Source organism: Streptomyces sp. NPDC020898 (assembly GCF_044333925.1).
Classification (GTDB): domain Bacteria; phylum Actinomycetota; class Actinomycetes; order Streptomycetales; family Streptomycetaceae; genus Streptomyces.
In genome coordinates, this window is sequence record NZ_JBIRRV010000013.1 from 1 (window position 1) to 112,838 (window position 112,838).

Annotated in this window: 101 protein-coding genes and 1 pseudogene (1 of these 102 running past the window's edge); 57 read left to right on the forward strand and 45 right to left on the reverse strand. The window is 70.4% G+C overall.

All coding sequences use genetic code 11. The annotated features are described in order from the left end of the window. Window positions 1-99: 99 nt before the first annotated feature. The 3 genes from ACH4TV_RS33010 to ACH4TV_RS33020 form a co-directional block, all read right to left on the reverse strand. Window positions 100-2,274 carry a 3-hydroxyacyl-CoA dehydrogenase NAD-binding domain-containing protein gene (locus tag ACH4TV_RS33010; protein ID WP_398404621.1) on the reverse strand — a complete coding sequence of 725 codons (2,175 nt, stop codon included), beginning with the start codon at window positions 2,272-2,274 and terminating at the stop codon, window positions 100-102. An 88-nt stretch (window positions 2,275-2,362) separates the two neighbouring features. After that, window positions 2,363-3,580 (reverse strand): acetyl-CoA C-acetyltransferase, encoded by a 1,218-nt coding sequence (locus tag ACH4TV_RS33015; RefSeq protein WP_398404623.1) that lies wholly within the window; start codon window positions 3,578-3,580, stop codon window positions 2,363-2,365. 47 nt (window positions 3,581-3,627) lie between these two features. Beyond that, window positions 3,628-4,764: a CaiB/BaiF CoA transferase family protein gene (locus ACH4TV_RS33020; protein ID WP_398404625.1), complete on the reverse strand. Its 1,137-nt coding sequence runs from the start codon at window positions 4,762-4,764 to the stop codon at window positions 3,628-3,630. A gap of 207 nt (window positions 4,765-4,971) precedes the next feature. Between ACH4TV_RS33020 and ACH4TV_RS33025 the strand changes: the two genes are divergently transcribed. Further along, complete coding sequence (locus ACH4TV_RS33025; RefSeq protein WP_398404627.1) at window positions 4,972-6,159, forward strand: saccharopine dehydrogenase family protein; 1,188 nt, start codon at window positions 4,972-4,974, stop codon at window positions 6,157-6,159. A gap of 258 nt (window positions 6,160-6,417) precedes the next feature. Here the strand turns inward: ACH4TV_RS33025 and mmpA are convergent, their stop codons facing one another. The 4 genes from mmpA to ACH4TV_RS33045 form a co-directional block, all read right to left on the reverse strand. Then, a complete protein-coding gene (mmpA, locus tag ACH4TV_RS33030) occupies window positions 6,418-6,564 on the reverse strand; it encodes a morphogenic membrane protein MmpA (RefSeq protein ID WP_235473531.1) in 147 nt (48 codons plus the stop codon). Window positions 6,565-6,625: 61 nt separating this feature from the next. Beyond that, entirely contained in the window at window positions 6,626-7,354 is a 729-nt protein-coding gene (locus ACH4TV_RS33035; protein ID WP_398404630.1) for an endonuclease V, read from the reverse strand. Between the two features lie 34 nt (window positions 7,355-7,388). Continuing rightward, on the reverse strand, window positions 7,389-7,715 hold the full coding sequence (locus ACH4TV_RS33040; RefSeq protein ID WP_398404632.1) for a plasmid stabilization protein: 327 nt from the start codon (window positions 7,713-7,715) through the stop codon (window positions 7,389-7,391). A 64-nt stretch (window positions 7,716-7,779) separates the two neighbouring features. Continuing rightward, the gene (locus ACH4TV_RS33045; protein ID WP_398404634.1) at window positions 7,780-8,904 is read right to left on the reverse strand and encodes a WD40/YVTN/BNR-like repeat-containing protein; all 1,125 of its coding nucleotides are present in this window, start codon (window positions 8,902-8,904) and stop codon (window positions 7,780-7,782) included. Window positions 8,905-9,073: 169 nt separating this feature from the next. Here ACH4TV_RS33045 and ACH4TV_RS33050 point away from each other — a divergent pair, with 169 nt between their 5' ends. The 5 genes from ACH4TV_RS33050 (at window position 9,074) to ACH4TV_RS33070 (ending at window position 16,374) form a co-directional block, all read left to right on the forward strand. After that, window positions 9,074-9,490, forward strand: a complete 417-nt coding sequence (locus ACH4TV_RS33050; RefSeq protein ID WP_398404635.1) for an SsgA family sporulation/cell division regulator — start codon at window positions 9,074-9,076, stop codon at window positions 9,488-9,490. 288 nt (window positions 9,491-9,778) lie between these two features. Then, the gene (locus ACH4TV_RS33055) at window positions 9,779-11,395 is read left to right on the forward strand and encodes an ABC-F family ATP-binding cassette domain-containing protein (protein WP_398404637.1); all 1,617 of its coding nucleotides are present in this window, start codon (window positions 9,779-9,781) and stop codon (window positions 11,393-11,395) included. Between the two features lie 138 nt (window positions 11,396-11,533). Then, on the forward strand, window positions 11,534-12,310 hold the full coding sequence (ddaH, locus tag ACH4TV_RS33060) for a dimethylargininase (RefSeq protein ID WP_398404639.1): 777 nt from the start codon (window positions 11,534-11,536) through the stop codon (window positions 12,308-12,310). 218 nt (window positions 12,311-12,528) lie between these two features. After that, window positions 12,529-13,506, forward strand: coding sequence for an acyl-ACP desaturase (locus tag ACH4TV_RS33065; protein ID WP_398404641.1), 978 nt, complete (start codon window positions 12,529-12,531; stop codon window positions 13,504-13,506). Between the two features lie 396 nt (window positions 13,507-13,902). Further along, window positions 13,903-16,374, forward strand: a complete 2,472-nt coding sequence (locus tag ACH4TV_RS33070; protein WP_398404643.1) for a hypothetical protein — start codon at window positions 13,903-13,905, stop codon at window positions 16,372-16,374. A 4-nt stretch (window positions 16,375-16,378) separates the two neighbouring features. On the opposite strand, the gene ACH4TV_RS33075 is transcribed toward ACH4TV_RS33070, so the two are convergent. Further along, the gene (locus tag ACH4TV_RS33075; protein ID WP_398404645.1) at window positions 16,379-16,633 is read right to left on the reverse strand and encodes a WhiB family transcriptional regulator; all 255 of its coding nucleotides are present in this window, start codon (window positions 16,631-16,633) and stop codon (window positions 16,379-16,381) included. Between the two features lie 240 nt (window positions 16,634-16,873). On the opposite strand from ACH4TV_RS33075, the gene ACH4TV_RS33080 reads away from it, so the two are divergent. Further along, a complete protein-coding gene (locus ACH4TV_RS33080; RefSeq protein WP_398405133.1) occupies window positions 16,874-17,668 on the forward strand; it encodes a VOC family protein in 795 nt (264 codons plus the stop codon). A 178-nt stretch (window positions 17,669-17,846) separates the two neighbouring features. Here ACH4TV_RS33080 and ACH4TV_RS33085 read toward each other — a convergent pair whose 3' ends face one another. Beyond that, the gene (locus ACH4TV_RS33085) at window positions 17,847-18,881 is read right to left on the reverse strand and encodes a LacI family DNA-binding transcriptional regulator (protein WP_398404647.1); all 1,035 of its coding nucleotides are present in this window, start codon (window positions 18,879-18,881) and stop codon (window positions 17,847-17,849) included. A 77-nt stretch (window positions 18,882-18,958) separates the two neighbouring features. Further along, window positions 18,959-19,972 (reverse strand): multicopper oxidase domain-containing protein, encoded by a 1,014-nt coding sequence (locus ACH4TV_RS33090; protein WP_398404649.1) that lies wholly within the window; start codon window positions 19,970-19,972, stop codon window positions 18,959-18,961. Between the two features lie 241 nt (window positions 19,973-20,213). Between ACH4TV_RS33090 and ACH4TV_RS33095 the strand changes: the two genes are divergently transcribed. Both ACH4TV_RS33095 and ACH4TV_RS33100 read left to right on the forward strand, forming a co-directional pair. Next, window positions 20,214-22,691, forward strand: coding sequence for a ThuA domain-containing protein (locus tag ACH4TV_RS33095; RefSeq protein WP_398404651.1), 2,478 nt, complete (start codon window positions 20,214-20,216; stop codon window positions 22,689-22,691). Between the two features lie 56 nt (window positions 22,692-22,747). After that, a complete protein-coding gene (locus ACH4TV_RS33100; RefSeq protein WP_398405135.1) occupies window positions 22,748-24,907 on the forward strand; it encodes an OmpL47-type beta-barrel domain-containing protein in 2,160 nt (719 codons plus the stop codon). A 40-nt stretch (window positions 24,908-24,947) separates the two neighbouring features. Here the strand turns inward: ACH4TV_RS33100 and ACH4TV_RS33105 are convergent, their stop codons facing one another. Both ACH4TV_RS33105 and ligD read right to left on the reverse strand, forming a co-directional pair. Beyond that, window positions 24,948-26,324, reverse strand: a complete 1,377-nt coding sequence (locus ACH4TV_RS33105) for a cytochrome P450 (RefSeq protein ID WP_398404653.1) — start codon at window positions 26,322-26,324, stop codon at window positions 24,948-24,950. A 178-nt stretch (window positions 26,325-26,502) separates the two neighbouring features. Then, window positions 26,503-27,513, reverse strand: a complete 1,011-nt coding sequence (gene ligD, locus ACH4TV_RS33110; protein ID WP_398404655.1) for a non-homologous end-joining DNA ligase — start codon at window positions 27,511-27,513, stop codon at window positions 26,503-26,505. A 74-nt stretch (window positions 27,514-27,587) separates the two neighbouring features. On the opposite strand from ligD, the gene ACH4TV_RS33115 reads away from it, so the two are divergent. Together ACH4TV_RS33115 and ACH4TV_RS33120 are read left to right on the forward strand one after the other, a co-directional pair. Then, on the forward strand, window positions 27,588-28,658 hold the full coding sequence (locus tag ACH4TV_RS33115) for an ATP-dependent DNA ligase (protein WP_398404657.1): 1,071 nt from the start codon (window positions 27,588-27,590) through the stop codon (window positions 28,656-28,658). A gap of 133 nt (window positions 28,659-28,791) precedes the next feature. Then, window positions 28,792-29,790 (forward strand): DUF3048 domain-containing protein, encoded by a 999-nt coding sequence (locus ACH4TV_RS33120; protein ID WP_398404659.1) that lies wholly within the window; start codon window positions 28,792-28,794, stop codon window positions 29,788-29,790. 61 nt (window positions 29,791-29,851) lie between these two features. On the opposite strand, the gene ACH4TV_RS33125 is transcribed toward ACH4TV_RS33120, so the two are convergent. Continuing rightward, a complete protein-coding gene (locus tag ACH4TV_RS33125; protein WP_398404661.1) occupies window positions 29,852-30,610 on the reverse strand; it encodes an IclR family transcriptional regulator in 759 nt (252 codons plus the stop codon). A 94-nt stretch (window positions 30,611-30,704) separates the two neighbouring features. Further along, window positions 30,705-31,169 (reverse strand): MarR family winged helix-turn-helix transcriptional regulator, encoded by a 465-nt coding sequence (locus tag ACH4TV_RS33130; protein ID WP_398404663.1) that lies wholly within the window; start codon window positions 31,167-31,169, stop codon window positions 30,705-30,707. Between the two features lie 221 nt (window positions 31,170-31,390). Between ACH4TV_RS33130 and ACH4TV_RS33135 the strand changes: the two genes are divergently transcribed. The 8 genes from ACH4TV_RS33135 (at window position 31,391) to ACH4TV_RS33170 (ending at window position 38,714) form a co-directional block, all read left to right on the forward strand. Next, entirely contained in the window at window positions 31,391-32,146 is a 756-nt protein-coding gene (locus ACH4TV_RS33135; RefSeq protein ID WP_398404665.1) for a CoA transferase subunit A, read from the forward strand. Next, entirely contained in the window at window positions 32,146-32,793 is a 648-nt protein-coding gene (locus tag ACH4TV_RS33140) for a CoA transferase subunit B (protein ID WP_398404667.1), read from the forward strand. Before ACH4TV_RS33135 ends, ACH4TV_RS33140 begins: the two co-directional genes overlap by 1 nt. Next, window positions 32,790-34,001: a thiolase family protein gene (locus ACH4TV_RS33145; RefSeq protein ID WP_398404669.1), complete on the forward strand. Its 1,212-nt coding sequence runs from the start codon at window positions 32,790-32,792 to the stop codon at window positions 33,999-34,001. Before ACH4TV_RS33140 ends, ACH4TV_RS33145 begins: the two co-directional genes overlap by 4 nt. A gap of 9 nt (window positions 34,002-34,010) precedes the next feature. Further along, window positions 34,011-34,784, forward strand: a complete 774-nt coding sequence (pcaH, locus tag ACH4TV_RS33150) for a protocatechuate 3,4-dioxygenase subunit beta (protein WP_398404671.1) — start codon at window positions 34,011-34,013, stop codon at window positions 34,782-34,784. After that, a complete protein-coding gene (gene pcaG / locus ACH4TV_RS33155; protein ID WP_398404672.1) occupies window positions 34,784-35,365 on the forward strand; it encodes a protocatechuate 3,4-dioxygenase subunit alpha in 582 nt (193 codons plus the stop codon). The genes pcaH and pcaG overlap by 1 nt, the downstream gene beginning before the upstream one ends. Next, window positions 35,362-36,735: a 3-carboxy-cis,cis-muconate cycloisomerase gene (pcaB, locus tag ACH4TV_RS33160; RefSeq protein ID WP_398404674.1), complete on the forward strand. Its 1,374-nt coding sequence runs from the start codon at window positions 35,362-35,364 to the stop codon at window positions 36,733-36,735. The genes pcaG and pcaB overlap by 4 nt, the downstream gene beginning before the upstream one ends. Then, window positions 36,732-37,859, forward strand: coding sequence for a 3-oxoadipate enol-lactonase (pcaD, locus tag ACH4TV_RS33165; RefSeq protein WP_398404676.1), 1,128 nt, complete (start codon window positions 36,732-36,734; stop codon window positions 37,857-37,859). The genes pcaB and pcaD overlap by 4 nt, the downstream gene beginning before the upstream one ends. Before the next feature lie 63 nt (window positions 37,860-37,922). Then, window positions 37,923-38,714: an SDR family NAD(P)-dependent oxidoreductase gene (locus ACH4TV_RS33170; RefSeq protein ID WP_398404678.1), complete on the forward strand. Its 792-nt coding sequence runs from the start codon at window positions 37,923-37,925 to the stop codon at window positions 38,712-38,714. A gap of 24 nt (window positions 38,715-38,738) precedes the next feature. On the opposite strand, the gene ACH4TV_RS33175 is transcribed toward ACH4TV_RS33170, so the two are convergent. Continuing rightward, window positions 38,739-41,420 carry an ATP-binding protein gene (locus tag ACH4TV_RS33175; protein ID WP_398404680.1) on the reverse strand — a complete coding sequence of 894 codons (2,682 nt, stop codon included), beginning with the start codon at window positions 41,418-41,420 and terminating at the stop codon, window positions 38,739-38,741. Between the two features lie 377 nt (window positions 41,421-41,797). Between ACH4TV_RS33175 and ACH4TV_RS33180 the strand changes: the two genes are divergently transcribed. Beyond that, window positions 41,798-42,793, forward strand: coding sequence for a DUF2510 domain-containing protein (locus tag ACH4TV_RS33180; RefSeq protein ID WP_398404682.1), 996 nt, complete (start codon window positions 41,798-41,800; stop codon window positions 42,791-42,793). A gap of 165 nt (window positions 42,794-42,958) precedes the next feature. Here ACH4TV_RS33180 and ACH4TV_RS33185 read toward each other — a convergent pair whose 3' ends face one another. Continuing rightward, window positions 42,959-43,573 (reverse strand): TetR/AcrR family transcriptional regulator C-terminal ligand-binding domain-containing protein, encoded by a 615-nt coding sequence (locus tag ACH4TV_RS33185; RefSeq protein WP_398404684.1) that lies wholly within the window; start codon window positions 43,571-43,573, stop codon window positions 42,959-42,961. 181 nt (window positions 43,574-43,754) lie between these two features. On the opposite strand from ACH4TV_RS33185, the gene ACH4TV_RS33190 reads away from it, so the two are divergent. Then, window positions 43,755-44,552, forward strand: a complete 798-nt coding sequence (locus ACH4TV_RS33190; protein WP_398404686.1) for a phosphatase PAP2 family protein — start codon at window positions 43,755-43,757, stop codon at window positions 44,550-44,552. Next, window positions 44,549-45,619 carry a hypothetical protein gene (locus ACH4TV_RS33195; RefSeq protein WP_398404688.1) on the forward strand — a complete coding sequence of 357 codons (1,071 nt, stop codon included), beginning with the start codon at window positions 44,549-44,551 and terminating at the stop codon, window positions 45,617-45,619. Before ACH4TV_RS33190 ends, ACH4TV_RS33195 begins: the two co-directional genes overlap by 4 nt. A gap of 66 nt (window positions 45,620-45,685) precedes the next feature. Here ACH4TV_RS33195 and ACH4TV_RS33200 read toward each other — a convergent pair whose 3' ends face one another. Together ACH4TV_RS33200 and ACH4TV_RS33205 are read right to left on the reverse strand one after the other, a co-directional pair. Next, entirely contained in the window at window positions 45,686-46,597 is a 912-nt protein-coding gene (locus ACH4TV_RS33200) for a phospholipid scramblase-related protein (RefSeq protein ID WP_398404689.1), read from the reverse strand. Between the two features lie 122 nt (window positions 46,598-46,719). Further along, window positions 46,720-48,774 (reverse strand): phosphocholine-specific phospholipase C, encoded by a 2,055-nt coding sequence (locus tag ACH4TV_RS33205; RefSeq protein WP_398404691.1) that lies wholly within the window; start codon window positions 48,772-48,774, stop codon window positions 46,720-46,722. A 322-nt stretch (window positions 48,775-49,096) separates the two neighbouring features. On the opposite strand from ACH4TV_RS33205, the gene modA reads away from it, so the two are divergent. From modA to ACH4TV_RS33220, 3 genes are read left to right on the forward strand one after another with little or no spacing between them, the layout of a single operon-like run. After that, window positions 49,097-49,906 (forward strand): molybdate ABC transporter substrate-binding protein, encoded by an 810-nt coding sequence (modA, locus tag ACH4TV_RS33210; protein WP_398404693.1) that lies wholly within the window; start codon window positions 49,097-49,099, stop codon window positions 49,904-49,906. Then, on the forward strand, window positions 49,903-50,760 hold the full coding sequence (locus tag ACH4TV_RS33215) for an ABC transporter permease (protein ID WP_398404695.1): 858 nt from the start codon (window positions 49,903-49,905) through the stop codon (window positions 50,758-50,760). Before modA ends, ACH4TV_RS33215 begins: the two co-directional genes overlap by 4 nt. Beyond that, entirely contained in the window at window positions 50,757-51,854 is a 1,098-nt protein-coding gene (locus tag ACH4TV_RS33220; RefSeq protein WP_398404697.1) for an ABC transporter ATP-binding protein, read from the forward strand. The genes ACH4TV_RS33215 and ACH4TV_RS33220 overlap by 4 nt, the downstream gene beginning before the upstream one ends. Before the next feature lie 28 nt (window positions 51,855-51,882). On the opposite strand, the pseudogene ACH4TV_RS33225 reads toward ACH4TV_RS33220, so the two are convergent. Together ACH4TV_RS33225 and ACH4TV_RS33230 are read right to left on the reverse strand one after the other, a co-directional pair. After that, window positions 51,883-52,224, reverse strand: a pseudogene (locus ACH4TV_RS33225) (tetratricopeptide repeat protein). A 95-nt stretch (window positions 52,225-52,319) separates the two neighbouring features. Then, window positions 52,320-53,432 (reverse strand): LLM class flavin-dependent oxidoreductase, encoded by a 1,113-nt coding sequence (locus ACH4TV_RS33230; protein WP_398404699.1) that lies wholly within the window; start codon window positions 53,430-53,432, stop codon window positions 52,320-52,322. A gap of 227 nt (window positions 53,433-53,659) precedes the next feature. On the opposite strand from ACH4TV_RS33230, the gene ACH4TV_RS33235 reads away from it, so the two are divergent. Then, window positions 53,660-54,031 carry a DoxX family protein gene (locus ACH4TV_RS33235; protein WP_398404701.1) on the forward strand — a complete coding sequence of 124 codons (372 nt, stop codon included), beginning with the start codon at window positions 53,660-53,662 and terminating at the stop codon, window positions 54,029-54,031. Window positions 54,032-54,124: 93 nt separating this feature from the next. On the opposite strand, the gene ACH4TV_RS33240 is transcribed toward ACH4TV_RS33235, so the two are convergent. From ACH4TV_RS33240 to ACH4TV_RS33260, 5 genes are read right to left on the reverse strand one after another with little or no spacing between them, the layout of a single operon-like run. After that, window positions 54,125-55,117, reverse strand: a complete 993-nt coding sequence (locus ACH4TV_RS33240; protein ID WP_398404703.1) for a zinc-binding dehydrogenase — start codon at window positions 55,115-55,117, stop codon at window positions 54,125-54,127. A 46-nt stretch (window positions 55,118-55,163) separates the two neighbouring features. Further along, window positions 55,164-56,501, reverse strand: coding sequence for a replication-associated recombination protein A (locus ACH4TV_RS33245; RefSeq protein ID WP_398404705.1), 1,338 nt, complete (start codon window positions 56,499-56,501; stop codon window positions 55,164-55,166). Between the two features lie 58 nt (window positions 56,502-56,559). Beyond that, window positions 56,560-56,985: a PPOX class F420-dependent oxidoreductase gene (locus ACH4TV_RS33250; protein ID WP_398404707.1), complete on the reverse strand. Its 426-nt coding sequence runs from the start codon at window positions 56,983-56,985 to the stop codon at window positions 56,560-56,562. Between the two features lie 60 nt (window positions 56,986-57,045). Further along, on the reverse strand, window positions 57,046-57,408 hold the full coding sequence (locus ACH4TV_RS33255; protein WP_398404709.1) for an MmcQ/YjbR family DNA-binding protein: 363 nt from the start codon (window positions 57,406-57,408) through the stop codon (window positions 57,046-57,048). Between the two features lie 8 nt (window positions 57,409-57,416). Further along, window positions 57,417-57,800, reverse strand: a complete 384-nt coding sequence (locus tag ACH4TV_RS33260) for an MmcQ/YjbR family DNA-binding protein (RefSeq protein ID WP_398404711.1) — start codon at window positions 57,798-57,800, stop codon at window positions 57,417-57,419. A gap of 329 nt (window positions 57,801-58,129) precedes the next feature. Here ACH4TV_RS33260 and ACH4TV_RS33265 point away from each other — a divergent pair, with 329 nt between their 5' ends. Further along, a complete protein-coding gene (locus tag ACH4TV_RS33265) occupies window positions 58,130-58,945 on the forward strand; it encodes a helix-turn-helix domain-containing protein (protein ID WP_398405137.1) in 816 nt (271 codons plus the stop codon). Between the two features lie 103 nt (window positions 58,946-59,048). On the opposite strand, the gene ACH4TV_RS33270 is transcribed toward ACH4TV_RS33265, so the two are convergent. Further along, window positions 59,049-61,397: an alpha-L-fucosidase gene (locus ACH4TV_RS33270; protein WP_398404713.1), complete on the reverse strand. Its 2,349-nt coding sequence runs from the start codon at window positions 61,395-61,397 to the stop codon at window positions 59,049-59,051. A 540-nt stretch (window positions 61,398-61,937) separates the two neighbouring features. Continuing rightward, on the reverse strand, window positions 61,938-62,462 hold the full coding sequence (locus ACH4TV_RS33275; protein WP_398404715.1) for a hypothetical protein: 525 nt from the start codon (window positions 62,460-62,462) through the stop codon (window positions 61,938-61,940). A gap of 194 nt (window positions 62,463-62,656) precedes the next feature. On the opposite strand from ACH4TV_RS33275, the gene ACH4TV_RS33280 reads away from it, so the two are divergent. The 4 genes from ACH4TV_RS33280 to ACH4TV_RS33295 all read left to right on the forward strand — a co-directional run bounded on the left by ACH4TV_RS33280 (window position 62,657) and on the right by ACH4TV_RS33295 (window position 65,543). Further along, window positions 62,657-63,562, forward strand: coding sequence for an NADP-dependent oxidoreductase (locus ACH4TV_RS33280; protein WP_398404717.1), 906 nt, complete (start codon window positions 62,657-62,659; stop codon window positions 63,560-63,562). Between the two features lie 46 nt (window positions 63,563-63,608). Beyond that, on the forward strand, window positions 63,609-63,785 hold the full coding sequence (locus tag ACH4TV_RS33285; RefSeq protein WP_398404719.1) for a hypothetical protein: 177 nt from the start codon (window positions 63,609-63,611) through the stop codon (window positions 63,783-63,785). An 11-nt stretch (window positions 63,786-63,796) separates the two neighbouring features. Beyond that, on the forward strand, window positions 63,797-64,276 hold the full coding sequence (locus ACH4TV_RS33290; RefSeq protein ID WP_398404721.1) for a MarR family winged helix-turn-helix transcriptional regulator: 480 nt from the start codon (window positions 63,797-63,799) through the stop codon (window positions 64,274-64,276). A gap of 358 nt (window positions 64,277-64,634) precedes the next feature. Beyond that, window positions 64,635-65,543 (forward strand): SDR family oxidoreductase, encoded by a 909-nt coding sequence (locus ACH4TV_RS33295; protein WP_398404723.1) that lies wholly within the window; start codon window positions 64,635-64,637, stop codon window positions 65,541-65,543. A 156-nt stretch (window positions 65,544-65,699) separates the two neighbouring features. On the opposite strand, the gene ACH4TV_RS33300 is transcribed toward ACH4TV_RS33295, so the two are convergent. After that, window positions 65,700-66,167, reverse strand: a complete 468-nt coding sequence (locus ACH4TV_RS33300; RefSeq protein ID WP_398404725.1) for a MarR family winged helix-turn-helix transcriptional regulator — start codon at window positions 66,165-66,167, stop codon at window positions 65,700-65,702. Between the two features lie 218 nt (window positions 66,168-66,385). Between ACH4TV_RS33300 and ACH4TV_RS33305 the strand changes: the two genes are divergently transcribed. The 3 genes from ACH4TV_RS33305 to ACH4TV_RS33315 all read left to right on the forward strand — a co-directional run bounded on the left by ACH4TV_RS33305 (window position 66,386) and on the right by ACH4TV_RS33315 (window position 69,237). Further along, window positions 66,386-67,417 (forward strand): LLM class flavin-dependent oxidoreductase, encoded by a 1,032-nt coding sequence (locus ACH4TV_RS33305; RefSeq protein WP_398404727.1) that lies wholly within the window; start codon window positions 66,386-66,388, stop codon window positions 67,415-67,417. Window positions 67,418-67,461: 44 nt separating this feature from the next. Beyond that, on the forward strand, window positions 67,462-68,178 hold the full coding sequence (locus ACH4TV_RS33310; protein ID WP_398404729.1) for an NADPH-dependent F420 reductase: 717 nt from the start codon (window positions 67,462-67,464) through the stop codon (window positions 68,176-68,178). A gap of 168 nt (window positions 68,179-68,346) precedes the next feature. Next, a complete protein-coding gene (locus tag ACH4TV_RS33315; protein WP_398404731.1) occupies window positions 68,347-69,237 on the forward strand; it encodes an LLM class flavin-dependent oxidoreductase in 891 nt (296 codons plus the stop codon). Between the two features lie 463 nt (window positions 69,238-69,700). Here the strand turns inward: ACH4TV_RS33315 and ACH4TV_RS33320 are convergent, their stop codons facing one another. The 3 genes from ACH4TV_RS33320 to ACH4TV_RS33330 form a co-directional block, all read right to left on the reverse strand. Further along, window positions 69,701-70,597 carry an LLM class flavin-dependent oxidoreductase gene (locus ACH4TV_RS33320; protein WP_398404733.1) on the reverse strand — a complete coding sequence of 299 codons (897 nt, stop codon included), beginning with the start codon at window positions 70,595-70,597 and terminating at the stop codon, window positions 69,701-69,703. Between the two features lie 137 nt (window positions 70,598-70,734). Further along, window positions 70,735-71,073: a GNAT family N-acetyltransferase gene (locus tag ACH4TV_RS33325; protein ID WP_398404735.1), complete on the reverse strand. Its 339-nt coding sequence runs from the start codon at window positions 71,071-71,073 to the stop codon at window positions 70,735-70,737. 25 nt (window positions 71,074-71,098) lie between these two features. Further along, entirely contained in the window at window positions 71,099-72,088 is a 990-nt protein-coding gene (locus ACH4TV_RS33330) for a pirin family protein (RefSeq protein ID WP_398404737.1), read from the reverse strand. 94 nt (window positions 72,089-72,182) lie between these two features. Between ACH4TV_RS33330 and ACH4TV_RS33335 the strand changes: the two genes are divergently transcribed. Then, the gene (locus ACH4TV_RS33335; RefSeq protein ID WP_398404739.1) at window positions 72,183-72,680 is read left to right on the forward strand and encodes a carboxymuconolactone decarboxylase family protein; all 498 of its coding nucleotides are present in this window, start codon (window positions 72,183-72,185) and stop codon (window positions 72,678-72,680) included. A gap of 244 nt (window positions 72,681-72,924) precedes the next feature. On the opposite strand, the gene ACH4TV_RS33340 is transcribed toward ACH4TV_RS33335, so the two are convergent. Both ACH4TV_RS33340 and ACH4TV_RS33345 read right to left on the reverse strand, forming a co-directional pair. Then, a complete protein-coding gene (locus ACH4TV_RS33340; protein WP_398404740.1) occupies window positions 72,925-73,941 on the reverse strand; it encodes a helix-turn-helix domain-containing protein in 1,017 nt (338 codons plus the stop codon). Window positions 73,942-74,101: 160 nt separating this feature from the next. Further along, window positions 74,102-75,052 carry an NmrA/HSCARG family protein gene (locus tag ACH4TV_RS33345; protein WP_398404742.1) on the reverse strand — a complete coding sequence of 317 codons (951 nt, stop codon included), beginning with the start codon at window positions 75,050-75,052 and terminating at the stop codon, window positions 74,102-74,104. Window positions 75,053-75,148: 96 nt separating this feature from the next. On the opposite strand from ACH4TV_RS33345, the gene ACH4TV_RS33350 reads away from it, so the two are divergent. After that, entirely contained in the window at window positions 75,149-75,331 is a 183-nt protein-coding gene (locus ACH4TV_RS33350) for a hypothetical protein (protein ID WP_398404744.1), read from the forward strand. Window positions 75,332-75,790: 459 nt separating this feature from the next. On the opposite strand, the gene ACH4TV_RS33355 is transcribed toward ACH4TV_RS33350, so the two are convergent. Next, on the reverse strand, window positions 75,791-77,065 hold the full coding sequence (locus ACH4TV_RS33355; RefSeq protein WP_398404746.1) for an amidohydrolase family protein: 1,275 nt from the start codon (window positions 77,063-77,065) through the stop codon (window positions 75,791-75,793). 81 nt (window positions 77,066-77,146) lie between these two features. Next, window positions 77,147-77,614 (reverse strand): MarR family winged helix-turn-helix transcriptional regulator, encoded by a 468-nt coding sequence (locus tag ACH4TV_RS33360; protein ID WP_398404747.1) that lies wholly within the window; start codon window positions 77,612-77,614, stop codon window positions 77,147-77,149. 397 nt (window positions 77,615-78,011) lie between these two features. Here ACH4TV_RS33360 and ACH4TV_RS33365 point away from each other — a divergent pair, with 397 nt between their 5' ends. Both ACH4TV_RS33365 and ACH4TV_RS33370 read left to right on the forward strand, forming a co-directional pair. Next, window positions 78,012-78,923, forward strand: a complete 912-nt coding sequence (locus tag ACH4TV_RS33365) for an HAD family hydrolase (RefSeq protein WP_398404749.1) — start codon at window positions 78,012-78,014, stop codon at window positions 78,921-78,923. A gap of 34 nt (window positions 78,924-78,957) precedes the next feature. Beyond that, on the forward strand, window positions 78,958-80,472 hold the full coding sequence (locus ACH4TV_RS33370; RefSeq protein WP_398404751.1) for an amidohydrolase family protein: 1,515 nt from the start codon (window positions 78,958-78,960) through the stop codon (window positions 80,470-80,472). A 177-nt stretch (window positions 80,473-80,649) separates the two neighbouring features. Here the strand turns inward: ACH4TV_RS33370 and ACH4TV_RS33375 are convergent, their stop codons facing one another. From ACH4TV_RS33375 to ACH4TV_RS33385, 3 genes are all read right to left on the reverse strand, one after another. Further along, entirely contained in the window at window positions 80,650-80,829 is a 180-nt protein-coding gene (locus tag ACH4TV_RS33375) for a hypothetical protein (protein ID WP_398404753.1), read from the reverse strand. Between the two features lie 288 nt (window positions 80,830-81,117). Next, a complete protein-coding gene (locus tag ACH4TV_RS33380) occupies window positions 81,118-82,104 on the reverse strand; it encodes an NADP-dependent oxidoreductase (protein WP_398404755.1) in 987 nt (328 codons plus the stop codon). 199 nt (window positions 82,105-82,303) lie between these two features. Beyond that, window positions 82,304-85,096 (reverse strand): AAA family ATPase, encoded by a 2,793-nt coding sequence (locus ACH4TV_RS33385; RefSeq protein ID WP_398404757.1) that lies wholly within the window; start codon window positions 85,094-85,096, stop codon window positions 82,304-82,306. Window positions 85,097-85,418: 322 nt separating this feature from the next. Here ACH4TV_RS33385 and ACH4TV_RS33390 point away from each other — a divergent pair, with 322 nt between their 5' ends. From ACH4TV_RS33390 to ACH4TV_RS33420, 7 genes are all read left to right on the forward strand, one after another. Beyond that, complete coding sequence (locus ACH4TV_RS33390; RefSeq protein ID WP_398404759.1) at window positions 85,419-86,483, forward strand: Rieske 2Fe-2S domain-containing protein; 1,065 nt, start codon at window positions 85,419-85,421, stop codon at window positions 86,481-86,483. Next, complete coding sequence (locus ACH4TV_RS33395; protein WP_398404761.1) at window positions 86,480-86,665, forward strand: hypothetical protein; 186 nt, start codon at window positions 86,480-86,482, stop codon at window positions 86,663-86,665. The genes ACH4TV_RS33390 and ACH4TV_RS33395 overlap by 4 nt, the downstream gene beginning before the upstream one ends. Beyond that, entirely contained in the window at window positions 86,662-87,597 is a 936-nt protein-coding gene (locus ACH4TV_RS33400) for a PDR/VanB family oxidoreductase (protein WP_398404763.1), read from the forward strand. The genes ACH4TV_RS33395 and ACH4TV_RS33400 overlap by 4 nt, the downstream gene beginning before the upstream one ends. Window positions 87,598-87,819: 222 nt before the next feature. Continuing rightward, window positions 87,820-88,791, forward strand: a complete 972-nt coding sequence (locus tag ACH4TV_RS33405) for an ABC transporter substrate-binding protein (protein ID WP_398404765.1) — start codon at window positions 87,820-87,822, stop codon at window positions 88,789-88,791. Further along, entirely contained in the window at window positions 88,788-89,561 is a 774-nt protein-coding gene (locus ACH4TV_RS33410) for an ABC transporter permease (protein ID WP_398404767.1), read from the forward strand. Before ACH4TV_RS33405 ends, ACH4TV_RS33410 begins: the two co-directional genes overlap by 4 nt. After that, entirely contained in the window at window positions 89,558-90,337 is a 780-nt protein-coding gene (locus ACH4TV_RS33415) for an ABC transporter permease (protein WP_398404769.1), read from the forward strand. Before ACH4TV_RS33410 ends, ACH4TV_RS33415 begins: the two co-directional genes overlap by 4 nt. A gap of 26 nt (window positions 90,338-90,363) precedes the next feature. Beyond that, window positions 90,364-91,185 (forward strand): ABC transporter ATP-binding protein, encoded by an 822-nt coding sequence (locus ACH4TV_RS33420; protein WP_398404771.1) that lies wholly within the window; start codon window positions 90,364-90,366, stop codon window positions 91,183-91,185. 72 nt (window positions 91,186-91,257) lie between these two features. Here ACH4TV_RS33420 and ACH4TV_RS33425 read toward each other — a convergent pair whose 3' ends face one another. Further along, the gene (locus ACH4TV_RS33425) at window positions 91,258-91,929 is read right to left on the reverse strand and encodes a hypothetical protein (protein WP_398404773.1); all 672 of its coding nucleotides are present in this window, start codon (window positions 91,927-91,929) and stop codon (window positions 91,258-91,260) included. Window positions 91,930-92,159: 230 nt separating this feature from the next. Here ACH4TV_RS33425 and ACH4TV_RS33430 point away from each other — a divergent pair, with 230 nt between their 5' ends. The 3 genes from ACH4TV_RS33430 to ACH4TV_RS33440 are packed head-to-tail and all read left to right on the forward strand — an operon-like array spanning window position 92,160 to window position 94,565. Next, entirely contained in the window at window positions 92,160-92,816 is a 657-nt protein-coding gene (locus tag ACH4TV_RS33430; RefSeq protein ID WP_398405139.1) for a helix-turn-helix domain-containing protein, read from the forward strand. 32 nt (window positions 92,817-92,848) lie between these two features. Further along, the gene (locus tag ACH4TV_RS33435) at window positions 92,849-93,379 is read left to right on the forward strand and encodes a toxin-antitoxin system, toxin component (RefSeq protein ID WP_398405141.1); all 531 of its coding nucleotides are present in this window, start codon (window positions 92,849-92,851) and stop codon (window positions 93,377-93,379) included. Window positions 93,380-93,392: 13 nt separating this feature from the next. Then, window positions 93,393-94,565 (forward strand): MAB_1171c family putative transporter, encoded by a 1,173-nt coding sequence (locus tag ACH4TV_RS33440; protein WP_398404775.1) that lies wholly within the window; start codon window positions 93,393-93,395, stop codon window positions 94,563-94,565. Window positions 94,566-94,656: 91 nt separating this feature from the next. Here ACH4TV_RS33440 and ACH4TV_RS33445 read toward each other — a convergent pair whose 3' ends face one another. After that, complete coding sequence (locus tag ACH4TV_RS33445; RefSeq protein WP_398404777.1) at window positions 94,657-95,700, reverse strand: alpha/beta fold hydrolase; 1,044 nt, start codon at window positions 95,698-95,700, stop codon at window positions 94,657-94,659. A gap of 214 nt (window positions 95,701-95,914) precedes the next feature. Between ACH4TV_RS33445 and ACH4TV_RS33450 the strand changes: the two genes are divergently transcribed. Continuing rightward, window positions 95,915-96,142, forward strand: coding sequence for a hypothetical protein (locus tag ACH4TV_RS33450; protein WP_398404779.1), 228 nt, complete (start codon window positions 95,915-95,917; stop codon window positions 96,140-96,142). On the opposite strand, the gene ACH4TV_RS33455 is transcribed toward ACH4TV_RS33450, so the two are convergent. Next, complete coding sequence (locus ACH4TV_RS33455; protein WP_398404781.1) at window positions 96,117-96,845, reverse strand: 4'-phosphopantetheinyl transferase; 729 nt, start codon at window positions 96,843-96,845, stop codon at window positions 96,117-96,119. The two genes, ACH4TV_RS33450 and ACH4TV_RS33455, sit on opposite strands and share 26 nt — an antisense overlap. Further along, complete coding sequence (locus ACH4TV_RS33460) at window positions 96,793-97,701, reverse strand: metallophosphoesterase family protein (protein ID WP_398404783.1); 909 nt, start codon at window positions 97,699-97,701, stop codon at window positions 96,793-96,795. Before ACH4TV_RS33460 ends, ACH4TV_RS33455 begins: the two co-directional genes overlap by 53 nt. A 376-nt stretch (window positions 97,702-98,077) precedes the next feature. Between ACH4TV_RS33460 and ACH4TV_RS33465 the strand changes: the two genes are divergently transcribed. Then, complete coding sequence (locus ACH4TV_RS33465) at window positions 98,078-99,241, forward strand: ATP-grasp domain-containing protein (protein WP_398404785.1); 1,164 nt, start codon at window positions 98,078-98,080, stop codon at window positions 99,239-99,241. A gap of 153 nt (window positions 99,242-99,394) precedes the next feature. Then, window positions 99,395-99,907 carry a hypothetical protein gene (locus tag ACH4TV_RS33470; protein WP_398404787.1) on the forward strand — a complete coding sequence of 171 codons (513 nt, stop codon included), beginning with the start codon at window positions 99,395-99,397 and terminating at the stop codon, window positions 99,905-99,907. A gap of 76 nt (window positions 99,908-99,983) precedes the next feature. Here the strand turns inward: ACH4TV_RS33470 and ACH4TV_RS33475 are convergent, their stop codons facing one another. From ACH4TV_RS33475 to ACH4TV_RS33485, 3 genes are read right to left on the reverse strand one after another with little or no spacing between them, the layout of a single operon-like run. Then, entirely contained in the window at window positions 99,984-103,028 is a 3,045-nt protein-coding gene (locus ACH4TV_RS33475) for an alpha-mannosidase (protein WP_398404789.1), read from the reverse strand. Window positions 103,029-103,060: 32 nt separating this feature from the next. Beyond that, on the reverse strand, window positions 103,061-104,398 hold the full coding sequence (locus ACH4TV_RS33480) for a 6-phospho-beta-glucosidase (RefSeq protein ID WP_398404791.1): 1,338 nt from the start codon (window positions 104,396-104,398) through the stop codon (window positions 103,061-103,063). After that, complete coding sequence (locus ACH4TV_RS33485; protein ID WP_398404793.1) at window positions 104,395-105,159, reverse strand: DeoR/GlpR family DNA-binding transcription regulator; 765 nt, start codon at window positions 105,157-105,159, stop codon at window positions 104,395-104,397. The genes ACH4TV_RS33480 and ACH4TV_RS33485 overlap by 4 nt, the downstream gene beginning before the upstream one ends. A 127-nt stretch (window positions 105,160-105,286) precedes the next feature. On the opposite strand from ACH4TV_RS33485, the gene ACH4TV_RS33490 reads away from it, so the two are divergent. The 6 genes from ACH4TV_RS33490 to ACH4TV_RS33515 form a co-directional block, all read left to right on the forward strand. Next, window positions 105,287-106,291, forward strand: coding sequence for a carbohydrate kinase family protein (locus ACH4TV_RS33490; RefSeq protein ID WP_398404795.1), 1,005 nt, complete (start codon window positions 105,287-105,289; stop codon window positions 106,289-106,291). A gap of 77 nt (window positions 106,292-106,368) precedes the next feature. Beyond that, window positions 106,369-107,655 (forward strand): ABC transporter substrate-binding protein, encoded by a 1,287-nt coding sequence (locus ACH4TV_RS33495; protein ID WP_398404796.1) that lies wholly within the window; start codon window positions 106,369-106,371, stop codon window positions 107,653-107,655. After that, a complete protein-coding gene (locus tag ACH4TV_RS33500; RefSeq protein WP_398404798.1) occupies window positions 107,655-108,605 on the forward strand; it encodes a carbohydrate ABC transporter permease in 951 nt (316 codons plus the stop codon). The genes ACH4TV_RS33495 and ACH4TV_RS33500 overlap by 1 nt, the downstream gene beginning before the upstream one ends. Before the next feature lie 15 nt (window positions 108,606-108,620). Continuing rightward, window positions 108,621-109,457 carry a carbohydrate ABC transporter permease gene (locus ACH4TV_RS33505; RefSeq protein ID WP_398404800.1) on the forward strand — a complete coding sequence of 279 codons (837 nt, stop codon included), beginning with the start codon at window positions 108,621-108,623 and terminating at the stop codon, window positions 109,455-109,457. Continuing rightward, complete coding sequence (locus ACH4TV_RS33510) at window positions 109,457-112,378, forward strand: glycoside hydrolase family 2 TIM barrel-domain containing protein (RefSeq protein ID WP_398404802.1); 2,922 nt, start codon at window positions 109,457-109,459, stop codon at window positions 112,376-112,378. The genes ACH4TV_RS33505 and ACH4TV_RS33510 overlap by 1 nt, the downstream gene beginning before the upstream one ends. A gap of 49 nt (window positions 112,379-112,427) precedes the next feature. Beyond that, a protein-coding gene (locus tag ACH4TV_RS33515; protein WP_398404804.1) for a LamG-like jellyroll fold domain-containing protein crosses the window boundary here: on the forward strand, window positions 112,428-112,838 show its start. The gene runs 1,449 nt beyond the window's last position; only the first 411 of its 1,860 coding nucleotides appear in the window; it begins with the start codon at window positions 112,428-112,430; the stop codon falls past the right edge of the window.

Sequence of the window (112,838 nt, forward strand, 5' to 3'; positions counted from 1 at the left end):
GTCCGGCGTTTGAGGACAAGGCCCGTTCAGGGCCGTAGCGGGGGTCTGGGGGCGCAGCCCCCAGGGATGGGAACGGGTAAGGGCGGCGGGGGCGAAACCCTAGCCGTCCCCGAACCTCTCCCCCTTCGCTGCCTTCTCCACCAGCAGGGCCGGCGGAGCGAACCGCTCCCCGTAGCGCTCCGCCAGTTCGCGTGCCCGCACGACGAAGCCGGGTAGGCCGCCCTCGTAGCCGTTGATGTACTGGAGGACCCCACCTGTCCACCCGGGGAAGCCGATCCCGAAGATCGAGCCGATGTTCGCGTCGGCGACCGACGTCAGGACGCCCTCCTCCAGGAGCCTCACCGTGTCCAGCGCCTCCGAGAACAGCATGCGTTCCTGCATGTCCACGAAGGGGATCTCCGCACCCGCGCGCGTGAAGTGCTCCCGCAGCCCCGGCCACAGCCCGGCCCGCTTGCCGCCCTCCGCGTACTCGTAGAAGCCCCCGCCCCCGCTCCGCCCCGTACGGCCGAACTCGTCCACCATGCGGTCGATCACTGCTTCGGCGGGATGCGTGGTCCACGTACCGCCCGCCTCCTCCACCGCCCGCTTGGACTCGGCCCTGATCTTGCGCGGCAGGGTCAGCGTCAGCTCGTCCATCAGGGACAGCACCTTCGCCGGGTAACCGGCCTGGGCCGCCGCCTGTTCGACCGACGCGGGCTCGATGCCCTCGCCGACCATCGCGACACCCTCGTTGATGAAGTGCCCGATGACCCGTGAGGTGAAGAAGCCTCGCGAGTCGTTGACGACGATCGGGGTCTTCCGGATCTGGCGGACCAGGTCGAAGGCCCGCGCCAGCGCCTCCTCCCCCGTCCGCTCGCCCTTGATGATCTCGACGAGCGGCATCTTGTCGACAGGGGAGAAGAAGTGCAGTCCGACGAAGTCGGCCTGTCGTTCGACGCCTTCGGCGAGGGCGGTGATGGGGAGCGTGGAGGTGTTGGAGCACAGCAGCGCGTCCGGTTCGACGATGTGCTGGATCTCCTGGAACACCTTGTGCTTGAGGGCGGTGTCCTCGAAGACCGCCTCGATGACCGCGTCGCAGCCGGCCAGGTCCTGCGGGTCCGCCGTCGCCGTGATGCGGGCGAGCAGCGCGTCCGCCTTCTCCTGGGGCATACGGCCCCGGGAGACGGCCTTCGCGCACAGCTTCTCGGAGTAGTTCCTGCCCTTGGCCGCCGCTTCGGCCGACACGTCCTTGAGGACCACGTCGATGCCCGCGCGGGCGCACGAGTACGCGATCCCCGCGCCCATCATCCCGGCGCCGAGGACCGCCACCCTGCGGACCGGGCGGGGCTCGACGCCCTTGGGGCGGTTGGCGCCCGAGTTGACGGCCTGGAGGTCGAAGAAGAACGCCTGGATCATGTTCTTCGAGGTCTGTCCGGCGGCCAGCTCGACGAAGTAGCGGGCCTCGATGACCTGCGCGGTCTCGAAGTCGACCTGGGCGCCCTCGACGGCCGCCGCGAGGATGCTGCGCGGGGCCGGGTAGGGCGCGCCGTTCGTCTGCTTGCGCAGGTTGGCGGGGAAGGCGGGCAGGTTCGCCGCGAACTTGGGGTTGGCCGGGGTGCCGCCCGGGATGCGGTAGCCGGGCTTGTCCCAGGGCTGCCGCGACTCCGGGTTGGCGTCGATGAAGGCACGCGCCTTGGCCAGCAACTCGTCCTGCGTGGACGCCACTTCGTCGATCAGACCGTTCTGCAGAGCCCGCTGGGGGCTGTATTGCGTCCCCTGGAGCAGCACCTTCAGCAGCGCGTCGGCGATGCCCAGCATGCGTACCGTACGGGCGACCCCGCCGCCGCCGGGGAGGAGGCCGAGGGTGACCTCGGGGCAGCCGATCTTCGTGCCCGGCGCGTCGAGCGCGACCCGGTGGTGGCAGGCCAGCGCGATCTCGTAGCCGCCGCCCAGGGCCGCGCCGTTCATCGCCGCGACCACCGGCTTGCCCAGGGTCTCGATGCGGCGCAGGTCGCGCTTGATGGCGAGGCCGCCCTCGAACAGCTCCTGGGCCGTCTCCGGCGTGACGCGGATCAGGTCGCGCAGGTCTCCGCCCGCGAAGAACGTCTTCTTGGCGGAGGTGACGATGATTCCGCGGATCGTGTCCTTCTCGGCCTCCAGGCGGTCGGTGACCACCGCGAGGGAGTCGCGGAACGCCTGGTTCATGGTGTTCGCGGACTGCTGGGGGTCGTCGAGGACGAGGGTGACGAGACCGGTGCGGTCCTGTTCCCAGCGGATCGTGGTGCTCTGTGTCATGACAGGGATCTCCGTAGAGGAAGCTCAGAAGTCTCTTGCATCACTTGCGTCACTTGCGTCTCTTGATGCCACTGAATCCGCCGGGGTCTCAGCTGATCCGCTCGACGATCGTCGCGATGCCCATGCCGCCGCCCACGCACAGCGTGGCGAGGCCGTACCGCTTGTCCTGGCGCTCCAGTTCGTCGACGAGGGTGCCGAGGATCATCGCGCCGGTGGCGCCCAGCGGGTGTCCCAGGGCGATGGCACCGCCGTTGACGTTGATCTTGTCGAGGGACAGGCCCATGTCCCGCGCGAAGCGGAGTACGACGGCCGCGAAGGCCTCGTTGATCTCCACGAGGTCGATGTCGTCGATGGTCAGCCCGGCCTTGGCGAGCGCCTTGCGGGTGGCGGGCGCCGGACCGGTGAGCATGATCGTGGGCTCGGAGCCGGACACGGCGGCGGAAACGATCCGCGCGCGCGGACGCAGCCCGTAGCGCTCGCCGACCTCCTTGGAGCCGATGGCGACCAGCGAGGCGCCGTCCACGATGCCGGACGAATTGCCCGCGTGGTGGACGTGGTCGATCTTCTCGACCCAGTGGTACGTCTGGAGCGCCACGGCGTCGAAGCCGCCCAGGTCGCCGATGTCCGCGAACGACGGCTTCAGCCGGGCGAGGGAGTCGGCGGTGGTGCCGGGGCGCGGGTGCTCGTCGTGGTCGAGGACGACGAGGCCGCTGCGGTCCTTCACCGGGACGACCGACCGCTCGAAGCGGCCGTCCTTCTGCGCTGCCGCCGCCCGTTCCTGGGAGAGGGCCGCGTACTCGTCGACGTCCCGGCGGGAGAAGCCCTCGATGGTGGCGATGAGGTCGGCGCCGATGCCCTGCGGCACGAAGTTGACGGCGAGGTTGGTCATCGGGTCGTTGAACCACGCACCGCCGTCCGAGCCCATCGGCACCCGAGACATGGACTCGACGCCACCCGCGAGGATCAGGTCCTCCCAGCCCGAACGCACCTTGGCGGCGGCCATGTTGACGGCCTCGAGGCCCGACGCACAGAAGCGGTTCTCCTGGACGCCGGCCACCGTGTCCGGCAGTCCGGCCGCGATCGCGGCGGTCCGCGCGATGTCGGAACCCTGGTCGCCGACCGGCCCGACGACACCCAGCACGACGTCGTCGATCGCGGCCGGGTCGAGGTCCGGGAACCGGTTCCTGACCTCGTGGATGAGGCCGACGACGAGGTCGATGGGCTTGGTGCCGTGCAGGGCTCCGTCCGCCTTGCCGCGACCGCGCGGGGTGCGGATCGCGTCGTACACAAACGCTTCGGTGCTCACTGGTAAGCCTTTCGGGGAGGGTGGGGCGAGCGGGCGCCGGCCGGTGGTCAGCCGCCGTCCTTCAGGAGTCGGGGCACGTCCCAGTCGCGGGCCACGTCCGCCGTGTCGGCGCCCGGCTGGGCGGGGCCGCTGTGGATCGACGTGTGGGTCACGGAGAAGCGGGGCGCGGGGGCCGGCTGGGTGATGCCGCCGTGGTCGGTGAAGGTGCCGCGGGCGGCCAGGTGCGGGTGGTGCGGGGCCTCGCGGAGCGAGAGGACGGGGGCCACGCACGCGTCGGAGCCCTCGAAGACCGCCGTCCACTCGTCCCTCGTACGGGTTCTGAAGCGGGCGGTGACCGCCTCGCGCAGGGCGTCCCAGCGGGTGATGTCCTTGCGGGCGGCGGAGTGTTCCGGGAGGCCGAGCAATGCCAGGAACTCCTCGTAGAACTGGGGTTCCAGCGCGCCGACCGCCATGTACCGGTCGTCGGCGGTCTCGTACGTCCCGTAGTACGGGCAGCCGCCGTCCAGGAGGTTGGCGCCGCGCCGGTCCTGCCAGCCGCCGGCCGCCAGCATGCCGTGGATCATCGTGGCGAGGTGGGCCGCGCCGTCGACGATCGCGGCGTCCACGACCTGGCCGGTGCCCGTCGCGCGCGCGTGGTGGAGGGCGGCGAGGACGCCGACGACGAGGTACAGGGAGCCGCCCGCGTAGTCGCCGAGGAGGTTGGCGGGGGCAGGCGGCGGGGTACCCGGATCGCCGGTCAGGCCGAGGGTGCCGGTCGGGGCGAGGTAGACGATGTCGTGCCCGGCACGGCGGGCGAGCGGGCCTTCCTGGCCCCAGCCGGTCATCCGGCCGTAGACGAGCCCCGGGTTGCGGGCGTGGCAGGTCTCGGGGCCGATACCGAGGCGCTCGGCGACACCGGGGCGGTAGCCCTCCACGAGGATGTCGGCGCGGGCGGCCAGGTCGAGGACCTGTGAGGGCCCTTCGGGTGCCTTGAGGTCGACGATCACCGACCGCTTGTTGCGGTTCGTGACGTCGTACTCGGGGTCGACGGCGAGTCCGGTGCCGCCGGGCCGGTCCACGCGGACGACGTCGGCGCCCAGGTCGGCGAGGAGCATGGCGGCGAACGGGCCGGGCCCGATGCCCGCCAGCTCGACCACCCGCACCCCCGTGAGCGGGCCGGTTCCTGCCGTCCCTGCCACTGACATCGAGCCCCCACTCCCATGACACAACCGATGTGCCACCAGCGATGCTAAGAACGCGTTCCACTCCGCACAAGGCTTCGCGAGGCACAGATTAAGCAAGCGCTTGGCCAAGCTGTTTTCTTCCAGCCATGGACCGGCCGCACGACTCCACTCCCCCTCACGCTAGCCTCGACCACCGACAACGGCGCGGGACGTACGACAAGGGGTGTCATGAACAGGCCGAACGGGACGGAACGCCCGTACGACATCGTGCTGTTCGGAGCCACGGGCTTCGTCGGCACACTCACCGCCGAATACCTCGCCGCGCACGCGCCCGACGGGCTGCGCTGGGCGATCGCGGGCCGCAGCCTGGACAGGCTGGAGCTGCTGCGGGAGCGCCTGGCGGGCGTCGGCAGGGCGGCCCATGTCGGGGTCGTGCAGGCGGACGTGTCCGATCCGGACGCGCTGCGCGCCCTCGCCGGGCACGCGCGCGTGCTGGCCACGACGGTGGGCCCCTATCTGACGTACGGCGAGGAACTCGTCGCCGCCTGCGCGGACGCCGGCACCGACTACCTAGACCTCAGCGGTGAGGCCGAATTCGTCGACCTGATGTACGTCCGGCACGACGCACGCGCGCGGGAGACCGGCGCCCGGCTGGTGCACGCCTGTGGTTTCGACTCCGTCCCGCACGACCTGGGCGCGTACTTCACCGTCGCGCAGCTTCCCGAAGGGGTGCCGCTGACCGTGGACGGGTTCGTGCGCGCCGACGCGATGTTCTCGGGCGGCACGTTCGCCTCCGCTCTCAACCAGTTCTCCCGGGGAACCCGGTTGCTGGCCGCCGCGCGGGACCGCCGACGGCACGAGCCGCGGCTGCTGGGACGGCGGGCGACGGCACCGATGGGCACACCGCGGTACGCGAAGGAGGTCGACGCGTGGGCGCTGCCGCTGCCCACGATCGACCCGCAGGTCGTGGTCCGTTCGGCACGCGCGCTGGAACGGTACGGGCCCGATTTCCGTTACCGCCATTACGCGGCGGTACGGTGGCTGCCCGTCGCGGTGGGCGGGGTGGCCGCGGCCGGTGCGGTGTTCGCGGCGGCGCAACTGGCGCCCGCGCGGCGCTGGTTGTCCGGGCGGCTGGAGCCGGGGGACGGGCCGAGCGCGGAGAGGCGGGCGAAGAGCTGGTTCTCCGTGCGGTTCGTGGGCGAGGGCGGCGGCCGGCAGGTGTTCACGGAGGTCGCGGGCGGCGACCCCGGCTACGACGAGACGGCGAAGATGTTCGCCGAGTCGGCGCTCTGCCTGGCCTTCGACGACCTCCCGGCGACGGCCGGTCAGGTCACCACCGCGGTGGCGATGGGCGACGCGCTGATCGAACGCCTGCGCAAGGCGGGAATCACGTTCCGGGTCGCGTCCAGTCGGTGACGGGCCGCCGGCGGCTAGGGCGCTTCTGATGGATCTCCGTGGAGGAAGGAGCGGCGTCTGGTGCGTGCGATCGCAAGGCGCCGGAGCGCCCTCGATGGGGGTCCCCCCGCTCGAGCGAAGCCGAGAGTGAGGGAGGAGCCACGTGGGCGTTTCGGCAACGCGGCATGGGGGTCCCCCCGCTCGAGCGGAGCCGAGAGTGGGGGAGTGCGTGCCGGGCGCCGCGACGCCGCGGAGATCCATCAGAAGCGCCCTAGGTGCTTACTGGGCCCAGCCCGTGACCGTGTAGATCATGCCGACGATCCAGGCGAGTCCCGCCAGGACGGCGACGATCAGTGCGGCCGTGACGGCGCGCTCGACGGGCTGGGCGGGGCTGGCGGCGGGCTTCGGGGCTCGGTGCGTGGTCATGGACACAGCCTGTCGACAGCTCCGGCCCGCCGGCATCCGTACAGGTACTCAGAACACGTACTCAGATGATCGTTTGATCCTCTCGGGCGGGTGCTTCCGTCAGGTCCTTCAGTGCCCGTCTGCACAGGGAGTCCGCCCGGCGGGTCGTCTCCGGAAGGCGGTATGCCGGGGTGAGCGCGAGGGTGTGGGCGCAGGCCGTTTCGAGGGTCGTGCGGTGGCCGACCGAGACGAACACCGGCTTGACCGCGTCCCGGGTGCGCAGGGCGCGGCCGACCTCCTCCGCGCCCGCCAGGAGCGGGGACGCCGATCCACGCCGGGTTCCCGGTTCCTCGTACGTGAACGTGAACGGGTTCTTCGCGACGCCGATCGTGGGGAGGCCGGTGAGGACGCCCAGGTGGCTGGCGAGGCCGAAACGGCGCGGGTGGGCCAGGCCGTAGCCGTCACAGACGACGAGGCCGGGCGGGGCGGGCAGCGCTTCGAGGGCGGCCAGGACGGCCGGGATCTCGCGGAACGCGAGCAGTCCGGGCACGTACGGGAAGGAGACCCGTCCGACGGCCGTGGCCTCGGCGACGACGTCGAGGGTCACCGCGTCCAGGACGACCGCGGCGGCCACGACGAGGTCCCGCTCGTCGTCGTAGGCGACATCCACGCCCGTCACGTGTCCCGTCCCGGCCGGCGGTCCGGGCTCGTCCAGGACCACCTGCCGTCGCAAGTCGTCCTGGACGGCGCGGGCCTGCTCCTCGGTCGTGGGCCAGCCTGCCGGAAGGGGTACGGTCGTCGTCATCGCCATGGTGATGACGAGCCTACGGGCCGCCGGTCGCCGGTCACTTACCGCCCAGGGCCCGCTTCAGCTGCTCCTTGTTCATGTCCGAACGGCCGTGGACGTTCCGCCGCTTGGCCTCCTCGTAGAGCTGGTCGTACGTCGGCCCCCGGGAGCCCTGGTGCGAGCGCTGACCGCCACGCCTGCCGGACGACATGTCCTCGGTGGACGTACGGCTGGCGGTCTTGGACTCGCCGGCGCGGGCGCGTTCCTTGTTGACGGTCCGCGCGGCGATCTCCTCGGCGCGCTTCTTGCTCTCTCCCCGGTCCTGCGCGCTCTCCTTGATGTGCTCGTACTGACGTTCCCGCTTGGGGCTCGAACCACGTGGCATGACCGTTCACTTCCTTCCTGTCCTGCCGTTGTTGCTGGCCGGTCGGTGAACGGGTACCCGTGCCTCAGGTTTCGAGCCGTGCCACCCGCCCCTTCTCCCCGGCGGCCCAGCAGCCCAGGTCGGGAGTGCAGTCCACGGTGTCGTACGAGCCCGTGTCGACGGTCTTCCAGGTGCGCCCGGCGTCCGTGGTGAGGTCGGTGCCGGTCGGGCCGACCGCGAGCGCGGCGGTGCGGCTGTACGGGAGCCAGGCGACGCCGGAGCGGTAGGCGGGCGGGGATGCGGTGGCCGTCTTCCAGGTGCGGCCGCCGTCCGCGGTGACCGCCCCCGCCTGCGGTGAGGCCTGGTCGGCGCGGTAGTCGCCGCCGACCGCGAGTCCGTGGGTGCGGTCGCGGAAGGCGAGTGCGAAGACGCCGCGGGCCGGGTCGCCCGCGGGTATCGGTGTGTCGGAGGCCGTCCAGGTGAGCCCGCGGTCGGCGGAGTGCAGCACACGCGCGCGTGCACCCCCGCCCGTGGCCAGCCACACATCACGCGGCCCCGAGCTGACCAGGCACTGCCCGCTCGCCGCGAAGCCCGCCTCGCCGTCCAGGGCGGCCGGCATGCCGTCGCTCGGCAGCACCTTCCAGGAGCGTCCGCCGTCGCTGGTGGAGAGGATGCGGAACCTGCCGTCCACCGGGTCGCTCATCGCGAGTCCGTGACGGCGGTCGAAGAAGGTGAGGCAGTCGTAGAAGGCCCTGGCGTCGGTGTTGCGGAACGACTCGGTCCAGGTCTCGCCGCCGTCGTCGGTGCGGTAGACCCGGGAGGCCTCGCCCTCGCCGATGGCCAGGACCACGGCGCGCCGCGCGTCGAACGCCTCGATGTCCCGGAACTGGAGCTCGGCCGCGCCCGGCGGAGAGACGTTTCGCCAGTTCGCTCCGCCGTCGGTGGTACGCAGCACCGTGCCCTGGCTGCCGGCGACCCAGGCGGTGTTCCGGCTGACGGCGGACAGTCCACGGAAGCGGACGTCGGCGGCGCCGCTGTCCTTCGGCGCCCAGTGCGGCGCACGGTGCCCGGGGCCGCTCGCGGCGCCCGCCCCCTCGTACGCCTGCGCGGGGACGGCCAGTCCGGCGGCGACGGCGGCCAGCGCCACCGCGTACGTCCCTGCCACCACCGCTCGCCCCGTCCGCCCCGTACGTCTCGTCTGCCGCTTCATCGACGTGATCCCCAAGAGCCTCATGGCGGGCGAAGGTAGCAGTGATTGAACGCGGTGACAGAGGTCACTCGAATTTCAGGTGCACTGATTGGCTCATTCCAGCGTCTCCTTCAGTGTGCGGACCGTTCCGTCCCGGGAGTCCGGCCAACCGTCACAAGGGAGCATCGCGTTGTCCATCGTCATCGAGCAGCTCGTAGAGGCCCGTCTCGTCGCCGCCGCACCGCGGATGCCGAGCATTCCCGCAACACTCACCTACGACCGGAGCGACCCGTTCGCGGTCCGGATGACCTTCCCCGCCCCGGCCACGCTGGAGGGCGTGGAGGTCTGCTGGACGTTCGCCCGCGAACTCCTCGTGGACGGCATGCAGGACGCGCAGGGCCACGGCGACGTACGAGTGCGGCCGTACGGCTACGGACGTACGGTCCTGGAGTTCCACGCCCCGGAGGGCACCGCGGTTGTGCACGTCCGCTCCGTCGAGCTGCGGAGCTTCCTGGCCGCCACGACGGAGCTGGTGCCCGTAGGCCTGGAGCATCTCCAGACCGACCTGGACCGCGAGCTGGCGGAGCTGATGCGCGACGTGCTGTGAGCGGGCCCGGGACAGCTTTTAATTCGTTGACAGTCTGAAACGCCCTTTCCTACGCTGTACGCGGTCCTGTTGCCGTCGATTGGAGAAGGACGTTGCTCTACTGAGGTCCTGAGACGCCGTGCCCCACACCCTCCAGTGGTGTGTGTGCTCGTGTGCGACCTCGGTGTTCGAGCCGTCCGTTCCCTCCTTCCGGAGCAGGGCCTTTCTCGTGTCACCAGGACTCTCCCGCCGCCCGCCGGTGTCTCGATACGCGTTTGCCCCGACCGCATCAAGCAACCGCGAGGCCGCATGTCAGCCACCACCTCCATCGCAGTCACCTCCCTGTCCTTCGCCTGGCCCGACGGCACCGCCGTCTTCGACGGCCTCGACATCGCCTTCGGCCCCGGCCGCACCGGGCTCGTCGGCGTCAACGGATCAGGAAAGTCAACCCTGTTGAAGCTGATCGCCGGGCAGCTACAGCCCGCCGACGGCACCCTCCGCGTCGCGGGCGACATCGGCTACCTCCCGCAGACCGTCACCCTCGACACCACGCTGCGCGTCGACGAAGCACTCGGCATCGCGGCCAAGCGGGCCGCGCTGCACGCCATCGAGGCGGGTGACGTGGCCGAGGAGCACTTCGAGACGATCGGCGACGACTGGGACGTGGAGGAACGCGCCCTCGTCACGCTCGGCGAACTCGGGCTCGGCCACATTGACCTGGACCGCACGACCGGCGAGGTCTCGGGCGGCGAGTCGGTCCTCCTGCGGCTGGCCGCGCTGCTGCTGAACCGCCCGGACGTCCTCCTCCTCGACGAGCCGACCAACAACCTGGACCTGTACGCGCGCCGCCGGCTGTACACGGCCGTCTCCTCCTGGCCCGGGGTGATGGTCGTGGTCAGCCACGACCGCGAACTCCTCGACCTGGTCAACCAGATCGCCGACCTGCGCGCCGGGGAGGTCACCTGGTACGGCGGCAACTTCTCCGCGTACGAGGAGGCCCTCGCCACCGAACAGGAGGCGGCCGAGCGCATGGTGCGGGTCGCCGAGGCCGACCTGAAGAAGCAGAAGCGCGAACTGGTCGACGCACAGGTCAAGTTGGCCCGCCGCAAGAAGTACGGGCAGAAGATGTTCGAGCAGAAACGCGAGCCGAAAATCGTCATGGGGGCGCGCAAGCGGTCCGCCCAGGAGTCGGCGGGCAAGCATCGGATCATGCACGAGGAGCGGCTCGCCGACGCGAAGGACCGGCTCGACGAGGCGGTGGACGCCGTACGCGACGACGACGAGATCCGCGTCGACCTGCCGTACACGGCCGTACCGCCCGGCCGTACCGTACTCACCCTGCTGGACTTGGAGTTGGCGTACGGAGCGAGCGTGGGCTCCTTCGACCTGCGCGGGCCCGAGCGGGTCGCGCTGATCGGGCGCAACGGCGCCGGCAAGACGACGCTGCTGCGCACGATCGCCGGTGAGCTGCCGCCGGTGTCCGGCGAGACGAAGGCACACGTGCCGTTGCGTTTTCTGCCGCAGCGGCTCGACGTGCTCGACGACGAGCTGACCGTCGCGGAGAACGTGGCCCGGTTCGCCCCGGCCGCCACCAACAACCGGGTCCGCGCCCGGCTGGCCCGCTTCCTGTTCCGGGGCGCCCGCGCCGACCAGCGGGCGGCGACCCTGTCGGGCGGCGAGCGCTTCCGTGCCGCCCTGGCCGCGCTGATGCTGGCGGAACCTGCACCCCAGCTCCTGATGCTGGACGAGCCGACCAACAACCTGGACATGGCGAGTGCACGCCAACTGACGACGGCCCTGGATTCGTACGAGGGCGCACTGATCGTCGCCAGCCACGACCTGCCGTTCCTGGAGTCGATCGGGATCACCCGGTGGCTGCTCCTGGACGGGGAGTTGAGGGAGATCACGCCGGAGGAGGTGGGGTGATGGCCACGTGAGGACGGGGTGATCGTGAGGTGATCGGCAAGGAGGTGCGGGCCCCGGTCCGGCCTCCGGGGCTTTTGTCCGCGCCGACCGGGCTGCATGATGTGCGCGGACACCCCCTTCCGATACGGAGTTCTGCTCGTGCCCAGCAAGAAGGCCCTGATCCGTCGCCCCAGCCCGCGCCTGGCCGAGGGCCTCGTCACGCACATCGAGCGGGCGGCGGTCGACACCGACCTCGCCGTGCGGCAGTGGGAGGCGTACGCGGAGGCGCTGCGTACGCACGGCTGGGAGACCGTCGAGGTGGAGCCGGCGGACGACTGCCCGGACTCGGTGTTCGTCGAGGACGCGGTGGTCGTCTACCGGAACGTCGCGCTGATCGCGCGCCCCGGCGCCGAGTCCCGGCGCGGCGAGACCGGCGGTGTCGAGGAGGCGGTGGCCCGCCTCGGCTGCTCGGTGAACTGGGTCTGGGAGCCGGGCACCCTGGAGGGCGGTGACATCCTCAAGGTCGGCGACACGATCTACGTCGGGCGGGGCGGGCGGACCAACGCCGCCGGTGTGCAGCAGCTCAGGGCCGTGTTCGAGCCGCTCGGCGCCCGGGTCGTGGCCGTACCGGTGAGCAAGGTGCTGCATCTGAAGTCGGCGGTCACGGCGCTCCCGGACGGGACCGTCGTCGGACACGCGCCGCTGGTGGACACGCCGTCCCTCTTCCCGCGCTTCCTGCCGGTGCCCGAGGAGTCCGGGGCGCACGTGGTGCTGCTGGGCGGTGGGAAACTGCTGATGGCGGCGAGCGCGCCGAAGACGGCCGAACTGCTCGCCGATCTCGGCCACGAACCCGTGCTCGTCGACATCAGCGAGTTCGAGAAGCTGGAAGGCTGTGTGACATGCCTCTCGGTCAGGCTGCGGGACCTGTATGCCTGAGGATGACCGGGGTACCCGTTCGGCCTTACGACCTGCGAATCCGGGCGCAGCACCACTCCCGGCATGAAACCCGCTGATCAGGGATCTTTACAGCACTCTTAACTTACGGTGGCGTAACCTACGGGAACGTAGCCTACGATGCCGTAGGTTGAGTTAAGAGCAGTAGCAGTCCCCAGCTGTCTTCACACCTCCGCTCGCACGCCTTTACTGGAGCATTCATGACGATCACTTCTCCGCACCTCGGTAGCCCGTCCGGCGCCTGGACCGACGCCCGGCTGCTGTACGCCCTGGAAGAAGTGGTCGAGACGGAACTCAACCGTCACCTGAAGGTCGCCAAGGACTGGATGCCGCACGAGTACGTGCCGTGGAGCGACGCCCGTAACTTCCCCGGCCTCTTCGAGGACGGCGAGGCCTGGGGCAAGGAGCAGTCCAAGGTCACCGAGCTCGGCCGGATCGCCCTGGTCGTCAACCTCCTCACCGAGGACAACCTTCCCAGCTACCACCACGAGATCGCCAGCCTGTTCGGCCGCGACGGCGCCTGGGGCACCTGGGTGCACCGCTGGACCGCGGAGGAGGGCCGGCACGGCATCGTGATGCGCGACTACCTGCTCGCCTCCCGCGCCGTCGACCCGGACAAGCTCGAAGAGTTCCGTATGCAGCACATGGCCGAGGGCTTCGAGTCGGACAACCGGCACTCGATGCTGCACTCGGTGGCGTACGTCGCCTTCCAGGAGCTGGCCACCCGCGTCTCGCACCGCAACACGGGCCACCAGTCGGGCGACCCGGTCTGCGACCGCATGCTGGCCCGCATCGCGACCGACGAGAACCTTCACATGGTCTTCTACCGGAACCTGCTGAAGGCCGCCTTCGAACTCGCGCCCGACCTGACCATGCAGGCGGTCCGGGACGTGATCGTCAACTTCCGGATGCCCGGTCACGGCATGCCCGGCTTCGAGCGGGCCGCCGCGCAGATGGCGATCGGCGAGGTCTACAACATGCGCATCCACCACGACGACGTGCTCCAGCCCGTCCTGCGCCACCTCAAGGTCATGGACATGGGTGACCTCAGCGGCGAGGGTCTCCAGGCCCAGGAGGAACTCGGCATGTACATGGGCGGCCTGGACGCGGAGGCCTCCAAGTTCGACGCGAAGCTCGCGGCCCGCAAGGCCCGCATGGCGGCCCGCGCCGCCGGCTGACCGACCCGGAGCACCGCACCCTTCACTCCTGCGCCGTCACCTCGTCAGCGCCGCGTCCCGCACGCCGGCCACGGGGTGGCGGCGCAGTGCTTTCAGCCCCTCGCGCCGCCCGTCCGTACGACCCGCGTTCCTCCTACACCGCCAGGACCATCCTCACCGGTGTGAACTCCCGTGTGCGTGCGACAAGTTCGCGTATGCGTCGCGGAAACGGAGGCGGGTCGAGAGCGTTGCGGAGACCGTCGATCCGCTGGTGCCGGGTACGTGGCATGAGCTGGACCGTGCCCGCCCGGAACCGGTCGGCGTACCGGATCGCCCCTCAGCCGGGAGACGGATCGCGCCGGACCGATTTACGTGGCCCGCCCATGGTGCAACGGTGCCCGCAGGGGGTGACGCATCATGGCGCAGACCCATGAATGGATGTTCTACGAGGTCATGTGGCGCGGCTGGGCAGGGCGGGACCGACTCCCGTACCCCGTGCCCTGGTGGGCGCAGCAGGCCTTCCGGCGCTGGAGCGACGACTACGACGCCGGTACGTACGACTCGAAGGAGGCGGCCTTCGCCTCCAACGCCCTGTACCGCTACTGGCACATGGTCGGTGTCAAGGACCACCGGCAGGAGTCCCTGATCGGGCAGGCCGGCGAGATCGAGCCGGTCTATGACAAGTACTGCCTCGCGTTCTTCCTGCACGAGCCGGCGACGGGCACGCTGCGGCTGCCCCAACTCCCGGACGGCGGAAGGGTCGAGCAGTGGATGGCGGAGCCACATCTGCCGGTCGTGGTGACGCGGTTCCACACGCCGGAGGAGGCCGAGTTCGAGCAGCGCACCTTCGCGACGACGGTCGGCGCCCGCCAACGGGACCTGGTCGTCTCACGGTTGGCGGTGCGCAGCCCTGACGGACAGTCCAGGGAAGGGCTGTTGTGTGCGGCGGTCCTGCCGGCCGGGCCGAGCGGCTTCCAGCGGCACGACCGCAACGGCCGCCAGGTCACCGACCGGCGGCTGACGTTCCTGCGGTATCTGCCGAACGAGCAGCGGGTGGAGACCAACTCCGGCTGGGGGCCGGTCTTCGACACCGCGCCCGAGCAGTACGGCGTCTACGGCAACCCGGACTTCTCCCACGACCCGGACACGTATCTCACGCACAGCCCGTTCCACGACCTGGTGACCGGCGGCAAGCTGAACGGCGCGCTGGAGGCGCAGGACCAGGTGGCGGGCATGTGCAGCGCGGTGTTCGCGTGGCCGTTCAGGGTGAGCGGCGACGAGATCTTCAGGGTCGATGTACGCCTGCCCGTCGACCTGTTCACCGGATCCGCCGACCTGACGGAGCTGCGGTCGGCCCCGGCGGCCGAACTGGAGGAGGCGAACCGGGACTTCTGGGCGCCGAAACTGCTGGAACAGGGCGTGCAGCCCGAACTGCCGAGCCGGGTCCGCCACTTGACGGATCTCTTCCGCCAGGCGCGCTCGCAGCTGCTGATGCTCTCCGACCACGGGGAGATCCATCCGGGCCCGACGGTCTACGACTCGTTCTGGATCCGCGACTCGTCCGTGGAGGCGACGGCCTGCTCGCTGGTCGGTGACACCGCCCTGGCCGAGCACCAGTTGGGCACGCACTACCCACTCCGCTTCAACCTCGGTACGGGCCGGATCGGGCCGTGCGCCGAGTACGGCTTCTACGGCGGTCCGCACGAGAAGGACGACCGCGAGTGGGACAGCAACGGCCAGGCGCTGTGGGCGATCGGCCGCTTCGACCGCACCGGCGGGCGCGCGGCGGCCTTCGGGGCGAAGCTGTACGTCCCGTACGTGCGCGACGCCGCCCGCTGGCTCCGCGACAACCGCGACCAGTACGGCCTGCTGCACAGCGGCTGGAGCGCGGAGCACCTCGGTGAGCGCGACAAGCCGCACTACTGGGACGACCTGTGGGGCCTGGCCGGCCTGTACGAGGCGGCCCGTCTCGCCGAGCGGATCGGGGCGCCCGAGGTGCCCGAACTCTGGGGTGCCTTCGACGAGTTGAAGCAGGCCACCGCCGACTCGATCCGCTGGGTGCTGGACGAGCAGCAGCGGCGCGGCGCCTGGGAGACGTACATTCCGACCGGTCCCGGCGATGTCGGCCGGCTCGACTCGACGATGATCGGAACGGCCGCGTACTTCCACCCGCTCCGCCTGCACATGGGCAGCAAACTGGGCGCCGACATCGACCGGGCGGCCCGCTTCACGCTCGACACGATGTTCGCGCACTTCGTGACCGGCGGCTACCGGCACGAGGCGGCCTGGAACGCGTACGGCCCCTATCTCACCCTCCAGTTGGCGCACGCGTATCTGCTCGCGGGCGATCCGGGGCGGATGGACGAGCTGCTCGACTGGGTGGTGCGGGCGGGGTTCCCGTCAGTGGCGGACCGGGCGGTCGCGCTCGGCGCGTGGAACGAGCAGCACGCGTTCTCCATCGCGTCCGAGTTCACCGAAGTGCCGTACCAGCGCTGGTACATGGGCGACATCCCGCACGGCTGGGCAGCCGCCGAGTATCTGCTGCTGATCCGCGACATCCTCTTCTTCGAGGCCGACGAGGACGGCGATCCGCACCTCTACATCGCTCCGGGGGTACGCCCGCACTGGGTGCCGTCGGGCGAACAGGTCGCCGTGGAGTCGGCGCCGACGCTCTTCGGGGAGCCGTTCGGCTACCGGCTCACGCACGATCCGGCCGGGCGGACGGTGACCGTGGAGGTCACGACGGCTCCGGCGGGGGTGCGGTTCGTCTATCCGTGCCAGTTCGGCGAGGTGCGGTCGGCTTCGGCGGACGGGCAGCAGCTTGAGGTGGCGGGCCAGGACGTGCGGGTGCCGGCCGGGACGGAGCGGTTCAGTGTGACGTACGCCTGAGCGGTCAGTGGGACGTGTGCGTGGTGCGCCTGAGGTGGAGCCGTTCCTTCTCGGAGAGGCCGCCCCAGACGCCGAACCGCTCGTCGTTGCTGAGCGCGTACTCCAGGCAGGCGGGGCGCATCTCGCACATCCCGCAGATGCGCTTCGCCTCGCGCACCGAGCTGCCCGGCTCGGGAAAGAAGAAGTCGGCCCCGGTCTGCGCGCACAGGGCCTGCGCCTGCCAGGCGCCGTCCGTGGGGGTCATCGTCTCGTAGTACATGGACGAGATCGTGCCGGGCGGCGAAAAACGTTCGATCAACGTCGGATCAACGGCACGTACCGGACCGCCCGTCAGGCTGCCCGGGGCCCGGCCGGTCGTCCGATGATGCTCCCACCGGACGCGCGAGCGCACGGCGGCGCGCGGCAGTGTTCCGGCAGCGATTGTCAGTGGGCGGTGCGAGACTCGGCAGAGCAGGCAACGGGGCCCTACAGAGGCGGGTCCCCACAGAGGAGGGCAATGATGCTCACCACCCGTTTCGTGACCGGCGCTCCGAACTGGATCGATCTCGGCACCCCCGACATCGAGGGTGCCACCTCCTTCTACCGTGCGCTCTTCGGCTGGGACTTCCGGTCGGCGGGGCCGGAAGCCGGCGGGTACGGCTTCTTCCAGCTGGGTGGGAGGACCGCCGCCGGCGGTATGCAGATGACGGAGGAACAGGGGGGTCCGCCGTCCTGGACGGTGTCCTTCCAGACCCCGGACGTCGACGCCACCGTCAAGACCGCCGAGCAGGCCGGGGGCGGCGCGCCGATGCCGGCCATGGACGTGATGGACGCGGGCCGGATGGCCGTCCTCACGGACACCGCGGGCGCCGTCTTCGGGCTGTGGCAGCCCGCCCGGATCAAGGGCCTGGAGGTAGCCGGCGACGCCGGTTCCCTGTGCTGGGTGGAGCTGTACACGACGGACGTACCCAAGGCCGCCGCGTTCTACGGCACGGTGCTGGGCCTGGAGACCTCGGCGGCGCCGTTCCCGGGCGGCACGTACACGTGCGTGAACCCGGCGGGTACCGGGGAGGACGGGATGTTCGGCGGTGTCATGGACGTGGACGACGACCCGACGGGCACGGAGACCACTCCGTACTGGCTGCCGTACTTCGAGGTCCCCGACACGGACGCGGCGGTCGCCACGGCCCAGGAGCACGGCGGCCAGGTCCGGATGCCGGCCACAGACATGGAAGGCGTCGGCCGCATGGCCAAACTCACCGACCCGTACGGCGCCCGCTTCGCAGTGATCAAGAGCGCACCGGCACAGATGTAAGGAGAAAACAGGAGGATGCGGGGAGCCGCCCGGGGCGGGGCCGAACGGGACCTCTCAAGGCCCGGTGCGGTGCAGCGCCCCTAAGGGGCGCGGGGCTGTGTCGTTTTGCGGCTCCGCCGCGGGGCGCGACCAGCCCCCACCGGGCCCGCGGCAAACGAACCGCCTACCCCGCGGAGCGCTACGCCGAGGCGCGACGAACCAGCGTGGTCGGCAGGACCACGCCAGCCGGCGCACCCGCCAAACCTGCCTCACCGCCGGAGGCAACCGCCCCCAACAGCAGCCGCGCCATCAGCCTCCCCATCTCCTCGATGGGCTGGCGGACCGTGGTGAGCGGGGGGTCGGTCTGTTCGGCGACCGCCAGCATGTCGTCGAAGCCGACGACAGCCACGTCCTCGGGGACGCGCCGTCCGCGTTCACGCAGGACGCGCAGTGCACCCGAGGCCGCGAGGTCGTTGGCCGCGAACACGGCGTCCAGGTCCGGGCGCCGCTCCAGGAGTTCCCGCATCGCGCGTTCCCCGCCCGCCGGGGTGAAGTCGCTCTCGGCGATCAGTGCCGGGTCGGCGTCGGGCCGGACAGCCCGGAACCCGTCGAGCCGGTCCGCGGCCGAGGTCTGGTCGAGAGGGCCCGTGATGTGGGCGATCCGCGTCCGCCCGAGGCCGACGAGATGCCGTACGGCGGCCTGGGCGCCGCCCCGGTTGTCGCTGTCGACGTACACGGCGTGGCGCGTGCCGTCACTCCAGCCGGGCCGGCCGCCGAACACGGTGGGCACGCCGGCCCGCTGGACCAGGCCCGGCAACGGGTCGTCGAGGTGCAGCGAGAAGACGAGCGCGCCGTCGACATGCCCGCCGGCGAGGTAGCGGCCGACGCGGGAGTGGTCGTCGCGTCCTTCGGTGAGCAGCAGCACGAGTTGGGAGTCGTGGGCGGTCAACTCCTTGCTGATTCCCCGGAGTTGCAGGGCGAAGAAGGGGTCGGCGAAGACCCGTGTCTCCGGTTCGGCGATGACGACGGCGACGGCGTCGTGCCGCCTGGTCACCAGGGAGCGGGCCGCCTGGTTGGGCACGTACCCGAGTTCTTCCACGGCTTGCCTGACCCGTTCGGCGAGGGGTTCGCGCACGCCGTCCCCGCCGTTGACGACCCGCGACGCGGTGGCCCGGGAGACCCCTGCCAGCGCGGCCACGGCCTCCAGGGTGGGACGCGACGCGGTCTCGGTCACTTCGGGGCTCCTCATCGGCGGCTACCGATCAGGATAGTCCCGGCCCGGCACCGGATGAGAGCGCTCTCGGGGCCTCGTCAGTGCTCGTGCGACGACTGCGACTCCCCCGCCCGCCCAGCGGCATCCGCGGCACCCGCAGCACCGTGCGGCTCATACCCGGGAATCGTCCCGTCCGCCTTCCGCACCAGGAACAGCCCCGCCATCCCCATGTCGGAGTGGCTCTGCACATGGCAGTGGTACATCCACGCGCCCGCCCCGACCCCCTCCCCCGCGATCACCTGGAAGCCGAAGGAGTCCGCCGGGCCCACGATCTTGTTGTCGACGACCTGACTCGGGTCGTCGGGGCCGGTGAGCAGGCCGGTGCGGTTGTCCGCCCAGCGGTGACCGTGCATATGGAAGGTGTGGTAGTACTCGCCGTGCGTGATCATCACGAACTCGACGCGATCACCCACCGTGGCCTCGAAGTTCGGGCTCTGATGGCCCGGCCGGTTGTTGATCGTCATGTCGTTGAAGACGATCGTGTACGTGGTGTCGGGGAGGATGTCTCCCTTGCGCCGGACGATCGCCGGCCCGTAGAGGCCCTTGCGGAGGCCGCCGGTGCCGTGTTCGGTGCCGACGACGTGGTCGTGGTAGTGCCAGTAGCCCGCACTGCCCGCCCGCCAGGTGCCGTCGGCCCGGCGGCCGGGGACGTGGGTGCGCCAGGTGTAGGTGCGGGTGCCGCCGGGTTCGACCTCACTGTGCGTCAGTTTCGTGCCGTCGCTGGAGATCTCGTAGTCCATGCCGTGCACATGCAGGCTCACGGCGACGTCGGTGGTGTTCTCCAGGGTGATGTGCGCCGTGTCGCCCTCGTTCAGCTCGATCAGGGGACCGGGCACCGACGCCGTTCCTTTCGCGAAGCCGTAGCCCATCTGCCCGTCGGCGAGCCGCTCCGCGTACAGCTGGATGTGCCGCACCTCGCCGCCCGCCGGGGCCGTCTTCGCGGGTGCGGCGGCCGCGGCGGTCGCGCTGCCGGCCTCCGGGGCGACCGACAACGATGTCGCGACGGCCGCACCACCGAGCAGCACCCGCCGGTTGAAGTCACGCCTGTCCATGCCGAACTCCCCACCCTGGTAAGGCAATTACACAGAGGGAACGAGAAGGAACGAGTGGTCACAAGAGGAACCGGTGAGACGGTAGCGGCACCGGACCCGTTTATCCACACTCAGGACAAAGTTCGTGCCATCCCGGTCATACCTCTTGGCGAGCCGCCCAAAGGGGTCTAGCTTCCTTTGCGTTTGCTGTGACCGAGGAGGGGTGGGTGACCACATGCGGTTCACATCGCATCAAAAACCTATGGCCTTACGAGGGTTGAGCCGGCGGAGACGGACCTGGGCGGCCACCGTCGCCGCCGGAGTCGTCACCGCCGGGCTGCTGTCCGGGCCCGAGGCAAGTGCGCGACCGGCCCCGGAACCGTCAGCGACAACGATGTCCGTCAAGGCGCCGCCCGGCGGCACCGGCGTACGCGTACTCGTCTTCCACGGTTCCGCGGCGGCCGGGGAGGAGTCTCCGGTGGTCAACGCCGGGATCGAGGCGATCGAGCGGATCGGGCTGACCGGCCCGGTGGAACAGCGCTTCGAGGTCGAGGCGACGGACGACGCCTCGGTGTTCACGGACGGCTCCCGGCTCGGGACCTTCAACGCGATCGTCTTCCTGACCGGCGGCGGTGACGTCCTCGACCCGGATCAGGAGGCCGGGCTGGAGACGTACATGGAGGCCGGCGGGGGGTTCGTCGGTATCCATGGCGCCGCCCGCGCGGAACCGTACTCCGACTGGTTCACCGGACTGCTGGGCGCCCGGCCGGCGGCCACCAGCCCGACAGCCGTACAGCGCAAGACCGTTGAGGTCGGCGACCGGCAGCACCCCGCCACCAAGGAACTGCCGGCGCAGTGGAAGCGGCCGGACCAGTGGCTGAACTGGGTGAAGAACCCGTCCGGTGAGGTGCACACCGTGGCCCGGGTGCGCGAGTCGACGTACAAGCCCGGTGCGAGCGCCAACGGCTGGGATCACCCGGTCAGTTGGTGCCGTGACTATGACGGCGGACGTTCCTTCTACACCGGCATGGGCGGCACGGCGTCGTCGTACGACGAGACGGACTTCCGGACCCATCTGCGCGGGGCGCTGCTGTGGACGACGCGGCTGGTGCGGGCCGACTGCAAGGCCACCATCAACTCCAGTTACAAGGCGGAGCGCCTGACGCAGCCCAACCAGCCGGGGCAGAGCGACCAGATCGGTGAGCCGCACGGGCTGGTGACCGCGCCCGACGGGCGGGTGTTCTACATCGGCCGGGGTGGCGCCGACTCGTCCCAGCCGGTGGTCACCGACTGGAACAACCCTGATATCGGCAAGGGCAAGGGGCAGATCCACGTCTACGACCCGAGGACCAAGAAGGTCACTCTGGCGGGCGAGTTGACCGTCTTCGGCAACAAGGGCGGCGGCGACGAGCTGATCAAGGTCGAGGAGGGGCTGCTCGGCATCGAGCTCGATCCGTCCTTCGAGCGCAACGGCTGGGTGTACCTCCACTACACGCCCCACTCGCGGATCAACCGCGACACCAGGATGGCCGAACGCTACGTCTCCCGCTTCACCCTCGACCCGGCCACCAACCGGCTCGACCTGAACAGCGAGAAGGTGCTGCTCAAGTGGCCGGTGCAGATCCACAGTTGCTGTCACTCGGGCGGCGGGATGGCCTGGGACTCCCAGGGCAATCTGTACATCGCCACCGGTGACAACAACTCCAGCCAGTTCAGCGAGGGTTACTCCGGCAACAACCCCCAACCGGCCTACAAAGGCGTGTCGTTCGCCGACGCCCGGCGCACCGCCGGCAACACCAACAACCTCAACGGCAAGATCCTGCGCATCCATCCGGAGTCCGACGGCACCTACACGCTCCCCGAGGGCAACCTCTTCACGGGCCGGGAGACCGACGAGGGCGGCGGCAAGACGCGCGGCGAGATCTATGTGATGGGGGTCAGGAACCCGGCCCGCATCTCCGTCGACAAGGCCACCGACACCCTGTACGCGGGCTGGGTCGGGCCGGACGCGAGCGCGCCCTCGACGACCTGGGGTCCGGCGAAGTACGACACGTTCGCCGTCATCACCGGGGCGGGCAACCGGGGTTGGCCGTACTGCATGGGCAACAAGCAGCCCTATCGGGACCGTAATCTGCCCGATCCGTCGAAGCCGCTGGGCTGGTACGACTGCGACCACCCGAAGAACGAGTCGCCGAACAACGACGGTCTGGTCAACCTCCCGCCGGTCACCGGCAACAACATCTGGTACTCGCCCCAGGGCGGCGGCCCCGACTTCCCCCGCGACGCCAACGGCATCCCGTCCTACAAGCAGGCGGAGAGCACCTATCTGCTGCCGTGGCTCAAGGGCGGCGGCCAGGCCGCGATGGACGGACCGGTCTACCGCTACGACGCGGCGAGCGCCAACACGACCAAGTGGCCGGCCTACTGGGACGGCAAGTGGTTCGTCGGCGACTTCTACGACGCCGACCAGCCGCGCAACGCGGTGCTCATGGACCCGAAGACCCAGGGCGACGGCGGACTGCCCATCCACTCCGAGTCGTTGAAGAAGATCGTGCCGATCGGGAACGACGGCATCAAGAACCTCATGGACTGGAAGTTCGGTCCCGACGGCACGCTGTACGTCCTCGACTACGGCCGGGGTTTCTTCACCTCGGACGCCAAGTCGGCGCTGTGGCGGGTCACTTACACCGGTGGGGGCCCGACTCCCGCGGTCGGCGATCTCGCGAGGGGAGCGGAGTAGTGCGAGCAGTGCGCAGACGCAGACACCTCTGGACGGCCCTGTTGGCGTCCCTGTTCATGGTCCTCGGACTGACCTCGGCGGCAGGGGCGCGCACCGCTGCCGAGCCGGCCGCCGAACCCGCCGCCGCGCAGGTCCTCACCTGGACGGCCGGCGACGACATCGCCAAGTACGTCTCCGCGCCCGCGACCGCGGTGGCGGGCGCGACGACGATCGTCTTCGAGAACAGTGTGGCGACCGGCAACACCATCGGAATGCCGCACACGTTGACGTTCGACACCATCGATCCGGAGTACAACAACGACGTCCAGCTCAACATCCTCGCCAACCCGAACGATGACCAGGGCGGCCGGCACACCGCCGAGGTCACCCTCACCCCGGGCCGTTACCGCTACTACTGCACGATCCCGGGTCACGGCCAGATGCAGGGCATCCTCGTGGTGAGGGAGGGCGACGGCTCCGACACGACGGCTCCGGAGACCTCGGCGACCGTCACAGGTGCGCAGAACGCGCAGGGCGAGTACGTCGGTTCGGCGAGCGTGACGATCAACGCGACCGACGAGGGCGGTTCCGGCGTCGACCGGATCGAGTACGCGATCGGTGCCGACGGCGCGTGGCAGCCGTACACCACACCGGTCGTGATCGACCAGGTCGGCAGCCACCAGGTGCGCTACCGGGCGTTCGACAAGTCGGGCAACGCGGCCGCCGAGAAGAGCGCCGCGTTCACGGTGGTCCCGCCACCGACGGACGACACGACGCCGCCGGAGACCTCGGCAACGGTGAGCGGCGAGCAGAACGCGGGCGGCGCGTATCTCGACATGGCGACGGTCACCGTCTCCGCCTCGGACACCGGGTCCGGGGTCAACACGGTCGAGTACGCGGTGAACAGCGGGAGTTGGCAGCCGTACAGCGGGCCGGTGATGGTGCACCAGCTCGGCAGTCACACCGTCCGGTTCCGCGCCACCGACAAGGCGGGCAACGTCTCCGCCGAGAAAAGCGTCGCGTTCACCGTCGTGGCGCAGCCTGCCGAGGACACCACCCCGCCCGTGACCGGGGTGACCGTCGAGGGCACCCGGAACGCGAACGGCGCCTACGTCAACAGTGCCAAGGTGACCGTGAGCGCGACGGACCACGGCGGTTCGGGTGTCGCCACGGTCGAGTACTCGCTCGACGGCGGGCCCTATCTGGCGTACACCGCACCGGTGGTGGTCGACCGGGCGGGCGCGCACTCCGTGGCGTACCGGGCGAGCGACAAGGCGGGCAACACCAGCGACGCGCGTTCGGTGAGCCTGACGGTCGTGGCAGGCGGCGGGGTTCCGGCGCCCAACTGCCCTGAGTACGACGAGCGGTTGACGGTGATCGTCGGCACGGTCGACTCGGGTGTGCCCAACCGGGTCACCAACAGCCGGTGCCGGATAGGTGAGTTGATCGAGGACGAGCGGGAGTGGACGTCGCACGCCCTGTTCCTCAAGCACGTACGGACCGTCCTCGACCAGCTCGTCAAGGACGGTGCCGTCGACGAACGCGAGGACGCGGCGATCGACGAGGCCGCCCGCGCGTCCGGCATCGGCAAGCCGGGCCAGACCGAGGGATACCGCACGATCCTCGACGGTACGCCGGAGTCCTTCGCCAAGTGGCAGCAGGTGGGCGGCGGTTCGTTCGCGCCGAACGGCGACGGGTCGATCACCAGCGGCACGACGGTCGGGGGCCTGGGCATGCTGTGGTTCCCGGAGCGCAAGTACGGCGACTTCTCGCTGAAGCTCCAGTGGCGTGACGACGCGCCCGGCACCGGCAACGCCAACTCCGGTGTGTTCGTGCGGTTCCCGTATGTCCACGACCACCCGGAGGAGGCACGGCCCGAGTGGGTCGCCATCAAGTACGGGCACGAGGTGCAGGTGCTCGACCGGCCCGACGGCGACATGTACAAGACGGGTTCGGTCTACGGCTTCGACCGGGTGGGCCTCGCCGGGGCCGGCGTCACGCAGAAGGGCACCTGGAACGACTACGAGATCCGGGTGGTCGACCAGCACTACTCGGTGTTCCGCAACGGCGTGCTGATCAACGAGTTCGACAACACCGGCGGCCAGGACTTCACCCCGCCGCGCTCGGACGATCCGGGCACGGACGGGCGGCGGTTCGCGTCCGGGTATGTCGGCCTCCAGGTGCACGGGACGACGGATGTGGTGTCGTACCGGGACATCCGGATCAAGGACCTGTGAGGCGGGCGATGCGACCAACTGCCGTGACAGTCAAGGCGAGTTAGGGGGCGAAGGCAGCGGTCCGGCGCGTCACCACCATGCTCAGGGGGCTGGGCCTCAGGGTCCCCTTGACCAGCGGGGTCACCTCCCGTCCGGTGGCGTGCCGGAACCGCCAGTGCCGCAGCAGGGTCGCGACGACGAGCGGGATCGCCGTCCGGCCGAACACATCACCGATGCACTGGCGCGTACCGGCCCCGAACGGAAGGTGTGCCTCCTGCTGGGCGTCGGAGACCCGGTCGGGGAGCCACCGGTCGGGGTCGAAGCGGTGCGGGAAGGGAAACGCCCGGGCGTCGCGGTGCAGGCAGTACAGACTGAAGACGATGTCCGCGCCGCCGGGAATGTGGTGGCCGCCGAGAACGGCGGGGCCTGTGGTGACACGGCTGAGCAGCCAGAACGGCGGGTAGAGGCGCAGCACTTCGGCGAACACCCGCTTGAGCAACGGCAGGTTGCCGAGGTCCTCGGCCCGCAGCGGCCGGTCACCGACGGCGATCCGCAGTTCGCCGAGGACGGCCTCCTCGACCTGGGGATGGGCGGACAGAATGTGCAGGAGCCAGGCCGCCGCGCTGCCGGTGGTCTCGATGGCGGCCATCAGCATGCCGACGACCTGTTCGGTCAGTTCGGTATCGGTGAGGGCGGCGCCGGTGCGGGGGTCGGTGGCGTGCATCATCGCGGAGAGCAGGTCGCCCCGGTCGCGTCCGCCGCCGCGGTACGTCTGGATCTCCCTGTCGATGATGCGGTTGATGCCGTTCAGGGCAGCCCGGTAGCCGATGTTGGCGGGCAGCGGCATGCTGTGCACCCAGGCGACCGGGAGCAGCATCCTGCGGTACAGCCCGGCGAGCAGATGAGGGAACAGCCGCTGGATGTCCTGCCCCGCCTGCACGGTGCCCGGACCGGAGAACAGGGTGCGGGTGACGACCTCGGCGGCCAGCCGGTGCATGCTCTGCACCATCTCCAGCCGCTGTCCGTCCTGCCAGGATCGCGCCAGGGCGTCCGCGCACGCCTCCGTCACCCGGGAGTAGTCGACGATCCGCCGCCGCTGGAAGGCGGGTTGGAGAATCGGCCGCTGCACCTGGTGGTCGGCCGCGGGGCAGGTGGCCACACTGTTGCCGGCCAGGGTCCGTACGCCCTCGGTGAAGATGCCGCCCTTGTCGAAGGTCCCCGGGTCGGCGAGCAGTTGCCGTACGAGATCCGGCCGGGTCACCAGATGGACGGGCCGTGGACCGACGCGCACCACGACGACGCCGGTGCGGGCGCCCGCGCCGATGTGCTGGCGTTCGAAGAAGAGAAGGGGGTCGCGCAGGATCTGCCACAGATGCCCGGCCATCGGGAGGGCGCCGGGGGCGGCCGGCGGGGCGGTGACCGTCAAGGCCGGATTCATGGCGCGTGTCCCCCAAGGTCGAACTTGTCCTGGCGCAGAGCCCGTACGGTCGCAGGTCCGGCCGTCGCCGAGGAAGGCGCCCGGAGGCAGCGCCCGGTGCACCGGGGAGGCTTGACTCCCGCCCCGTACGCCCCTGACTGCCCGTCTGATCCATTCCGCCGCAGCCAAGTTGGCGAAGTCAGTCCTTCCGGGCCCGACTTGGCTGTACGCGCTTGGGCTCGCCCGGCATCTTCGGGTACTCCGGGGGATACGGCAGGTCACCGAGTCCGTGCTCGTGTTCGTCGCGGCGGGCGAGTTCGAGCAGGGCATCGAGAGTGAAGGCGTGGTCGTCCATGTCGGCGTGCACATCGCCGAGTTGGGCGAAACGGCCGGGCATGGTCGCGAGGTCGAAGTCGCGGGGCCGGGCGTCGCCGACCTCCTCCCAGCGCAGCGGCGCCGAGACGGGGGCGTGCGGGTGGGGGCGTACGGAGTAGGCGGAGGCGATCGTGCGGTCGCGGGCCGTCTGGTTGTAGTCGACGAAGATCCGCTCCCCGCGTTCCTCCTTCCACCACTTGGTCGTCACCTGCTCCGGCATCCGGCGTTCCAACTCCCGCCCGGCCGCGATCGCCGCCCGCCGGACCTGCGTGAACGTCCACCGCGGCTCGATCGGCACGAAGACATGCAGACCCCGCCCGCCGGAGGTCTTGGGCCAGCCCCGCAGACCGCCGAACTCATCGAGTACGGCGCGCAGTTCATGGGCGGCTCGGACCGCGTCCTCGTAGTCCGTACCGGGTTGCGGGTCGAGGTCGAGGCGCAGTTCGTCGGGGCGGTCGACGTCGGCGCGGCGCACCGGCCACGGGTGGAAGGTGAGGGTGCCGAACTGGGCGGCCCACAGCACGGCGGCGACCTCGGTCGGACACATCTCGTCGGCGCTGCGTCCGCTGGGGAAGGTGATGTGGGCGGTCGGGATCCAGTCGGGCATGTTCTTGGGCGCCCGCTTCTGGAAGAAGTTCTCGCCGCTCACCCCGTCCGGGTAGCGCTCCAGGGTGGTGGGCCGCTCACGCAGCGCGCGCAGGATCCCGGGGCCGACGGCGAGGTAGTACTGGGCGAGGTCGAGCTTGGTGAAGCCACGCTCCGGAAAGAAGACCTTGCCGGGGCTGGACAGCCGTACGGTCCGGCCGAACACTTCGAGCTCCACCGCTTCGCCCATGCGAGCCACGGTAGGCGTAGCAGGCAAAGCTCGCACACCGGGCGATTACGGGCGGGCGCGCGCAGAATCGAACCATGGATCTGCCGGTCATGCCCCCCGTGAAGCCGATGCTCGCCAAGTCCGTGGCGAAGATCCCGCCGGACATGCAGTACGAGGCGAAGTGGGACGGGTTCCGCGCGATCGTGTTCCGTGACGGGGCCGAGGTGGAGGTCGGCAGCCGTACCGGGAAGTCGCTGACCAGGTACTTTCCCGAGCTGGTGGCCGCGTTGCGGGAGCGGTTGCCCGAGCGGTGCGTGGTGGACGGCGAGATCGTGATCGCGCTCGGGGGGCGTCTCGACTTCGACGCGCTGACCGAGCGTATCCATCCGGCCGAGTCCCGGGTGCGGACCCTGGCCGAGCGGAACCCGGCCTCGTTCGTCGCGTTCGACCTGCTGGCGCTGGCCGACGAGTCGCTCCTCGATGTTCCGCTGGCCGACCGGCGCGCGCTGCTCACCATGGCGTTGTCCGGTGTGACCGCACCTGTTCATGTGGCGCCGGCGACCACCGACATCGACGTGGCGCGGCGGTGGTTCGCGCAGTACGAGGGGGCGGGCCTCGACGGTGTGATCGCCAAGCCGCTCACCCTGCGCTACCGGCAGGACGAGCGGGTCATGTTCAAGGTCAAGCACGAGCGGACGGCGGATGTGGTGGTCGCCGGGTACCGGCTGCACAAGAGCGGGCCGGTCGTGGGCTCACTGCTGCTCGGGCTGTACGACGCCCGGGGCACCCTCCAGCATGTCGGGGTGAGCGCCGCGTTCTCGATGCAACGGCGCGCCGATCTCGTCGAGGAGCTGGAGCCGCTGCGCATGGCGGACGTGACCGGGCATCCGTGGGCCGCCTGGGCGGACGAGGCGGCCCACGAGGCGGCGCGGTTGCCGGGGGCGCCGAGCCGGTGGTCGGCGAAGAAGGACTTCTCGTGGATCCCGCTGCGGCCCGACCTGGTGGCCGAGGTGGCGTACGACCACATGGAGAACGGGGTGCGCTTCCGGCACACGGCCCGTTTCCGCCGCTGGCGCCCGGACCGTACGGCCGACAGCTGCACGTACGACCAGCTGGAGGAGCCGGTGGGCTACGACCTCGCGGAGATCCTCGGCCCGCAGGACTGAGGTCACCCTCCGGACGCCTCCTCCCTGGGCCGTTCGGCCCTTTCGCCGCCCACGATCGGAACCGACCGGGTATGGCCACCAATGAACCGATAAGCGCACAATCATAGGAACGGACTAGGTGGCGACGGTGGGCATGCGACAGAGGGTGCGAACGACACGGGTGCGGCACCGTGGGACAGCTGTGGCGGCGCTGGTGGCCGCCGCTGTGACGGCCTCCCTGATGGCCGGCTGTTCGTCGGACAGCCGCCCGTCCGACGACGGACGCGGAGAGACCCACAGCCGGAGCCAGGAACCCGCTCCGCACGACCCCATGAACGCCGGCACGGTCCTCGCCGTGAAGATCGACAACGTACGCGCTGCCCGCCCCCAGACCGGCCTGGAGGCGGCGGACATCGTGTACGCCGAGCAGGTCGAGGGCGGTCTGAGCCGGCTGATGGCGGTGTACGCGACCCGGCTGCCGGAGGCCGTCGGGCCGGTGCGCAGCGCACGGGAGTCCGATCTGGAGCTGCTGCGCCAGTTCGACGAGCCGACGCTCGCCTTCTCCGGGGCCCAGAAGAAGCTGCTGCCACTGATCGACCGGGCGCCGCTGCACGCCAAGTCGCCCGAGTCGGCGCAGTCCGGCGCCTACTACCGGGGCAAGGACAAGGTGGCGCCGCACAATCTGTATCTGCGCCCCGAGCGGCTGCTCGGCACCGCGCCGGGAGCGGACGCGCTGACGACCGGCTTCCGCTACGGCGCAGCGCCCGCGGGCGGCACCCCGGAGGACTCGCGCACGGTGCGTTTCCCGGCGGCGCGGTTCACCTTCACCTGGTCCGCGGACCGGCACGGCTGGCTGGTGTCGATGGACGGCACCCCGACCGTCACGACCGACGGCAAGCGCCTCGCCTCCCCGACGGTCGTCGTGCAGTACGTGCAGGTGCGCGAGTCGCAGTTCCACGACGTCCTCGGGAACAACTCGCCGTACACCCGTACCGTCGGCTCGGGCCGGGCCGAAGTCCTGCGCGACGGGCGGGCGTTCGACGTGGAGTGGCGGCGCGGATCGGCCTCGGAGGGGACGGATTTCACGACGGCGGACGGGTCTTCGGTGAACTTCGCGAAGGGGCAGGTGTGGGTGGTGTTCGCGAAGGCGTGAGCGAGTGGGCGCGTGAGCGCGTGAGCCATACGGTCCGACGCCGGGTGTCCGGCCGTATGCCTCACGCGTCGAACGGCAGTCCCGCCCGCGCCAGTTCCCCCGCCGCTTCGCGCAGCGCCGCCGCGAACCGTGTCACCCGCTCCTGAGTGAACCGCGTACTCGGCCCTCCGAAGGACAGCGCGGCCACCACGGCCCCGCTCCTCCCCCGTACCGGTACGGCCACCGCCGACAGCCCCTCCTCGCGCTCGCCGTGGCTCACGGCGTAGCCGTGGGCGCGGGCCTCCTCGATCCACGTGCGCAGGGTCGCCAGATGTCCGGCCCCCTGCGGCGAGGTCTCCGCGACCCGGCGGAGCAGCGTGTCGGGGGCGTCGAGGAGCAGGGCCTTGGCCACGCCGCCCGCCCACAGCGGGAGTTCGTCGCCGACCCGCACGACCTGGCGCAGCGCCTGCGGCCCCTCCTCCTGGGCGACGCAGACGCGGCGGACGTCCCGGCGCACATACAGGTGCACCGTCTCCTTGTGCTCGGCGGCCAGCTCGCGCAGCAGCACCTGGGCCGCGGCCGGCAGTCGCCAGGCCTGTTCGGCGAGCCGGGACCAGCGCAGCAGCGCGGGGCCCGCGAGGTAGCGGCCGTGCTCGTCGACCCAGAGCAGTCCGTTGAGCCGCAGGGTCTGGAGCAGTCGCAGCACGGTGGTCTTCGGCAGCCCCGACGCGCTGACGATCTCGCGGAGGGACAGCGCGGGCCGGATCTCGTCGAAGAGCCCGAGGATGTCGATGGCCCGCTGGACGGTACGCATCCCCGCGGGCTCGGACTCGGCTGCCATTCCCTGTTCCCCTTCGACTCCGCGACGGTCTCTCACCCGCACGGTATCCGCTCCTGGTCCGCTGGGCGGACCCGGCCGCAGGGCGGGAACGAGGTCAGCGCTGGGAGGCGAGCGGTTCCGCCGGGTTGCGCAGCCCTTCCGCCGCGTCGGCGACGCGCTGGATGAGGTCGAGGAACAGGTTCTGTTCGGCGGCGGAGAGCGGGGCCAGGAAGACCTGGTTCATCCGGGCCGTCCGCACGGTCAGCTTGCGGTGCGTGCGCACCCCGTCCTCCGTGGGGCGCAGCAGGGAACGGCGGCCGTCCTCCGGGTCGCGCACCTTGTCGATGAGAGCCCGGCGGCCGAGCCGGGTGACGACCTCGGCGACCGTGGACCGGTCGAGGCCCACCCGCTCCCCGACCGTGCGCTGGTCCAGACCCGGCTCGGCGACCAGCGCGTTCAGGACCGCGAACTGCGGCGAGGTGATCTCCTCGGAGACCATCGCGTTCCACAGCAGGTAGTGCGCCTGCTGAAGTCGCCGGGCGAGGTGCCCGGGGTGGGTGGAGAGGTCCGCCGCGGCCATGTCCGCTCCTGGGGTCGGGTACAGAATTTAGTTGGTGCACTGACGATACATCCAGACGCCCACACTGTCTCCAACCTGCGAACACGGCTTTCACCTGCTGTTTTCCTGCGGCCCTTGACGGCGTGACCAGGGAGTGGCAGCGTGAGGGAAACCTTGCTGAAATACTCAGTGCCCTGAGTAATCCGGCTCGGAAGACGCTCAGAAGAGATGGGGCTTCACGGATGGACAAGGTGGTCGCCACAGCCCTGGAGGCGGTGGCCGATGTGCCGGACGGCGCGTCGCTCGCGGTGGGTGGTTTCGGACTCAGCGGGGTGCCGAACGTGCTGATCCAGGCGCTGTACGAGCGCGCGGTCTCCGGCCTGTCGGTGGTGTCCAACAACTGCGGGGCCATGGAGTCCGGCCTCGCGGTGCTGCTCGCAGCGGGCCGTATCGCCCGCGTCACCGGTTCCTACATCGGCGCGAACAAGGAGTTCGCCCGCCAGTACCTGGCCGGTGAGCTGGAGGTCGAGCTGATCCCCCAGGGCACCCTCGCGGAGCGGCTGCGGGCCGGCGGCGCCGGGATTCCCGCGTTCTTCACCCCGGCCGGGGTCGGCACGCAGGTCGCGGACGGCGGTCTGCCGTGGCGCTACGACGGGCAGGGCGGCGTTTCGCTCGCCTCACCGGCGAAGGAGGTGCGGGAGTTCGACGGCACCGAGTACGTGCTGGAGCGCGGCATCCGTACCGACTTCGCGCTGGTGCGGGCCGCGAAGGGCGACCGGCACGGCAACCTCGTCTTCAACAAGTCCACCCGCAACTTCAACCCCCTCGCGGCGATGGCCGGGCGGATCACCATCGCCGAGGTCGAGGAACTCGTCGAGCCCGGCGAGATCGACCCGGACGCGGTGCACCTGCCCGGGATTTTCGTGCAGCGGGTCATCGCCCTCACTCCCGAGCAGGCGAACGCCAAGATGATCGAGCAGCGGACGGTGAGCAGCTGATGGCCTGGAGCAGGCAGGAGATGGCCGCGCGGGCCGCGCGTGAACTCGAGGACGGGCAGTACGTGAACCTCGGGATCGGGCTGCCGACGCTGATCCCCAACTACCTCCCCGCCGGTGTGGAGGTGATCCTGGAGTCGGAGAACGGCATCCTGGGCACCGGCCCCTACCCGACGGACGACCAGGTCGACCCCGACCTGATCAACGCCGGGAAGGAGACGGTCACCGTCCTGCCGGGCGCCTCCTTCTTCGACTCCGCGCTCTCGTTCGGGATGATCCGGGGCGGGCACATCGATGTCGCCGTGCTGGGCGCCATGCAGGTCTCGGCGGGCGGGGATCTGGCGAACTGGGCGATCCCGGGCAAGCTGATCACCGGGATCGGCGGCGCGATGGACCTGGTCCACGGGGCCCGCACGGTCATCGTGGTGATGACGCACACCGCGAAGGACGGCTCCCCGAAGATCCTGGAGCAGTGTGAACTGCCGCTCACCGGCAAGGCGTGTGTGAACCGGGTCATCACCGATCTGGGTGTTCTCGACGTCACCGCGGACGGGCTCGTGCTGGTGGAAACCGCGCCGGGCGTCACCGTCGAGGAGATCGTGGCGAAGACCGCCGCGAAGGTCCGCATCCCGGAGGAGATCCAGCCGTGAACCGTCTCAAGGACGTCTACATCGTCGACGCCGTACGGACCCCGATCGGCCGCTACAACGGCGCCCTGTCCTCGGTGCGACCGGACGACCTCGGCGCGCACGCCATCCGTGAACTCCTCGCCCGTACGCCGGACCTGGACCCTTCCCGCATCGAGGACGTCTACTTCGGCAACGCCAACGGCGCCGGCGAGGACAACCGCAACGTCGCCCGCATGGCCGCCCTCCTCGCCGGCCTGCCCACCTCCGTCCCCGGTGTGAGCGTCAACCGGCTGTGCGCCTCCGGCCTGGAAGCCGTCATCCAGGCGGCCCGGGCCATCGCCGTCGGTGACGCGTCCATCGCCGTGGCGGGCGGCGTCGAGTCGATGACCCGCGCCCCGTACGTCCTGCCCAAGAACGACCGGCCGTTTCCCGCCGGGCACACCGAGCTGTACTCGACCACCCTCGGCTGGCGCATGACCAACCCGAAGATGGACCCGCAGTGGACCGTCCCGCTGGGCGAGTCCGCCGAGCTCATCGCCGACAAGCACAAGATCACCCGTGAGCAGCAGGACGAGTTCGCCCTCGACAGCCACCGCAAGGCCGCCGCAGCGCAGCAGGCGGGCCTGCTGGACGCCGAACTCGCGCCCGTGGCGATCCCGCAGCGCAAGGGCGACCCGGTCGTCTTCGCCGCCGACGAGTGCGTACGCGCCGACGCCTCCCTCGCGGCCATGGCCCGCCTCAAGCCGTCCTTCCGCACCGAGGGCGGCACGGTCACGGCGGGCAACGCCTCTCCGCTCAACGACGGCGCCGCCGCCCTCCTCCTGGTCGACGAGGAGGGCCTGAAGGCCACCGGCCGCGAACCCCTCGCCCGCGTCAGCGCGACCGGCGTCTCGGCCATCGACCCGCACTACTTCGGCCTGGCCCCCGTCGAAGCCGTCAACCGGGCACTCGCCAAGGCGGGCAAGACATTTGACGACCTGTCAACTCTCGAACTCAACGAGGCGTTCGCCGCCCAGGTCCTCGGCTGCGTCGCCGAATGGCCCGAGTTCGACCCCGCAGTCCTCAACCCCCAGGGCGGCGCCATCGCCCTGGGCCATCCCCTCGGCGCGTCCGGCGCCCGCCTCGCCGGTACCGTCGCCCACCAACTCGCCCGCAAGGGCACCGGAGTTGGTGTCGCCACCCTCTGCATCGGCGTCGGCCAGGGCCTCGCCCTCGTCCTCGAACGCTAGGAACTCCCCATGGCTCTCACCCAGTCGGACATCGACAACGAGATGGGCGACCTCCAGGACGCCTATGACAAGGCGGTCGCCGAAGGCGCGCCCGTACAGAACCATCCGCCGCGCGACTACGCCCCGTACCGCAGCTCGGTACTGCGCTACCCGAAGCAGCCGCTGGTCTCGGTGAGCGGCGGGGACCCGGAGACGGTCGAACTGTCGGGGCCGGTGTTCGGCGTCACCGACATCACCGCCATCGACAGCGACCTCACCGTCCAGCACCAGGGCGAGCCGCTCGGCGAGCGCATCACCGTCTCCGGCCGGCTCCTCGACAGCAACGGGCGGCCCGTGCGCGGCCAGTTGATCGAGCTGTGGCAGGCCAACGCCTCCGGCCGGTACGCGCATCTGCGGGACCAGCACCCGGCGCCCCTCGACCCCAACTTCACCGGTGTGGGACGGGTCCTGACGGATGATCAGGGGCGGTACCGGTTCACGACGATCAAGCCGGGCGCGTACCCGTGGCGCAACCACACCAACGCCTGGCGGCCCGCGCACATCCACTTCTCGATGTTCGGCACGGCGTTCACCCAGCGGCTCGTGACCCAGATGTACTTCCCGAACGACCCGCTGTTCCGCTACGACCCGATCCTGCGCTCGGTGACCGACGAGGCCGCCCGCGACCGTCTCGTCGCCCAGTACAACCACGACCTGTCCCAGCCCGAGTTCTCGCTCGGCTACGAGTGGGACATCGTCCTCGACGGTCCCTCCGCCACCTGGATCGAAGAAGGCCGCGACTGATGAGCGTCTCCCCGAAGTCCCCGGAGAACCTTCTCCCCACCCCGTCCCACACCGTCGGCCCCTTCTACGGGTACGCGCTCCCCTTTCCCGAGGGCGAGCAGGTCGCGCCCAAGGGCCACCCGGACACGATCACCCTGCACGGATACGTCCTGGACGGCGAGGGCGAGCCGATCCCGGACGCCCTGCTGGAGTTCTGGCAGGCGGCGCCCGACGGCTCTCTCACCGGCGCCCCCGGTTCGCTGCGCCGCGACCCGGTGACGGGCGGCTACCTGGGCCGCAACGGCACCGACTTCACGGGCTTCGGGCGGGTCGCCACGGACGCGGACGGGCATTTCGCGCTGTACACGCTGCCCCCGGGCAACACCGGGCTGCCGTACATCAGCGTGTGCGTGTTCGCGCGCGGCCTGCTGACCCACCTGTACACGCGTGCGTATCTGGCGGACGGCGCCGATCCATTGCTCGACTCCCTGCCGGCCGAGCGGCGCGCCACGCTGGTCGCCGCCGCGGGCGACCGGCGGACGTACCGTTTCGACATCCGCCTTCAGGGCGAGGGCGAGACGGTCTTCCTGGAGTTCGAGTGACACCACCACCACCTGCCGATGCCGAGTCCAACGCCGACGCCGACGCCGGTCTGCTTTCCCCCGGGTGGGCCGGTTCTCCGGCGGCCTCCGCGACGAGTGACACCGCGTATCTGCGGGCGCTGCTCGACACGGAGGCCGCGCTGACCCGCGCGCAGGCCGGGCTGGGGCTGGCTCCGGCGGAGGCGGCCGCGGCGGTCGACACGGCAGCCGCCTCCCCGTCCGCCTTCGACGTGCGGTCGATCGCGCTGCGCGCCCGCGCCGGCGGCAACCCGGTGATCCCGCTGGTCGCGGACCTGACGGCGGCGGTCGGCGCGGAGTACGGGCCGTACGTCCACCGGGGAGCCACCAGTCAGGACATCCTGGACACGGCGACGATGCTGGTCGCCACCCGCACCCTGGCCCTGGTCCTGACGGACCTCGACCGCACCGTACGGGCCCTCGCCCGGCTGGCCGCCGATCACCGCGACACCGCGATGCCGGGCCGCACGCTCACCCAGCACGCCGTACCGACGACCTTCGGTCTGAAGGCGGCGGGCTGGCGCTCCCTGGTCCTGGACGCACGGGATCGTGCGACGGCCGTACGGCACAGCCTGCCCGCCCAACTCGGGGGCGCCGCAGGCACCTTGGCCGCGTTCACCGTGTTCGGGGCGGCCGAGGGCGCTGTCGACACCCGGGCCCTGGTCGCCGCCTACGCCCGTGAACTCGGCCTCGCCGAACCCGTGTTGCCCTGGCACACCCTGCGCACCCCGGTCGCCGACCTCGCCGGGGCGCTCGCCTTCACGGCCGGCGCTCTCGGGAAGATCGCCGTCGATGTGCTCACCCTCGCCCGCACCGAGATCGCCGAGGTCTCCGAGGCCGGCGGCGGCGGTTCGTCCGCGATGCCGCACAAGGCAAATCCCGTACGGTCGACGCTGATCGCCGCCGCGGCCCGGCGCGCGCCGCAGCTCGCGGCCACGCTGTACGGGGCGCTCGTCGCCGAGGACGAGCGGCCGGCCGGTGCCTGGCACGCCGAGTGGGAGCCGCTCAGGGAGCTGCTCCGGGTGACCGGGGGCGCCGCCCGGGACGCAGCCGAACTGACGGAGGGGCTGCGGGTGCACGCGGACGTCATGCGCCAACACCTGGGCCTCACCCATGGGTTGATCGTCTCCGAGCGGCTGGCCGCCGAACTCGCGCCCGTGCTGGGCCGGGCCCGTGCGAAGGCGCTGCTCACCGAAGTCGCCGCCCGCACCTACGCCGAGGGTCGGTCACTTGCCGAACTCCTCGCCGAGGAGCCGGAGTTGAAGGACCTGCCCCTCGACGAGCTGACCGACCCCGCCCGTTACACCGGCTCCGCCGGAGCCCTCACCGACCGTGCGCTGGAGCGACCGTGACCGACAAGCTGCTGCACCACCGCATCGAGGGTTCCGCCACCGCTCCCCCGCTGCTGCTCGGGCCCTCGCTCGGGACGTCGTACGCACTCTGGGACAAGGTGGCGCCCGAGCTGTCCGTGACCCACCGGGTGGTCCGCTGGGACCTGCCGGGGCACGGGGGTTCGGCGCCCGAGCTGATCGGGCCCGGGGCCACCGTCGGTGATCTGGCCGCGCTGGTGCTGGCCCTCGCCGACTCGCTCGGGATCGACCGATTCGCCTACGCGGGCGTGTCGTTGGGCGGTGCCGTAGGTCTGCATCTGGCCGTCCACCACCCGGAGCGGGTGTCGTCGCTCGCCGTTCTCTGCTCCTCGGCCCACTTCAACGGCAGCAAGCCGTGGGAGGAGCGGGCCGCGCTGGTGCGGAGCGAGGGGCTCGCCGGGCTCGCGGAGAGTGCCGACGCGCGCTGGTTCACGCCCGGGTTCACCGTGCCGGAGCTGGTCGCGGATCACCACAGCGCCGATCCGGACGCGTACGCCGCCTGCTGCGACGCGCTGGGCACCTTCGACCTGCGCGACCGGCTGGCCGAGATCGGTGTGCCCACGCTGCTCGTCGCCGGGCGCCAGGACCCGGCCACTCCCCCGGCCCATCTGCGGGAGATCGCGGACGCCGTGCCGGGAACCACGCTCGTCGAGCTGCCGGGCGCCTCGCACCTGGCGGTCGCGCAGTGCCCGGAGGCCGTACTGACCGCGCTGCGCCCGCACTTCGGGACAGTCGCCCCGCGGGGCATGGAGGTGCGGCGGCAGGTCCTCGGCGACGCACACGTGGACCGGGCGCAGACGCGCCAGACGCCTTTCACCGCCCGCTTCCAGGACTTCATCTCGCGCTACGCGTGGGGCGAGATCTGGACCGACCCGACGCTCACCCGGCGCGAGCGCAGCATGATCACACTCACCGCGCTGGTCGCCCACGGCCACTACGACGAGCTGGCGATGCACGTCCGCGCCGCCCGCCGCAACGGGCTCACGCCCGAGGAGATCGGCGCGGTACTGCTCCAGACGGCCGTGTACTGCGGGGTCCCGGCGGCCAACTCGGCCTTCGCGGCGGCGCAGCGCGTCCTCGCGGAGGAGGACGGCGCAGAAGCCTGATCCTGCCGGTCGTAGGCTCAGTGGCATCTCGTACAGCCTGCCTCCCGTGCCTACGCTGGAGGCATGTCCACTGTTCTGATCACCGGCGCCACCTCGGGGCTCGGCCGGTACGTCGCCTTCGAGCTGGTCCGTTCCGGTCACACCGTGCTCGCCCACGGGCGTGATCCCGGCCGCACCGGGCAACTCGTCGCGGAGCTGCGGGCGGAGGGCGACGCCGAGGGTTTCGTCGCCGACCTCGCCTCGCTCGCCGCGGTACGGACGCTGGGCGCCGAGGTCTCGGCCGCGCACCCGCGTCTCGACGTGCTCGTCAACAACGCGGGCGTCGGGGCCGGTCCGCCCGGCGCCGGGCGTGAACTGAGCGCCGACGGGCACGAGTTGCGGCTCGCCGTGAACTACCTCGCGCCGGTCGTCCTCACCCGCGCCCTGCTGCCGGCGCTGCGCGAGGGCGCGCCCTCACGGATCGTGAACGTCGGCTCGGTCGGCCAGGCACCCCTCGACTTCAACGATCCCGAACTCACCCGCGGCTACAGCGGGACGACCGCGTACGTCCGCAGCAAGTTCGCGCTTGCCGCCCACACGTTCACCCTCGCCGAGGAGCTGGCGGCCCGGGACATCTCCGTCAACGTGCTGCACCCCGCCACCTACATGGACACCGCGATGGTCCGCGAGGCCGGCGTCGCCCCCTGGTCGAGCGTCGGCGACGGCGCGGCCGGTGTCCTCGCGCTGGTGACCCGGGAGTCGGGCAGCGGGCGCTACTTCGACGGTACGAGCCCCTCGCGGGCGCACGAGGCGGCGTACGACGACGAGGTGAGGGGGCGCCTGGAGAAGGTCACGGAGCAGTTGCTCCGGACCTGATCTCCGTACCGGCGCCCTGGTCGGTCAGCGCAGTCCCCGTCCGGTCTCCAGGACCTCCCGTGCCTGGGCCACCAGGCCGTCTGCGCCGCACGACTTGGCCAGGGTCAGGCCGCGTTGGATCTCGGCGACCGAGCGGGCGGCGATTCCGTACTCGACGCGGGCCGCCGCGTGTTCGTACTGGCAGGGTGAGGACTCCAGGTAGGCGACCGCCTTGGCGGCCAGGCGGACCGCCCGCTGGCCGGTCTCCAGGCTCGCCGCGCAGCGCAGGGCCTCGCCGATGGCGGTGTCCGTGCCGAAGCGCTCGGCCTGGCGGCGGGCGTCGGCGGCCAGACGGGCGGCGCGGAGCGGGTCCTCCACCGCCAGGGCCCGGGCGAGGTCGACGGCCCACGTGGCGAGCACCGGGTTGTGGTGGCCCCGCGCGGTCGCCGCCTTCTCCGCGGCCTCCAGCTCGTTGATGCCGTCCTTGGTCCGGCCGACGGCGAGAAGCAGCCGGCCGCGGACGGCGCGGGGCTCGGGCAGCACGATGGTGGACGGGTAGGGCGGGGCGAAGCCATACTGCTCGGCGATCTCCCAGGCCTGTTCCACATGGCCGCGGGCGAGCAGCGTGTCGACGAGGTTGCAGGTCGCCGACCAGTACAGGGGCAGGCCGCGCCCGACGCGCTCGGCGAGGCGCAGGGACTCGCGCAGCGAGGTCTCGGCCTCTCTGAGGCGGCCCCTCCTGCGGTGTCCGAGACCGACGTACGCATGGGCGAGGGAGAGGTGGCCGCCCATCCAGCCCGCGGTCGTGTAGTCGCGCAGCGCCTCGTTGTAGAGGGCCTCGGCGCGGTCGAGACGGTCGGTGTAGGCGTAGGAGCAGGCCAGCATCATCAGCAGCTCGATGCCCCACTCGGGGTCGGTCCAGCCGAGCCCGGGAGCAAGACGGCCGTTGACGAGGGCGCGGTCGCACACCTCCGCGACCTCCTCGGCGTTCTCGCCGCGGGTCATGGCGTCGAAGCCGCGCAGTATGAGCAGCGCACGCTCGGAGTTGTCCCGGCCGGTGCAGGGGCGGGCGAGGTCGGCGAGGCGCTCGGAGCGGCCCGGCGCGCTCACGTCACCGCCGTAGAGGCCCTCCCACATGAAGTGCACGCCCTGCAACCGCATCCGGGCCTGGCCCGGTCCGTGCCGGGCGGCCTCCGCCTCGACCGTGCGGACGGCCTGCTCCAACTGGTTGTTGTGCAGCAGCGCCTGGGAGAGCCGGACGACCGCGTCGACGCGGTCGGCGCCTTCGAGGCCGGGCATGGCGAGCGCGGCCTGGAGGTGTTCGATGGTGGTGGCGGGCGCGGTGAGGAGGGTGGCGCAGCCCAGTTCGTAGAGCACGTGCGCATGGCTCTCGGGCAGGGGCGGTTCCAGCAGGGCGCGCTCCAGACAGCGGCGGGCCGCGTCGGGGGCGCCGACCGCCTGGTGCTCGCGGGCGGCCTCGCGCAGCTGGTCGACGAGTTCCTCGTCGTCCTCCGGATACACATGGAGGAGATGCTGGGAGGCCGCGGCGGCGCCACGCCCGGACTCCGTGACGACCTGGGCGGCGATGCCGTGCATGAAGGTGCGGGTGGCGTCCGGGATGGAGTCGTAGACAGCCGTGGCGATCAGCGGGTGAACGAACTCCAGGTCCCCGTCGGCGACTTGGCCGGCCGTCGGGACGGGCTCGGTGAGGAAGCGGGCGGTGCGCAGGAGGTTGGCGCAGTGGTGGGCCTCTTTGTGACTCATGGTGGCCAGCCGGGCCACGAGGTCGACGGTGATGCCCTTGCCGAGAACGGCCGCCGCCTGGGCGAAGCGGGTGGCTTCGACACCCAGCTCATGCAGACGGGCGACGAGGCCGCCGCCGCGCGCCGAGTTGTTCAGTTCGCGCAGTTTGCCGCAGGACTCCTCGATCGGGGCGAGCCCGTCGTCCTGGACCTTGGCGAGGAGTTCGACGGTCTCGTACGGGTTGCCGGCGGTGACCGCCCACACCTCGCGGCAGAACGGGCCGTCGGCGTGCGGGCCGAGGGTGGCGCGGGTGAGGCCGGCGGCGGCAGCCGGAGTCAGGGCGTCGAGCGTGGGGACGGGACCGGCCGCCGCGGCGACCGCCGCGAGGTAGTCGGCGCTCTCGCCGACGGCCTCGTCGGGCCTGCGGGCGACCACGACCAGGACGGACAGGTCGTCGAGCCGCTCGGCGAACGCGGCCAGCCAGCGCAGGGTCTCCTGGTCGGCCCAGTGCGCGTCGTCGATGAGCAGGACGAGCGGCCACTCACGCTTGGCGAGCCGCCGTACGGCCGCGACCAGGCCGTCGCACACGCCCTGCGGGTCGGCCTTGCGGTCGCCGGGTTCCGCTATGCCGAGGGCGGGGCCGGCGATGTCGTACCAGTCGCCGAGGTATTCGCGGGCCTCCTCCGGCATCAGCGACATCAGGGCGGGCTGGAGCAGCTGCCTGACGACGTTGAAGGGGACCGACTTGAGGGTCTCGCCGCCGCGCACCGACCACACCGTGCAGTTGCGCTGTTCGGCCATGCGCCGGGTTTCGGCCATGAGCGCGGTCTTGCCGAGTCCCGCCTCGCCGGTGAAGAGCAGCAGACTGCCCGAGGAGGAGCTGTCGGCACGCAGATTGTCGATCGCCTGCTCGGCGGCGGCGACTTGTGTGTCCCGCTCCCACAGGGCGGCAGAGCCGGCCGCCTCCGGCCGTTCCTCCGTCATCCCGCTACCTCCCCAAGTCGCCTGAACGACGTACAGAACTTGAGACTAGCCCTCCGGCTGCCGGAGTGGAGGCGGGTCCGCCCAGGTGTTCCCGAGACGAGTGACAGGGAGTGCGGGAGGTCGACGCGACGGGCCCGCCACCAGCCGCTGTGAAAGTTTTCGACAGTCAACAGCCCTTGAAATGAAGGTAACTTCCCGCCACCGGCAGACTCACTCCCGCTGCGCCGCTCTCCGGGCCACCCCTGGGCCGCCCGAGAGGCTGACCTGACCTCTCGTATCCCGCTATCTCCGCATCCCGGACCGCCTTTCTCCGTGATTCCCGGCGGAAAGGCGACTCCTCTCATCCGCCTTTCACCCGAGCCTCATACGGTGGGGGCATGACGCAGGAGACTCCCCCCGGCTGGTACGCCGATCCCGGGCAGACAAGTGACGGTCCCGCCACCCAGCGCTGGTGGGACGGCAGGGCATGGACGGAACAGACCCGTCCGGAGGACTCGGCCGCCGCCTGGGGCCCCCCGGTGCAGCCCTCGCCCGCCGGGGCCTACCCGGGGTACCCGGTGTATCCCGAGCATCCACCGACGGGCAGCCGGCGCGGACTGCGCACGGGCATAGCCGTCGCGGTGGCGATCGCCGTCCTCGCCGGCATAGGCGGCGGTGTGTACGCGCTGACCAAGGACGACGGCGGCAGCACCGTGGGCTCGCAGGTGCCGGGCGGACAGGGCGGAACCGGTGGACAGGGCGGTCCCGGCGGCCAGAGCGGCGGCGGGTCGGGCGGTCCCGGGGGTGGTTCGGGCGGACAGACACCGGATCCGGAGCAGTCCGAGCCCTCGGAGAGCCCGAAGATCGACAGCGGTTCCGTGCCCGACCCGGTCAACGGGATCAGCATCCCGATCCCCGACGGCTGGTACGGCCAGTCGATCACCGTGGGCGGCCAGGTGACCTCGGACAGCTCGTACAAGTGCCCGGGCGACACGACGAAGACGTGCACGAAGGGCGGGGCGTACTCGGCACCCTCGCTGGCGCTGGGCACCGCGGGCAGTACGGCCGAGGCCGTCGCGAAGGCGGACATCGAGGCCAACGCCGAGGAGTCCTACGGCGGCACGACCTACGGGAAGATCACCTCGCACGAGGTGCTGGCCTCCAAGGCGGTGACCGTGGCCGGACAGAAGGGCTACCTGGTCCGCTGGAAGGCCGTCACGAGCAAGGGCGCCGACGGTTTCGTCGAGTCGCTGGCCTTCCCGGCGCCTTCGAACCCGCAGCAGATCGTCGTCGTCCGCTTCGGGATCGACGCGGACCAGAAGGAGTCGGTGATCGACGAGATCACCGCCGGCATCAAGGTCTCGTCGGCCGGCGGCAGCGGGCAGGACGTCTGACCCGCTGACGCACCTCCCCGGTCGATGGAAGTGAGTCGGCCGGGTGGGGCGCCTCTCCGCTCAAGAGGAACCCCACCCGGCCGGGGGGTGCGCGCCGCCCCCGTCCCCACGGGTCGGCGCGGACAGGTCACCGTCCGGCTCATGCCACGGACGGCGGCCTGCGTCTCAGGTGAGGCCGAGTGCGGGCAGCACAGCGGCGTCCACGAATCTGGTGAGGTACTCAGGGTCGGCGTACCGCCCCTCCAGGACCGGGCGGACCCGCAGGACGCCCATCATCTGCGCCGGTACGTACTCCAGCGCCGGATGGTCGGCGGCGATCTCGCCCCGCTCGACAGCGCGGCGGATCATCTCCCCGAACGCGCACAGCTCCGGCTCGATGAGCGCCTCGCGCAGCGCCTCCTGGAGCTCCGGGTCCTGCATGACGGCATGGCCGAGGGCCTGCATCAGCCGGGTGTCGTGACCCGACCACTCGCCCGCCGACCGCGCCGCCTCCCGCAGGTCCCCGGCGAGGGACCCCGTGTCGACGTCGGAGAAGCGCGCCTGCCGGTTGGCGCGCAGCGCGGCGGCGACGAACTGCGGCTTCGTCTTCCACTGCCGGTAGAGCGTCGACTTGCTGCACCGCGCGCTGGCGGCGACGCCGTCCATGGTCAGCGCCTCGTATCCGCACTCGCGGATCTGGAGAAGCACGGCGTCGAAGTACTCCTGCTCACGCTCCGGCGTGATCTTGGAGCGGCGCGAGGCGACGACCGGTTCCGGTCCCTCCGCGGCCTGCGACGTCATGACTGCACTCCTTATTCCCGTTTCCAGTGTGTCGTAAGTCCATCGATACGCCAGTGTACCGATACCGATTCGTTTCGGTACAGTACCGTATCGGTACACCAACGTATCGATGAGCCGAGCGTCCGTACAGACGAGTTCACGCCCATCCCGCACACCACGTCAGCGAAGGGAGGCCCGGGGGATGAAAGCCCGCACCGAGCCTGCCAAGGCGGAGCCCGCCGAAAGACGACGGCCGCCGCTCGTCCGTGAACTCCTCCTGGTCGCAGGGCTGTTCCTCGTCTACAAACTCGGCCGGCAACTGGCGACGGGCCATGTCGCCGAGGCCTTCCAGAACGCGCAGCGCGTCTGGGACTGGGAGCGGGCTCTCCACCTCCCGGGCGAGGGCGCCGTCCAGTCGGCGCTGCTGCACAGCGACACCGCGGTCCACGTCGCGAACACCTACTACGCGACCGTGCACTTCCCGGCCACCGCCGCCTTCCTGATCTGGCTCTACCTGCGGCGCCCCACGCACTACGTCTGGGCCCGCCGGGTGCTGGCCGCGGTCACCGGGGCCGCCCTGGTGATCCACCTCACCTTCCCGCTGGCTCCGCCGCGGCTGCTCGGCACGGCCGGACTCGTCGACACCGGCCAGGTGTACGGGCCGACGGTGTACGGCTCCTCACCCGAGGCCGACACCGTGTCCAACCAGTTCGCGGCCATGCCGTCGCTGCACTTCGGCTGGGCGCTGCTGGTGGCGGTCGGCCTGATCGTCGCGACCCGCTCCCGCTGGCGCTGGCTGTGGCTGCTGCACCCGCTGGTGACGCTGCTGGTGATCGTCGGTACGGCGAACCACTACTGGCTCGACGCGATCGTGGCGTCCGCCCTCCTTGGCATCGCCCTCGCGGTCGTCCATCTGCCGCACCGCACCGAGTCGACGGCCGTCCAGGGCCGGCAGCTCGCCCCGGCCGACGAGCCCGTCCTCGTGGGAGCGGGCCGATGAACACCGCCACCCTCGTCGCGATCGTCCTGTCCCTCTTCTCTGCCATCGCCTACGCCGCCGCGGCCGTCGCCCAGGAGCGGCTCGCCTCCCGCAACGCCGACGCGGGGCTACGGCGGCTGCTGGCCACCGGCGCCTGGTGGGGCTCGGTGCTGCTCAACGCGGGCGCCGCACTGCTGCACGTGGTCGCCCTCAAGTACGGGCCTCTCACCGTGGTGCAGCCGCTGGGCGCGCTCACTCTGGTCGCCGCGGTGCCGCTGGGCGCGCGGGTCGCCGGGCGCCGGGTCAGCGCGGTGGAGTGGCGCGGCACCGCGCTGACGCTGCTGGGGCTGGCGGCGATCCTGGTCACGGCGTCCGGACCGGCGCCGGACGACGTCCTGAGCGTCCAGGAGGCGCTGCTGGTCGCGGGTGCGACGACCGTCCTGATCGGCGTGCTGGCCGCGCCCGGCGCCCGTCCCGGGCTGCGGCACGCGAGCGCGTCCGGCGTCGCGTCCGGCGTGGCCTCGGCGCTCACCCAGACCGTCACGGTCTCGGCGACGGACAGCTCGGGCCCGCTGCTCAGCTGGCAGGTGATCGGGGTGGCGCTGCTGGTCGCGGCGTTCGCCACGGGCGGCCTGGTCCTGTCGCAGACGGCGTACCGGGGAGGGCTGGGCGCTCCGCTGGCCCTGGTGACCCTGGCCAACCCGGTCGCCGCCGCGGTGATCGGCCTCACGCTGCTCGGCGAACGGCTCCAGGGCGGCGCGGCGGGCCTGTTGCTGGCACTGGCGGGCGCGGGGCTCGCGGGCTGGGGTGTGGTGACGCTGTCCCGGTCGACACCGGACCCGGTTGCGGTGTCCGACTCGGTTGCGGTGCCCGCGCCGGTTGCGACGGCGGCGTCTGTTCCGGTGCCTGCGTCTGTTCCGGTGCCTGCGTCTGTTCCGGCTCCGGAGCGCGATTCGGTCCTGGTCTCGGTGCTGGACGACGAGCATCCGGTGGCGTCGGTCCTCGCGCTGGAGGCCCACCCGGCTCCGTACGAGCCGTCGTTGATGCCCCGGCAACCGTTGGAGCCGGGGCACCTCACCTCGCTGTGAACCGACCGGCCCCTGTGAACACGCTGGTGAACAGGGGCTTCAGTCGATCCCTTGTGAACCGACCCGTCAGCCCAGACCCCGCGAGTCCTGCTTCAGCGCCGTGTCGACGGTCAGCGCCGTCGCCACCACGAGGCTCAGCAGGGGCTCGGGCAGCTGGTAGTGGATCTGGAGGACGTAGTTGTCCGCGGTCGTGAACATCGTCTTCGCCAGACCTTCCCAGGTCTTGGTGATACGGGCGACCTCGTTGTCCGCGTGGTCGACGATCGCGAAGTTCCAGGCGCGCCAGTTCTCCGCCTTGATCGCGCCGACCTTCTGACCGCCCGCGTTGATCGCGAAGTTGATCTTCCCGATCATGTTCTGCTGGACGATCTCACCGACCGGCGAACCGTCCGGACGCTGCACGATCACCCGTGACTTCATGAACTTCCGGGGCCTCGTCAGCAACAGCACCGGCTGCCCGTAGGCGTCCCGGATCTCCAGCTTGTGCGTCATGAACTGGTCGATGCTGGCGACGAAGCGAAGGACCTTCTTCAGCGCGCTCTGTCCGACCTGAACGACCGAGCCGAGCTCCCGGCCCGCCTGGTCCATGACCTTGTACTCGTTGGTCAGCTCGATCAGCTTGGCCTTCTGGTTCACCACCAGCACCGGCTCGGTGAACAGCGTGCCGCCGCCGGCCCCGCTCCCCGCGACCCCGGCCTGCTCGTGCACCTGCCGCTGGACACGCGGGTCGGCACCGGCGTCGGACGGCTGTGCCTGCCCGAACCCCTTCTGGGGTTGGCCGAATCCCTGCTGGGGCTGCTGCGGCTGTTGGGGCTGCTGCGGCACCTGCGGCTGCTGGGGCTGCTGCGGCACCTGCGCCTGCTGCTGGTCGGCGTTGGTGTGCTCGGTCCACTGCGAGCCGTCCCAGTAGCGGAGCGTCTGAGGTGCTCCGTGGGGATCCGGGTACCAACCTGCAGGTATGTTCGATTGCGTGGTCACCGGGGCACACTACCGTGACGTGACCGGATGACAACCATGCCCCGGTCAAGCCCCCCGAACCAGCCGAACCCTGCTGGTCAGAGGGCTGCCGACCACCTCGGCCGGCAGCCTCGGCCGCCCCTTCAGCAGGTCACGATCGCCGGATCGCTCACTCCCGCGCGGCCGTTCTCCACATGCCCGGCGAACCGGCGCAGGAACGACGCATCACCGTCGGAGGTGACCGTGAGGTCGTACCAGCGCTTGCTTGCCTTCAGGTCCACCCGGTGCCGCACGGTCGCCCCGGCCCGCACCCTGAACGTGCGCGAGTGTCCCCCGTATCCGCTGCTCAGCGTCAACTCCACTGCTGCGGAGCCCTTGTTGGTGAGAATCAGCTCAAGGTCGTCACCGAGGTGCCGTGCGGTCGCCTCCGGTCCGGCGGCGCCCTGCCCGCGCCCCTTGAAGACGCGCAGGAAGCCGTTCGGGCCGTGCACCGTCAGGTCGTGGGCGTCCTTCGAGTGCGCCGAGTTCCAGGTGTCGGAGACGGTCCTGCCGGCCCCGGTGGTGTAGGTCCACGGACCGTCGGTGCGGTTGCCGGAGGTGACGAGGAAGGCGGCGCCCGCGTGGGCGCCGGAGGCGAAGGCGAGCGTGAACTTTCCGGTCGCGGGGTCGGCCGAACCGTCCACGTACGGGGCGTACTTGAGCGGGCGGGCGGGGCGCAGACCGCGCTCCTGCTTGGGCATGCGCGGGTCGGCCGGCGGAGTGGGCCTGTAGTCGGGGTGACGTTCGCGGTCCTGCGGCTCGTAGCCGTCGGTCTCCGGCAGCGCGACCGGCTTCGCGTCCTTGCGGGAGAAGTCGAAGGCGGCGGTGAGGTCACCGCAGACGGCCCGGCGCCACGGCGAGATGTTGGGCTCGCGCACGCCGAAGCGCTGCTCCATGAACCGGACGATCGACGTGTGGTCCAGGGTCTCGGAGCAGACGTAGCCGCCCTTGCTCCACGGCGAGACGACCACCATGGGCACCCGCGGGCCGAGACCGTACGGGCCGGCCACGCGGTTGGCGTCGCCCTGGTAGAGGTCCGGTTCCACATCCACCGTCGACTTGCCCTGCGCAGGCGACTTCGGCGGGAGCGGCGGTACGAGGTGGTCGAAGAAGCCGTCGTTCTCGTCGTACGTGATGAACAGCGCCGTCTTCGCCCAGACCTCGGGGTTGGCGGTGAGCGCGTCCAGTACCTGCGAGATGTACCAGGCGCCGTAGTTCGAGGGCCAGTTGGAGTGCTCGGAGAAGGCCTCGGGGGCGGTGATCCAGGAGATCTGCGGGAGCGTGCCCGCCGTGACGTCGGCCTTCAGCCGGTCGAAGTAGCCGTCGCCGTTCTTCACGTCCGTGCCGGTGCGGGCCTTGTCGTACCAGGGGTCGCCGGGCTTGGCGTTCCTGTACTTGTTGAAGTAGAGCAGGGAGTTGTCGCCGTAGTTGCCGCGGTAGGCGTCCTGGATCCAGCCCCAGGAGCCGGCCGCGTCCAGGCCGTCACCGATGTCCTGGTAGATCTTCCAGGAGATCCCGGCCTGCTCCAGACGCTCGGGGTAGGTGGTCCAGTCGTAGCCGACCTCGTCGTTGCCGAGGACCGGACCGCCGCCCTTGCCGTCGTTGCCGGTGTAACCCGTCCACATGTAGTAGCGGTTCGGGTCGGTGGAGCCGATGAAGGAGCAGTGGTACGCGTCGCAGACAGTGAACCTGTCGGCGAGCGCGTAGTGGAACGGGATGTCCTCGCGGGTCAGATACGCCATGGTCGTGGCGCCCTTCGCGGGAACCCACTTGTCGTACTTGCCCCCGTTGTAGGCGATGTGCCCGTCGGGCCACGAGTGCGGCAGGCCCTCCAGGAACTCCATACCGAGGTCGTCGGCCTCCGGGTGGAAGGGCAGCAGTTCCTTGGTGCCGTCCGACTGGTGCCAGACCGACTTGCCGCTGTCCAGGGTGACCGGATGCGGGTCCCCGAAGCCCCGGACGCCGCGCAGTGAACCGAAGTAGTGGTCGAAGGACCGGTTCTCCTGCATGAGGACGACGATGTGCTCGACATCCTCGATCGTCCCGGTGCGGTGGTGCGCGGGGAGGGCGGCGGCGCGCTCGATGCTGCTGGACAGCGCGGTGAACGCCGTGGTCGCGCCCGCGAGTTGGAGGAATCGGCGCCGGTTGACTTCGGGCATGGGGGAAGGGCCTCTCGTCCTGATGACAGCAATGAGCGGAACGTGACGGAATGCGCGCGCCTGGAGTTTCCCAGGGGCGCAGAACGGCACGGAAGGGTCCGATGGCGCCCGCGTGAAGGTCGTCGGTACGCGAGAAGGCGGGCAGGCCAAGGCCGGCCCAAGAAACCTCTGAGAACGCCTTCGATGTCGGCCAAACGCACATGCCACCCCACATCCCCATACTCCGAGTGCATGCGATGCCGAATGAGTCCTGACCCTTGCATCTGCGGCAGTATCATCAGCTCGGAAGAGGTTCTGGAGAAACAAAGGGAGCAGCCCCGTGATGACCCGTTCCGCGCGCCGGACTCGTCGGAGCCTTCGGACGGCCGGCGCGAGCACCGCCGCGCTGCTGGCCCTGAGCGCCTGCTCCTCCGCCGACGACCCGGCGTCGTCATCGGCGTCCTCCTCCCCGACCGTGTCCGGCGCGGTGACCGTGTTCGCCGCCGCCTCGCTCAAGGAGAGCTTCACGACGCTGGGCGAGGCGTTCGAGAAGAAGTACCCCGGCACGAAGGTCACCTTCAGCTTCGGCGGCAGCGACTCCCTCGCCGCGAGCATCACCGGCGGCGCCCCCGCCGACGTCTTCGCCTCCGCCAGCCCCAAGACGATGGCGATCGTGACCGACGCGAAGGACGCCGCCACGACCCCGGCCACCTTCGTGCGGAACCAGCTGGAGATCGCCACCCTGCCGGGCAACCCGGACAGGATCGCCTCGCTCAAGGACCTCACCAGGTCGGGGCTCAAGGTGGTCCTGTGCGACAAGGAGGTGCCGTGCGGGGCCGCCGCACAGAAGGCCCTCGACGCGAGCGGGCTGAAGCTCACCCCCGTCTCCTACGAGCAGGACGTCAAGGGCGCCCTGACGAAGGTGGAGCTGAAGGAGGCCGACGCGGCCGTCGTCTACAAGACCGATGTGAACGCCGCGGGTGACAAGGTGGAGGGCGTGGACTTCCCCGAGTCGGCCGAGGCCGTCAACGACTATCCGATCGTCCTGCTCAAGGACGCCCCCAACGCCGTGGCGGCGAAGGCGTTCATCGAGCTGGTCCGGTCCCCCGACGGCCAGAAGGTCCTGACCGGGGCCGGATTCCTCAAGCCGTGACCGGGCCCGACAAATCCGGTGCCACGGCCGGCACCCGGGCCGGTGGGCAGCGGCGCGGGCCCGTCCGAGGCCGCGGTGCCGGAGTCCCGGTTCCGCTTCTCGTCCCCGCGCTCGTGGGCCTGGTGTTCCTGCTGCTGCCCCTGGTCGCGCTGCTCGTACGGACCCCGTGGCGCAGTCTCCCCGAGCAGCTGACCAGCCCGGAGGTCTGGCAGGCCCTGCAACTGTCGCTGCTCTGCGCCACCGCGGCGACGGCGGTGAGCCTGGTGCTGGGCGTCCCGCTGGCCTGGGTACTGGCCCGCGCCGAGTTCCCCGGACGCGGCCTCGTACGGGCCCTGGTGACGCTGCCGCTGGTGCTGCCGCCGGTCGTCGGTGGTGTGGCGCTGCTCCTCGCCCTCGGGCGCAACGGGGTCGTCGGGCAGTGGCTGGACGCGTGGTTCGGGATCACGCTGCCGTTCACCACCGCCGGGGTCGTGGTCGCGGAGGCGTTCGTGGCGATGCCGTTCCTCGTCATCACCGTGGAGGGCACCCTGCGGGCCGCCGACCCACGCTACGAGGAGGCCGCCATGACACTGGGCGCCTCCCGTTTCACCGCGTTCCGCCGGGTCACGCTGCCGTTGATCGCCCCGGGCGTCGCGGCCGGCGCGGTCCTGGCCTGGGCACGGGCGCTGGGCGAGTTCGGGGCCACGATCACCTTCGCCGGCAACTTTCCCGGCCGTACGCAGACGATGCCCCTGGCGGTGTACCTGGCCCTCCAGAGCGATCCGGCCGCCGCGATCGCCCTGAGCCTGGTTCTGCTCGCCGTCTCGATCGCGGTCCTGGCCGGGCTGCGCGACCGCTGGATGACCCCATCATGACCTCCATGGACGAAACGATGCCCGGCGTCCCGGCCCGCGATGCCCCCGGCGGCGCCCCGGGCCTCGACGCCCGCGTCGTCGTCGACCGGGGCTCCTTCCGGCTCGACGTCACGCTGACGGCGGCGCCCGGTGACGTCGTGGCGCTGCTGGGCCCCAACGGCGCCGGCAAGACCACCGCGCTGCGTGCGCTGGCGGGGCTCACCCCGCTCGACGGCGGCCATCTGCGGCTGGACGGTGCGGAGTTGGACCGTACGCCGCCCGAGTCCCGCCCGGTCGGCGTCGTCTTCCAGGACTACCTGCTCTTCCCTCACCTCACCGCCCTCGACAACGTCGCCTTCGGGCCGCGCTGCCAGGGGGCGACCAGAGCGGAGGCCCGGGCGACGGCCGCCGGGTGGCTGGAGCGCATGGGGCTCACCGAGCAGGCGGGCGCCAGACCGCGCAGGCTCTCCGGTGGCCAGGCCCAGCGCGTCGCCCTCGCCCGTGCTCTGGCGACGCGCCCGCGGCTGCTGCTCCTCGACGAGCCGCTCGCGGCGCTGGACGCGCGTACCCGCCTCGATGTCCGCGCCCAACTCCGGCGCCACCTCGCCGACTTCGAGGCTGTCGCCGTACTGGTCACGCACGATCCGCTGGACGCGATGGTGCTCGCGGACCGGCTGGTGGTCGTCGAGCACGGCCGGGTCGTCCAGGAGGGGACGCCCCAGGACATCGCCCGCCACCCGCGTACCGACTACATCGCCCAGCTCGTCGGCCTCAACCTCTACCCGGGCCGGGCGCAGGGCCACACCGTCGCGCTGGACACCGGACCGGCGATCACCACCACCGAGGACCTCACCGGCCCGGTCTTCGTCGCCTTCCCGCCCAGCGCCGTGACCCTCCACCGCGACCGTCCCACCGGCTCCAGTGCCCGCAACCTGTGGCGGTGCGAAATCGCCGGGCTGGAGACCCACGGCGACCAGATCCGCGCGAACCTCACCGGCGAGCTTCCCCTCGCCGCCGACCTCACCACCGTCGCCGCGGCCGAACTCGACCTCCACCCGGGCGCCGAGGTCTGGGCGACCGTCAAAGCGGCCCAGACCCACGCCTACCCGGCCTGACCCGGAGACCCGCGGGCTAGGACAGGTCCTAGCCCGCGAAGGCCGCGGCCATCCGCAGCCAGGGCGCCGCCTCGTCGCGGCGCCCCTGGCGTTCCAGGGTGCGGCCAGCATCAGGCAGGCGTAGTGCTCCACCGGATCGCGGTCGATGACCTGACGCAACTGCTCCTCGGCGCACCGCAGTTGGGCCGAGTGGTAGGAGAGCGCGGGCCAGCAGCAGCCGGGGGCCGGTCTGCTCCGGGACCTCCTCGACGACGGCGGCGAGGAGACGGGCGGCGCCGATGTGGTCCCGGGCCTCGAAGAGCAGTTGGGCCCTCTCCCGGCGTTCGAGGACGCTCTCCTGGTGCGGCACGCCGACGTCGTTGTCGAACAGGTGCAGGGCACTGGCCCAGCGGTCGGGCGCGACTCCCTCCTACGCCGGGTAGTTGTTGAGCTCGCCGAAGTTGTCGAGGTTGTCGACGTTGCCGGTCATCGGTCCTTCCTTCCTGCCGACTCCTGCGTGCGGCCGGGGCCGCGGGCGGACAGCAGCGAGGCATGGGTGGGGGCGTCGGGCACATCGGCCGGCCGGCCGACGGCGAACTCCTTGCGCAGCACCGGGACCACTTCCGCGCCGAGCATGTCGATCTGCTCCAGCGCCGTCTTGAGCGGGACTCCGCCGCCGTCCACGATGAACAACTGGCGCTGATAGTCGCCGGCGTACTCGCGGAAGGTGAGTGTCTTCTCGATGACCTGTTCCGGGGTACCGACGGTCAGCGGGGTCTGCTCCATGTACTCCTCCATGGGCATCCCGCCGCCCATCACGGGTGAGCGGTCGAAGACCGGGCGGAACTCACGTATCGCGTCCTGGGAGTTGCGGCGCATGTACACGTGGCCTCCGAGGCCGACGATCGCCTGCTCGGCTCTGCCGTGCCCGTAGTGCGCGTACCGCTCCCGGTACAGGTCGATCATCTTCCTGGTGTGCTCCTTCGGCCAGAAGATGTTGTTGTGGAAGAAGCCGTCGCCGTAGTGAGCGGCCTGTTCGGCGATCTCCGGGGAGCGGATGGACCCGTGCCAGACGAACGGCGGTACGCCGTCCAGCGGCCGCGGGGTGGAGGTGAACCCCTGCAGCGACGTACGGAACTTCCCCTCCCAGTCCACGGCGTCCTCGCGCCACAGCCGCCGCAGCAGGGCGTAGTTCTCGACGGCGAGGCCGATCCCGTCGCGGATGTCCTTGCCGAACCACGGATAGACGGGGCCGGTGTTGCCGCGGCCCATCATCAGGTCCACCCGGCCGTCGGCCAGATGCTGGAGCATCGCGTAGTCCTCGGCGATCTTCACCGGGTCGTTCGTGGTGATCAGCGTGGTGGAGGTGGAGAGAACGATCCGCTCCGTGCGCGCGGCGATCCAGCCCAGCATCGTGGTCGGGGACGACGGCACGAACGGCCGGTTGTGGTGCTCGCCGGTCGCGAAGACGTCCAGGCCCACCTCCTCGGCCTTCTGCGCGATGGCGACCATCGCCTTGATCCGCTCATGCTCGGTCGGCGTACGGCCCGTGGCCGGGTCCGTGGCGACATCACCGACGGTGAAGATGCCGAACTGCATCGTGATCAGCCTTTCATTCTGTTGATACATCAACCAAAGCGCTACAACGCGCCCCACCGCATCCACATTCCGGCTGCACCCGGCAAGCCCGCCCGCGATCGGCGGACTATTTAGTTGACACATCACTTCAGCTTCTCTATGTTCCTGGATGTCGAACCGTTGACGCAACAACCAAGAGGTCACGACCCTCGCCGGGGCACGGGCCACACCGGAAGGAACCACCCCCCATGTACATCACCGCTGCGGTCCTCAGCGTGCTGCTCGCCTTTGTGACGCTGGCCGCCGGCGTGCCGAAGGCACTGCTGAAGGGTGACGTGTCCGCGGGGCTCCAGTCCCACATGGGCCTGAGCGCCGGGCTGGTCCGCTTCGTGGGAGTGGCCGAGGTCGCCGCGTCCGTGGGCCTGGTCGTGGGGCTCTTCTGGCAGCCTCTGGGCATCGCCGCCGCCGTCGGCTTCGGGATCACGATGATCGGCGCGGTGGGCTACCACACCAAGGCCGGCGACTACGCCGACCCCGCCACGCGCGGAAACGCCATGGCCCCCATCATTCTCGCGCTGGTCTCCGCGGCGACCGCCGTCACCCTCGTCCTGGCCATGTGAGCCCGACCCCGGAAGCGCGGCGCGACCTGTCCTGCCCTGACTGTTCCGCGCCGCGCTTCCGGCCCTTCGGCAGATCCACGCTCGGGGATGCTCTCAGCCCAGCACCACCACGTACTTGCCCGGCGTCACACCGGCTTCCAGGTCGGTCTGGGCCTCGCCGACGGACTCAAGTCCCTGGTACACCTTCGCCACGCTGACCTTGAGACAGCCTTCGGCGATGGCGCGCAGCTGGTGGTCGAACACGTCGGCCGGCAGGTCGGAGGCGGCGCCGCCGTAGGCCGTCAGCCGCACTCCGTTCGGGATGTGGCCGAGAGGGCTGAAGTCCCGGATGGTCCACGCGTCCGACAGTGCGCCGGTGAAGCAGACGGTGCCGTGGACGCGGACCGACCGCAGGGTGTCGTGCAGGGCCTGGGAGCCGACCAGTTCCAGCGCGGCGTCGACGCCGTCCGGGAAGATCTCCCGCACGGTCCGGGCGATCTCGCCGTCGTCGACGATCGGGTGGTCGACGCCGACGTCGCGCAGCGTCTCCCTGCGTTCGGGGCGGCGGGTCGTGGAGAGCACGGTGGCACCCAGGTCCTTCGCCATGGCGGCGGCGGTCAGCCCGACCGTCGACGTGCCGCCGCGGATCAGCAGCGTCTGCCCAGGGCGCAGGTCGAGTCCGGTGCTGAGGGAGCCGTAGGCGGTCTGGGTCATCTCCGGCAGCGCCCCGAGGATCTCCCACGGCAGGTCGGACTCGAACGGGATCACCTGGCCCACCGGGACCACGGTGTACTGCGCATACGCCCCGTCGAACGAGCGGCCCATTCCGCCCATCATGGTGGCCACCTGCAGGCCGGGGCGCAGGCCGCTGCCGGCGGGCGCTTCGTCGACGACGCCGACGCATTCGATGCCCGGCACGCGCGGCAGCGTCACGTCGGGGCTGGACAGGCCTTTGCGTGTGGTGACCTCGGATTCGTTGACCCCGAAGGCCTTGACCCTGATACGTACCCATCCGGGCCGGACCTTGGGCAAGGGCACGTCCTTGACGACGAGTTTCTCGATACCGCCGGGCTCGGCGACCACGATGGCCCGCATTGTTCCTGCCATGGCGACTCCTTGTTCGTACGGGTGTCTGTGCGCGGGTCTGCAGTTGTCAGTCGGCGGAGTCGGAGTTGGGGTCGGAGTCGGGGCGTTGCCCGCGCAGGGCCGACCACCGGTCCAGTCGGCGGCGGATGTGCTCCTCGTAGCCGCTTCCGGTGGGGTGGTAGAAGGTCTCGCGGTCCATGCCCTCGGGGAAGTAGTCGGCGCCGGAGAACCCTTCCGGGCTGTCCGGGTCGTACTGGTAGCCCTCGCCGTAACCGATGTTCTTCATGAGCCGGGTGGGTGCGTTGAGGATGTGCAGCGGAGGCATCAGGGAGCCGGTCCGGCGGGCGCGCTGCTGTGCGGCGCCGAACGCCCGGTAGACCGCGATGGACTTGGGCGCGGTCGCCAGGTGGACCACGGCCTGCGCGATGGCCAGTTCACCTTCGGGTGAGCCGAGACGCTCGTACACGTCCCAGGCCGCCAGGGCCTGTTGTACCGCCTGGGGATCGGCTGTTCCGATGTCCTCGTTGGCGAAGCGTACGAGCCTGCGGGCGATGTACAGGGGGTCCTCGCCGCCGTCGAGCATGCGGGCGAGCCAGTACAGGGCCGCGTCGGGGTCGGAACCGCGCATGGACTTGTGCAGCGCCGATATCAGGTTGTAGTGGCCCTCCTGGGCCTTGTCGTACAGCGGAGCCCGCCGCTGGATCTGCCGGGCGAGACCGGAGGTGTCCAGCGGCGGTGTGCCCTCGGGCAGCGCCTGGAGCTGCTCGGCCATGTTGAGCAGGAACCGGCCGTCGCCGTCCGCCATGGCCATCAGGGCCAGACGGGCCTCGTCGTCCAGCGGCAGTTCGCGCCCGGTCAGCTGCTCGGCGCGTGCGATCAGGGTGTCCAGGGCCGTGTCGTCGAGGCGTTTGAGGACGAAGACCCGGCAGCGGGAGAGCAGTGCCCCGTTCAGCTCGAAGCTGGGATTCTCGGTGGTGGCCCCGACGAGGGTGACCGTGCCGTCCTCCACGTAGGGCAGGAAGCTGTCCTGCTGGGCGCGGTTGAACCGGTGGACCTCGTCGACGAACAGCAGCGTTCCCTGGCCGATCCCGCGCCTGCGCCGGGCCGCCTCGAAGACCTTCCTCAGGTCGGCGACACCGGAGAACGTGGCCGACAGCGGCTCGAAGGCCAGCTCGGTCCGCTGCGCCAGGAGCCGGGCGATGGTGGTCTTCCCGCATCCGGGCGGCCCCCACAGGATCGCCGACACCAGCCGCCCCTGCTCCACCATGCGCCCGAGGGGAGCGTCGGATGCCAGCAGGTGTTCCTGCCCGACGACGTCCTCCAGGGTGCGCGGCCGCAGCCGGTCGGCCAGCGGGCGCTGCGTTTGCTCGTCGAACAGGGGGAGCGCTTGTGCTTCGTGCTTCATGGACGGGTCCTTGGCTCCGGGCCGCGCGCGGTGGATGTGGCGAGCGGCCGGGTGTTCGTCAGTCGGTGACGCCGCCGTGGGCGATGACCTTGGTGGGGTGCAGGCGGACGACCAGTTCGCCGGGGACCGCGTTGCGCCTGCCGAACTCCTCGGCCTTGTCCGCGCCCATGTACCGGGCACCGGCCCTGGTGGCGACGTCGAGGAGTTCGTCGAGGTCCTCGCTGAGCGTCACCTCGCCGCGCGCTTCGACGTAGGCGAACGGAGGCGCGTCGTCGGCGACGCAGAGGGAGGCACGGGGATTGCGCCGCAGGTTGCGGGCCTTGGCCGTCGCGCCACCCGTGGTGAACAGGAAGGCCTCGCCGTCGAAGACGTACCAGACGGGGGTGATGTTCGGCGTGCCGCCCGCCCCGACGGTGGCGAACCGTCCGGTGGGCGCGCCGAGGGTGACGAAGGCGTGCCATTCTTCGGTCGACATGCGGTGCATGGGCGGTCCTTGTCCGTGGTCGGTTGGTTGTCCGGTCGGCTGCCGGCTGCCGGCTGCCGGTCATCCGGGACGGCGGTTGTACGGAACCGTCTCCAGGACGAGGTGGTAGGAGTGGTCGACGAGTTCGGCGACCAGGCCGGCGGTGACACCCCGGCCGGCTCCTACGGAGATCCAGTGCCGCTTGTCGAGATAGCGGCCCGGGGTGAGAGACGGGTACTGGCCCTGCAGCAGCCGCCCGTACTCCGGTTCCGCCTTGACGGTGACGATGAGTTCGTCCGGGTCGTCGGTGACGATCAGGAAGACCTTGCCCCCCACCTTGTAGACGTCCAACTGCTCGGTGAACGGGCGCCCGTGGCCGACCCCCGGCAGCGCGAGTGCCGTCTCGCGCGCGGTGTCCTGGAGCTTCTCGCCGCTGAAGGGCATGAGGCGGGTCAGACGAGGCGGCCGTAGGTGTGCGGATCGACGGGCTGCCGGGACTTCGGCAGCCGGCCGACGACCAGACGGTAGGAGTCGGTCACCAGCTCTCTCGCGAGCTTCTCGTCGAGGGTGTTCCCGCCCTCCAGCGTGATCCAGTGCTTCTTGTTCATGTGGTAGCCAGGGGTGATGTCCGCGTACTGCTCGCGCAGGGCCGCGGCGTCGACGGGATCCGCTTTCAGAATCACGACGGGGCGTCCCGGTACGTCGGTCATGAGCATGAACACCTTGTCGCGCACCTTGTAGACGTCCCACTCGGGGCCGAACGGGTGCTCCAGGCCGGCCCCGGGCAGTCCTTCGGCGCAGTCGGCCGCGGTCTTCCGCAGTCCTTCTTCGTCCAAGGTCGTCCACTCCTCGATTCCTGCTCCTGGCCCCGGCCGGCGGGCCGGAGCACCAGGTGCCGTTCCCGCATGATCAATGCGTGCGGCGGCACCGGCAACACGACGCCGACGGCGAGCCCGCGCTCACCATCCTGTCCCCGCGGACGACGATCCGCTCGCTAAACTGCGGACACATGATGGTCGACAGACGACAAACATCGAGAACAGAGCGGCGTTCCCCCGCCCTCTTCGTCTCGCGGCCCGACTCCGCCGCACGCGCAGAGCCCGAGCCCGAGTCCGTCCCGCTGTACGGCTTCCAGCCCCCGGTCGGCACGCCGTACGGGCTGGAAGTGACCACCGTCGAGGACTTCCACGCCGACCACGACGACTGGCCGTGGAACCCGCCCCGCCCTGGCCGGGCCACCTTCCACTACCTGATCCTCGTCACGGAGGGTGAACTGCGGCACGACGTCGATCACGTCACGCGCACCGTCGCTCCGGGCCAGTGGCTGTGGGTGCGCCCCGGGCACGTGCAGTGCTGGCACGACCCCGGCAGCACCCGTGGCCCCTTCATCCTGTTCGAACCGGGCGCACTCCGGCCCGACACCGCCCGTGAGCTGGCCCCCCTCACCACGCACGACGCCCCCGCCGTACTGACGCCGCATCCCGACGACGCCCCCTGGCTGGAACAGACCGCGCTCCAACTCCTCGACGAACACCGCGCCTTGGGACGCCGCCCGCTCACAGCCCATCACGCCCTGCGCTGCAGCCTCCTCGAAGCCCTGCTGCTCCGCCTCGCCAACTCACCCGACCTCACAACAGCTCCGTCGCAACGACGGCCGGTCTACGAACGGTTCCTGGACGCCCTGGAACTGCACCACCGCGAGCTGCACCACGTCGACGACTACGCCCGGCTGCTCGGCTGTTCCGTACGCACCCTCAGCCGAGCCGCCCAGGCCGCCACCGGCACCGGAGCACGACAGGTCATCGACGAGCGCCGCCTGCTCGAAGCACGCCGCCTCCTCGGCCACGCCCGGTGGACCGCCCGCGCGGTCGCCGACCACCTCGGCTTCACCGACACGGCCAACTTCGGCCGCTTCTTCCGGCACCACACCGGCCTCACCCCCGCCGCCTACGCGGCCCGTCAGGCCACCCCGGATCCTTGAGACTCCCCCGCCGGTGGATATCCACCGTCACCGCCCGGACCGGTGTCGCGAGCGGTGTTGTGCCGTCGCGACCACCGGTCGGGCTCAGGATGTCCCTCGGTTCTCAGGCACGCCAGTGCACTTTGAAGACCCACGCGTGCTGCCCCGCCCTGCGTGCGGCTTCGGGGACGTCGATCACCAGCGCCCCGTTGCTGACGGTCCACGTCAGGGGTCGGCCGTGGCCGAGCATCGTCACCCTGTCGCCGGCGCGGACCGGGACCGGTGCTTCGACGGTGAGTCTGGCGCCGGGCCTGGCCAGGGAGTGGATGTAGAAGGCCTCGTCCGGGCGGACGGTGAACCGCAGGTCCTCGCCCAGTTCGGCCATCCGGGACCAGTACGTGGTGTCGTAGATCGCCTCTCCGTTGGTGCGGAGCCAGCGGCCTGTCTCACGCAGCCGGGTCTGCATGATCTCGGGGATGGTGCCGTCGGCCCGCGGGCCGATGTCGAGAAGGAAGTTGCCGTTCTTGGAGACGATGTCGACGAGGCTGTGCACGACCTCCTCGGTCGTCATGTAGGCGTCGTCCGGGGTCGCCTTGTTGTACCCGTAGCTGAACGGGTCCAGTCCGCGGCTGGACTCCCACTTGGCGATGACCGTGTTGTCGTACGTCGTGTACTCGGGGGTCGTGAAGTCGTGGAAGCCGATGCCCGAACGGTCGTTGACGGTGACGTCGATGGGCCTGGCTCGGTTCTTCGCGTGGTTGAAGTACTCGGCCAGGACATGGAGGCTGTCGTTGGCGCCGCCGATGTCGCACCAGATGAGCTCCGGGTCGTAGCCCTGGATCAACTCCAGCATCTGCGGGGCCTGGTAGTCCTTCACGAAGTCCTTGCCCCCGGTGTAACCCGTGTAGGGCTCCGGCTCCTGGGTGTACGGATTGCGCGGGGCGTGACCCATCCAGGGGTTGTCCGGGTTGAACCACTCGGGCATGGAGAAGTAGAGCCCGCGGTGGAGTTCGGGGGTGTAGCGACGGGACGCGTCGAAGAGTTCCTTGACGAGATCCCGCTTCGGGCCCATCTTCACGGAGTTGCGCTCGGAGACCTTCGTGTCCCACAGCGCGAAGCCTTCGTGATGCTTCGAGGTCAGTACGTGGTACTCCGCGCCCGCGTCCCGGAACAGTTCGACCCAGGCGCGCGGGTCGAACTTCTCCGCCGTGAACATCGGGATGAAGTCGTCGTAGGCGAAGTTCTCGCCGTACGTCTCGCGGTGGTACCCGTGGACGGCGTTCGCGGGGTCCTGCATGTGGTTCCAGTACCACTCGGCGTACTGCTTGCCGACCGGCGACCAGGCCGGCACCGAGTAGACGCCCCAGTGGATGAAGATGCCGAACTTGGCGCCCTGGAACCAGTACGGCGCCTGGTGGCTGGAGAGCGAGGACGCGGTGGGCTGGTAGTCGGCGACGCCGAGGGTCAACCGGCTTTCCTGCGCGGCGACTTGGCTTCCGCGTCCGGTGACGGTCACCGAGCCGTCGCGGACCGTGCCGGGGGCGGTGCACGCACGGTTGCGGATGCCCACGCGGACGCGGGCCTGCTCACCGGGGTCCAGGCGGCGGACACGGGCGGCCTCGACGGTCCGGGCTCCCGGCACCTCGACGCCCACCGACACGCCGTCCGCGGCCAGGACGGAGACCGTCCCCGCGTTGATGACGGTGGCTTCGACGCTCTGTGCGCCGGACGACTCCAGCAGCGAGTTCGTGGACCGGGCCCCGCGCAGGGCCAGTGCGCGTCCCTGCGCGGCAGGTTGCAGGGACAGCGCGAACACATGGAGCGACGCCTTGTTCGCCTGCGCCGGATTGGTCACCGGGAGCGTGATCGCTACGGCGTCGCGCTGCGGGTCGAGCCACAACTCGGAGGTGCCGATCCCCACCCGGTGTTCGTCCCTGGTGCCGTCCGGTGCGTAGCGGTACGGCACCGACAGAGATCCACCCGTGGCGTACCAGTCGGATCCGCCGAGGGTGGCGGTCGTGGTCGAGCCGTCCGCGTAGTGGACCGTGGCTTTGCCGGAGGCGTTGCCGTAGCTGCCCGCGGTGAGGAACAGGGCCGAGAGGTAGCGGCCTTTGGGCAGTTCCACGCGCTGGCCGAGGGCGACGACGTTGTTCTTCGCGCCCGCATCCGAGGCCGGGAAGACAAAGGGCGCGCCGTCGACTTCGACACGGCCCGCGGGAAGTTCCTCGCCCGGGAACGTGTAGCCCGAGCCGTCGAAGTCGCCGCCGCGTGCGGAGGCGGTGTCGATGCCGTCGTTGTCGTAGAGGGAGTCGAGGGGAACAGGGACGGGGTCGGGGACGGGAGCCCACGGACCGGCGTACCCGGCGAGTGGTTCGACGGCGTGTGCGGCGGTGGCCGAGGCAAGGGGAAGGGCCGCAGCGGCGGCGACTCCGGCCGCGGTGCCCAGGACCTGACGTCTCGGATACGTACCCATGAGCGGCTCCAATTCATCGGATGTCTGATGATTGAATGGACTCACGGCCCTGTCAACGGCCCTGACAGAGAGGAGGGTTGGGATTATAGGTAGGATGAAAAGGCGGGCACCCGCCACCGCGCCCTTCCGGTGCGCGGCTCTCCGTGAGTCGACGCGTGGGTCACGTGGGGCATGTATGGCATGTGGAGAAATCAGCCGTCAGTCTCGTCCGGTCAGCACGTCGAGCAGTTCGGTCATGGCCTGCTCGGACAGCGCAAGGCATCACATACGCGAAAGGCGCGGGTAAGTGCCGACTGTTCAGAACAGCCGAGGGCACCGGCGACTTGGGCGTACACCTCGTCGCGGACGGTCTCGAAGGTCGTCCCCTCGTCCTGCAGTCGGCGCTGCCAGGTCCGCGGGTGAAGCACGAGGAGCGAGGCGATCCGCCCCTTGGTGCCACCAGGGACGACATGATCTACCCGTAGTCCGACGCAAGGGCCACGCCGGCGCGTCACAGATCCGGCACCGACGGCACCGGCCGCCCCGCCCAAATGACGGCGGTCAGGCAGCGCGGAGGAGCATCGCAAGGGCGGCCGGGGCCGCGGCGCGGGCCCTGATCGTGTGCACGGGACGGGCGGTGCGGACGGTGGTCGCGGCCTGCGAACGGTTTCGCGCGAAGACGACGAGGCGCAGCACCACGAACCGTGCGACACCGGCGAGTGCGGAGGCGGACAGGTAGACGACCTGCTCCAGCACCGCACCGGGCGCCGTCACCAGCAGGTGCAGGACAAGCATCGCCCCAGAGGTCGCCGCGTACGCGGCCGCCGCGGACCCGGCCGACTGCACATGCTGGCTCCGGGTAGCGCGCCCGCCCGCGCCGAAGGTGAATCGGGAGTGCAGCTCGGTGGCGAGGAGCGTGGAAGCCACGGTGATCACAGCGTTGGCCAGAGCCCAGGGAATCCAGGAGGCGAGAGCCGCCACGGCAAAGCTGGAGGCGATCCCCACCCCGCCGCCGAAGAGCACGAAGCGGGCGAAGGCGGTGATGGCACCGGGTTCCGCCTGCTGGTGGCTCTGCATTGTCTCCATGACCCAAATCCTTTGATTGATGCATCATCTTTATATATGACACATCAACTAGCCGTCAACGACCGTGGCGTGCACCGGCCCCGAGAGTCTCATGCAGCCCGAGTGGCAGCAAATACTTGGCCAGCCACACGTTTGCTGCTACGTTGATTATGTGTCCAGCCACCTAAAGGGGTGGCGACATGAGAGGAGTCACCATGAAGGCCATCCAATTCGACCGTTTCGGCGGCACGGAAGTACTGCACGAGGCGGACGTCGAGGTCCCGCAGCCCGGTCCCGGGCAGGTCCGTGTCCGTGTGAAGGCGGCCGGACTGAACGCGCTGGACGGCAAGATCCGCTCCGGAGCCCTGGAGGCCAGGTTCCCGACGCCGCTGCCCGCCATCCCCGGTGGTGAGTTCGCCGGCGTGGTGGACGCCCTGGGTGAGGGCGTGCAGGACGTGAAGGTGGGCGACGAGGTGCTGGGCTGGTCGGACACCGGCTCGTACGCCCAGTACGCGCTGGCCACCACCGTGGCCCTCAAGCCCGCCGGCCTCACCTGGCAGGACGCGGCCGCGCTGCCGGTGGCGGGCGCGACGGCCGAGCGGGTCCTGAACCTGCTCGGCGTCACCGAGGGGGAGACGGTCCTGATGCACGGCGCGGCCGGAGCGGTCGGTACCGTGGCGGTCCAGTTCGCCGCCGCCCGCGGAGCGCGTGTCATCGCCACCGCCGGCCCCGCGAACCAGGAATACCTCACCGCGCTCGGCGCCACCGCCACCCTCTACGGCGAGGGCCTGGTCGAGCGGGTCCGAGCCCTCGCCCCCGACGGCGTGGACGCCGTGTTCGACCTGGCCGGGAAGGGAGCCCTGGAGGACTCCATCACCCTGCGCGGCGGCACCGAGCGCATCGTCACCATCGCCGACCTCCGCGCGTACCAGCTCGGCATCACCTTCTCCAGCGGTTCCCCGGAACGCTCGGCCGCCGACCTGGCCGCCCTGGCGCAGGACGCCGCGACCGGCAAGGTCGTCACCACCGTCACCGCCTACCCGCTCACCGAGGCCGCCACGGCCCAGCAGGTCAGCGACGGCGGGCATGGCCGGGGCAAGATCGTCCTCACCGTCGACTGATCACGCCCGCTCATACCGAGCGCTGCATGGACGTCGACCACCGTCGATGGCATCTCCCGCCCGCGCCAAGAACCCGGACAACGGCACGGTCGGCCTCGCCCTCGTCGACCCCCTCGCGCCCGCCGACCCGGACACGCTTGAGCGGCTACGCTCTGACGCGCCGCTGACCACCCCCGATCCGGCGACCCTCTACGGCGGCGGAGCGGTCGGCCACACCGTCTGAGGAACCGAACTATGCCCGCCTCGACCCACCGCACCCCCTCCACGGCAAGCGAGGGGCCGATGAGCTACGCGATCTTCCAGCTCGCCCGCGCTCACCGCGCCCGCGCCGGCGTCATACTCCGCGAGATGGACCTGCATCCCGGACAGGAACTGCTGCTGATGCAGCTCCTCGACCGGGACGGCCAGACCCAGTCCGAGCTGCTCGAAAGCGTCGGCCTGGACCACTCCACCGTCTCCAAGTCCCTACGCCGCATGCAGGACGCCGGCCTGCTCGTCCGCGAACCGGCCGCACACGACCGGCGCGTCATGGTCGTCCACCTCACCGACAAGGGCCGCGCCATGCGCGAACCCATCGCCGCCATGTGGCGGGCCCTGGAGGAGACCTCCGCACTGAACCTCTCGGCGCAGCAGGCGGAGACCTTCGTCCGCACCGCCTATGCCATCGCCGACGCGATCAACAGCCGCCCGCTGCCGGAAGAAGAGTCCACGTAGCTCTCCTGTTTGCGTCCCAAATGGCCGCACCCCATATGGCAGATGGGTGAATACGTAAACATAGGGCGCACATCTCTTCACTTTCGCAGGGGTGCTGGGCAACCCTCCTCGGGCCGGCGAGCCCTCTCCCCGTCGCCGGCCGGCCACACATCAAGGACGTACGCATCACCCGCGTCCGGGCCACCCTCGGCCTCCGCACGCTCCTGCAGGTCCGCGACGACCCGCGCCGCGATACGTCCACCACAGGCCCGCCCTCTGAGCGACGGGCCGACGGCGCGCTCACGTCCGCAGCCACCACTGCCCCACTCACCTCATTCCCCCACCCCCCACTCCTGAACTGCTGGAAAGTGAGACCCCCATGACCACCACCCTCCCCGTCCTCGTCGTCGGCGCGACCGGCTCCCTCGGCGGCAAGGTCGTCGACGAACTACTGGCGCGCGGCAAGAACGTCCGCGCCCTCGTCCGGCCGACCACCGACGCGAGCAAGCTCGAAAAGCGGGGCGTCGAGATCGCCCGCGGCGACATGCTCGACCCCGACTCGCTCGTCGCTGCCATGAACGGCGCCGACGCCGTCATCACCACCGCGGCCGGCTACACCCGCGGCGGCAAGAACGCGTACGACATCGACACCGTCGGCAACGCCAACCTCGCCGAGGCGGCCCACCGCACCGGCATCCGGCGGTTCGTCCTGACCAGCATCCTCACCAGCGACCAGACACCCCACGTCCCGCACTTCTGGCACAAGAAGGTCGCCGAGGACAAACTCGAACAGCTCGGCGTCCCCTTCGTCGCCCTGCGCCCGGGAGCCTTCTTCGACCAGATCGCGACCATGGCGGGCGACCCCCTCGACAAGGGCCGCCTGGTGTGGATGGGCAAGCCCACCGTCCCGCTGACCTGGGTCCACACCTCCGATCTCGCGGCCTACCTGGCGGCCTCCGTCGACGCCGAGGCCGCCGACGGTGAGCGCATCGACATCGGCTGGGACCGCCCGGTCAGCATGCGCGAGATGGCCGACCTGATGGGCAGTCGGGCCGGAAGGAAGATCAAGGTGTGGGCCGTCCCCCCGACCGTCACCCGCACCGCAGGAGCCGTCGTCGGCCGCTTCAACCCGGTGGTCAAGGACATGGCCGCGATGTTCGGCTGGTTCGACAAGGGCCGCTACGTCGCCGACACCCGCCGCCAGGAGCAACTCTTCGGCCCCGCCCCCACGGCCGAAGGCGCCATCGCCCGGCTCACCGACGAGTTGGGCAACGCACGACACCGGTGACGATCCCGCAACCCGGTCCCGCTGCCCGGAACTGGGGGTCCCCTCGATGGGTGGCATCGACGGCCCGATCCCCGCCTGCTTGAAAGGGCCCCTGGCTTCGAGGACCAGGACAGTCCCAGGACGCCTTTCCTGCCAGGTAGCACGGCGATCGCTCGATCAGGCGGGGTCCTCGTCCAGCTTCGCCACCACTCGGTCGGAGATGTCGGCCAGGGTCCGCAGTTCCGCCGGGGTGACATGGTCCAGGAACAGTTGCCGGACCGCCTCCACATGCAGCGGAGCCGCCGCCTCGATCGCCGCCCGCCCGGCATCCGTGATCACCACGAACGCTCCCCGCGCGTCATCGAGGCACTCCTCGCGGATCACCAGCCCTCGTCCTGCCATCCGAGCGATGTGGTGGGACATACGGCTCTTCTCCCACTCGAGCGCCCGGGCCAGATCCTGGTAACGCTGCCGACCGTCCGGCACATCCGTCAGACTGACCAGCACGCCGAAGTCCGCGGCCGAGAGCTTCGACTCACTCTGCAACATCCGCGACAGGCGACCCCCCAGCCGCTCATGCAACCGCACAAAGCTCCGCCAGGCGTGCTGCTCCTCCGCCGTCAACCACCGAACCTCTTCATCCATACAAGCGAGTGTAAAGGGGTTGATGGGTCACCCAGACCTGCGCGGAGGGGCGCGATCGACGCCCGCCGCACCTCGCAGAGGGCGAGGAGACCAGTCATCACCCTCCCTTCATCGTTAGTTGACGTATCAATCAAAATGGCTCATGATTGATACGTCAACCGTTGGTGCCAGGAAGTCGCCTCCACGGGCACAGCACCTGCTAACGAAGGAACCCCGCCATGTCTGATCTCGTCTTCGGTCTGGACACGTTCGGCGATGTGCCGGAGGACGACTCCGGCACCCCGGTGTCCGACGCACGGGCCATCCGGCAGGTCGTGGACGAAGCCGTTCTCGCGGAGGAGACCGGTGTCGACGTCCTCGCCCTCGGCGAGCACCACCGCCCCGAGTTCGCGATCTCGAGCCCGGAGACCGTCCTCGCCGGCATCGCCACCCGCACCGAGCGCATCCGTCTGTCCTCCGGCGTGACCGTGCTGAGCTCCGACGACCCGGTCCGCGTGTTCCAGCGGTTCTCGACCGTGGACGCACTCTCGAACGGCCGGGCCGAAGTCATCCTCGGACGCGGCTCCTTCACCGAGTCGTTCCCCCTGTTCGGGTACGACATGAGCGACTACGACGTGCTGTTCGAAGAGAAGATCGACCTCTTCGCCAAACTGCTGGAAGAGAAGCCCGTCACCTGGAGCGGCACCAAGCGACCCGCGCTCGACCACGCCGACGTCTTCCCCAAGACCGAGTCCGGGCACCTGACCACCTGGGTCGGCGTCGGCGGCTCGCCCCAGTCGGTCATCCGCACCGCGAACTACGGCTTCCCGCTCATGATGGCCATCATCGGCGGCAGCCCGGAGCGCTTCGCGCCGTACATCGACCTCTACCAGCGCGCCGCCGACAAGTTCGGCACGACCGCCCACCCGGTCGGCATGCACTCACCGGGCTTCATCGCCGACACGGACGAGGAGGCCCGGGAGCTGCACTGGCCGCACTACAAGGTCATCCGGGACCGCATCGGCGCGCTGCGCGGCTGGCCGCCGGTCCGCAAGGAGGAGTACGCGGCCGAGATCGAACACGGCTCCCTGTACATCGGCTCGCCCGAGACGGTCGCCCGCAAGATGGCCCGCGCCATCAAGACGCTCGACGTCGGCCGGTTCGACCTCATCTACACCACCGGGGCACAGCCGGTCAGCGCCCGGCTTCGTGCCGTCGAGCTGTACGGCACGAAGGTCCTCCCGATGGTCCGCGACCTCCTCGCCGACTGACCCGACCGACCCGACCGACCCGACTGACATCGAACGGAGCGGACATGGCCACCACCGACATGGCAACCATCGGCATCCTGGGCGCGGGAAAGGTCGGCACCGTGCTCGCGCGGCTGGCCCGTGCGGCCGGCTACCGCGTGCTCATCGCCGGATCGGGCGACCCGGCCAAGATCGCCCTCACCGTCGAGGTCCTCACGCCCGGCGCGACCGCGGTCACCGCGGCTCAGGCGGCGGCGAAGGCGGACGTCGTCGTCCTGGCCCTCCCCCTGGGCAAGTACCGGAGCATTCCGGTGGAGGCCCTGGAGGGCAAGCTCGTCATCGACGCGATGAACTACTGGTGGGAGGTCGACGGCGTCCGCGAGGATCTCACCGACCCGCGCACCTCCTCCAGCGAGATCGTGCAGCGGTTCCTGCCTGGCGCACGCGTGGTCAAAGCCTTCAACCACATGGGCTACCACGACCTCGAGGACGGGGCCCGGCCCGCCGGAATCCATGGCCGCAAGGCCATCGCCGTCGCCGGTGACGACCCCGAGGACCTCATCACCGTCTCGCGCCTCGTCGACGGCCTCGGCTTCGACCCCGTCGTCGCGGGCCCGCTGGCCTCGGGGGTGCGGCTGGAGCCGGGCTCGGAGTCGTTCGGCGCCAACGTCGACAGCGAGGAACTGCAGGCGATGCTCAGCCACTTCCCCGACTCGGATCGCGGACGGGCCGTCGCCGCCGCACGGCCCACGCTCGCCGAACCGGTGCCCGAGCCGTCGTAGGCATCGGAACGTCTCAGCCACTCCCCACCAACCCCTCTGATGTGTGACCGCTACGCAAACGTAGAAGTACTGCCCTCCTCGAAGAGTGGGATGATCCGCTTGCATGCCTTGCGCATGGGAACTGCGCCGGGTGACGGCAGGCCGTGCGGAGAGGACGAGGAGGCGCACATGCGCGTGGGGATGACGGTATTACCGGAGTATTCCGGGGAATCCGCCCGGCAGATCTGGGCAAGCGTCGAAGAGTACGGGTTCGACCACGGCTGGACTTTCGACCACCTTGGCTGGGACGGGCTGCTCGACGGCCCGTGGTACGGCACGGTGCCGACGCTGACCCTCGCCGCACTGGTCACGTCGCGCCTGGAGATCGGCACGCTTGTGGCCAGCCCGAACTTCCGCCACCCGGTGGCCTTCTCCCGCGACCTGATCGGCCTCGACGAGATCAGCGAAGGGCGTCTCACTCTCGGCGTCGGCGCCGGCGCGGAGAGCGGGTACGACGTCGACGTTTTCGGGGCGGGAGCGCCGAAGAGCCGGGTTCGCAGGTTCGGCGAGTTCGTCGAACTGCTCGATCGGCTCCTCCGCGAGGACCATGTCTCCTTCCAGGGCGACTACTACTCCGCCGTCGACGCTCGTTCGGTGCCCGGGTGCCGGCAGCAGCCGCGGCTTCCGTTCATAGTGGCGGCCAATGGTCCCGGGGCAGCGTCTGTCGCGGCGCGGTACGGGCAGGGGTGGGTGACGATCGGAGGGATGGCGGAGCGGCTCGACGCGTGGTGGGGTCTCGTCTCGGAGGCGAGCGACCGGATGACGGCTGCCCTTGCGACGCACGGACGCGAGGCCGATCCGGGGTTCCGGCGGATGCTGCAGACCGATGCCGCGCCGGTGCTCAGTATCCAGTCGGCCGACTGCTTCGACGATTTTCTGGGCCGGGCCCACGAGCTGGGTTTCACCGATGTCGTCGCCCCGTGGCCGCGTGCGCAAGGCCCCTTCTCCGCGCCGCGGTCGGTGGTCGACCGGATCGCCGCGGACGTTCTTCCCCGGTGGCGGACTTCGGGAAACGACTGACCGTCACCAACGGTCGGGGCATCACAGCGATGCTCCTGACTGGCAGGCCTCGCCACTCAGGAAACTGCCGAAGTCCTGCGGGCCCTGTGTGCCGAGGTCTACCTCAACGGTGCGGCCGATGCGCTCCGGCCCGTCGTCCACCGTACGTTCCGGTGGATGCCGGCGCTCGATGCCCAGTCCTCGCCCGCCCGGACGCCCTGGTGACTCACGTGTGGCCGCCCGCCGCGCATCAGGCGCTGGACCCGCGGGCGGGCCCTGTGGCTGTTTCGACCGGCCTGGTCGACAACGCCTGGGCGCGGGACACCGGACACGTACTGCGCAGATGGCCAGGTCCGGGCCGCCACCGAGCTCGGCGCCAGCCTGGACGGTCACATCCCGCGGCCGACTGGATCACTGACGCCGTTCTGGAGAGCCGTAATGGACGTGTCCGGCGGTGGGAGCGGCCGGCAGCGGGACGGGCCGGTCAGCTACGGGATTTTCCGACCAGTTCCCGTACGGCGGGGGCGACCTCCTCGCCGAACTGCTGGATCGCGGTGGGGTCGTCGCCGCCCAGGATGTAGCCGGAGATGCCGTGTTCGAGGGTGGCTTCGGCTAGTTGCTCGGCCCACTGGGTGAGCGGTCCGCTGAGGGCTCCGGAGCCGCCGGATGGCGAAGGAGTGCCGATGTTGAGCAGTCGGCGCACGGACGCGGGGTCACGCCCCGCCGCTTCGGCGCCTTCGTCGATGTGACGGCCGGCCTGGGCGAGTCCGGCGAGCCCTCCGTCGAAGGCGCTGAGGCTGGGCAGCCATCCGTCGGCGACACGGCCGACCAGACGGAGGAGCCGTGGCCGGTACGCGCCGACCCAGATGCCGATGTCGTGGGCGGGTGCGGGGCCTCGTTTGGCGCCCGCGACGTGGTAGTGGGTGCCGTCCATGCGCACTGCGCCGCGCGTTTCGGGGTCCCAGATCTCGCGGATGATCGTGATGGCCTCTTCGAGGGCGTCGACGGACTCGCCGGGTGCCAGCCGCCGGCCGCCGATCGCCTCGATGGCGTCCCAGAACGCGCCCGCTCCCAGCGCCAGTTCGACGCGCCCGCCACTGAGCAGATCCAGTGTCGCGGCGCTGCGGGCAATGACCACGGGCTGGCGCATCGGCAGGTTCATCACGTTGGGCGCCAGCTTGATACGGCTCGTCGCCGCGGCGAGGTACGAGATCAGCGTCCAGGAGTCCAGCAACCGCGGCTGGTAGGGGTGGTCCTGGAACGTGGCGAGGTCGAGCCCGGCCCGCTCCGAGAGCCGGGTGAGCGCCACCACCTGGTCGACCTGATCGGCACTCGGCGTGATGAAGCTTCCGAAGAGCAACTCGTGCTGCTGTCTGGGCATTTCTGACCTTCCTGAATAGCTGCTGCCCTGCCGGGACCGGCTGCCTGTCGCCGATCCGGCCGGGAAGGTGGACCCCTCGCCCCCTGACAGATGCCCCCGATGGGGAGGCTCGGCCGCCACGTCCGGGCGACGACAAGTCAGCCCAGGTGCGCCTCAAGCCACCGCAGGACCTCAGGGGTCACGGGATCAGTGATGTCGGCGAACTCGTCATGCCTCTTCAGGAACTTGGCCACGTACGGGCAGACGGGGACTATCCGTTTCCCGGAGGCGCGCGTGTCGGTGAGTGCCTGCAGCACCAGCTGTGCGGCCAGGCCCTGTCCGGAGTAGGCGTCGTCGACCTCCGTGTGGAAGAAGACGCGCTGCTCACCGTGGTCGCGGTACTCGGTCACGCCGGCGCGCTTGCCGTCGACCACGATCTCGTACCGATGGTGTGCGTCCACGCGCTCGATGGACGGGTCGGCAGAAGGCTGGCTCATGAGGGGGGAACCTTTCCGAGGGAGGTCAGCGGCGCGGAGGGTTGCGGCGCGGCCTGATGGTGGCGTTGGGCAGGGCGGGTGCGGGGAGACGGCCGCCGGGAAATCCCTCCATGGTGCCGAAGCGGTCGGAGGAGGCCTCCCAGTCCTCGCGGGCCTTGACGATGTCCTCGTGCGTGCGGCCGATGAAGTTCCACCACATGACGATCTCCTCCTCGAACGGAGTGCCGCCGAGCAGAATCGTCCGCGCCGGACCGTCCGACTCGTTCGTGAGCGTCAAGGTGCCCGCACCCGGCGGGACATAGCCCAGCTCCGCCCGGTGCAGCAGGGTGTCGGCCACCCGGACGTCTCCGCTGTCCACGAGAACGCCGTGCTCGAACTCGGTGTCCATGGGGAGGGTGACCGTCATACGCGGTTCGAGGACGATCTCGGCGCCCAGCAGCGGCGTGAAGGTCCGCACCGGAGAGACCCCACCGGCGAGCGAGCCGAGGAAGACCCTGATCTCGGCCCCCTCCATCCGCACGGGCTCGGGCGAGTAGTGCTGGAAGTCCCGTTCGGCGTTCCGGTGCTCCTCCGGCAGCGCCACCCACAGCTGGACGCCGTGGACGACGGTCGTGCGCGGGGTGGAGACCTCCGAGTGGGCGATGCCGTGCCCGCCCGTCATGAGGTTGATCTCCCCGGGGCGCACCAAGGCGTGCGTGCCGAGCGTGTCGCGGTGCTCGACCTCTCCGCTGAACAGCCAGGTCACCGTCTGCAGGCCGGTGTGCGGGTGCGGGGGGAGCGTCATGCCGCCCCTGTCGGCGACCGCGTCGGGACCGTAGTGGTCGGCGAAGCACCAGGCGCCGATCAGTGGCCGGTCCCGCTGCGGCAGCGTCCGCCGCACCGTCATCGAGCGCGGACCGCCCAGGGGCACCTCCCGCGCGGGGAGCACGTCGACCCGGGGCGCCCCGGTCGGCCGTACGCCGTCGACCGGCGACCCGCATGTCATTACTGCCGGCTCGGCTTCTCCATTGCTCACCGAGACCACCTCTCCTGGAATCTAGTTGTCGCGTCAACTATGATGCCATGATCATAGGGCGAAGACCACAGCAAGCAGACAACGAGCGGGAGACATGCGGATCTTCATCGACAAACAGAGCCCCAAGGCCTTCCACGCCCTGCGGCAGACGGCAGAAGCGGTACGGACGGTCGCCGCCGAAGCGGGGCTCGACCGCACCGCTGTGGAACTGATCAACCTCCGCGTGTCGCAGATCAACGGCTGCGCCTACTGCCTCGACATCCACACCAGGGCAGTCCTGCGTGCGGGTGAGTCGGCACAGCGGCTGGGAGTGCTGGCCGCCTGGCGGGACACCGAGGTGTTCTCCGCCACGGAGCGTGCGGCCCTCGCACTGGCCGAGGCCACGACCGACCCCACCGGTTCCGTCGCACAGCAATCCGCCTACGAGGCCGCTCGCCCCGTGCTCACCGATGACCAGATCTCCGCCGCGATCTGGGTGGCGGTCACCATCAACGCGTTCAACCGGGTCTCGATCATGAGCAAGCACCCGGTACGGGCGAATCGAGATGCTCCGGGAGGCACGCAGGGCCCGGAGCAGACGAGCGCGGAGTGAGCGTCGTACGGCCGCAGGAACGCGGGGCGACAGCGGGGCGGGCGCGAGGAGTGCCGCGTTGGTGCCGGTACCGGCACCGGTTCGCGACTCGATCTCGTCGATGATCAGGTGCGGCGCGGCACCATGTGCGACCCGCGCCCCTGGGACACCACCCTTGCCGCCCGCGCACCGTACAGCTGCTGGCCGTCGTCGGCCCCTGGCCCGCAGCCGATCCCTGATCGCTTCCTGACGGCAGCGGAAGCGGTCACTCTTCGGCGGCGCCGGGAAGCGGCCACCGGCGGAACTCCCGCGGGGAGACACCGAATGCGGCCTTGAAGACTCTGCCGAAGTAACTCGGGTCGGTGAAGCCCCAACGGGCCGCCACGGCGTAGGCCGGAAGGTGGGCCAGGCCGGGGTCGGCCAGGTCCTGGCGGGTGCGGTCCAGTCGTCGTCGCCGGATGTGGTCGCCGAGTGTCTCGCCCCGCTGCTGGAACAGGGCGTGCAGGGAGCGGACCGAGATGTGGTGCGCGGCGGCGATCCGGGCGGGCGGGAGTTCCTCGGCCAGGTGCCGGTCGATGTGCTCCAGGACATGCCGGAGCCGGTGCGCGTGAACAGGGGGCATGTGCCGGCCCGCGTGCTCGCGGACGAGGGTCCGGAGGATGCCGGTCACATGCTCGCCCATCTCCCCTTTCGACACCGGTCCGAGGCGATGACCCCGGTCGGCGAGTTCGACGAGCATCGAGGAGAGGATCCGGCCGCCGGGGGAACCGGTGAACCCCTGGGCGACCATCGCGTCGGGGGTGTGCCGCAGGAGCCTGCTCGTGCCGGGGCCGAGTCCCGTCAGGAACCAGCGGTAGTCGTGGCCGAGGTCGAGGCGGAACGGACGCCCGCCGCCGTAGAGGACGAAGTCGCCCGGAGACAGGGCGCATTCGCGGCCGCTCTGTTCGATCGTCACCTCTCCGGCCAGGAGCACCCCCAGAAAGGTGTCGATTCCCTCGGTCGCCACCGACGCGTGCGGAACGACCTGCAAGAACTGAGCGACTGGACCACACGCCGCCCCCACGCTTCCGGTGACCTGGCACTGGGCGCCCTGGTGACGCCGTCCCGGTCCTGCTCGAAGCTCTCCGGCTCGCTCGACGTGGTGTTCCTTGCGGATCGAGCCGAACAGTTCGGCGCAGCGCAGGACTTGGCGGGATCCGTGGGCGGCGATGCCGAGGTGGTGCAGGCGGGGGCCGGCGCCGCCGGTGAAGGCGATGTCGTGGACGGTCTGCTTGCGGTGCATCCAGGCCGCGTACGGCTCGTGCTCGTCGCCCTCGATGGTCTCCGAGCAGCCGAAGCCGAGGGACTGGTTGTGCGCGTACGCGGCCGGGATGTCGGGGGTGCAGATGTCGAAGCGGTCCAGGCGGGCGACCTCGGCGCCGTGGCGCAGGGGGTCGCGCCAGTCAGTTCACCTCGAACTTCGAGGCGTTCTCGGCCAGCCAGGCGTCGAAGCTCTTCAGCGCCGGGTTGATCTCCCGCACCCGGGTCAGATCACGGGCGCCGGTGAACTCGCGGTCGAAGTCGCCGTAGTACTGGAACATGTTGCCGAGCTCGGCGGCCACCGGCATGTCGAGGGTGCGGAAGTAGTCGTAGGGCACTGCCTGGAAGCGCACCGGCTCGCCGAGCGCGGTCTCGAACTTCGCGGCGTACTGCGCACCGGTCAGATGGTCGCCGGCCAGGCCGACCGTCTGGCCGATGAAGCTCTCGCCGCCCTTGAGAATGGCGAAGGCCGTCCGGCCGATGTCCGCCACGTCCACCCCGGCCAGGAGCTTGCCGTCCTCCAGGGGCAGGTTCAGCGCCAGTACGCCGTCCTCGCCGCGCTGGGGGCCGAGGCCCTGCAGGAAGCCCTGGAAGTAGAAGGTCGTGTTCAGGAAGGTGGTCGGTACTCCGGCCTGGCTGAACAGCTCGTTGCCCTCACCCTTGATATCGAAGTGCGGCACGTTGTACTTCTCCTGCAGCACCGGCATACGGCTGTCCTCCAGCGGCAGCAGTACGCGAGTGTCCTCCAGCGTCGACCAGACCACGTGCCGCAGTCCGGTGGCCGCAGCGGCCCGGGCCAGAACCTCGATCTCCGCGAACTCCTGTGCCGCCGAACCGTGCGCCCAGAAGTTGGTGACGAGGAAGGCGCCGTAGGCACCCTCGAACGCCTTGTGCACCGTCGACTCGTCGCCGAAGTCCGCCCGTACGACCTCGGCCCCGAGCGCCGCGAGCTCCCTGGCCGCGGGCGACTCGGGGTCCCGGGTGAGCGCGCGCACCGTGAAGCCCGACTCCGGATCGGCCAGGATCGCTCGAGCGGCCCCGCCACCCTGCGCACCCGTGGCTCCGGCGACTGCGATGACCTTCTTGTTGCTCATGAGGGGGGTCCTTGTCAGAAGAGGCTCGTTGTTGATGCATCAACTACGTTATCGCACACCAGTTGACGCATCAACCCAGAGTCGCCGGATCAAGCCATGATCGTTTCGGTGGGCCGCGAGGTCTTCTGCGGTGAGCTGACCGCTCGGGCCGAGCTGTACGAGGCCGAGAAGATCACCGGCATCCTCACCGGCGAGGACCAGTCGGGCTCCCCGCGCCCCCCGGTGACGCCGCCGCGAAGATCCCACTGCACGTCCCGGAGGACGCCCCGTCCGGACTGACGGTGGCGTGGCCGGATGCGGTCCATTGCGAGCCGTACGTCGGCTTCGTCGAGTACGGCGGCGGGTCCCAGGCCGTGGGCCGCACCATGCTGGCCGTCACGCCGTAACGCCCGGCTACGGCACTGGGCGACCGCCCGTGAACCCCGCACGGTTCCCGGGCGGTTCGTGCTTTCCCGCGCCACCGGCGCGGACTCCGACGACAACGCAGCGGCGGGCGCCGCCCGCAGGCCACCGTTCGTGAAGAGCGCGGACGGGAGACGGGGCCGACCATTGCTGGACGACCATGAAGGGCTGCACCGCAAGTCGGGAAGGGAAACTTCCGAGTGGTGAGCGCTGACAGACCCTTCCGTAGTGAGTGCCCAATGGGTGCCCCTCATGCGGGTGCCGCCTGATCGGCGGGCATGTGCACGAAGGTCGGGTTGCCGGGATCGTCAGTTGGAGGGGCGAGGAGGCGCGCGCTCAGTTCCCAGGCAGTCGGTGGCCGGCCCGGTACACGGCCCGGAGGTCGGTGAGGGCGGAGAGGTCGGCGACGGGTGAGCTGCCGAGGACCAGGACGTCCGCGTCCGCGCCGGGCCGCAGTACCCCCTTGCGGCCGGCCAGGCCCACTGCTTCAGCGCCCTCGGTCGTCGCGGAACGCAACACGTCGAAGGTGGGCATGCCCAGCTCCGCGAGCTGCACCAGCGCGGACGGAAAGACGTCGTGCGGCTTTGACGGCCCGATGCCCGAGTCAGTGCCGACGACGATCCGTGCGCCCGAAGCGATCACCTTGGTGAAGACGCCGATCAGGGCCTCGATGCGGGCGGCAATGGCCGGTGGCGGCGTCGGCGTCCCCGGCGCCTCTCCCAACGTGAGACTGACGAAGATCCGCTGCTTCACGACCCGGTCGAGCAGGTCGTCCCGCAGTCCGGCACCGTCGGGGGTCATGAAGGTGAAGTGCTCGATGGTGTCGAAGCCGGCGTCGATCACATCCCCGATCGTGTCGGCGGCATGGACGTGCGCGGCCGTGGTGAGCCCGAGTCGATGCGCCTCCTCGACGATCAGCCGCAGATCGGCCGAACCGTACTGCTGGTGCAGGGGGTTGGAGCCGGGCGTCATGCTGCCACCGCCGGCCATCACCTTCACCACGTCACATCCACGCTCGGCCCGCTCGCGCACCGCGGCCAGCAGCGCGTCGGATCCCTCGGCCTCGCCGCCGAGGAAGTGGCAGTGGCCGCCAAGGGTGGTGATCGGCGGACCGGAGGCGACGATCTCGGGGCGCTGGGTGGGCGGCACCTGGTCGCGGAGAGCAAGGGCGAGGTAGTCGCGGTCGCCGAGATCCCGGACCGTGGTGACGCCGGTCCGCAGCGCGGCCGCCGCCGCGGTACGGGCGGTGTCGAGGATGGTGCCGGGGTCGTCGTTCGTGACGTGGTCCACGGCGTCCATGCTCGCGTCCCAGCACAGGTGAACGTGCGCGTCCACCAGTCCCGGAAGCAGCCAGGCATCCGCCCCGAAGTCGGTGACCGTGGCGTACTCCGGTGGGGCCGCTCCCGTGAAGTCCACGTCCCGGAGCAGGCCGTTCTCGATCATCACCATGCCGGGCCCTCTGGCCTGGACGCCGTCGAAGACTTGCCCGGCTTTGAGTACCTGAAGTGCGCTCTGCATCATGTGCCCTTGGGGAGTTCGCGGCGGATCATGCCCGAACAACGCCGCCGCGGCAGCAGAAGCGCCCACGACGCGGCCGGGCAGGACGATCAAGAACACGATGATGCATCAACAGTTGATATGTCAATGGCTCGCTGGCCGCCCGCCATGGACAGGCGGCCAACGGGTGAGACGTCAGGGTGGATCCGCCTCCAACCGGCCGAGGATGCCTTCGCAGAGATGAGTGAGCATGTCGAGCTCTTCAGGACCGAGGGGGTCGATGACCAGCCGGCGCACGGCGGCGACGTGCCCGGGCGCGGCACCTTCCATGGCCGCGCGGCCGGCGGCTGTGACGATCACGTGAACCCCGCGTGCGTCCTTGGGACAGTCTTCACGTGTCACCAGACCGCGTTTGTTCATACGGCTGAGATGGTGGGACATGCGACTGCGCTCCCAGTCCACCGCTTGGGCCAGTTCCTGGAAGTGCTGCCTGCCGTGGGGCGCATCGGTAAGGGCCACGAGTACGAGGTAGTCGGCGGTGGACAGGCTCCCCGTGGCCTGCAGCTTGCGCGCCAGCGCGCCGGGGAGTTTCTGGTGTACTCCGATGAAGGCGCGCCAGGCGCGCTGTTCGGACGGGGTGAGCCAGCGTGTTTCCTCTTCCATGCAAACCCACTCTAGACGATGGTTGACACATCATCCAGGGTCGGCGTATTAGTAGACGCGTCGCAACAACATGACACATCAACATCTTGCCTGTTCCACGCAACTGGCGGAGATCCCATGAGCGAGTTCCCGAAGACCGGCCGTGTGGCGTTCGCCTGGGAGATGCCGCTCCTCAGCACCCCCGTCTCCCACGAGACCACCGGAGCGTAACGACAGACCGAGTACCGGGCGGCACCAGCGCCGCCCCGTGCTCGAACGCGAAGACTTTCGCGTATCCCTCCCGGCGCGACTCCGTCGATGGCGCGATGCCAGAGGCTGTCGATCGGAGCGAGGCACCCGTGTCCGCAAGGCAGCAAACCACACGTGTTCAGTCCGTCGATCCCGAAGGGTGCCCCCCATGGCAACCGCCCCCGCCGTGCCTCTCGTTGTCCCTGTCGTCTCTCCGAAACTGATCGCGACGGACCTTGACGGCACGCTGCTGCGCAGCGACGGAACGCTGTCGGACCGTACCCGGGCCGCCCTGGCGGCAGCCGAGCAGGCCGGGATCCGCGTGGTGCTGGTCACGGGCCGCCCGCCGCGCTCCGTACCGGAGTTGCTGGCCACCGTCGGACCGCATTTCGTCATCGCCGCCAACGGCGCGGCCGTCCACACCCCTGACGGAACCCTGGCGCAGGTGTCCCCGATCCGGCCCCTGGCGGCCACCCGCCTCATCTCGCGCGTGCGCCATGCGCTGCCCGGGACCGCTTTCGCCGTCGAGTACGACGGGGGCTTCGGCCACGAACCGGGCTACCCGACCTGGTCGTACGGTGACGAGGACACGGACCCGGTCGGCACCGCCGGGGAACTCCTCACCCGTATCGCGGGCAGGCCGGTACTGAAGATCCTCGCCCACCATCCGACGCTGCCCCTCGACGAGTTCTACGAGCGGGCTCGGCGCACCGCGGGCAGCAGCGCCGAGACCACCTACTCCACCGGACTGTCTCTGGTGGAGTTCAGCGCACCCCTCGTCACCAAGGCCAGCACGCTGCTCGCGTGGAGCGGCCGGCTCGGCGTCGGCAGCCACGAGATCGCCGCCTTCGGCGACATGCCCAACGACCTGCCCATGCTCACCGCGGTGGGTCACTCGTACGCCATGGCCAACGCCCATCCGGACGTCCTGCGGGCCGCACATCATCGCGTGCCCACCAACGACGAGGACGGCGTCGCCCAAGTGCTGGAACGGTTCGTCGAGCCGCTCGTCCGCCGACCGTCCCGGCACATCCCCTCGGTGTGGACCGTCCGGGGCCGCGACGACGGTTCCACCGACTGAGACGACGATCCCACCCACTGAAGGGAACACGAGCATGGCTGAGAACATGGTTGTTCACGGGATCAGGTCCTCGTCCGTCGGGCGCCGGAGTCTTCTGGCCGGGACGGTGGCGGCGGCAGGTGCCGCGATGGCCACCGGGCTGCCCGCCACCGCGCAGGCCGCGACGGCGGCCGTGACCGAGCCCGCCCGCTTCCCCGCGGGGCGGCCGTTGCTGATCCGCGGCGCCACCGTCGTGACGATGGACAGAACGCGCGGGATCCTGCCGGACACCGATGTCCTCGTGGTGGACAAGAGGATCAAGGCCGTGGGCAGGAGACTGGCCGCGCCCCGGGCCGCGGCGGTCATCGAGGCGAAGGGTGCCCTGCTGATCCCCGGCTTCGTCGACACCCACCGCCACATGTGGCAGTCGGCACTGCGCGGCATCGGCGTCGACTGGACATTCGACAACTACTTCGGTGCGATGCAGGCCCTGCTCCCCCGCTTCCGCCCCGAAGACGTCTACGCCGGCAACCACCTCGGCATGGTCGAGGCGGTGGCCGACGGCGTCACCACCGTCGTGGACTGGTCCCACGGGAGCTCCACGCCCGCCCATGCCGACGCCGCCGTCGACGCGCTGACGGCGGTGCCCGGGCGGGCGCGGTGGGCGTACGGCCGGTTCGGCTTCGACACCTCCTGGGTCACCAGCGGCGAGGTCGAGCGCATCCGGGCGGCGCGGTTCAGCAGCGACGACCAACTCGTGACCATGCAACTGGCCCTGGACCTGCCGTCGGACGATCCCTCCCCCGCCGATGCCGCCCTGCGTCACGCCAGGCAGCAGGGCCTGCCCGTCACCATGCACGCCGGAATCTTCGGCTTGAACCCGGACGCACTCATCGCCCACCTGGCGGACAACGGTTTCCTGGGCCCCACCACGACGCTCGTCCACGCCGCCACCCTCACCGACGACTCCTACCGCCGGATCGCCGACAGCGGAGCTTTCCTGTCCTTGTCGGCGGAGAGCGAACTCAACGCGGGGCAGGGCTACCCACCCACGGGCGCGGCCCGCCGCTTCGGCATTCCCATCTCCCTGTCCATGGACACCGTGGTGTGGTGGAGCGGCGACATGTTCTCCGCGATGCGCGCGACCCTCAGCGCCGAACGCGGACTGACCTTCCTGCGGGCCCACGCCCGCGGCGAGCAGGTGACCAGCCACGACCTGCGCGCCGCCGACGTCCTGCACTACGCCACGCTCGGCGGCGCCGAGGCGCTGGGCATGGCCGACCGGATCGGCTCCGTCACCCCGGGCAAGCTCGCCGACCTCGTCCTGCTCCGGCAGGACACGCCGTCCATGACACCGGTGAACCATCCCGTCGGGCACCTGGTGTTCCAGGCGGGGCGCGGGGACATCGACACCGTGATCGTGGGCGGCCGGGTGCTCAAGCACCGCGGTGAGCTGATCGGGCTCGACCTCGCACGCGCGCGACGACTCGCCGAAGCGTCGCGCGACCACATCCGTGGCGCCGTCGGGGAAACAGCCTGGCAGCAGTTCATCGACCCGCCTCGTAGCTGAACCCGTCGGCCGGCCGTCCCCGGCGACAGGGGCGGCTGCCTTCGGACACGTTCGGCAGTGCGGTCTGCCGTGACCGTCAGCGGGCTCCGGAACGGACGACGCGCGAGGGCAAGGGGGAGGAGTCGGCCGCGGGAGCAGACCGCGAGAGGACGATCCGCTGCCCGGCCCCGGCCGGCATCACCGCGGCGGGCGCGGGTCGTTCCAGCTTTCGTCCTCGTGGCACGCCGAGCAGCCCCGCAGCCATGTCTCCCAGGAGTGGCCCGCGCGTTTTCCGACGCTTGCCACCCGCTCGACTCCGTGGGCGGAGCCGTTCTTCGCGGTCAGGGTCAGCAGGCCGAAATAGACGGCCATGGTCACCGCGAGGGCCCCTGAACAGCATCTCCAGCACCGCCGTGCCCTCCCGGTCCGTGGGGGCGGGGGTGTGAGGCGGTGCGCTGTGGCCGCGTCCCACAGCGGCATGACGAGCGTGAGCCGTGGTTCCGGGCCGACAGGTTCGGCGGACGCGACAGTAACCGCCGCTGCTCCGGCGGGCAGGGCGCAGGGCTCCCCGCGCGACGGAAAGGGCATGGCACTCCTCTGCGAACGGCGAGATTGCGAGATTGTCGGAGGGGCATTCGGCCGGCTATGCGGCCGTCTGACGACCGGTCACCGTGCTCGCCGTGTTCTGGCTCCGCCGATGCTGGTGCGTACCGTGATGACGGTCTTGACCTCGGTCGCCCCTCGTACGGTGCCGTTCACGGCGGCCGGGGCATCCTCCAGCGGGATCCGGGTGATCGGCGGCGGGTCCACGTATCCGGTGACGACGGCTTCCGCGAGACGGTCGAGGAGGCTGACCGAGGCCGACAGCACGAAGTTGGTCTCGGTGACACCCACGGCCTCGAGTGCGCCCACATCGGCCACGAACCTCGTCGTGACCGCCGAGCCGCCCGGGCGGACGAGTTTGGCCAGCGAGGTGAAACGGTCCGTGTCGCTCACGAGGTCGATCAGCGCGTCGATGCCGTCGGGGTGCGCCTGCTGCACCGCTTCCGGCAGGGAGACCACCGTGGGGTCGATGAGTTCGGCGGCGCCGTAGCGGCGCATCCGTTCGGCGGCGGTGCCCGGCGCGACGGCGATCACGTGCGCGCCCGCCCTGACCGCGAACTGGGTCGCCATGGAGCCGACTCCGCCCCGGGCGCCCACGATCAGGACCGTCCTGCCCTGCAGCGGTGCGAGCGTGGCCGTCACGCCGAGAGCGGTCATGCCGATCGTCGGCAGTGCCGCGGCCACGTCGAGATCCATGGCGTCCGGGACCCGCGTGATCGGCGCGTCCTCGTCGACGGCGACGTACTCCGCGTACGTTCCCGTCGACCCGATCGGAGGGATCATCAGCTGCCCGAAGACCACGTCCCCGGGAGCGAACCGGGTCGTGCCCTCGCCGACGGTCTCGACGACGCCGGCGCCGTCGGTGCCCAGCACCATCGGGAAGGTGCCGGGGTAGATGATGCGCCAGTCACCGCGCGCGAGCCTGCGGTCGACGGGGTTGACGGCCGCTGTCCGCAGCCTGATCAGCACCTGGCGGGGTCCCGGCCGTGGGGTGGGCACCTCGCCCAGGACCGGCGTCTGTCTGTAGCCGTTCACGATCACCGCGCGCATGACTCTCCTCGCGGACGGGTGGGGCCGTCCTCGCGGCAGAGTCTCGTCCCGGCAGCAGGACACTCGTATCAGCCAGTGCACAGTCCTGATGGCCAGTCATGATCAAGCGACCGCCACCGGGTGCCTCCGGCCGGCAGGCGCGCGGCCGGTATCAGATGCGGATCAACCGACCCAGGACGCTGGTTCCCGTCAGTTCCCGTCAGTTCCCGTCGTCCGGCAGTACGGCGTCGAGCTGACCGCGTGCGCTGATGCCGAGCTTCAAGAAGACCTTGCGCAGGTGGTACTGGACCGTACGCGCGCTGATGAACAACCGCGCACCGATCTCCGCGTTCGACAGGCCCGCACGGGCGAGTCGGGTGATCTGGGCCTCCTGCGGCGTGAGTTCCTTCCTGCTGTCGTCGGTGCGTTTGCGAGCGGTGGCCCCGGTGGCGAGCAACTCGCGTCGTGCCCGGTTGGCATAGGCATCGGCGCCCATCGCCGCCAGCATGTCGTGGGCGGTGGACAGTTGCTCCCGCGCATCGGCCCGCCGCTTCTCCCGGCGCAGCCACTCGCCGTACAGGAGGTGCGCCCGGGCGAGTTCCACCCGAATGCGGGTACGGCCGAGGAGCTCGATCGACTCCTGGTAGAACCCCTCGGCGTCACTCCCCTGGGCGAGGAAGGCACGCAGCCGGGCCTCGATCCCGCGCGACCAGTCCGTCGGCGCCGTACGCGTGCGCTCGGACAGCCATTCCAGTACGTGGTCGACGGTCCCTCGGTCACCGGTGCGGGCCGCCGCCTCCGCCAGCTCGGGCACGACGAACGGTCCCAGTCCGCACGGGTCTTGTTCGAACACCTTCCGGGCGGCGACGAGCGCCTCACCGTGGCGGCCGAGGCCGTTGTGGAGGATCGCGTTCATACAGCCCACGAACGGCATGACGGCCCCGTTTCCCTGATCAGGCACCGCCCGCCGGCTCACCTCGGCCAGTTCCCGCACCCGCGTCTCCTGCCCGCGCCACGCCATCAGCATCATCTCGGGAAACGGGAAGTACGGGTTGCCCGTCGCCTCGGTGAGAATGCAGTACTCCGCGATCACCTCCCGCGCGCTCGCGAACTCTCCGGCGAGAACCTGCCCAAGGCCCAGGACGTTCAGTGCGACCCGCAACTGCCCCAGCGCACCCGTCCCGCGAGCGACCCGATCCTGAAGCGTGGCGATCGTGAACGACGCCTCCGCGTCCCACAGTTCCATGGCGAGGACGACCGCGGCTCTGCCGCTCACGAGCCGGCGGCCCGCGTCGCCGTCCGGCCCGCTGATCATGCGCAGTGCCTCGGCGAGCATCGGCCCCGCCACCGCGTACCCTTTCGTGGCCCGTGCCAGCCAGGCGTCGAGCAACACGTCGACCGCGCGCGGCGGTTCGGGAGCGGCAGGCGCGTTGCGCGCGGCTTCGACCACCGCGGAGAAGCTGTTCGCGCCGTCCAGAGCGTCGCCCATCACGGCCGACACCAGCGCCTCCAGGTAGATCTCGCGCGTCAGGGCGGGATCGAACGGTTCCCTGAGCCGGGCCGCGCCGAGAAGGATCCGAGCCGCCTCGGGCATGCGTTGCTGCTCCAGCGCGATCCGGCCGCGCAGGTGTTCCGCCTGGGCCGTGCGCAGGGCGTCCGCCGGACCCGCCTCGGCCACCTCCAACAGCCTCAGCGCGTCGAGGGGGGCGTCGGCGTCGAGTTTGGCGCAGGCTGCCGTGAGCATGCGCTGCGCGCGGCGCGCGGGATCCGGTGTCAGGATCGCGGCGTGTTCGAGGAACGCCGCCGTCGCCGTGAGGCCTCCGCGGGCCAGTGCGCGGTCGGCGGAGCCTTCGAGTTCCTCGGCGACGTCCTCGTCGGGCCCCGTCGCGGCCAGGGCGCGATGCCAGGCGCGGCGGTCGGGATCCTGCTGGGGATCGGTGGCTTCCGCCAGTGCGCGGTGTGCGTCCCGGATCTCCTGCGGTGAGGAGGAGCTGGTCAGCGCCGAGCGGACCAGCGGGTGCCGGAACCGTACATGGGGGCTGACCTCGATCAGGCCGGTCTCCAGCGCCGCGGTCATGGTCTCGCACGGGACGCCGAGCAGCGCGGACGCCCGGCTCAGCACCGTCAGATCGCCGACGGGGTCGACGGCCGCGAGGAGCAGCAGGCGCCGGAGCTCGGCCGGGAGCGGGTCGATCCGGCGCCGGAAGCTCTCCTCGATCTTCTTCGACAGGGGCCTGGCACCGCCCTGTATCCCCAGACCGCCGGCGATCTCCGCCGGCGACATCCCGTGCAGCAGCTCCAGCAGGGCCAGCGGATTGCCGCGGGTCTCGTTGATGACCTGGTCGCGGATCCGTTCGTCCAGCGGGCCGGTACCCACCGAGTCGAGGAGTGCACGGGCGTCCTCGTCCTTCAGCCCCTCGACGACGAGTTGGGGCAGATCCGCGAGGTCCCGGCTCGGCCGACGGGTGGCGAAGACGAGCCCGACCGACTCCCTCTCCAGACGGCGGGCGACGAACGCGAGCACCTGTGCCGAGGCCCGATCGAGCCATTGCTCGTCGTCGATGACGCAGATCAGCGGCTGTTCCTCGGCGACGTCGGCAAGCAGGCCCAGGACGGCCAGGCCTCCGAAGAAGCGATTCGGCGCCTTCCCCGGGCTGATACCGAAGAACGTGCGCAGAGCGTCGCGCTGCGGAGCCGGCAGGCGATCCAGCCGGTCCAGCGTGGGCGCCAGCAGCTGGTGCAGCGCGGCGAACGGCAGATCCATCTCCGCCTGTACACCGGTGGCGCGCACGACGCGAACACCCGATGTCTCGTCGACCAGCCAGTCCAGAAGCGCCGTCTTGCCGACACCCGGCTCACCGCTGACGACGAGCGCCCGGCTCTCCCCCGCGCGAACGGCGTCCACGAGGGCGCCGAGGGCCTCGCGCTCATGGCGCCGGCCTATCAGCCGTGTACAACTGCCGCCCGCAACCGGACGGAAGTCCCCTGACCATGTTGACCGGGCGTCTCCCATGCGGCCCAAGAATACCTTGGGTAAGGGCAAGTGCCGGATGTCCCTCCATCGCTCATGACCAGGGAGAACGTGTCCAGGACAGGCGCCATAGATCCGACCTGTTGCGGCGTCAGGAAACCCGAGCCGGACGTGAGCAGGCATGGGCGGGCCGGTGTCGGGGCGGTCCAACGGCCTGAAGGCCGACTGGATCGCTGACCAGCCCTTTCACGGAAGCCCTTCCGTCTGACGGAAGCCGCCTTGCCGAGCCACCGCACGCGCCAGGACCCTGAGTCCAACACGGCACGCGGGGCGACGGCGCCTCGCCGACAGGGACGGGAACCCCATGCCTCACACCACCGCCTTCGCCAGGAACCAGTGGTACGTCGCCGCCTACAGTCACGAGGTGGGGCGGGAGCTGCTCGGCCGGACGATCCTCGGTGAGCCGCTCGTCTTCTATCGCACCGAGGGCGAGGGCACGCCGATCGCCCTGCACGACCGCTGTGTGCACCGTCGTTTCCCGCTCTCCGCGAGCGGCCTCGACGGCGACCGGATCGTGTGCGGGTACCACGGCTTCACGTACGACACGACGGGTACGTGTGTGTACGTGCCCGGGCAGAAACGCGTGCCGCGCACGGCCCGTGTCGCCTCCTACCCGGTGGTCGAGCAGGACGCCCTGATCTGGGTGTGGATCGGCGACCCCGCCCTCGCCGACCCGGACACCATCCCGCGGGCCAAGCACCTCGACTCCCCCGGCTGGACCACCGTCAAGGGCATGGAGCCGATCGACGCCGACTACGGGCTGCTCGTCGACAACCTTCTCGACCTCTCCCACGAGACGTATCTGCACGGCGGCTACATCGGCACCCCCGAGGTCGCCGAGACGCCGATCACCACGGAGGTCGACGAGGGCGCCGGCATCGTACGGGTGAGCCGGCACATGGACGACGCCGAGTGCCCGCCGTTCTACGCCAAGTCGACGGGCATCGAGGGGCGGATCACGCGCTGGCAGGACATCGAGTACCACGCGCCGTGCCTGTATCTGCTGCACAGCCGGATCGCACCGGTGGGTGTCCTGCCCGAGGCCGACGGCAGTGACCCGAACGGTTTCCACACCGAGATCACGTACGCCATCACGCCGTCGGCCGACGGCAAGGTGTACGACTTCTGGATGGTCTCGCGGGACTGGGCGACCGAGGACGAGGAGGTCACGGAGTTCCTCAAGGGCAACAACCACACGGTCGTCATGCAGGACGTCGACGCGCTCAACCTGCTCCAGAAGACGCTGGGTTCGGAGCGGTCCGGGTACCAGGAGCTGAGCATCAACATCGACACCGGTGGTCTCGCCGCCCGCCGTATCCTCGCCCGGCTGGTCGAGGAGGGCGACAAGCCCGTGGAGAAGGTCCTGTGAGCAGCCCGACGGGCGAGATCTACCGCATCGCCTGGCTGCCGGGCACGGACGTCCTGCACGGCACCTGTCACTGCGGCCGCGAGCACAGCTCCCAGGACCCCATCGAGATGTGGGAGTGGATGCTCTCCCACCCGCAGGGACACGAACCCCAGGGCGATCAGGCGCAAGGAAACAGCTCATGAGCGTGTACGAAGCCGAACTCGTCGTCGAGCGGCGGGAGTCGGCCGCCGACGGTGTGCTCGCGCTCACCCTGCGGCACCCGCTGGGCGACGAACTGCCGGCCTGGGAGCCGGGCGCCCACATCGACGTCGTGCTCGGGCCGGAGCTGGAGCGCCAGTACTCGCTGTGCGGCGACCCGGCCGACCGGTCGGCGTGGCGGATCGCGGTGCTGCGTGAGCCGGACGGGCGTGGCGGATCGGCGTACGTGCACGGCCAGTTGGGGCTGGGCGACAAGGTGCGGGTGCGCGGGCCCCGGAACCACTTCGCCCTCAAGCCGGCTCCCCGCTACCGCTTCGTCGCGGGCGGGATCGGCATCACCCCGATCCTGCCGATGCTCGCCGCCGCCGAGACCGCGGGCGCCGAGTGGACGCTGCTGTACGGCGGGCGCACTCGCAACTCCATGGCGTTCACCGAGGAGTTGGGGCGGTACGGGGACAAGGTCACGTTCGCTCCGCAGGACGAGACCGGGCTCCTGGACCTCGACTCGGAGGTCGGGCGACTGCCGGAGGGCACCCTCGTCTACTGCTGCGGGCCGGGGGCGCTTCTGGACGCGGTGGAGGCGGTCTGCCCGGGCGGTGCGCTGCACGTCGAGCGGTTCGCGCCGAAGGACCGACAGGGCGGTGAGGACAGCGAGTTCGAGGTCGTCCTGCAGCGCAGCGGCCGTACGCTGACCGTGCCCGTGGATGTGTCCGTGCTGGACACCGTGCGCGGCGCCGGGGTCGAGGTGCTCTTCTCCTGCACGGAGGGCACCTGTGGCACCTGTGAGACCGACGTGCTCGAAGGCACCCCGGACCACCGGGACTCGGTGCTCTCGGACGAGGAGCGGGAGGCGGGCGAGACGATGCTCATCTGCGTGTCCCGGTGCCGTGGCCCGCGGCTCGTCCTCGACCTGTAGCAGCCATCCTGTAGTCACCCCGTAGCCACCGTCCAGCCGCCCCGGTCCCGCACCGGGGCGGCTACTGTGCACGGAAAGGCCTTGACCTTGCTTCACCCGGGGCTTTACGTTCCCGCAGAGAACGACTGAGCACGTCTGTGCTGTCTGCGGACAACTCCCCACCATTCTCCACCACTTGGCACAACCTGTCGGAGCACCAGGATCGGTCCCACAGGAGGAGTCTTGCGTCGTCTGTTCACCGGCCTCACGGCCGCCACGCTTCTGATCACCGCGACGGCGTGCGGGTCGTCGGAGGGTTCCGGTTCGCCGGGCGGCACCGCGTCGTCCGGCGGCACCACCACACTCAAGGTCGGCATCATCCCCATCGTCGACGTCGCGCCCCTCTACCTCGGCCAGCAGAAGGGCTTCTTCAGCGAGCGTGGGATCAAGCTGTCCCTGACCCTCGCGCAGGGCGGCGCGGCGATCGTGCCGGGTGTCGTCAGCGGGCAGTTCCAGTTCGGCTTCAGCAACGTGACGTCGCTGATGATCGCCCAGTCCAACAACGTGCCCGTGAAGGCCGTCGTCAACGGCATCGCGTCGACGGGCGTGGCGGGCAAGGATTTCAGCGCGATCACCGTGAAGAAGGACAGCCCCATCAAGTCGGCGAAGGACCTTGAGGGCAAGAAGGTCGCCGTCAACACCCTGAAGAACATCAACGAGACCTCGGTGCGCGAGGCGGTGCGCCAGGCGGGCGGCGACCCGGACAAGGTGACGTTCGTCGAGCTCGCCTTCGACCAGATGCCCGCCGCCCTCGACGGCGGGCAGATCGACGCCGCCCAGGTGGTCGAGCCCGCCCTCGCGACCGTCAAGAGCCAGGGCGGCCGCGAGATCGGCTGGCCGCTGGTGGACGTCGCGCCGGACTGCACCGTCGCGATGTACTTCACCTCGTCCCAGTACGCCCAGCAGAACCCGGAGTTGGTGAAGAAGTTCCAGGAGGCGACCGCCGAGTCCCTCGCGTACGCCGACGCCCACCCGGACGAGGCCCGCCAGGCCATCACGACGTACACCAAGATCCCGGCGGACGTGCTGGCGAAGGTGACCCTCCCGAAGTGGCCGGCCGAGGCGAACCGTGCCTCGATCGAGGCGCTGATGAAGCTCGGCGAGGAGGACGGGCTCTTCAAGCAGACCCCGGACCTGGACAAGCTGCTGCCGTGAGGGGGACGAACGCCCTCCTCGGCGTTGCCGGGCTCGCGGCCTTCCTCGCCCTCGGGGAGGCGGTGCCGCGGCTCGGTCTCGTCAAGGAGGCGTACTTCCCGCCCGTCGGCCGGATCGCCGGCGCCCTCGGCGACGAGCTGTCCGACGGCGCGTTCTGGACGGCGCTCGGCGACACGCTCACCGGCTGGGCGCTGGGGCTGGCCGTCGCGGTGGGCGCCGGCATCGTCGTCGGGGTCGTCATCTCCGTCGTGCCGTATCTGCGCGAGGCCACGGCGTCGACGATCGAGTTCCTGCGCCCGATCCCGTCGGTCGCGCTGATCCCGCTGGCCGTCCTCCTCTACGGCAGCGAACTGCGCTCGGTCCTGCTCCTGGTCGTCTACGCCTCCTTCTGGCAGGTGCTCGTCCAAGTCCTCTACGGCATCCAGGACTTGGACCCGGTCGCCGACGAGACGGCCCGCTCGTACGGGCTCGGCACCTGGGCGCGGATCCGGTATGTGCTGTGGCCCACCGCCCTGCCGTACGTCATGACCGGGGTCCGCCTGGCCGCGGCCGTCGCGCTGATCCTCACGGTGACGGCCGAACTGGTCATCGGCGCCCCGGGGTTGGGCGCGCGTATCGCCGTCGCCCAGAACTCGCAGGCGGTGCCGGAGATGTACGCGCTCATCGTGGTCACCGGGCTGCTCGGGCTGGTCATCAACGTGGGCGCCCGTACGGTGGAGCGGCGGGCGCTGGCCTGGCACCAGTCGGTGCGCGGGGAGGTGATGGTGTGAGGCGGTTCCTGCTCCGGCTGTTCTTCGTGGTCGCCCTGCCCTTCGTGCTCTTCGGGCTCTGGTGGCTCGCGTCGGACGACAACACGAACCCCTTCTGGCCACCCCTGCGGACCATCCTCACGACCTTCCCGGACGTCTGGACCTCCGAACGGCTGCGCGCCGACGTGCTGCCCAGCGTGCTGCGGCTGGCCGCCGGGTATGCGATCGCGGCAGTGGCGGGCGTGGCCCTCGGCACGGTCATCGGCTCGTACCCACGAGTGCGGGCCCTGTGCGAACCGGTGCTGGAGTTCCTGCGGGCGATACCGGCGCCCGTGCTGATCCCGGTCATCATGCTGTTCGCGGGCATCGACGACACCATGAAGATCACGGTGATCGCGAGCGGCTGTGTCTGGCCGATCCTCCTCAACACCGTCGAGGGCGTGCGCGCGGTCGACCCGGTGATGGCCGAAACGGCACGTTCGTACGGCATCACGGGCACCGCCCGGCTGCGCAACGTGGTGCTGCGCTCGGCGAGCCCGCAGATCTTCGCGGGGCTGCGCCAGGCGCTGTCCATCGCCATCATCCTCATGGTCATCAGTGAGATGTTCGCCGCCAGCAACGGGCTCGGTTTCACCATCGTGCAGTTCCAACGCGGCTTCGCCATACCGGACATGTGGACCGGGATCCTCGTCCTGGGCCTGCTCGGCTTCGTCCTCTCCGTCGTCTTCCAGCTGGTCGAGCGGCGCGTGCTCGGCTGGTACCACGGCCTGCGCGCCTCGGCCCGGCGGTCGCAATGAGCCTCTCGAACGTGAAAGGGCGGTCCATGGGCGCGCTTCTCGATGTATCCGGACTCAAAAAGGTCTACGAGGGTTCCGGGCGCCGGGTCGAGGCGGTGCGGGACCTCACCTTCACCGTCGAGGCGGGCGAACTCGTGTGTCTCGTCGGGCCGTCGGGCTGCGGCAAGACGACGCTGCTGAAGTGCATGGGTGGGCTGCTGGCGCCGACGGCGGGCCAAGTGACCCTCTCCGGGCGGCCGGTGAACGGTCCGCCGCCCGGGATGGCGTTCGTCTTCCAGGAGTACGGCCGCAGTCTGTTCCCCTGGATGCGGGTCGGCGACAACGTCGAACTGCCGCTCAGGCAGAAGGACTTGACCAAGGCCAGGCGCCGCGAACTGGTCGAGGACGCGCTGCACTCGGTCGGGCTCGCGGACGCCGCCGGGGCATACCCCTGGCAGCTGTCCGGCGGTATGCAGCAGCGGGTCGCGATCGCCCGCGCCCTCGCCTACGAGCCGGACGTGCTGCTGATGGACGAACCGTTCGCGGCCGTCGACGCCCAGACGCGGGCCGACCTGGAGGACCTCGTACGGGGCCTGTGGCGGGAGCGCGGGATCACGATCCTGTTCGTGACGCACGACATCGACGAGGCCGTGTACCTGGGCGAGCGGGTGATCGTCCTGTCCGCGTCCCCGACCGTCGTACGGGAGCAGCTGAAGATCGATCTCCCTGACGAGCGCGACCAGTTGCACACCAGGGTCGCCCCGCGCTTCGCCGAGCTGCGCACACATGTGTACGAGCAGATCCAGCGGGCCAAGCGTGGAACGTCCGGCCCGTCGGACGGGGTCGAGGACCGGACCGACAGGATCTGAGCCGGTGACGGGGCGGTGGCCCCGGCGCCGTCGGCGACCTGAACGCCGGCGGATCCGGGGCCAGGTCCCGTCTCACGCCTCCGGGTCCGGCACCACGCTCAGGTGGCTCGCCGAGCGCCGCGGGCGGCGTGGTCTGCGCACGGCGTCCGCCGGGCGCCGCGTCTCGCGGAGCACCAGCGTCAGCCTCGTATAGCCCAGGTTCTCAAGGGACTTGGTGGTCTCGCCCACGACGCGGCACTCGGTGGCGCCCCAGCGTGGGTCGGGGTGCAGCAGCGGGCGTACGGCCCCGTCGTGCTGGACGGCCTCCGTGCCGACGGCCCGGATCCAGTGCGGCAGGCCCTGCCGGTAGGCGGCCTCCATGATCGGGTCCTGGGCGATGTCCCGGCGGATGGACTGGAGGCCGCGGTCCTGGGCGTCCCGTTCCACCGCGGCGGCGAAGTGGGCGAGCATCGGCAGGCACCAGCTCGACTCGTGATCGCCGAGGACGGTGCCCGCGTCCGGGTGGAAGAGGACGAAGCGGAGGAAGTTGTCGCCGGGCATGGCCGTGGGATGCGGGCCGACCGCCCGGAAAAGTGTCTCGAACGCGGCGTTGGAGAGGACCACGTCCCAGCGGTGGTCGAGGACGACGGAGGGAAAGGGAACGGCCTCCAGGAGCGTGGCGTAGTCCCGCAGATACGCCTGGGCCTCGGGACTCTCGGGGACGGGCCGCGGCGCCGGCCGCTGCCCTCCTGCCTGAAATGCCATCGGGAGGTCACCCCTCTTGCCCTATGCGGCCTTCTCGCGGCGCCTTGATCCTGCTGCCCCGTCATGAGCCGTGTCAACTATCGTGGCATTTCATGCCCGTTGACGGCTGAATCTGGCCACAGATGTGGCGAGAGCTGGATGTGAGTTCGAACAACCCGCTAGTCTCTCCGGGCAGTTCACGGCAATTGACGATGAAGACCGAAGACGTAGAAGACCTAGGAGACCTGTCGGTGACGGATGGCTTCGAGGTTCCGGGCGCCACGGCGACGGTTCTGCTGCCGGCCGTCGTGGCCCGCGTCACCGTGCTCGCGGACCGGATCGGCGTGGCGCACGCAGAGGTCTTCCACACCGGACGCCTGTCCGCCGCGTCGGGCGTCCCGGAGAGCGTCGTCAAGGCCCTGCTGAGCGGACAGAGCGCCGGCGAGCCCGACCTTCAGGCCCGGTTCCTCCAGCGTCTCGGCCTGCTGCGCCGCACCCGGCTCAAGCCGAACGGCCGTAAGTACACACAGCAGGAGATCGCCGACGGCGCCGGCATGTCGCGCCAGCAGGCGGGCGCCCTCATCAACGGCGACCGGCGGCCCACGATGGAACACTGCGACGCCATCCAGCGCTTCTTCAGAGTGCATGCCGGATTCCTCACCGCGGCGGATCCCGAGGCGCTCGCGGGCGCCCTGCAGCGCTCCGAGCAGGAGCTCCTCCAGCAGCTCGCCGACCGTGAGCGCGAGGCGGCGGCAGCCGCCTACGACCCGCTGGAACGGCTGTTGCAGGACCATGGCGTCCGCGGAATCGCCTGGCGGGCCGCGCAGCTGCCCTCCGACCAGCACCGCGACAAGGTCGCCGAGTGGCTGGACATGCTTCTGGAGAGCGTCAAGCGGCCGGAGTCGTGACCCAAGGGATGACTGTGAGCATCGGCAAGGAAATGCGCCGCCTGTGCGGCGAGTTGGTGGCGGAGCTGACACTCCCGGTACCGGCGGAGCCCGCCGACCTCTATGCCGCGCTGTGTGACGCCATGAGCAGACGCCGCGGCCGTCCCGTCCTGTTCCGCGCGGCGCCCTTCCCACCCGGCACGGCCAGCGGGCTGTGGCTCGACATGTCCGACCAGGACCTCATCGTGGTCGAGGAACGCACCGCGCCCGATCACCAGTTGGTCATCCTGGGCCACGAGCTGTGGCACATGCAGGCCGGACACTGCGGTCACCATGTCGACGGCGCCGCGGTCGCCGCCCGGCTGCTCAGCGACACCGCGGACCTGCGGGCGACGGTCCGGAAGGTGGCCGCCCGTACCCGGTCCGACCTCGCGGACGAGCAGGAGGCCGAGAGCTTCGGCCTGCTGCTGGCCAGCAAGTGCCGTACGTGGCTTGCCGGTTCGGCGCAGCGCAGGCCCGCGCGGCGCGACCAGCTCGCCGGCCGGATCGAGGCCTCCCTCGGCTACCGCGGGCCGCAGCGCTGAAGCGGCGCGCGGCGTGAACGACTCCAGCTACTACGTGCCGTGCCTCGCGATGGTGATCGTCCTCGTCCTCAAGGGCCGGACGGTACTGCTCGCCTGGCGCGACCCACTGCTGCGGTCGGTGTACGCGCTGCTTCTGCTGTCCGTGCTGGTGTTCCTCTTCGCGGCCCCACCGACCATCGACTGGGTCAACCGTGTCACCGGCGTCCCGAACATCTCGGCACCGGTCGTGTACTGCCTGCTGAGCGCCTTCAGCGCCTCCTGCCTGGTCCTGATCATCAACTGGCGCGGCGGCCCGCCCGAGGCCAGCAGGCGCGCCTCCCGCCGCTGGATCGCCGGGTACGCCGTGGTGATCGTGGCGACGGCCGCCCTGTTCGCCCTCGGGAACACGCCCGAGCAGCGCCTGCGCGACTTCGACACCTACTACGCCGACACACCGTTCATCCGCGAGATGATCGTGCTGTACCTCGTCGCGCTCACGGTCGCGAACATCGCGATGAACATGATGTGCTGGCCCTGGGCTCTCCAGGTGCACGGCTGGCTGCGTGTCGGACTGCTCGTCATCGTGGCCGGCTTCTTCTGCAACATCGCCTTCGCGGCGACCAAGCTGACGGCCGTCGTCGCCCGCTGGAACGGCGGCGACCTCGACTATCTGAGCACGTACGTCGCCCCCGCCCTGGCAGCCGCCGCGGAGGTCGTCACCGCGGCCGGCTTCTGCATCCCGCTCGCCTTCCAGCGCGTCGGAGACGTGTGGAACACCTGGTCGACGTACCGCCGCCTCAGCCCGCTGTGGCGGGAGCTGCGCCCCCTGTCGGGCCACGGCGACCGTGCGGTGCGCATCGCCTGGTGGTCACCGGCCGAACTCCAGGTCACCCAGCGCGAGTCCGACATCCACGACGGCATGCTCAGCCTGTACCCGTACTTCGACCCGGCCCTACGAACACGGGCCTACACCGCCGCCCTCGCCACGGGCTCCTCCCCCGCCGGCGCCCGCGCGGAGGCCGACGCGGCCATGGTGACAGCGGCACTGCGGGCCCGCGCGGCGGACCCGGACGGCAGGGTCATCACCGCGGCGACGACAACCGCCGACCCCACCTCGCCGACCGAGGGCCCCCGCGACCTGGTCGGCATGTCCATCGCCCTGCGCAGATCACCGGTGGTGGCGGAGATACGGGAGAAGACAGGCTAGGGGCGCCCCTTCAAGTACGGCACGCGGGGCGCGCCCCTGTAGGGGCGCGGGGAACTGCGCGACCAGCCACAACGGACCCGCACCCGAAAAACTACGTCGCACTACGCTCACTCGCCTCCCTCAACTCCCGTTCCACCGCCTGGCTGTAAGCACTGTCAGCCTCCCCGACCGCGCCGGCAGGCCTCCCCTCCCGCAACAGCTCCCGCCAGTGCTCCCGACTCCAGTCCGCCGGCGCGCTACCCCCGGTGAACTCCTCGACAAGCGAAACGAACCGCGCCGGATCACTGTGGAACGGAAAATGCCCCGCCCCCTCGAAGATCTCCAGCCGGCTCCCTGGCATCGCCTCGTGCGCCCCGTACGCGTGCCGCACCGGCACCACACTGTCCCGGTCGCCCCACAGCAGCATCGTCGGCATGCCCTCGGTGAGATAGCAGCGGTCGAGCATCGTCACGACCTGCCCCCGCCAGTCGACCACCGCACGCAGCGTACGGATGAACGCGTTCCTCGACGTCTCGTCGGGCAGCGCGTCGACGAGAGTGAGCAACTCGGGTGCGTCCTGCCCCAGATCGGTGTCCAGGAGCTTCATCAACCGCACCACGAGCCCCACTTGGAGCCGCATCCCCGGCAACCGCAGCGCGGACAGCGCGAGATGGGCACCGGGCACCGAGACGGCCCGCAGGACCGGGTTGACCTCGCGGCCCACACCGCCCGCGCTGACCAGGATGAGCCGCTCGGTACGCTCCGGGAACTGGTAGGCGAACTGCATGGCCACCCCACCACCGAGGGAGTGTCCGACGAGCGTCGCGGACTCGATGCCGAGGGTGGTGAGCAGATCCCGCACACCGTTCGCGTAGGCGGCCACCGAGTAGTCGGCGCGCGGCTTGTCGGAGGCGCCGTGGCCGAGCAGGTCGGGGGCGATCACGGTGTGGCTGCGGGCGAGGTCGGGGATCAGCTCGGCCCAGGTCGCCGAGGAGTCCCCGATACCGTGGATCAGGACGAGCGCGGGGCCCTCGCCCGCCATCCGGAAGGCGCGGCGGTACCCGTGTACGACGCGGTACCGCAGCTCCAGTTCGTCGTCGCCGACCGGACGCAGCCGTACGGCGCGTGCCGGACCGTGACGCGGGACGTCCATCACGCCACTCGCCTCCCCGCTTGCCCTTGCGCTGAACCCACTGAACTCCTTGCTGAAAACACTTTCCCCCAGCGTAGAACCCCATTCTCACAAGGCGTTTCGAGGAGGTTTCGCGTCCGCTAAGCGAGCGAACCGAAGCGGAACGAAGCCGCGTTGTCAGTGGGGGGCGGCAAGCTGGGAGACGCAGAGATGACGCCGCCGTGGGGAGAGCCGACCGATGCCGACCGCCGTACTGACCGACCGTGAGCGCACCGCCGTACAGGCCTACTTGCGGCTGCTGCACACCGTGCGCGCCGCTTTCGACGTACCACCGGAGGGCCACCGGCCGGCCGTCGTCCCGCCCGCCGTCCTCGCGGAGGCGGAGCAGGCCCTGTCGGAGGCGGGGCTGGCGGGCAACGAGGAGAAGTTCTTCCGGCTGCTCAGGCAGGCTGGTGCGGCACGCTGACCGCCGTCGCCAGCAGCCCGCGCCGTACGGTCCAGCGCCCGTCGAAGCAGCCGAGTTCCCGGCCGTCGACAACAGGTCCCGGCACCAGGAGCCGGGCCCGGAAGGTGCCGTGCGGCTGCGGGCCTGGGGCTGCCGTGAACTCGATGTCGGCCTCGCTGAAGTCCAGCCACTTGCCGGTGAGGGGGAACCACGCCTTGTAGACCGACTCCTTGGCACTGAACAGCAGCCGGTCCCAGTGCACGGGGTCACCGTGCGCGCCGGGGGCGTGTGCCGACAGCGCGCGCAGATGCGCCTCCTCCGTGGGCAGAGCCACGGAGCCGAGGACGCCTTCGGGGAGTGGCTGGTGGGGTTCGGCGTCGATGCCGACCGAGGCGAGGTCCGTTTCGCGGACCAGCGCGGCGGCGCAGTAGCCCTCGCAGTGGGTCATGCTGCCGACCAGGCCGGCCGGCCACTGCGGGGCGCCCCGCAGGCCCGGCAGCACGGGCTGCGGCGGCACGCCGAGCTTCTCCATGGCACGGCGGGCACACGCGCGTACGACGGTGAACTCGCGCACCCGCTTGGGCACCGCCCGGGCTACGAGCGCCTGCTCCTCGGGGTAGAGCGTCGCGCCCCCGGGCCCGTCGGCCCCGTACACACCGCCGGCCGTCTCGTCACCGTGTGCTTCCACGGCCACCACCGTGGCCGGAAGCAGCTCCTCGATCACCGGATCCGACCTCCATCGGCAGTATGCGGCGCAGCCTTCCCGGGTCTCCCGGGCGCTTCTTCCACTCGCGGGGGTAGCCCACCGACACCTCTTCGAAGCGGACACCCTCGTGCCAGGTGGTCCGAGGGATGTGCAGATGACCGTAGACCATGGTCTCGACGCGGAACCGGCGGTGCCAGTCGGCGGTCAGGGTGGTGCCGCACCACATGGCGAACTCGGGGTGCCAGAGCACGTCGGTCGGATGCCGGTCGAGCGGATAGTGGTTGACGAGCACCGTCGGCAGGTCCTCGGGCAGCTCCGCGAGCCGCCGCTCGGTCTCGGCCACCCGCGCCCGGCACCAGGCCTCACGGCTCGGATACGGGTCGGGGTGCAGGACGTACTCGTCGGTGCAGACGATGCCGGTGCTCTGCGCGTACGCCAGCCCCTCCTCCTTGGTCGCACAGCCCTGCGGCAGGAAGGAGTAGTCGTAGAGCAGGAACAGCGGTGCGACGGCCACGGGACCGCCGGGGCCCTCCCACACGGGGTACGGGTCCTCGGGCGTCGTCACTCCCAGCTCGCGGCAGAGGGCGACCAGGTGTTCGTAGCGGGCTACTCCACGCAGAGTGACGGGGTCCTTGGGGTGGGTCCACAGTTCGTGGTTGCCCGGCGCCCAGATGACCTTCCGGAACCGGCCGGCGAGGGTTTCGAGGACCCAGCGGATGTCGGCCACGCTCTCCGAGACGTCACCGGCGACCAGAAGCCAGTCGTCGTCCGTTCCGGGGCGCATCCGCTCGACCAGGGCGCGGTTCTCCGGGTAGCCGATGTGTAGATCGCTGATCGCCAGCAGCTGTCCGGCACCGCCGGCCGTCGTCTCCACTCCAGCCCCTTCCGCAACCGAGTCTCCGCCGAACTCCGCCCCAGCGGGCGCACGTTCGGACCCACAAGAACACATCCCCGGCGGCCGGACAAGTACGGCTCCGGGGCCCCGACCGGCCCGGTCGACGCGCCCCCGCGAGCGCGGCCGAAGATCACTACCGCGACCACGCGTGGTGTGCAAGGCAACACACGGGGTGCCGTCGACAAACCCGTAACACGCGCGTAGCAGAATCAGGGTCCGCGGAGCCTTATGATCGCCTCAACACTTCCGCCACAAATCCGGATTCGCACCCGGCGGCTTGTCGTGTTCCCAACTCTCCCCTGGCCGGGCTCGGCCTTGCTCCGCCGTGCCCGTGAACCTTGAAAGGTGGCCCTGCATGGTCTCTCGCGTACGCGTCTGGCTCAACCGCACGTACGCGGAGAACGTGTTCTTCATGGAACAGCTGAGGAGAAATCCCAGCGACCGCGCGGTCGAGATCCACGCCACCCACGGGGACGCCGACTCCCCCGTCCTGGCCGCCGCCGACACCGCCGCCATGGAGCCCGAGGGTCTGTCCCCCGCCGCGTACGTCGAGTACGCGCTCGACCAGTGCGACCGTCGTGAGATCGACGTGTTCGTGCCGCGCCTGCACCAGGACACGATCGTCGAGCACCGCGCCGACTTCGAGGCCGTCGGCACGAAGCTGCTCGCGCCGACGCCCGAGGCGGTGGCCGTCTTCCAGGACAAGGCGACCGCGTACCAGGCCGTCGAGGCGGTCGGCGTTCCGGTGCCGCCGTGGTGGCGGGTGCGTACCGCCGACGAACTCCTCGTCGCCGTCGACCAGTTGGAGGCGGACGGGCACAAGGCGTGCTTCAAGCCGGCGGCGGGCGCGGGCGGGGTGGGCTTCCGGATGATCACGCGCGCCCCCTTCTCGATGTCTCACCTCAACGGGTTCCCCAGCCCCTACGTCCAGTTGGACATGGTCCTCGACGTGCTGAAGAACACGGACGAGGAGGTCGACTGGCTGGTGATGCCCCGTCTGGAGCAGCCGGAGGTCTCCGTCGACTGCCTCACCGGCCCGGACTCGCGCATCCGCATGGCGATCGGCCGCACCAAGAACGGCCGCCGGCGCGGCTTCACGCTCGACGAGGCCTGGCTGGAGCCCGCGCGGCTCATCGCCGAGGGCTTCGGCCTGCACCACCTGAGCAACATCCAGTTCCGCATGTACGAGGACCGGCCGGTCCTGATGGATGTCAACACCCGCCCCGCAGGCGGCCTGCACCAGCTCTCGCTGTGCGGCATCAACGCCCCCTGGGCAGCAGTGCAGTTGGCCCTCGGCGAGGACCCGGGCGACCTGGTCCCGCCGTTCCTCGGCCAGGACTACGCCGTCGTCTCCGCACCCCGCCCGGTGCGCGCGACGACCCTCCCCGCCCAGCGCGAGGACGAACTCCCGACACCCACACGCGCCTCGGCACCCGCACCCACCCCGGAGCAGCCGACAGAGACCGTCACGTCGGCCACCGAAGCGGCGGCCGGGGCAGCGGCGGGCGCATCTGCCTGACCCGCACCTTCCTACGCCGGCAGGGCCCGGTCATGGCACCGCATCGTGGCGCCATGACCGGGCCCGACCTGCGTGCCCCGGACACCGGGCCCGCCCGTCGGGGCCGCCACAAACCGGTCGCGTGGGCGGTCCTGACCCCTGAGGATGACGGTCATGCACCGCATCGAGTTCGTGAACTACCCCGTCAGCGACCCGCCATCGGCCCACCTCCAGTGGGGCTTCCGTATCGACGGCACGGATCTGCGTGTGCACGTCGCCGACGCCACCCGCGATCTCTGGCGTCAGGAGCACGAGGAGGAGGACGAGGCCGAGCAGGAACGCTTTCTGCTCACCCAGCACGCCGGCCCCTCCGTCTCCGAGATCGAAGACCCCGTGCGCCACTTCCTCGGTGACCCGGCGCCCGAGTACGCCGATCCTGCGACCGGCGCCACCCCGCTTCTCGGCTGCGGCTGCGGTCTGTGGGGCTGCTGGCCCCTGCCGGCGGTCATCAGCACCACACCGGCGACCGTCACCTGGTCCTCCTTCCGGCAGCCCTGCCGCATGGAGTGGGGGGAGCTTCCGCTGGGCCCGTACGTCTTCGCCCGCCCCGCCTACGAGGACGCGCTCGCGGAGCCGGCCCGTCTCGCCGAGGATCCGTTGGGACCGCACCCGGACGAGACGCCGTGACCCGCGGTCGGCCGGGCATGCGAAGGGCGGGCCGCGTCAAGCGGCCCGCCCTTTGGTTCTGCAGGTCTGGCGGCTTCTACTTGCCCGCGGTCAGCCGCAGCGTCTGGATCTCGAACGGTCGCAGGGTCACGGCCACCGTGTCGCCGTCCACCCGGGCCTCGGACAGGGGCCGCTCCAGCAGGTCGGTGATCTTGGCGCCCGTCAGCGGGAAGCCTGTGCGCAGAACGCCCTCGGCGCGGCCACCGCTCGACTCGTAGAGGCGGACGACGACGTCACCGGACGCGTCGTCGGCGAGCTTCACCGCCTCGATGGTCACACCGTCGCCGTCCACCCACACGACCGGCTCCGGCGCACCCGCCGAATCCGCCACGCGCAGCGGAAGGTTGAGGGAGTAGCCCTCGGCGACCGTCTCCTCGATGCTCGCGCCGGGCAGCAGCGAGTACGTGAACCTGTGCTTGCCCTGGTCGGCCTCCGGGTCCGGGATGCGCGGGGCGCGTACCAGCGACAGGCCGACCGTGGTGGTCGTACCGCCGTCCTCGCGGACCGTGCGGGAGACGTCGTGGCCGTACGTCGAGTCGTTGAGGACGGCGACGCCGTAGCCGGGCTCGGCGATGTGCACCCAGCGGTGGCCGGAGACCTCGAAGCGGGCCGCCTCCCAGCTGGTGTTGGTGTGCGTGGGCCGCTGGATGTGGCCGTACGCGATCTCGGCGGACGAGTGCGGGGCGCGGATGTCCACCGGGAAGCCCGCCTTGAGGATCTTCTCGGCCTCGTGCCAGTCGATCTCCGTCTCGATGTCGATACGGGCACTGCCCGCGCGGACGGTGATCGTCTGGACGATCTTCGAACCCTTGCCGAAGGAGCGCTCCACCCGGATCGCGCCGATCAGCGGGTCCTCCTCCACGACCGTGACGGAGTCGGCGTACAGGAGGTCGGTGTAGCGGTTCTTGTAGTGCTTGTCGATGTCCCAGGCGTCCCAGTAGTTCGGGAGGTCGGTGTGCAGGCGCAGCAGGTTGCCCTTGTCCGCGAGGACTTCACGGTTCGCGCGCAGGTCGCGGACCGAGGACAGCGTGCCGTCCGCCGCCAGTTCGACGCGGACGATGCCGTTGTCGAGGACGCGCCCGGAGACGGTCACCGGGCGCGGGGGCTCGGCGACGGCCAGCGGAGCGCTGCCGCTCGCGGGGACCTCGACGTACATCGGGACGCCCGTGGACGTACGGACCACCTCGGCCCGGTCGAACGGGCTGGTGTTGAAGGCACGGCTGCCGCCGCCGCCCAGCGCGGCCACGGACTCGGCGGTGAGCACCTCCAACTCCTGGGCCACACGGGCGTATTCGGCCTCCGCCTCGCGGTGCACCCAGGCGATCGACGAGCCCGGCAGGATGTCGTGGAACTGGTGGAGCAGGACCGTCTTCCAGAGGCGGTCCAGCTTCTCGTACGGGTACGCGTAGCCCGGCGCGTGCAGTGCGGCCGTCGTCGCCCACAACTCGGCCTCGCGCAGCTTGTGTTCGCTGCGCCGGTTGCCCTGCTTGGTGCGGGCCTGGGAGGTGTACGTGGCCCGGTGCAGCTCCAGGTACAGCTCGCCGACCCAGACGGGGGCGTCCTCGTACTCGGCGCGGGCCTTCGCGAAGAACTCGTCGGGATGCTCGACGACGACCTTCGGTGAGCCTTCCAAGTCGGCGAGCCTGCGCGCCCGTTCCATGATCTCGCGGGTGGGGCCGCCGCCACCGTCGCCCCAGCCGAAGGGTGCCAGGGAACGCGTCGCGGCGCCCTTCTCACGGTAGTTGCGGGTGGCGCGGGCCATCTCCTCGCCGCTGAAGCGGGCGTTGTAGGTGTCGACCGGCGGGAAGTGCGTGAAGATGCGGGTGCCGTCGATGCCCTCCCACCAGAAGGTGTGGTGGGGGAACTTGTTGGTCTGGTTCCAGGAGATCTTCTGGGTGAGGAACCACTCGTTGCCGGCGAGCTTGGCGAGCTGCGGGTAGGCCGCGCTGTAGCCGAAGGAGTCCGGCAGCCACACGCCCTTGGTCTCGACGCCGAAGTGCTCGATGAAGAACCGCTTGCCGTGGATGAGCTGGCGGGCGACGGCCTCGCCGCCGGGCAGGTTGCCGTCGGCCTCGACCCACATGCCGCCGACCGGCGCCCACTGGCCCTTCTTCACCGACTCCTGGATGCGCGCCCACACCTTGGGGTAGTTGTCGCGCACCCACTCGTACTGCTGGGCCTGGGAGCAGGCGAAGATGAAGTCCTCGTACTCGTCCGCCAGTGAGGTCACGTTGGAGAACGTGCGCGACGTCTTGCGCTTGGTCTCGCGGATCGGCCACAGCCAGGCGGAGTCGATGTGCGCGTGGCCGACACCGGAGACGATGTGGGCACTGGCGTTCGCCGGCTTGGCCAGGGCGGGTGCGAGGGCCGCGCGTACGTCGGCCGCCGAACCGGCGACGTCGTCCAGGTCGAGGAGGTCCATGGCCCGGTCGAGGGCGACCATGATCTCGTGCCGGCGAGGGTCGTGCTCGCCCAGCTCCAGCATCAGCTCGCGCAGCACCTGGACGTCGAGGTCGAGGTGGAAGACCTCCTCGTCGAGGACGGCGAGGTCGGCGCGCTGGAAGGTGTAGATCGGCTTGTCGCCGGCCGTGAGGATGTCACCCATGGGGGTGATCTTGGAGAAGTTGTCGGCGAGGATGTCCGGGTTGGAGGCCGCCTCGACGAGGTAGTCGATCTCCTCGCCGCCCGTGGCCGGGTTGGCGATCGGCACGTACTGGTTGAGCGGGTTGACCGCCTTCAGCGGGGTGCCGTCGGTGAGGTGGACCAGCGCCTCGGCCTGGTTTCCCGGCCAGTCTCCGATGAAGCCGAGGTCGATGACCGCCTCGACGCGCCGGCCGGCCCACTCGGCGGGGACCTGTCCGCGCATCCGGAACCAGGTCGTGCCCCACGGCGGGCCCCAGGGGGTGTCCATCGCGAAGGGCGTGTACGGCGCGGCCGCCGCCTCCTCGAAGGAGACCGGCTCGCCCGGCGCCTGCCAGGCCTCGACCGTGAAGGGCACCGTGGCCGCGTAGATCGCCGCCTTGATCCGCTGGTCGTGGAGGCGCTGGACGCGCTCCTCGATCCGCTGGCGTTCGTCGTGCATGAGAAGTCTCCAGATACGAGCGGGGAAAGCGCTTACTTAAGGTACGCGAGGCCGGGGTGGACCGCGGTGTATCCGTCCACCAGTCTGCGGGCCACGTTCACGGAGTCGACGAGCGGATGCAGCGCGAACGCCTTGACCGCCGCCGCACGGGAGCCGGACTCGGCGGCGGCGAGCACCTCGCGTTCGACCGCCTTGACCGAGCAGACCAGGCCGGAGGCGTGGTCGGGCAGCGGGTCGACGGTGACGGGGTGGGCGCCGTTGGCGTCGACCAGGCAGGGCACCTCGATGACGGCCTCGGCGTCGAGCACCGAGAGCGTCTTCCGGTTGCGGACGTTGAGGATCAGGGTGGTGCGCTCGTCGCGGGCGATGGCCCGCATCAGGGCGAGGGCCACCTTCTCGTAGCCCCCGGACAGGTCGTCGGCGTCGCGTTCGCCCGCGCCGGCCGTCTCGCGGGCCTCGGCCATGTAGGTCGCCTCGCGCTCGGCGCGGGTGCGGTCCCAGGCGGTGAGGGCGGCGGCGCCGGGGCGCTTCATCTCGTCGTAGAAGCCGGCCTGCTGGTCGCGCAGGAAGGCGCCGCGGGTCTTCTCGGCCTCGCTGTAGGCGCGTACGGCCTCGCGGTTGAAGTAGTAGTAGTGCAGATACTCGTTCGGGATGGCGCCCAGGGACTGCAGCCAGTCGGTGCCGAAGAGCTTGCCCTCCTCGAAGGAGCCGAGCAGGCCCGGGTCGGCGAGCAGCCGCGGGAGTTCGTCGCGGCCGTTGACGCGCAGCCCGCGCACCCAGCCGAGGTGGTTGAGACCGACGTAGTCGATCCACGCCTCGCCGGGGTTGGCGCCGAGCACCCGGGCGATACGGCGGCCCAGGCCCACCGGCGAGTCGCAGATGCCGATGACGCGGTCGCCGAGGTGGCGGGACATGGCCTCGGTGACCAGGCCGGCCGGGTTGGTGAAGTTGATGACCCAGGCGTCCGGAGCGACGCGGGCCACCCGCCGGGCGATGTCCTCTGCGACCGGGACCGTGCGCAGGCCGTACGCGATACCGCCCGCGCCGACCGTCTCCTGACCCAGGACGCCCTGGTCCAGCGCCACCTTCTCGTCGTTGGCCCGTCCTTCCAGGCCGCCGACGCGGATCGCGGAGAAGACGAAGTCGGCGCCTCTCAGTGCCTCGTCGAGGTCGGTCGTGGCGCTCACCTCGGGGGCGTCGGGCACCCCCGCCGCCTGCTCGGCCAGGACCCGGGTGACCGCGGAGAGGCGGCCCGCGTCCAGGTCGTGCAGGACGACATGGGTCACCCGGCCCTCGGCGTGGTCGCCCAGGAGCGCCCCGTACACGAGCGGCACGCGGAATCCGCCGCCGCCCAGAATCGTCAACTTCACGGTTGCACCTTTCCTGCCGTGATGACCTGCACCCCGGCCTCCTGCAAAGAGGACTGCGTCGCCGGGTCCACCGGCGCGTTCGTCACCACCATGTCCAGTTCGTCCGGGCCGCAGACCTTCGCCATGCCCGTGCCGGGGAACTTGGCACGGTCGGCGAGCAGGACGACCCGGTCGGCGGCCTTGATCATGGCGCGCTTGACCGGTACCTCGACGACCGTGGTGTCCATCACCTGACCGCCGGGGCGGACGCCGCTGGTGCCCAGGAAGACCCAGTCGGCGTGCAGCTGGCGCAGGTTGTCCTCGGTGAGGAAGCCGACCAGGGAGCGGTACTCGCGCCGGACCATGCCGCCGAGGAGCACCAGTTCGATGCTCTCGTCGTCGACCAGCTCCTCGAAGACCACCAGGTTGCTGGTGATCACGGTGAGGCGGCGGCCGTGCAGCTGCCGGGCGAGCCGGTAGGCGGTGGTCCCGATGTCGAGCAGCACCGACTGGCCGTCCTCGACGAGCGAGGCGGCCTTGGCGGCTATCGCGTCCTTCTCGGTCACACGGACCTCGGCGACCTCGGCGAAGGGCTGGTCGCCCTCCTCCACCACGGCGCCGCCGTGCACACGTGTCAGCAGGCCCTCCTCCTCCAGTCTGACCAGGTCGCGACGGATGGTGGCGGGGCTCACGCCGAGCTGCTCGGAGAGATCGGTCACGGCCGCGGGGCCGCCCGAGCGCAGGGCCCGCAGGATGAGTTGATGTCGTCGTTCTGCCAGCACCCGACGAACAGTACTCGTCATCTTCAATCATTTCTATGCTTGCTTCTGCTCGACTCTTGCCAAATCTCCGGAAGGCGCGCACGATTCCGGTCATCAAATTGACGAGTTTTGACGAGAGGATGCACGCGTGGACGACGAACGGCCCGATGTGCTGCTGACCGGGCTGCTCTTCTTCGACCTCGTCCTCACCGGCCTGGGCAAGCCCCCGACGCCCGGCGAGGAGATCTGGACGTCGGGGATGGGCACCAGCCCCGGTGGGATCGCGAACCTCGCCGTGGCGGCCTCCCGGTACGGTCTGAAGACCTCCCTGGCCACGGTTTTCGGCAACGACACGTACGGCAGCCACTGCCGTGATGTCCTCGCCGGCCAGGAGGGCGTCGACCTCTCGCTCTCGCGCACCGCGGACGACTGGCACACCCCCGTCACCGTCTCGCTCGCCTACGACGGCGACCGCGCACTGATCACCCACGGGCAGCCGCCCCCGTACTCCCAGGACGCCCTGCTGGGCGACCCGCCCGAGGCGCGCACCGCCCTCGTGCACCTGGAGGCCGAGCCCCACCAGTGGCTGGCCAAGGCGGCGGCGAACGGAACGCAGATCTACGCGGACGTCGGCTGGGACCCCACCCAGCAGTGGTCCTCGGACCTGCTCGACCAGCTCGCCCTGTGCCACGCCTTCCTCCCCAACGAGACCGAGGCGATGGCGTACACCCGCACGGACACCGCGCTCGCCGCGCTGGGCACCCTCAGCGAGCTGGTCCCGGTGGCCGTCGTCACCCGCGGCGGTGACGGAGCGGTCGCCGTCGACCAGACGACCGGCGAGTACGCGGAGGTCCCGGCGCTGCCCGTGGACGTCGTGGACTCGACGGGCGCCGGGGACGTGTTCGGCGCGAGTTTCGTCGCCGCGTCGCTCGGCGGGTGGCCGCTGGAGGAACGGCTGCGGTTCGCCGTACTGGCCGCCTCCCTGTCCGTACGGCAGCACGGCGGGGCGCTGGCCGCGCCCGGCTGGTACCACATCCACCGCTGGTGGCACACGCTCGACGACCCCGGACTGCGGCTGACGTACGGCTTCCTGGCCGACCGGCTGCCGGCCGACCCGGGGCCGCCGGTGCGGTTCGCACCTGTCACCCCCTGACACCCCCCTTGAGAACCGCCCCCCACTGACTTTTCCCTTACGCACGCACCGAACAGATCCGAAAGGCGGTGGGAGCTGTGCAGCTCTCACGAAGAGGCCTGCTGCGCGCGGGCCTGGCCGGCACGGCCGCCGCGTCACTGGGCGGCCTGGCGACCGGCTGCGCCGTTCCGACCGGCTCCACCGGGCGCAACATGGTCCTGTGGTACTGGAGCGGCGGCCTGAGCGACACCGTCGTGAAGAACGCCAAGGCCCGTTACAGCAGTTCTGTCGATCTCCATGCCATCCAGATCGGCGGCCAGTACCGCTCCAAGCTCATCACCACCATCACCGGCCGGGCCCACATCCCCGACATCGCGGGGCTCAAGGGCGAGGACATGGCCGCCTACCTGCCGAACGCGGACCAGTTCATCGATCTGCGGACGCTGGGCGCGGAGAAGTACAAGAGCCAGTTCCTGTCCTGGAAGTGGGACCAGGGCATCGCCGACGACGGCACGATGGTCGGCTTCCCTATCGACTGCGGGCCGGTCGGCCACTACTACCAGTTCGAGGTGTTCCGCAAGGCGGGGCTGCCGTACGAACCGGCCGACGTGTCCAAGGAGTTGAACACCTGGGAGAACTTCTTCGCCGCGGGTGAGCAGCTCAGGAAGCGGATCCCGGGGACCATGCTCCTCACCGACGTCAACTCCGTCTTCGAGAACGTCGTACAGCAGGGCGCGAAGCGGTACGTCGACAAGGACCGCCACTTCATCGGCGACCAGGAGCACGTGCGCAACGCCTGGGCGCTCTCCGTGGAGGCCAAGCGGCGCGGGATCGTCTCCGACCTCGTGAACGGCACCCCGGACCAGCTGTCGGCCAAGCAGGACGGCAAGCTGCCCAGCGAACTGGGCGCGTCCTGGGCGGCCTTCGACATCAAGAACGGGGTGCCGAAGGCCAAGGGCAGGTACCGGGTCGCCGACATGCCGGTGCGGCCCGCCAACAACGGTGGTTCGTTCCTGTCGATCACCAAGTCGTGCCGGGAGCCCGAGCAGGCCTTCGAGATGATCGCCTGGATGCTCAACGCGTCCAACCAGGCGCAGGGTTACGTCGACGCGGGTCTCTTTCCGTCCACGCCCGCCTCGTACCCACTCAAGCCGATGCAGGAGCCCGACCCCTTCTTCGGCGGCCAGGTCACCACGGACATCTTCGGACCCGCCGCTCAGAAGATCGTCGTCGCCTACAACAGCCCGTACGACATCGCCCTCGGGACTCCCATCAAGGACGAGATCAAGAACGTCGGCGTCCTCGGCAAGGACCCGGAGAAGGCCTGGAGTGACGCCATGAGCAAGTGCCGCCGTATCGCGAAGCACCTGGGGGTGAGCTACTGATGGCCGTCATCGAGCGGACCCCGCCCGTGGTGAGACAGCCCGCCCCGGTCGGGCCGAAGAAGGGCCTGCGCAAGTACTGGCACCTCTACGCCGCGATCTCCCCCTTCTACCTGATCTTCCTCGGCTTCGGCCTGTTCCCGGTGGGCTTCTCGCTCTACCTGTCCTTCCACCGCTGGGACGGCCTCGGCTCGATGGAGTGGGCCGGGCTCTCGCAGTACCAGTACCTGCTGAGCGACGGCGACTTCTGGAACTCGATCGGCAACACGATCATCATCTGGGCGCTCGCCACCTTCCCCATGATCTTCCTGGCGATGGTCACGGCCGTGATGCTCAACTCCGCGGTCCGCTTCAAGAGCTGGTACCGCGTCGCGTACTTCCTGCCGAACGTCACCTCGGTCGTCGCCATCGCGATCGTCTTCGGCTCGATCTTCTCCACCAACAACGGCGTGATGAACGCCGTCCTGCAGTCGGTGGGGATCGACCAGATCGCCTGGCTGAACACACCGTGGGGCATCAAGGTCACCATCGCCGCGCTGATGACGTGGCAGTGGACCGGCTACAACGCGATCATCTTCCTCGCCGGGCTCCAGACCATCCCGGGCGAACTGTACGAGGCGGCGCGCATGGACGGCGCCGGCCCGATCCAGACGTTCTTCCGGATCACACTGCCGCTGCTGCGGCCCACGCTGCTGTTCGTGCTCGTCGTCTCGACGGTCACGGGTCTGCAGAGCTTCTCCGAACCACAGGTCCTGCTGCAGACCTCGTCCAACGACTCGACGTTCGCGGGCGGTCCGGGCCACTCGGGCCAGACGATGGTCCTCTACTTCTTCCAGCAGACCTTCGACAACAACGACTTCGGGTACGGAGCCGCGGTGGCGTGGGGCATCTTCCTCGTCGTCGTCCTCTTCTCGATCATCAACTGGCGCCTCGTGCAGCGCCGGGGCGACTAGGAAGGGGCGCGCATCATGGCATCCATCAAGGGGACCCGCCGCAGAGGGATCGCGCTGCACCTCCCGCTGATCATCGGCACACTGCTCTCGGCCTTCCCGTTCTACTGGGCCGTGATCATGTCGACGCACAGTTCGACGGAGATCTTCTCGTACCCGCCGAAACTGCTGCCCGGCACGCACTTCCTGGAGAACGTCCGCAATCTCTTCGACGCCATCGACTTCTTCGGGTCGATGTGGAACTCGCTGCTGGTCGCGACGGCGGTGACCTTCCTGGTCCTGCTCTTCGACTCCCTCGCGGCGTTCGTCTTCGCCAAGTTCGAGTTCCCCGGCAAGGGACTGCTGTTCGGGCTGCTCATGGTCATCTTCATGGTCCCGGCGCAGCTGTCGGTCATCCCGCAGTTCGTCCTCATGGCGAAGATCGGCTGGATCGGCTCGATGACCGCGCTGATCGTGCCGGCCGCGGCCAACGCCTTCGGCATCTTCTGGATGCGTCAGTACATGAAGTCGGCCATCCACGACGAGTTGCTCGACGCCTCCAAGCTCGACGGCGCGAACTTCCTGCGCCAGTTCTGGCACGTGGCGCTGCCGGTGGTCCGCCCCGGTCTCGCCTTCCTCGGCATCTTCACCTTCATGGGCCAGTGGAACGACTTCGCCTGGCCCCTGATCTCCCTCACCAACCCCGACAACGTGACCCTCCAGGTCGCGCTGTCCCAGCTCAACGGCACCCACGGCACCACCGACTACGGCATCGTGATGACCGGCGCGCTGCTCGCCCTCGTCCCCCTGCTGATCGTGTTCGCGATCGGTGCCAAGCAGATCATCGGCGACCTGGCGAAGGGAGCCATCCGCTGATGGCCGACGTTTTCCACACGCTCCGCCCCTGGGAGTCACCTGAGGTGACCTCCTGGGGGCGGTTGCCCATGAACGCCGTCGACCGGCGGGAGGGGGCGACCTCCCTGGACGGCGACTGGCGCTTCCAGCTCCTCCCGACCCCGACCACCCCGGTGGGCGACGACTGGTCCTCGGCCCGGGTCCCCGGCGCCTGGACCCTCCAGGACACCGACGACCTGCCCTGGTACACGAACGTGCAGATGCCGTGGGGCGACTTCCCGCCCGCCTCTCCTGCCGCCAACCCGACGGGCGTGTACGAGCGTGAGTTCGACGTTCCGGCCGAGTGGGCGGGCCGGCGGATCGTGCTCCAGGTCGGCGCCGCCGAGAGCGTGCTGCTCGTGCACGTGGACGGGCGGCCGGTCGGCATCTCCAAGGACTCCCATCTGGCGGCCGAGTTCGACCTCTCCGACGTCGTGTGGCCGGGTGCCTCGGCGACCGTGCGGCTGACGGTCGTCAAGTGGTCCGACGCCACCCACATCGAGGACCAGGACCAGTGGTGGCACGGCGGCATCACCCGCTCGGTGCTGCTGTACGCGACGGACCCGCTGTATCTCGCCGACGTCACCGTGCGGGCGCCGGCCTCCGGTGAGCTGCGGGTCGACTGCCGGGTGCGGGACGCGGGCGGCGCGCTGCCCGGGGGGTGGTACGTCAGCGGGGAGATCGACGGTCAACTGCTGCTCCAGGACGCGGAGTTCGACCGGCTCAACGCCGAGGACGACCGCGTCTCCGACTTCCTCGGCGAGCCCCGGATGTACGCGCACCTGCCCGACGTACGCACCTGGACCGCCGAGACGCCCGAGCTGTACGACCTGACCGTCCGGCTGCACCGCGCCGACGGAACGGTCGCCGACACCTCGCGGCACCGCGTCGGATTCCGGGACGTCGAGATCGTCGGACGGGACCTGCTGGTCAACGGTGAGCGGATATTCATCAGGGGCGTCAACCGGCACGACTTCCATCCGCTGACCGGGCGGACCGTGTCGTACGACGACATGCGCGCCGATCTCGTGCTGCTGAAGCGGTTCGGGTTCAACGCGGTCCGCACCGCGCACTATCCGAACGACCCGACGCTGTACGACCTCGCGGACGAGCTCGGTTTCTATGTGGTCGACGAGGCGGACATCGAGTCGCACGACCACGCGCACGAGATCGCCGACGACCCGCGCTACCTGAACGCCTTCGTGGACCGGGTCTCGCGGATGGCCTTGCGGGACAAGAACCACCCCTCGATCATCATCTGGTCGCTGGGCAACGAGTCCGACTACGGCGCCAACCACGACGCGGCGGCGGGCTGGCTGCGCCGGCACGACCCGACCCGGCCCCTCCAGTACGAGGGCGCCGCCAAGACCGGCTGGGCCGACCCCTCGGTCGCCTCCGACATCGCCTGTCCGATGTACGCGCCGCTGGAGGACTGTGTCGCACACGCCCTGTCCGGCGAACAGACCAAGCCGCTCATCCAGTGCGAGTACTCGCACGCCATGGGCAACAGCAACGGCACGCTGGCCGACCACTGGGCCGCCATCGAGTCAACGCCAGGACTTCAGGGCGGGTTCATCTGGGAGTTCTGGGACCACGGCATTCTCCAGTCCGTGAACAGCGGCAGACCTCTCGGACGCTCGGGCGCCGGGCTCTATGACAACGGTGTCGCCGCACCCGGCCTGCGCTGGGCGTACGGCGGCGACTTCGGCGAGACGAACCACGACGGTGCCTTCATCGCCGACGGGGTCGTCTTCCCCGACCGCACGCCCAAGCCCGTCCTGTTCGAGCACCGGGAGATCGCGGCTCCGGTGCGGCTCGACGGCTTCCGGCACGAGGGGCTCGTGGTCGCCAACCACCAGTGCTTCCGGGGCCTGGACTGGCTCACGGCCACCTGGGAACTGACGCTCTCCGACGGCCGTACGCTGACCGCGCCGGCCGAGCTGCCGGATCTGCGACCGGGCGAGACGGCGACCGTGCCGCTGCCCCTCGAACTGCCCGCGGACGGCGGCGAGGCCTGGCTCACGCTGCGCGTCACCACGGCCGACGACGAGCCGTGGGCGCCGCGCGGCACCGAGGTCTGCACGCCCCAGCTGCTGCTGCGGGCCGCGGCGGAGGTACGGGAGACGGAGGTCGCGGGCCCGCGCGTCCAGGTCGACCTGGACGGGCTGCTGATCCACCCGCTGCTGACGGCCGCGCCCGTCCTGTCCCTGTGGCGGGCCCCGACCGACAACGACGAACTGGGCGGCATGGCGGCCCGCTGGCAGGACTGGGGCCTCGACTCCCTCGTACGCAAGGCCGCCGACGTCCGGCGCGACAGCGCCCGCGTGAGCGTGCTCGCCGAGTACGCCGGGAACGCGGGCGTGATCCGCCACGAGCAGGTGTTCACCCCGGTCCAGGGCGGCATCCGCGTCGAGGAGAGCGTCGAGCTGCCGGACGCGTACGCCGATGTGGCGCGGGTCGGTTCCGTGTTCGAGACGGTGTCCGGGCTCGACCTGCTGGAGTGGTTCGGTCAGGGCCCCTGGGAGTCCTACCCGGACCGCGCCGCCGGAGCGCCCGTCGGGCATCACTCGGCCCCTGTGGACTCCCTGTTCACCCCTTATCTGCGACCGCAGGAGAGCGGCGGACGGCACGGTGTACGACGGTTCAGGCTGTCGGCGCCGGACGCCACCGGTCTCTCGGTCGTGCTGGACCGGCCGTGCCAGGTCTCCGTGACCCGGTTCCGCGCCGAGGACCTGGCCGCCGCGACGCACCACGACCAGCTGAAGCCACGGCCTGGCTGCGTGGTGCACATCGACGCGGCACACAGGGGGCTCGGCACGGCGTCGTGCGGCCCCGACACCTTCCCCTCCTATCTCGTACAGCCGGGCACCCACCGCTGGGCCTGGACTCTCCGCACGCTCTGACCCCCCACACACCTCCCCTCAACTCACAGAACCACTTACGGAGTTAGTTGTGTGCATCTCGCACGAGTCCGGGCACGAGGCTGCCCTCGAAACCCCTCAGGCGGGCGCCGTACGGCGCAGTTTCCTGCGGGCGACCGCGCTGATCGGGGCGGCGGCGACCACGTCCGTCGCCCTGCCGACGGCCGCTGAAGCCGTGACGGACAAGGCGCGTTCGTCGTGGCGGCCCGACACCGAGAGCCGCCGGTTCACGCTCGCGGTGATGCCCGACACGCAGTACCTCTTCGACGGGCCGAGCATCAACCCGGCGCCGATCGAAGCCTCTCTGCGCTATCTGCTGGAGCACGGCCGGGACGAGAACATCGTCTTCCTCACGCATCTGGGCGACATCACGGAGAACGGCGCCCAGGCCGAAGTCACCGCCGCGGGCAAGGCGTTCGAGCTGCTGGACCGGCGCGGAGTG

Excerpts from the sequence above, each read along its gene's own strand:
- ACH4TV_RS33370 (WP_398404751.1), top strand. The coding sequence starts at position 78,958 with ATGGCTGAGAACATGGTTGTTCACGGGATCAGGTCCTCGTCCGTCGGG.
- ACH4TV_RS33170 (WP_398404678.1), top strand. The coding sequence starts at position 37,923 with ATGTCCACTGTTCTGATCACCGGCGCCACCTCGGGGCTCGGCCGGTAC.
- ACH4TV_RS33255 (WP_398404709.1), bottom strand. The coding sequence starts at position 57,408 with ATGCCCTTCAGCGGCGAGAAGCTCCAGGACACCGCGCGCGAGACGGCA.
- ACH4TV_RS33475 (WP_398404789.1), bottom strand. The coding sequence starts at position 103,028 with ATGCACGACGAACGCCAGCGGATCGAGGAGCGCGTCCAGCGCCTCCAC.
- ACH4TV_RS33340 (WP_398404740.1), bottom strand. The coding sequence starts at position 73,941 with ATGCACCGCAAGCAGACCGTCCACGACATCGCCTTCACCGGCGGCGCC.
- ACH4TV_RS33095 (WP_398404651.1), top strand. The coding sequence starts at position 20,214 with ATGGCCTTACGAGGGTTGAGCCGGCGGAGACGGACCTGGGCGGCCACC.
- ACH4TV_RS33105 (WP_398404653.1), bottom strand. The coding sequence starts at position 26,324 with ATGAATCCGGCCTTGACGGTCACCGCCCCGCCGGCCGCCCCCGGCGCC.
- ACH4TV_RS33175 (WP_398404680.1), bottom strand. The coding sequence starts at position 41,420 with ATGACGGAGGAACGGCCGGAGGCGGCCGGCTCTGCCGCCCTGTGGGAG.
- ACH4TV_RS33010 (WP_398404621.1), bottom strand. The coding sequence starts at position 2,274 with ATGACACAGAGCACCACGATCCGCTGGGAACAGGACCGCACCGGTCTC.
- ACH4TV_RS33280 (WP_398404717.1), top strand. The coding sequence starts at position 62,657 with ATGAAGGCCATCCAATTCGACCGTTTCGGCGGCACGGAAGTACTGCAC.
- ACH4TV_RS33135 (WP_398404665.1), top strand. The coding sequence starts at position 31,391 with ATGGACAAGGTGGTCGCCACAGCCCTGGAGGCGGTGGCCGATGTGCCG.
- ACH4TV_RS33115 (WP_398404657.1), top strand. The coding sequence starts at position 27,588 with ATGGATCTGCCGGTCATGCCCCCCGTGAAGCCGATGCTCGCCAAGTCC.
- ACH4TV_RS33315 (WP_398404731.1), top strand. The coding sequence starts at position 68,347 with ATGCGCGTGGGGATGACGGTATTACCGGAGTATTCCGGGGAATCCGCC.
- pcaG (WP_398404672.1), top strand. The coding sequence starts at position 34,784 with ATGAGCGTCTCCCCGAAGTCCCCGGAGAACCTTCTCCCCACCCCGTCC.
- ACH4TV_RS33035 (WP_398404630.1), bottom strand. The coding sequence starts at position 7,354 with ATGGCGATGACGACGACCGTACCCCTTCCGGCAGGCTGGCCCACGACC.
- ACH4TV_RS33435 (WP_398405141.1), top strand. The coding sequence starts at position 92,849 with ATGCGCCGCCTGTGCGGCGAGTTGGTGGCGGAGCTGACACTCCCGGTA.
- ACH4TV_RS33325 (WP_398404735.1), bottom strand. The coding sequence starts at position 71,073 with ATGAGCCAGCCTTCTGCCGACCCGTCCATCGAGCGCGTGGACGCACAC.
- pcaH (WP_398404671.1), top strand. The coding sequence starts at position 34,011 with ATGGCTCTCACCCAGTCGGACATCGACAACGAGATGGGCGACCTCCAG.
- mmpA (WP_235473531.1), bottom strand. The coding sequence starts at position 6,564 with ATGACCACGCACCGAGCCCCGAAGCCCGCCGCCAGCCCCGCCCAGCCC.
- ACH4TV_RS33305 (WP_398404727.1), top strand. The coding sequence starts at position 66,386 with ATGTCTGATCTCGTCTTCGGTCTGGACACGTTCGGCGATGTGCCGGAG.
- ACH4TV_RS33275 (WP_398404715.1), bottom strand. The coding sequence starts at position 62,462 with ATGGAGACAATGCAGAGCCACCAGCAGGCGGAACCCGGTGCCATCACC.
- ACH4TV_RS33500 (WP_398404798.1), top strand. The coding sequence starts at position 107,655 with ATGGCCGTCATCGAGCGGACCCCGCCCGTGGTGAGACAGCCCGCCCCG.
- ACH4TV_RS33220 (WP_398404697.1), top strand. The coding sequence starts at position 50,757 with ATGACCTCCATGGACGAAACGATGCCCGGCGTCCCGGCCCGCGATGCC.
- ACH4TV_RS33345 (WP_398404742.1), bottom strand. The coding sequence starts at position 75,052 with ATGAGCAACAAGAAGGTCATCGCAGTCGCCGGAGCCACGGGTGCGCAG.
- ACH4TV_RS33080 (WP_398405133.1), top strand. The coding sequence starts at position 16,874 with ATGCTCACCACCCGTTTCGTGACCGGCGCTCCGAACTGGATCGATCTC.
- ACH4TV_RS33180 (WP_398404682.1), top strand. The coding sequence starts at position 41,798 with ATGACGCAGGAGACTCCCCCCGGCTGGTACGCCGATCCCGGGCAGACA.
- ACH4TV_RS33295 (WP_398404723.1), top strand. The coding sequence starts at position 64,635 with ATGACCACCACCCTCCCCGTCCTCGTCGTCGGCGCGACCGGCTCCCTC.
- ACH4TV_RS33185 (WP_398404684.1), bottom strand. The coding sequence starts at position 43,573 with ATGACGTCGCAGGCCGCGGAGGGACCGGAACCGGTCGTCGCCTCGCGC.
- ACH4TV_RS33420 (WP_398404771.1), top strand. The coding sequence starts at position 90,364 with ATGGGCGCGCTTCTCGATGTATCCGGACTCAAAAAGGTCTACGAGGGT.
- modA (WP_398404693.1), top strand. The coding sequence starts at position 49,097 with ATGACCCGTTCCGCGCGCCGGACTCGTCGGAGCCTTCGGACGGCCGGC.
- ACH4TV_RS33320 (WP_398404733.1), bottom strand. The coding sequence starts at position 70,597 with ATGCCCAGACAGCAGCACGAGTTGCTCTTCGGAAGCTTCATCACGCCG.
- ACH4TV_RS33335 (WP_398404739.1), top strand. The coding sequence starts at position 72,183 with ATGCGGATCTTCATCGACAAACAGAGCCCCAAGGCCTTCCACGCCCTG.
- ACH4TV_RS33195 (WP_398404688.1), top strand. The coding sequence starts at position 44,549 with ATGAACACCGCCACCCTCGTCGCGATCGTCCTGTCCCTCTTCTCTGCC.
- ACH4TV_RS33075 (WP_398404645.1), bottom strand. The coding sequence starts at position 16,633 with ATGTACTACGAGACGATGACCCCCACGGACGGCGCCTGGCAGGCGCAG.
- ACH4TV_RS33380 (WP_398404755.1), bottom strand. The coding sequence starts at position 82,104 with ATGCGCGCGGTGATCGTGAACGGCTACAGACAGACGCCGGTCCTGGGC.
- ACH4TV_RS33235 (WP_398404701.1), top strand. The coding sequence starts at position 53,660 with ATGTACATCACCGCTGCGGTCCTCAGCGTGCTGCTCGCCTTTGTGACG.
- ACH4TV_RS33130 (WP_398404663.1), bottom strand. The coding sequence starts at position 31,169 with ATGGCCGCGGCGGACCTCTCCACCCACCCCGGGCACCTCGCCCGGCGA.
- ACH4TV_RS33025 (WP_398404627.1), top strand. The coding sequence starts at position 4,972 with ATGAACAGGCCGAACGGGACGGAACGCCCGTACGACATCGTGCTGTTC.
- ACH4TV_RS33190 (WP_398404686.1), top strand. The coding sequence starts at position 43,755 with ATGAAAGCCCGCACCGAGCCTGCCAAGGCGGAGCCCGCCGAAAGACGA.
- ACH4TV_RS33450 (WP_398404779.1), top strand. The coding sequence starts at position 95,915 with ATGCCGACCGCCGTACTGACCGACCGTGAGCGCACCGCCGTACAGGCC.
- ACH4TV_RS33020 (WP_398404625.1), bottom strand. The coding sequence starts at position 4,764 with ATGTCAGTGGCAGGGACGGCAGGAACCGGCCCGCTCACGGGGGTGCGG.
- ACH4TV_RS33365 (WP_398404749.1), top strand. The coding sequence starts at position 78,012 with ATGGCAACCGCCCCCGCCGTGCCTCTCGTTGTCCCTGTCGTCTCTCCG.
- ACH4TV_RS33140 (WP_398404667.1), top strand. The coding sequence starts at position 32,146 with ATGGCCTGGAGCAGGCAGGAGATGGCCGCGCGGGCCGCGCGTGAACTC.
- ACH4TV_RS33205 (WP_398404691.1), bottom strand. The coding sequence starts at position 48,774 with ATGCCCGAAGTCAACCGGCGCCGATTCCTCCAACTCGCGGGCGCGACC.
- ACH4TV_RS33065 (WP_398404641.1), top strand. The coding sequence starts at position 12,529 with ATGACGATCACTTCTCCGCACCTCGGTAGCCCGTCCGGCGCCTGGACC.
- ACH4TV_RS33350 (WP_398404744.1), top strand. The coding sequence starts at position 75,149 with ATGATCGTTTCGGTGGGCCGCGAGGTCTTCTGCGGTGAGCTGACCGCT.
- ACH4TV_RS33120 (WP_398404659.1), top strand. The coding sequence starts at position 28,792 with ATGCGACAGAGGGTGCGAACGACACGGGTGCGGCACCGTGGGACAGCT.
- ACH4TV_RS33230 (WP_398404699.1), bottom strand. The coding sequence starts at position 53,432 with ATGCAGTTCGGCATCTTCACCGTCGGTGATGTCGCCACGGACCCGGCC.
- ACH4TV_RS33390 (WP_398404759.1), top strand. The coding sequence starts at position 85,419 with ATGCCTCACACCACCGCCTTCGCCAGGAACCAGTGGTACGTCGCCGCC.
- ligD (WP_398404655.1), bottom strand. The coding sequence starts at position 27,513 with ATGGGCGAAGCGGTGGAGCTCGAAGTGTTCGGCCGGACCGTACGGCTG.
- ACH4TV_RS33250 (WP_398404707.1), bottom strand. The coding sequence starts at position 56,985 with ATGCACCGCATGTCGACCGAAGAATGGCACGCCTTCGTCACCCTCGGC.
- ACH4TV_RS33300 (WP_398404725.1), bottom strand. The coding sequence starts at position 66,167 with ATGGATGAAGAGGTTCGGTGGTTGACGGCGGAGGAGCAGCACGCCTGG.
- ACH4TV_RS33400 (WP_398404763.1), top strand. The coding sequence starts at position 86,662 with ATGAGCGTGTACGAAGCCGAACTCGTCGTCGAGCGGCGGGAGTCGGCC.
- ACH4TV_RS33240 (WP_398404703.1), bottom strand. The coding sequence starts at position 55,117 with ATGGCAGGAACAATGCGGGCCATCGTGGTCGCCGAGCCCGGCGGTATC.
- ACH4TV_RS33045 (WP_398404634.1), bottom strand. The coding sequence starts at position 8,904 with ATGAAGCGGCAGACGAGACGTACGGGGCGGACGGGGCGAGCGGTGGTG.
- ACH4TV_RS33100 (WP_398405135.1), top strand. The coding sequence starts at position 22,748 with ATGGTCCTCGGACTGACCTCGGCGGCAGGGGCGCGCACCGCTGCCGAG.
- ACH4TV_RS33070 (WP_398404643.1), top strand. The coding sequence starts at position 13,903 with ATGGCGCAGACCCATGAATGGATGTTCTACGAGGTCATGTGGCGCGGC.
- ACH4TV_RS33290 (WP_398404721.1), top strand. The coding sequence starts at position 63,797 with ATGCCCGCCTCGACCCACCGCACCCCCTCCACGGCAAGCGAGGGGCCG.
- ACH4TV_RS33310 (WP_398404729.1), top strand. The coding sequence starts at position 67,462 with ATGGCCACCACCGACATGGCAACCATCGGCATCCTGGGCGCGGGAAAG.
- ACH4TV_RS33055 (WP_398404637.1), top strand. The coding sequence starts at position 9,779 with ATGTCAGCCACCACCTCCATCGCAGTCACCTCCCTGTCCTTCGCCTGG.
- ACH4TV_RS33425 (WP_398404773.1), bottom strand. The coding sequence starts at position 91,929 with ATGGCATTTCAGGCAGGAGGGCAGCGGCCGGCGCCGCGGCCCGTCCCC.
- ACH4TV_RS33510 (WP_398404802.1), top strand. The coding sequence starts at position 109,457 with ATGGCCGACGTTTTCCACACGCTCCGCCCCTGGGAGTCACCTGAGGTG.
- ACH4TV_RS33090 (WP_398404649.1), bottom strand. The coding sequence starts at position 19,972 with ATGGACAGGCGTGACTTCAACCGGCGGGTGCTGCTCGGTGGTGCGGCC.
- ACH4TV_RS33125 (WP_398404661.1), bottom strand. The coding sequence starts at position 30,610 with ATGGCAGCCGAGTCCGAGCCCGCGGGGATGCGTACCGTCCAGCGGGCC.
- ACH4TV_RS33040 (WP_398404632.1), bottom strand. The coding sequence starts at position 7,715 with ATGCCACGTGGTTCGAGCCCCAAGCGGGAACGTCAGTACGAGCACATC.
- ACH4TV_RS33285 (WP_398404719.1), top strand. The coding sequence starts at position 63,609 with ATGGCATCTCCCGCCCGCGCCAAGAACCCGGACAACGGCACGGTCGGC.
- ACH4TV_RS33465 (WP_398404785.1), top strand. The coding sequence starts at position 98,078 with ATGGTCTCTCGCGTACGCGTCTGGCTCAACCGCACGTACGCGGAGAAC.
- ACH4TV_RS33505 (WP_398404800.1), top strand. The coding sequence starts at position 108,621 with ATGGCATCCATCAAGGGGACCCGCCGCAGAGGGATCGCGCTGCACCTC.
- ACH4TV_RS33270 (WP_398404713.1), bottom strand. The coding sequence starts at position 61,397 with ATGGGTACGTATCCGAGACGTCAGGTCCTGGGCACCGCGGCCGGAGTC.
- ACH4TV_RS33360 (WP_398404747.1), bottom strand. The coding sequence starts at position 77,614 with ATGGAAGAGGAAACACGCTGGCTCACCCCGTCCGAACAGCGCGCCTGG.
- ACH4TV_RS33245 (WP_398404705.1), bottom strand. The coding sequence starts at position 56,501 with ATGAAGCACGAAGCACAAGCGCTCCCCCTGTTCGACGAGCAAACGCAG.
- ACH4TV_RS33470 (WP_398404787.1), top strand. The coding sequence starts at position 99,395 with ATGCACCGCATCGAGTTCGTGAACTACCCCGTCAGCGACCCGCCATCG.
- ACH4TV_RS33385 (WP_398404757.1), bottom strand. The coding sequence starts at position 85,096 with ATGGGAGACGCCCGGTCAACATGGTCAGGGGACTTCCGTCCGGTTGCG.